Genomic DNA, 112804 nt, shown 5'->3' with positions numbered 1-112804 from the left:
GCAGAAGAGATTGAACAGGCGCGCGCCGACAATGACGCGTCGAACCTGATCGATGCTTTTGCCCGCAACGAAAACCGCGACCCGGCCCTGTCGGCGGACGACCAGAACCGCGCGATGGACGAAGCTGGCGAATGGCTGGTGATGATGGGTGTGTGTACCCACCTGGGCTGTGTGCCGTTGGGTGATGGCGCTGGTGAATTTGGCGGCTGGTATTGCCCCTGCCACGGCTCGCACTACGACACGTCCGGCCGTATCCGCAAAGGTCCGGCCCCTGAAAACCTTCCGGTTCCGCCCGCGGAATTCGTTGAAGAAACCGTTATCAAACTTGGCTAAGGAGGCGTAAATGTCCGGAATTCCTCACGACCATTACGAACCCAAGTCGGGTTTCGAGCAATGGATGCACAAGCGCCTGCCGATCATCGGCCTGGCCTATGACACCCTGATGATCCCCACCCCGAAGAACCTGAACTGGTGGTGGATCTGGGGCATCGTTCTGACCTTCTGCCTTGTTTTGCAGATCGTCACCGGCATCATCCTGGTGATGCATTACACCCCGCATGTTGACCTGGCCTTTGCCAGCGTGGAACACATCATGCGAAACGTGAACGGCGGGCATATGCTCCGCTATATCCACATGAACGGCGCGTCGCTGTTCTTTGTGGCCGTTTACATCCACATCTTCCGTGGCCTGTTCTACGGGTCCTACAAGGCACCCCGCGAAATCACGTGGATCATCGGTATGCTGATCTACCTTATGATGATGGGCACCGCCTTTATGGGCTATGTTCTGCCCTGGGGTCAGATGTCGTTCTGGGGCGCGACCGTTATCACCGGTCTCTTTGGTGCGATCCCGTGGATTGGTGAACCGATCCAGACCCTGCTGTTGGGCGGCCCGGCCGTGGACAACGCCACGCTGAACCGCTTCTTCTCGCTGCACTATCTGCTGCCCTTCGTGATTGCCGCGCTTGTTGGTCTGCACATCTGGGCCTTCCACAACACCGGCAACAACAACCCGACCGGCGTTGACGTGCGCACCGGGTCGAAGGAAGAAGCCGAGAAAGACACCCTGCCGTTCTGGCCCTATTTCGTGATCAAGGATCTCGTGGGTCTGGGTATGGTTCTGATCGTGTTCTTCGCCATTGTCGGCTTCATGCCGAACTATCTTGGCCACCCGGACAACTATATCGAAGCGAACCCGCTGGTCACGCCCGCACATATCGTGCCGGAATGGTACTTCCTGCCGTTCTACGCGATCCTGCGTGCCTTCACCTCTGAGGTTTGGGCCGTGCAATTCGTCAGCTTCATCACCGGCGGCATTGTGGACGCAAAGTTCTTCGGCGTGCTGGCCATGTTCGGCGCCATCGCCGTGATGGCCCTGGCCCCGTGGCTCGACACCTCGTCGGTCCGTTCGGGTCAATATCGCCCGGCGTTCAAATGGTGGTATCGCCTGCTTCTGGTCGACTTCTTCGTCCTAATGTGGGTTGGCGCCCGTGACACGAACTTCCCGCATGACTGGATTTCGCTGATCGGCTCCACCTATTGGTTCGCATACTTCCTGGTCATCCTGCCGCTTCTGGGCCTGTTCGAAAAACCGAGCACCCCGCCGGCGACCATCGAGGAAGATTTTAACGCCCATTATCCCGGCGCAGCCGAGTGAGAGGATCGAGAACAATGATCAAGAAACTCACAGCAACCGCTATCCTGGCATTGGGCCTCACCACTGGTGTGGCTCAGGCCGCCGGGGGTGGCGAGCAGCATATCGAAGACGTGGCCTTCTCGTTTGAAGGGCCGTTTGGCACCTATGACAAGGAACAGCTGCGTCGCGGTCTGAAGGTCTACACCGAGATCTGTTCGGCCTGTCACGGCCTTCAGTACGTGCCGCTGCGCACCCTGTCGGAACCCGGCGGGCCGGAATACACCGAAGATGAAGTGCGCGCCTATGCGGCCGAAAACTTCACCATCTATGACCCGGAACTGGATGATGACCGCCCGCGCAAGCCGGCAGATCACTTCCCGACCGTGACGGGTGATGGCATGGGTCCGGACCTCAGCCTGATGGCAAAGGCCCGCGCTGGTTTCCACGGCCCGGCAGGCACTGGTATCAACCAGCTTGTCCGCGGCATGGGTGGCGCTGAATACATCTATAGCTTCCTGACCGGCTTTAACGGCAAGGAAGAAGAAGTGGCTGGCAACATCCTGAACGGCAACGACGCCTTTGCCGGTGGATGGACCTCGATGCCGCCGCAGCTGGAAGATGGCTCGGTCGACTATGACGACGGTCACAACAACTCGGCCCATCATCTGGCCGAAGATGTGTCGGCCTTCCTGATGTGGACCGCGGAACCGAAGATGATGGCCCGCAAGCAATCCGGCTTTGTCGCCGTGCTGCTGCTGGTCGTGCTGACCTCGCTTCTCTATCTGACCAACAAGAAACTCTGGGCCCCGCATAAGGGCAAGAAACTGGACCTGTAAACGCAGGATCAGACGAGTTTAAGAAGGGCGCCTTCCGGGGCGCCCTTTTCATTTGTGGGTATCCCCCGGCATCACGCATTTGGCTTCGGGGAATGCTTCCCCACACACAATGTCACAGGCGACCCATATTGCAGGGGCGCTGCCCCTCGCTTTGGAAAAGCTCACCCCGGGATACTTGCGGACCAAAGATGCCCCACCCCCGCACCCTCTATCTTTGGTCCTCAAATATCCTGGGGTGAGGACACGCTCAACGAGCGAGGCCGAGGGGCAAAGCCCCTGATCCGCCGCTTAACCTGGCCAGTTGGCGATCACGTCATACCCTTTGGGCGTGGGCGTGGCCTCCAGGTAATCGGCAAATTGATCCCAGGCGGCCTGCACCGCTTCGGCATTTGCATCCGACGTTTCCTTGTTGTCCACCAGTGCCACCACATAGCCGGATCCATCCTCGTTCATCACATTGATGAACTGCACCATGCCGGGCATCGCCATAATCTGCGATTTCATGGCGTTCAGCTTTTCGGTCGCAGCCTCCCGCGTGCCGGCTTTCATTTTATACTCCGTGACACGTGAAAACATCACGTTCTCCCTTATGTGTATTGGCCGGGTCCACGCCCGCGAATTCAGATATTGAAAACAGAATGACCACGGGCAAGTCGCCGGTGTTCAGCGCTTTTCCCCAGCCGGGTTGCATCAACAGTTTTGAAATCTTTAAAGCAGCAGTGGCCCGCCGGGCGCAGGTCGCTTAGGGGGCCTGAAAGGGCGGATGATAGCACAATTGTGGGATTCTCTCAAAAACGCAGGCGCGCGCCCCGCGGGTCATGCCCCCAGATAATCGCGCAACTCCTCGGGTGGATTGGAAAAAATCTCATCCGTTGCGACCGGGGGACGGGCACGCCCATCGGCCACCAGCACCACCTGATCGCAAAGGACACGCGCGTCCTGCGGGTCGTGGCTGACCATCAAAAGCGTCGTGCCGGTTTCCTCCAGCAGCCCGCGCAACAGCACGAGCATATCGGATTTCAGCGCCGGTCCCAGCGCGCTGAACGGTTCGTCGAGCAACAGCAGCGGGCGGTCGCGCAACAGCACCCGGGCCAGCGCCACGCGGGCGATCTGACCGCCGGACAACTGCGCGGGTTTGCGCGCGCCCAGGCCCTCCAGCCCAACCCTGCTGAGCGCCTGATCCACGCGGGATTTTTCATCCGCCGAGAGTTTCAGATCGGGCCGCACTCCCAACCCGACATTTTGCGCGACCGTCAGGTGGGGAAACAGGTTGTTGTCCTGGAACACCATGCTGATCGGGCGCGCGGCGGGGGTCACGGCCATGCGCTGGCCTCGCCAAGACACCTGCCCTTGGGCCAGCGTTTGAAACCCGGCAATTGCGGCGAGCAGCGTGGACTTCCCCGCCCCGGAGGGGCCAAGCACCGCCGCCCGAGCGCCTTTTGGCACGGTCAGGTCGGCAGACAACTGGAAATCCCCCAAATCAATGAGCGCGTTCTCAAGTATCAGCATCCGCGCGGCCTCCGCGATCAAAAATCCAGAAAAGAAAAAGCGACAGGCCCAGCAGCAGCACCGCCGCAGCGGCGGCATCGGCCATGCGATAGGCACCCATCAGACGATAAAGTTGCAGGGGCAGTGTGGCAATCTCGGGGTCGGCAAACATCGCGATCACGCCAAGGTCGCCCATCGACAGCGCCGCCGCCAGCCCCAGTGCAAAGCCGATCGGGCGCTTGAGGCGCGGCAACCACAGAAGGCGCAGCCGTGCGAACCCGGTCAGGCCCAACCCATCGGCAAGCGAGCCAAAGTCGCGTTCAATCCCGGCCAGCGCGGGGGTAAGGATGCGCAGCGCAAAGGGCAGCGCCATCGCGGCATTGACCAAAGCTGTGACCGGCAGGGCCAGATCAGAGGGGCGCAGGAAGGGGAAGATCACAATGAACAGCCCCGTGCCAATCACCAGGGGCGAGGCGGCGATGGTCAGATAGCCGATGCCTTCGACAAGCCCCGATCCACGCCGCACAGCCAGTGCGGCGATGGGCAAGGTGAGCAGGAGTGTCAGGGCCGCGGATGAAAGCGCCACGGCAAGCGAGCGCGCGGCGGCGGCCCAGACGCTGTGGGGCAGCGACAGAATGCCCGGCACCCCGTTCATCACGATCATCGACAAGGGCAGGATCAGGAACAGGGCGGCGAGCGTGATCGCCACCGTGTCGAACGCGCGTTGCCAGACCCGATGCCGCCCGACCCCGTCCCAACGCGTCACGGCACGGTCCAGCCCCACGCCCATGTCTTGCGGAATGGCGACGCGAAAGGCGAGGACGGCGGCAATTGCCCCCAGCGCAAACTGCACCAGCGCCAGTTTAGATGCGCGGCCAAGGTCAAAATCGTAACGGAAGGCTTCATAAATCGCGAGCTCTACCGTGGTCGCCTTTGGCCCGCCGCCCAGCGCCAGCGCCACGGCGAAAGAAGTGAGGCAAATGAGGAAGATCACAAGGAACGCGCCGGGGATCACCTCGCGCAGCATCGGGCGTTCCAGCGTGCGGAAAATGTCGCGCGGGGACAAGCCAAGGGAGGCTGCGAGGCGGAAGCGTTCTGACGGAATGGCAAGCCAACCTTGCAGGATCAGCCGGGTCGCGAGCGGCAGGTTGAAGAACACATGGGCGAGGATCACGCCGTGGTAGCCATAGATAGAAACAGGCTCTAACCCGGCCCAAATCAGGGTCTGTGACAAGATGCCTTTGCGGCCAAAGACCGAGATCAGACCGATCACGGCGACCATCACCGGCAGGATGAAAGGTGCTCCCAGCAGGGTGATCAGCGCCGCACGACCGGGGAACTGACGGCGGGCCAGTGCGCGGGCGACGGGGATGGCAAGGAGGATCGAGAGGGCCGCCGAAAGGGCCGCCTGCCAGAGGGTGAAGCGGATCGCGGCCCAGTCGCGCGACAAAAGCAACGGGCCGCCCGTGCCACCTTCTGCCCGAAGCGCCACCACGCCCAGCGTGCCAAGCGTCAGGCAGACCACCACCCCCAAGGCGATCAGCCCGAGGGTGGTGGTGCGATTTATGCGGCTTACTGCGCGGATACCGCCAGCCATTCTTCAAGGGCAGCGTCGCGCACCATCTCGGCTTTGTCAGCCGGGATCAGCAGCGATTTACCCGGTTTGGCGAGGGTTTCAAACCCGTCGGGCAGACCGCCTGCCGGGGTCACCGCCGGGTACATCCAGTTGGTGGTCGGGATGATCGACTGGAACGCGTCAGAGGCGACAAATGCCAGGAATTTGTCGGCCAGTTCCGGCTGGTCGGTGCCAGCGATCTTGCCTGCCACTTCGACCTGCAGATAATTGCCTTCGTCGAACGCAATGGCGGCTTTGCTGTCATCTTCTTCGGCGATCAGGTGATAGGCAGGCGAGGTGGTGTAAGACAGCACCATGTCGGCCTCGCCTTCCAGGAACATGCCGTAGGCTTCGGACCAGCCTTTGGTCACGGTCACGATCTGGTCGTTCAGCCCGGCCCATACGTCCGGGGCCTTGTCGCCATAGACGTCTTTCACCCACATCAGCAGGCCCAGACCGGGGGTCGAGCTGCGCGGATCCTGAATGACGATTTTCAGGTCGGAGTTTGCCAGTTCATCAAAGGATTTCGGCGGGTTGGTGACTTTGGTCTTGTCATAGACAAAGGCGAAATAGCCCCAGTCATAGGGGATGAAGGTGGTGTCGGTCCATTCCACCGGCAGCGCCCAATTGGCACTGACGTTATGATCGGCGAAAAGCCCGGTGGCTTTTGCGGCGGCGGTCAGGTTGGTGTCCAGACCCAGCACAACGTCGGCCTCGGTCCGCGCGCCTTCGAGCTTGAGGCGCGACAAGAGTTCGGCCCCATCACCCACGGCCACAAATTGCAGGTCACAGCCGCACTCTGCCTCAAACGCTTTTTCCACCGCCGGGCCGGGGCCCCAGTCGGATGTGAAGCTGTCATAGGTATAGACGGTGAGGGTTTCAGCATGTGCAGCGCCGGCAATCAGCAATGCACCTGCAACAAGGGAAGTTCTTTTCATATCATCCTCCAATGGCGGCGGCCAAGTATCGTACGGTGTCTGGGTGGGTTCGGATGGATGACCGACCTTCCCTCCGCCGGTCTTAACCGGTTCAGGTTCTACGGGTCCGCGCACGCGCATCTCAGCCATGGATCATCCAGGGCACCCCGAGGTGCCCCCTGAATGCCCGCAAATGGGGGGGATTGGCAAGGGGGCAGTGCATCCGGCAGGACAAGACCATCCGGCAGGCAGGGCAGGGCCTTGAAAAACAGCGGAAAATTTCGTATGTCCTATTTCAATCAAGGAGTAGGTCCAGTGATCAGCTGACACGGCATTGCCGAAATTATCCCAAATCCACCCGGTCAGCGCCGGGGGGAATTGTTGCTGATATACTGAACACTCCGAGGAATTTCATGACACGTTTGAACCAGAAGACATGCGTCGTAACCGGCGCGGGTCGCGGCATTGGGGCCGCGATTGCAACCGCTTTTGCCCGCGAAGGCGCGCGGGTGATTGTCACCGATATCGACCTGACCGCCGCGCAGGACGTGGCTGCAGAGATCGAGGCCACCGCCCGCCAATTGGATGTGCGGAACGAGGATCACTGGGCGCGGTTTGCGGGGGAGTTTCCCGAGATCGACGTGCTGGTGAACAACGCGGGCATCACCGGGTTTGAGGATGGCCCCTGCGCCCACGACCCCGAACATGCCGCGCTGGCCGATTGGCGCGCGGTGCATCGCACCAATCTGGACGGCACCTTTCTGGGCTGTCGTTATGCCATTGGGGCCATGCGCAAGACAGGTGCCGGGGCGATCATCAATATCTCGTCCCGGTCCGGGATGGTTGGGATCCCGGCGGCAGCGGCCTATGCGTCCTCGAAGGCGGCGGTGCGCAATCACAGCAAAACCGTGGCGCTTTATTGTGCCGAACAGGGGTTGGCGATCCGCTGCAATTCGATCCACCCGGCGGCGATCCTGACCCCGATGTGGGACCCGATGCTGGGCGATGGCCCGGACCGCGAGGCGCGCATGGCGGCCTTTATCGCGGACACGCCCTTGCGTCGGTTTGGCACGCCGGAGGAGGTGGCGGCGATCTGCGTGATGCTCGCATCCGACGAGGCGGCGTATATGACGGGCAGCGAGATCAACCTGGACGGGGGGCTGCTCGCGGGCAGCATCGCGCCCCCGGCGCAGGCCGAAACCTGATACACATGTCGTGACGCCCCACAGCCCCCCTTGACCTGTTCCTGAATTTGCGCAATGTGAGCGGTAACACCCAACATCCCACACTGGACGGAGCCGCCATGCCCGACACCACTCGCACGCCGCTGGGCGGCCTTGGCTATGCCTTTGGCGGCTTTGCAATCTTTGCCACCCATGACGCGGTGATCAAATCGCTGGGGATGAGTTATTCCGTCTTTCAGATCATCTTTTTCGCCATGCTGTTTGCCTTTGTGCCCATGGCGGTTGTGATGTTGGCGGATCGGCAGGTGGATAATTTCCGCCCGCGCCACCCGTGGCTGATCCTGCTGCGCGCGGCCACGTCGGTGATCGCCATGGCCTCGGCCTTCTACGCCTTCACCGTGCTGCCGCTGGCCGAGGTTTACGCGCTTTTGTTCGCCACACCGCTGGTGATCACGGCCCTGTCCGCCCTGCTGTTGGGGGAACCGGTGCGCGCGCAACGCTGGGCTGCCGTGCTGGTGGGGTTGATCGGGGTGATTGTGGTGCTGCGCCCCGGCGTGACGGTGATCACAACCGGGCATGTGGCGGCGCTGACCGCGGCCTTCATGTCAGCGACAGGGTCGATCATCATGCGAAAGATCGGCGGAGAGGAACGCACGGCGGTGATGATCCTCTACCCCATGCTCTCGTCAATCCTGTTCATGGGCGCGGCCCTGCCAATGGTTTATGTGCCAATGCAGCTGGTGGATCTGGGATTGGCGGCCTCGGTCGGCCTGATGTCGGTGCTGGCGCAGTTTTGCCTGATCGCCGCCTATCGCGCCGCGCCGGCCGCCGTGGTGGCACCAACACAATACAGCCAGATCCTCTGGGCGACGGTTTTTGGCGCCCTGTTCTTTGCGGAGTTCCCCGACATCTGGGTGGGGATTGGCGCGAGCATCGTGATTGCCTCTGGCGTCTTCATCGTCTGGCGCGAAAGCCGCCCGCAAGTGTCCGAGCGCAACCCGATCCTGCGCAACCCGAATATGCGCTATGACGCCGGGGTCAGCCCGAAACCCAAACACCGCCGCCCGGTTGAGGGGGCAAAATAGGGGCTTCGCCCCTCGGCGTTCCGCCTCACCCCAGGATATTTGAAACAAGAAAAAACAGCGCGCGCCCTGCCATCTTTGGTCTGAAAACATCCCGGGGTGAGCCTCGGAGAGGCGAGGGGCAGCGCCCCTTTCCTGGGTCCACATATGCCCTGATGTGCCCCATGGATAAGAAGTGCTCCACTGCATTCTTCCCTTTCGCGTCCCGCCCCGCTATCAGGGAGCAAGCAAAGGAGCGCGCCCATGTCGATGAACAGCTTTGGTCATGTTTTCCGTGTCACCACCTGGGGTGAAAGCCATGGGCCCGCGCTGGGGGCCACGGTGGATGGCTGCCCGCCGGGTGTGCCGCTGGAGGCCGAGATGCTGCAGGTCTGGCTGGACAAGCGCCGCCCGGGTCAAAACAAGCACACGACCCAAAGGAATGAACCCGATCAGGTGAAGATCCTGTCGGGTGTCTATGAGGGCAAAACCACCGGCACGCCGATCCAGCTGATGATCGAGAACACCGATCAGCGGTCAAAGGATTACGGCGAGATCGAAAAGACCTTTCGCCCCGGTCATGCCGATATCACCTACCACCAGAAATACGGCATCCGCGATCCGCGCGGCGGCGGGCGCTCGTCGGCGCGCGAAACCGCGGCCCGGGTGGCTGCCGGGGGTGTGGCGCGCGAAGTGCTGAAGGCGCTGGTGCCGGGGCTGGAGATCAAGGGCTATATGACCCAGATGGGCGAGCTGCATCTGGACCGCGACAAGTTTGACTGGGAGGCCATTGACCAGAATGCCTTCTGGCTGCCCGACGCAACTGCCGTGGCCGAGTGGGAAGCCTATCTGACCCGTCTGCGCACCAAGGACAATGACAGTGTGGGCGCCGCCGTTGAGGTGGTTGTACGCGGGGCGCCCGCCGGTCTTGGCGCGCCGGTTTATGCCAAGTTAGACACGGATCTGGCGGCCGCGATGATGTCGATCAACGCGGTGAAAGGCGTGGAAATCGGCGAGGGCATGGCCGCCGCCGGTCTGCGCGGCACCACCAATGCCGACGAGATTTACATGGGCGAAAACGGACCTGAATATAGCTCGAACCACGCGGGCGGGATCTTGGGTGGGATATCCACCGGGCAGGACATCGTGGTGCGGTTTGCGGTCAAACCCACCAGCTCGATCCTCACCCCGCGCAAGTCGATCACCAAGACGGGCGATCCCATCGACGTGATCACCAAGGGCCGCCATGATCCCTGCGTGGGCATCCGCGCCGTGCCCGTGGGCGAGGCGATGGCGGCCTGTGTCGTGCTCGATCACCTGCTCTTGGATCGCGCGCAAACCGGGGGCCTGCGTGGCCCGATCGGCTGAGGCGCTGCAGGCCGCGCTGCGCAAGGCCCTGTCGGATGTCGATCCGTGTGACGCGGCGCATGACGTGGCCCATGCCGACCGGGTTTGGCGGAACGCACGGATCATTGCGCGCGGCGAGGGGATGGAACGCTGCGATCTTTTGATGGCCGCCTGTTACCTGCACGATCTGGTGACCCTGCCGAAAAATGACCCCGCACGCCACCGCGCGTCGCGCCTGTCGGCTGCGGCGGCGCGGCCCCTTCTGACCCGGCTGGGCTTTGATACAACCGAGGTGGACGAGGTGTGCCACGCCATCGAAGCGCATTCCTTTTCCGCCGGCATCCCCTGCGACACGCTTTTGGCCAAGGTGGTGCAGGATGCGGACCGGATTGAAAGCCTGGGCGCGATCGGGCTGGCGCGCTGTTTCGCGGTGTCCGGCGCGTTGGGGCGGCCCTTGTTTCATGGCCGCGATCCGTTTGGTACAGAGCGCGATCTGGACGACACTGCCTTTGCAGTGGACCACTTTCGCCTGAAACTCTTGTCCCTGCCAGATCAGATGCAGACAGACACCGGCCGGCGCCTGGCGCGCGACCGCGCCGATGTGCTGCGGCGGTTTTTGCACGATCTGGCGGAGGAGCTGGAGCAGCCCGCGCCGGACTGGTAAGGTGCATGTGACCCGCAGATCAGGTGGGGTTTCCGGTCTTGGGTAGGGGTGTCGTGGCGCGCGGCGTGGGTCGCTGTTTTGACAATTGCACCGCCAGGATCCCCACGGTGATCACCGCGACGCCAAGGATATCAAGCCAGCCCAACGCCTCACCCAACAACACCGCCGCCACGGCCACGCCGAAAAACGGGTTGAGAAAATGGAACGTCGCGGCCTTCACCGCGCCGATCCGGCCCACAAGCGCGAACCAGACAAAGGTGGCCAAAAGGCCGGGCACCAGCAAAGTGTAGCTGAAGGCCGCCAAAAGGCGTAGGCTTGGCGTGAAGGTCGGGGTTTCAAGGACGGCGGCGAAGACCACCAGAACCGCCGCACCCACGAACATCTGCAGACCGACGATCATCATCAGGTTGCCGCCCGCGCTGGCCTGTCGCACGGACAGGGTGGCAACAGTCAGCCCGGCGGCGGCGATGAAGCAGAACGCCACGCCAACCATGTCCACGCCCCCCGTCAGGCGCGCGCCCATGATCAGGGCCACGCCGATCACCCCCGCCACTAGGCCAAAGGCCGCCATGGGGCGCAGGCGGTCACCAAACAGCGTCCAGCCCGCGAAGGCCACCATCAACGGCATAGTTGAGGCGATGATCGCCGCCAGCGACGCTTCGACCCACTGCATCGCCACAAAGTTCAGGCCGAGATACAACGCGTTCTGGCAGACCCCGAAAATCAGCACCGCTTTCCACTGGGCGCGGGTCAGGCGCCAGCTTTGCCCAAGCGCCTTGGCAATCGCGACCCCGATCAGGCCCGAGATGAAGAACCGCAGCGAAAGCGAATAAAGCGGCGGCGCATCGGCCACGATGATCCGGGCGGAGGTGAAGGCCGAGGACCACATCAGGGCGAAGGCCAACCCCATGAAAATTGCGCGAATGTCCATCTGCCGCTCCTGAATGCAACGTTGGGTAATGGCACACCCTAGGCGGCGAAGGGGGGTGGTGGCAATGCGGGGAAAGGTTGAATGATCTGCCCTGTCAGGTCAGCTATGCTTAACCGAGGTACGGCGAAAAAGTCGCCCATCCGTGACCGCCAGCCCCAACGCAATCACCGCAAGCCCCACCCAGGCCGTTGCAGAAAGGCGTTCACCCAGAAACGCCGCGCCAAGCCCGATCGCAAAGGGCGGGATCAGAAGCGTGACCAGCATCAGATTGGCGGCGCCTGCGCGCACCAGAATGGCGAAGTAGAGCACATAGGCCAGCGCGGTCGACAGGGCGGCCACGCCGATCAGCGCGCCCCATGTGGTGGGGTGCAATGACAGGTTTGGCACGCCATCCACAATCAACACCAGCGGCACCATCAACACGACAGATCCAGTCAACATCCCCGCCGCGTTCATCAGGGGCGGTTGCCCGGCAAGCACGGCCTTGCCCCAGACACTGGCAAAGGCATAGGACAGTGCCGCCGCGATAATGGCGAGCTGGGCAAGATTGCTGGGGTCCAGCCCGGTCAAAACCCCCGGCCCCATGATCACCGCCACCCCCGCCAGACCAAGCGCGGCCCCGATCAATTTGTTGGGGGTCAGCGGCTCGTCCTTCAGCAAGACCCCGGCCACCACCGCGCCAAACACCGCCGTGGTGCCATTGAGGATCGAAGCAAGGCCGCTTTCAATCTGCTGCTGCCCCCAGAAAATCAGCGAAAAGGGGATGGCGTTGTTCAAGGCCCCCATCACCAGATAGGCGCCCCAGACCTTTGGCGCGCGCGGCAGAGAGATGTGGCGAAGGCGTAAGATCAACAGCAGGATCGGCACCGCCCAAACCACCCGATGCAGGGTGATGGTCAGGGGCGGCAATTCACGCAGCGCGATCTCGGCAAAGAAGAACGATCCGCCCCAAACAGCGGCGAGGGTGATCAGCATCACGGCGGCGGGCAAGTCAAAACGGTTCGGCATTGGGGTCCTCTTGGTGCATCATGATGCATCCTGACCTTCGCGGATGCGCCGCAGTCAGACGATCCGTTTCCTGCCCATTCGCTACCGTATGGTGCGTCCCGGCAGACACGCGCGACAGTGGCGCGCGCAAAAGAAAAGGGCCGCCAAGTTGGCGACCCTTTCCGAATATCTGGTCCAGAAGACCCGCGAAGGCTTAGCCGTTCACGCTGTCTTTCAGAGCCTTGGCGATGGTCATTTTCACCACCTTGTCAGCTTCTTTCTGGATCTGCTCGCCGGTGGCAGGGTTGCGCACGGTGCGGGCCGGACGTTCGCGGCAATAAATCTTGCCAACACCCGGCAGGGTCACAGCGCCGCCACCCGACACTTCTTTGGTGATGATCCCCACCATGGCTTCCAGAGCGGAGCCGGCGGTTTTCTTGTCAGCGCCCATTTCTTCAGCAAGGGCAGCAACCAGTTGGGTTTTGGTCATCGGTTTCGACATGTATTTACACTCCTCAAATCGCCCATTGCTTGGGCTTCATTGGCGGCATTTAACTGTATGTAGAGGGGCGACACAACGATTTGTGTAAGAAAAAAAGGCGAAATATGCGGTTTTTTGCCCTTTTCCGTTTGGTCAAACCCTCTCTCCTTATACTTGAGAGGGAGAAATGCACCTCGCGGCGGTTTGCGCCAACATTTCAGTTGTTTTTCGAAATTCCCGTGACTCGACCCGTCAAGGCATCTGCTGCAGCGCGGCAATCTTCACAGGAAGGCGGTTTCCTCAAAGCTGCGCAACTTGCGGCTATGGATGCGTTCCAACGGCATGTCGCGCAGGATTTCCATCGCCCGGATACCGATCAACAGATGTCGCCCGACCTGGTCCTTGTAGAAATCCGACGCCATGCCGGGCAGTTTCAGTTCGCCATGCAGCGGTTTGTCAGACACGCAAAGAAGCGTCCCGTAAGGCACCCGGAACCGGAACCCGTTGGCCGCAATCGTCGCGCTTTCCATATCCAGCGCAATGGCGCGCGATTGGCTGAGGCGCTGCACCGGACCTCTTGTATCGCGCAGCTCCCAATTGCGGTTATCAAAAGAGGCCACGGTGCCGGTTCGCATGATGCGTTTCAGATCGTACCCTTCCAGTTTGGTCACCCCGGCCACCGCCTGTTCCAGTGCAATCTGGATTTCGGCCAAGGGCGGGATGGGCACCCAGATCGGCAGGTCCGCATCCAGCACCTTGTCTTCGCGCAGATAGGCATGGGCCAGCACAAAATCCCCCAGACGCTGCGAATTGCGCAGCCCCGCGCAATGGCCGACCATCAGCCAGGCATGGGGGCGCAGAACCGCAATATGGTCGGTCGCGGTTTTTGCATTGGACGGTCCCACCCCGATATTGACCAGCGTAATCCCCTGCCCATCCGGCCGGGTCAGGTGATAGCTGGGCATCTGCGGCAATTTCGGGGGGCTGGGCAGATTTTCATCCGGCTTTGTGATCCGGTGATACCCCGGCCCGACAAACCCGTCATAGCCACTGTCCGGATCGGCCAGCATCTTGCGCGCATAGGCTTCGAACTCTTCCACGTAAAACTGGTAGTTGGTGAAGAGCACATGGTTCTGGAAGTCCTCGGGCATGGTCGCGGTGTAATGCGACAGGCGTGCCAGTGAATAATCCACCCGTTGCGCGGTAAAGGGCGCAAGCGGCGCGGGCCCGCTGTTTTCCCGTTCGGCCACACCATTTACAATGTCATCATTGGTGGTGGCCAAATCCGGCACATCAAAAACATCGCGCAGCGGATATTCCATTGCACCCTCTTGCGGGACCGAGATGTTTGGGTCGCGCGCCACCGCAAAATGCACCGGGATCGGCGTGGTCGACGGGCCAATTTCCACGGGCTGTGCATGGTTTTCCATGATCAGGGCAATCTGCTGCTTCAGATAATTGGCAAACAGATCCGGCCGGGTGATGGTGGTGGCATAGGTGCCGGGGGCCGAGACGTGCCCAAAAGACAGCCGCGTATCGCGCTGCGCATGGCTGGTCGTGGTCAGGCGGATTTCCGGGTAAAACGCGCGAAACCGGCTGGTAGGTTTGGAACCTGACGCGTTTTCCTCAAACGTCTTGCACAGAAAGGCGCAGGCCGCGTCATATAGCTCGATCAATCGCGCGACGGCCTGCGTGGCATCGGTGAACACCTCGTGTGCGCCTGTGTCGGGGGTGATCACCGGAATGGTCATGTCACTCATTGGCATGATTTAATCCTCAAAAAGCTCGGTCAGTTCAAATTTGTTTACGTCGACCAGGCCAAGGTCGGAAATCCGCAGTTCCGGGATCACCACCAACGCCAGGAAACTGTGCTGGATCGACGCGTTGTTGAGCGTGCAGCCACACGCCTCCATCGCCTTCACAATCCCCTGCGCCTTCACCGCCACCTCGGCCGCCGGCGCGTCGGACATCAGGCCCGCGACGGGCAGTTCGACCAGCGCCAATTCCCTGCCGTCCTGATAGACACACATGCCCCCGCCGACCTCGGCCAGGCGGTTGGCGGCCAGCGCCATATCCGCGCGCGAGGTGCCGACGACAATCATGTGGTGGCTGTCATGGGCCACGGTCGAGGCCATCGCCATCGGGCCCTTATAGCCAAACCCATTTACAAAGCCGTTTTGCACCACACCGGTGCCCTTGTGCCGTTCAACCAGCGCCACCTGCGCCACATCCTGCGCCTCATCCGGTTCGACAATCCCGTCGATCACCCCGAGGTCACGGGTCAGCGCCTTGGTCGGCGCCTGATTTTCGACAATCCCAATCACCTTGGCGGTGACGGAGTTCTTGCCCTCCGGCGCTTTGACCACAAAATCCGCTTCGGTGATGTCGCGGCCCAGATGCATGGTTGCCTTGGCATGCGCGGGCCAGTCCAGATGCGGGCAATCCACAGTGATCGTACCGTCCTCGGCCACCACCCGCCCCCGCGCGATCACGCGGTTGATCGGAAGGCGGGTCAGGTCATCGGTGAAAATCACGTCAGCGCGGCGTCCGGGTGTAATAGAGCCTAATTCACGCTCCAACCCGAAATGCGTCGCGGTGTTGATTGTCGCCATTTGCAGCGCCACCAGCGGGTCACAGCCATAGGAAATCGCATAGCGCAGTGCGCGGTTCATATGGCCTTCCTCAACCAGCGTGCCGGAATGGCAATCATCAGTGCAAAGGATAAAGTTGCGCGGATCAAGGCCTTGTTCCGTGACCGCAGTGATCTGTTTCTCCACGTCAAACCACGCGGACCCCAGCCGCATCATCACCCGCATCCCCTGGCGCGCACGGGCAATCGCATCGCCCTCAACGGTACCTTCGTGATCATCGGCGGGGCCACCGGCAGCGTAGGCGTGGAAGTTCGGTCCAAGATCGGGGCTCGCGTAATGCCCGCCAATCACCTTGCCCGCCGCCTGCGTCGCCGCCATTTCCGCCAGCATCTTGGGGTCGGCGTTGATCACACCGGGGAAATTCATCATCTCGCCCAGACCGATGATGCCGGGCCAGTTCATCGCCTCACCCACATCTTCGGGGGTGATTTCGAACCCGGTGGTTTCCAGACCGGGGGCCGAGGGCGCGCAGCTGGGCATTTGCGTGTAGATATTGACGGGCTGCAACAGCGCCTCGTCATGCATCAACCGCACGCCTTCCAGGCCCAGCACATTGGCGATCTCATGCGGGTCGACAAACATGGTGGTGGTGCCGTGGGGAATAACCGCGCGGGCAAATTCGGCGGGCGTCAACATGCCGCTTTCGATATGCATATGCCCGTCACAGAGGCCGGGGATCAGATACCGCCCGCCCGCGTCGATCACCTGCGTGCCGTCGCCAATGCAATGGCCCGCATCCGACCCAACATAGGCAAACCGCCCAGCCTTGACCGCCACCTGCCAGTCAAGCACTTCGCGCGTATGCACATTCACCACGCGGCCCCCGGTGATCACCAGATCTGCAGGCGCACGCCCCGCCGCCACCGCAATCAGGTCCGCCGCACTTTCGGCCCAGGTTTTGAATTCAGGATGGGTGGATTTTTTCGTTGTTCTTGTCTCCATGGAACAATTGTCGACAAATCGGATGTTAGCGCAACCCCCAAATTGGTGAAGGTTTCGTGACAGAAGGAGGCCGCCTATCGCCCCGCCCGCATCTGCCTTGGGGTCGCGCCAAACTCGGCCTTGAACGCCCGCGTCATGGCCGACGCGTTCTCATATCCGGCGCGCAAGGCGACCTCTGCAATCGGCAGATTGGTCTCTATCACGGCCTTTCGGGCCGAAATCAGGCGCATTCGGCGATAGATCGCAGACGGGGGTTCGCCCAGTTCGTCGCGCATGCGGTGTTCCAAATCGCGCAGACTACAGCCCGCACGCCTGGCAATTTCGGTGATCGGAAGAGGGTCTTCGATTGCCGCCCGCATCGCAGACAGCGCCCGCCCCACCACGCGGGATTTGGCGATGGGCGGGGCCGAGGATGGGGCCGCACCGGGGGCCATGAACAGCATCGCCACCTCCAACCGCAACGCCGCCCCATGGGCTGCCCCGATCCGGTCCAATGTCAGGTCAAACGCCGCCAAAGCCCCGGTGCAGGTGATCCGGTTTCGGTCCTTGACATGGCGTTCGCGGACCGCATCCACCTCGGGAAAGGTTTCTTCAAAAGCGGGCAGTTCTTCCCAATGGATCGTGGCGCGATGCCCATCCAAAAGCCCGGCCTGCGCCAACAGCCAAGCCCCCGTATCGAACCCTGCCATTATTGAATACCGCCGCGCGGCAGCCGCCAGCGCCCGCGCGTTTGCCGGGGAGGCATGGGTGCGAAACCCGTAGGAGGGAAGCACCACCAACATGTCCCCTCGCGCATCCGCTAGCCGCAATTCTGATGTGACCTGCATTCCGGATGACGACCGCACGGGGTCACCATCCAACGTCAGAAATCGCCATGCATAAAGCCTTTTGCCCGCCAGATCATTGGCGGCGCGCAGCGGCTCAACGCTGTTGGCCAGGCAGAGCGCCGAGAAGCGATCAAACAGAAGGAAGTCGATAATTTCTGTCATTCCTGCATATCTTTGATGATTGCTGCACGATTAATAGGTGAAATCTTCCTAACGTCAAACGGCAACGCGCAAGATCCGCGACCACCGCAAAGAAGGGGGAATGCCATGCAGTTTGGTCTGTCCGAAGAACAGGAGATGATCGTCTCGACCGTTCGCAGCTTTGTGGAGAATGAGATCTATCCGCATGAGGCCGAGGTTGAACGCACGGGGCATGTGCCGCATGAGCTGGGCCAAGAGATCAAGCAGAAATGCATTGATCTGGGCTTTTACGCCTGCAATTTCCCTGAAGAGGTCGGCGGTGCGGGTCTGTCCCACCTTGATTTCACCCTAGTGGAGCGCGAGTTGGGGCGTGGCTCGATGGCACTGACCCATTTCTTTGGCCGGCCGCAGAACATCCTGATGGCCTGCAATGACGAACAACGCGAACGTTACCTGCTGCCCGCCGTGCGGGGTGAGCGCATGGATGCCCTGGCAATGACCGAGCCGGACGCCGGGTCCGATGTGCGGGGGATGAAATGCCAGGCGAGGCGCGATGGCGGCGATTGGGTGATCAACGGGTCAAAGCACTTTATCTCGGGCGCCGAGCACGCGGACTTCTTCATCGTGTTCATCGCCACCGGTGTGGATGAGACCCCAAAGGGGCCGAAGAAACGCATCACCACCTTCCTCGTGGATCGCGGTACGCCGGGGTTTGAGGTGCGTGACGGTTACAATTCGGTCAGTCACAAGGGTTACAAGAATTACATCCTGACATTTGACGAATGCCGCCTGACGGACGCTCAGGTGCTGGGTGAGGTCGATGGCGGATTTGCAGTGATGAACGAGTGGCTTTACGCCACCCGCCTGACCGTAGCGGCCTTCTGCGTGGGGCGCGCGCGCCGCTGTTTTGATCACGCGCTGGAATATGCTGCCGAGCGTAAGCAGTTTGGCCAGCCGATTGGCAAGTTTCAGGGCGTGGGTTTTCAGATCGCCGATATGATCACCGAGATTGATGCGGCTGACTGGCTGACACTGTCTGCCGCCTGGCGGTTGGATCAGGACCTTCCGGCGAACCGCGAAATTGCCTCGGCCAAGCTTTATGCCTCCGAAATGCTGGCGCGGGTCACCGACACCACGCTGCAGATCTTTGGCGGTATGGGCCTGATGGATGACTTCCCGATCGAACGGTTTTGGCGCGACGCCCGTGTTGAACGCATCTGGGACGGGACAAGCGAGATCCAGCGGCATATCATTTCCCGAGATCTACTGCGCCCGCTTGGCGCCTGACACGGGAGAACAACCATGACCAAACCACTTGTCACCATCACCTATTGCACCGGCTGCAACTGGCTTTTGCGCGCCGGGTGGCTGGGGCAGGAGTTGCTGCAGACCTTTTCCACCGACCTTGGCGGTGTGACCCTGATCCCCGGCGACATGGGCGGCGTGTTTGAGGTGACGGTGGATGGCGCGTTGATCTGGGAGCGCAAACGCGATGGCGGTTTCCCGGAGGCGAAAGAGTTGAAGCAACGGGTGCGCGATCAGATCGATCCGGATCGGGACCTTGGGCATATCGACAGGAGCAGCAACGACACCTGACCCGCACGCCCATTTGCCCGGCGGCGCTGGTGAAGAGTTTTCTTGCCTTCGGCGAGGATATTTCGGGACCAAAGATGGCAGGGTCAACCCTGCCGCGGTTCCGGCCCCGCCAACGGTGCCAAATGGACCTGCGGAGCAGATGAATGACACGTGACCTTTCGCGTTTGATGCAACCAAAATCCATCGCCGTCATCGGTGGCGGGGCGTGGTGTGCGGCCATTGTGGATCAGTGCCACAAGATGGGGTTCACCGGCGAGATCTGGCGGGTGCATCCCAAGGGTGGCGCGGGGGTTTACCCTTGTGTCGAGGATCTGCCCCACGCACCCGACGCGGCCTTTATCGGCATCAACCGCTTTGCCACCATCGAAGCGGTGGCCGCATTGGCAAACATTGGCGCCGGGGGGGCGGTCTGTTTTGCCAGCGGGTTTTCAGAAGCGTCCGCCGAAGATGCCAGCGCGGCGGATTTGCAGGCGCAGCTTATGGAAGCGGCGGATGAGATGCCCATTCTCGGCCCCAACTGCTATGGGTTCATCAATGCGTTGGACGGTGCATTATTGTGGCCGGACCAGCATGGGGCGGAGCGGGTGGACCGGGGGGTGGCGATCCTGACGCAAAGCTCCAACATCTCGATCAACCTGACCATGCAGTCCCGCGCCCTGCCAATCGCCTATATGGTGACCTGCGGAAACATGGCGCAGACCAGCCAGGCGCAGATCGCGCGGGCGCTGCTGGACGACCCGCGAGTCACGGCCATTGGGGTGCATATCGAAGGGTTTGGCGATCTGTCCCATTGGGAGGCTCTGGCGCTGAAAGCGCGGGCAAAGGGTGTGCGCATCGTCGCATTGAAAGTCGGCCGTTCTGAACAGGCGCAGGCCGCAACAATCTCTCATACCGCATCTCTGGCCGGAGGGGACGTGGGCGCACAGGCTGTTCTTGACCGGCTGGGCATCGCACGGCTTGATGGTCTGTCGGCCTTTCTGGAGACACTCAAGATTTTGCATGTTTCTGGCGGGTTAGAGACGAATACAATCGCATCGATCAGCTGTTCTGGCGGCGAGGCGAGCCTTGCGGCGGACACAGCGCATGGACAGGATGTGGTGTTCCCCCCGCTGAACGCGCGGCAACGTCATGATCTGGCGCAGGCGCTGGGGCCGATGGTGGCCCTGGCCAATCCGCTTGATTACCACACCTATATCTGGCGCGATCTTGAGGCGATGACCCAGGCCTGGTCTGCGCTGGTTGACCCGCAGATTGCCCTGACCATGATCATCCTGGATCTACCACGCGCCGACCGATGTGACCCGTCAGATTGGGACATTGCGCTGGACGCGGCGATTGCCACGCGCGAACGGACGGGCGGGCAAGTTGCGGTGGTCGCCACATTGCCGGAGCTATTGCCGGAAACGGCAGCACGGAAATTGATGCGGGCTGGCGTGATCCCGTTGAACGGGTTGCAGGACGCCATATCGGCGGCAGGGGCAGCCGCGCTGAAACTGCCTGATCTTCAGGCGCCCTTGCTGTCGGCGGGAAAGGATCGTGAGGGGCAAGTGTTGAGCGAAGCCGAGGCAAAAGCGCGGCTGTCACACCATGGGGTGGTGATCCCGAAATTCGCACGCGGCGGCGACCCGACTCTGCTGGCCGAAAGGGTTGGGTTTCCGATGGTTCTGAAGGGCGAAGGCATTGCCCATAAGACAGAGGCAGGCGCGGTGGCTTTGGGGTTAAACTCGGTGAAATCAGTCTCTATTGCTGCGCAAAACATGCCTTGTGATACATTCCTTGCCGAAGAAATGATCGACGGCGCGGTGGCGGAGCTTTTGATTGGCGTGACCCGCGATCCCGCGCATGGGTTCGTGTTGACCCTGGCCGCAGGGGGCATCCTGACCGAATTGCTGGAAGACGCGTCCAGTGTGCTGATCCCGGCAACACGAAACGACGTCAAACAGGCTCTAATACGGCTGAAACTATCCAAATTGATCGCCGGATATCGCGGCAAACCCGGCGCAAATGAAGACGCCATTCTGGACGCCGTCATGGCGGTGCAGGACTATGTGATCGCCAATGCCGACCGGATCGAAGAGATTGAAATCAACCCGCTGCTCTGCACGCCTGACCGGGCGGTGGCGGCGGATGCGCTTATCAAGGAGGTGCCCGCAGATGGCTCAGTTTAAAGATCTAACCGAGGGACCAGTTAGAACCCGTTGCGACGGTGCGGTGTTGGAGGTCACACTGGATCGCCCCAAGGCCAATGCGATTGATCTGGCGACATCCCGCATTATGGGCGACGTGTTTGCCGCCTTTCGGGATGATGCGGATTTGCGGGTGGCCATCCTGCGCGCCGAGGGGGACAAGTTTTTCTGCCCCGGTTGGGATCTGAAGGCGGCCGCCGAGGGCGACGCGGTGGACGGCGATTACGGCGTTGGCGGTTTTGGCGGTTTGCAGGAATTGCGCGACATGAACAAGCCGGTGATTGTTGCCGTAAACGGCATTTGCTGCGGCGGGGGGCTGGAGCTGGCGATTTCCGGCGACATGATCCTGGCGGCGGACAGCGCCACATTTGCCCTGCCTGAAATCCGCTCGGGCACCGTGGCGGATGCGGCCAGTGTAAAGCTGCCCAAGCGCATCCCCTATCACATCGCGATGGAGCTTTTGCTAACCGGTCGCTGGTTTGATGCGGAAGAAGGGCATCGCTGGGGGCTGATCAATGAGGTGCTGCCGGCGGATCAATTGCTGGATCGCGCGTGGGAGCTTGCCCGGCTGCTCGCCTCAGGCCCGCCGCTGGTGTATGCCGCGATCAAAGAGGTGGTGCGCGATGCCGAGGACAGCAAGTTTCAGGATGCCATGAACCGCATCACTCAACGCCAGCTGCGCACGGTTGATGTGCTTTATGGCAGTGAGGATCAGTTGGAGGGCGCGCGCGCTTTTGCTGAAAAACGCGATCCGGTGTGGAAGGGCAAATAAGCGCAACCATCTTTTGATGGCCTAAAACCCCGTGATCCGGGCGGGTTTCTGGACACCCCCTTTTCCTACGCGTCCTGCGTCGCTACATGGGACGCATGGATAAGACGCTTTTCATTTTCGGATACGGGTATTCGGCGCAGGCGCTGGCCCGTGAGTTGGCACCTCAGGGCTGGACCGTCATCGGCACCTCGCGCGAGGGGCGTGACGGGACCATTCGTTGGCCGGGTGAGGATATTTCAGGTGCGCTCGCACAGGCCACCCATTTGCTGATTTCGGCCGGTCCAGATGCCGAGGGGGATCCGGTTCTGCGTGGCGCACGCAATCAGATCGTGGCAGCCGCTGACCGTCTGGAATGGGTCGGGTATCTGTCGACCACGGGGGTTTACGGCGACCACGACGGGGGCTGGGTGGATGAAGACACACCGCTGACCCCATCCACCAAACGCGGACAGATGCGGGTGGCGGCAGAGGCCAACTGGCAAGCCTTGGCGCAAGAGGTCGGCCTGCCCCTGCACATCTTCCGCCTCGCGGGGATTTACGGCCCGGGGCGCGGCCCGTTTGCGAAGGTGCGCAATGGCACCGCGCGGCGGATCATCAAGAAGAACCAGGTGTTTTCCCGCATTCATGTCGCGGATATCGCGCAGGTTCTGGCCGCCTCCATTGCGCGCCCGAACCCCGGGGCAATTTATAATCTTTGTGACGACAATGCCGCCCCGCCCGAGGATGTGCTGGCCCATGCAGCGGACCTTCTGGGCCTGCCCGTGCCGCCATCCGAGGATTTCGAAACCGCAGAGATGACCCCGATGGCGCGCAGTTTTTATGCGGAATCGAAACGGGTGCGCAATGATCGGATCAAGGACGAGCTGGGCGTGACCCTGCGCTATCCCACCTATCAGGATGGGTTGGCGGCGCTGTTGAAACTGGAGCAATCATGAGCATGACCCAAACCACCCCGCCCGGTTTGCGGGCCCGTGTGCAGGCGGTGATCGAACGCCCCGTCGTGCAGAATTTCATCGTGGGGGTAATCCTGTTCAATGCGGTCACGCTGGGTCTGGAAACCTCGCCCACGGTGATGGCACAGGCGGGCGGGCTGATCACGCTGCTCGATACGCTGTGTCTGAGCATTTTTGTGATTGAGCTGCTGGCCAAACTTTACGCCTATCGGCTGCGGTTTTTCCTGAACGGGTGGAACCTGTTTGATTTCGGGATTGTCGGGATTTCGCTGATCCCCGGCGCCCAAGGGTTCAGCGTGTTGCGCGCGCTGCGGATCCTCAGGGTGTTGCGCGTGATCTCGGTGGCACCGCGTCTGCGCCGGGTGGTCGAGGGGTTCGTCACGGCCCTGCCCGGCATGGGCAGTGTGTTTCTGTTGATGGCGGTGATCTTCTATATCGGCTCGGTGATGTCGACCAAACTGTTTGGCGCAAGCTTCCCCGAGTGGTTCGGATCACTGGGCGCATCGGCCTATTCGCTGTTCCAGATCATGACGTTGGAAAGCTGGTCAATGGGCATCGTGCGCCCGGTGATGGAGGTGTACCCCTACGCCTGGATGTTCTTTGTGCCCTTCATCCTGCTGACCACTTTTGCGGTGGTGAACCTTCTGGTGGGTCTTATTGTGAACTCGATGCAGGACGCCCATCACGAGGAAGACGTGGCCAAGACGGACAGTTATCGCGACGACGTGTTGACGCGGCTCGATGAGATCGAACGGCTGATCCGCGAAAAGCAATGACGCAAAAAACCGGGCAGAGTTTCCCCTGCCCGGAGGGCTGCATGACGGCGATGTCGTGAGTGGTGCAGCCCTTTTCAGCCTTTGTTCAGCTCTTTGGCGTGCAGCCAATCGGCGTGTTTCGGGGCCTTCTTGGTCACCGACCATTCATTCAGCATGTCCCATTTCACCGCGTCCATGCGCTTCAGCATCGCCTCTTCTTCCGGGTCCGGGCAGGCCAGTTCAACGCGGTGGCCGTTGGGGTCGAAGAAGTAGATCGAGTGGAAGATCGAGTGGTCGGTCACGCCCAACACATCGACGCCGTTGGCTTCGAGGTGCTCTTTGAACTCGATCAACGTTTCGCGATCTTTGACCTTGAAGGCGATGTGTTGCACCCAGATCGGGGTGTTCGGATCGCGGCCCATTTCCGGCTTGGTGGGCAGTTCGAAAAACGCCAGCACATTGCCGTTCCCGGCATCCAGAAACAGGTGCATATAGGGATCGGGTTCATGGGTCGACGGCACGTGGTCTTCGGCAATGGCCAGGATGAAATCCATATTCAGCATCTTGCCGTACCATTCCACGGTCTCCTTCGCGTCTTTACAGCGATAAGCAACGTGGTGGATCTGTTCGATTTTCATGGGGCGCGGTCTCCTCTCCCGACGGAATTTCTTAACAGGTGCACATTCGGTGCAAATGCAACGTTTGTCAAGTTCGTTTCATATGCAACGATTATACGGTGAAAAACCCGCCTATGATACACCATAGGCGAGTTCACTTGGCGTTACTTGCTGAAATGCTCAAAGGCGGCGCGGGCCTTGGCGGAATAGGCCAGCGACGGGCCACCGCCCATATAAGTCGCCATGGCCAGCGCTTCGTTCAGCTCGTCGAGGGTGGCCCCAAGCCGCACAAGATGTTGCACGTGAAAACCGATACAGCTGTCGCAGCGGGTGGCGATGGCAATGCCCAGTGCGATGAATTCCTTGGTCTTTTCCGACAGCGCACCGTCTTTCTTGGCGGCCACGCCCATCTGGGTGAAGCCCTTCATCGTGTCTGGCACATCCTTGCCAAACTTGCCGATATTGCCGGTCGTTTCCGCCATGAATGCGTCCCAGTCCATCACGCCTTCTCCTTCTGTCTGCGTCATGCCCATATTGGGCAGGCACGGGATCAGGGAAAGCCCCCCTGACGCGGTCGTGATCAGCGGGTGATGCAGTGGACGACCTAGCGTTCATCCGCGCCCATGCGCCGTTCCAGCCACCGAACGGCGGCGGAAATGATCAACACCAGCACCAGATATTCGAGGATCAACAGCGTGTAGATTTCCAGCGGGCGATATTCCGTGACCACCAGTTCGTTGGCCCGGCGGGTCAGTTCCTGCATCCCGATGACGGAGGCAAAGGCTGACATTTTCACGATATAGATGAACTGGTTTGCAAGCGGCGGCAGGATGCGGCGCACCGCCTGGGGCAGGATCACGTAACGCATCGCCTGCGCGCGGGTCAGGCCGATCACCTGCGCGGCCTCACTTTGCCCACGCGGCACGGATTGGATACCCGACCGAAAGATCTCGGCCGTGAACGCGCTGTCGGAAATGGCCAGCGTGATCACGGCACCCCAGAACGGGTCGATATTCAGGTTCACCCCCATGGATTTCAGCACCACCGGCAGGCCGTAAAAGACCCAAAAGAGCATCGGCAAAAGCGGGATGGCGCGGATGAACTCCACATAAATGCGGTTGGGCAGGCGCACCCAGCGGCTGGGCGAGAGGCTGGGCAGTGCCACCAAAAGCCCGATGATGATCGAGGCCACAGCCGCCAGCAAAGACACCTGAATGGTTGATGTGAACCCGCGCATCAGAAACTGGATGTTGGTCCAGCCCGCCTTGGTCGTCGGGTCGATCACATACCAGCCCCAGATACCGGGTTGGGATGCACAGCTGGCCAGCAAAAGCAGGGCGGCAAACGGAAATAATCGTTTCATCAAAGCGCCCTCAATGGCTCAGGATCTTGGCAAGGAAATCGGCAAACCGGGCGGAGTTTGGCGCGGAAAAGACCTGTTCGGGCGTGCCCACCTCGACCAGTTCACCGGCATCCATAAAGGCAATCCGGTCGGCCACGCGCCGCGCAAATCCCATTTCATGGGTCACGCAGATCATCGTCATCCCGTCCGCGGCCAGTTCCTCCATTTCCTCCAACACTTCGGCAATCATTTCAGGATCCAGCGCCGAGGTGGGTTCATCAAACAGCATCACCTTGGGTTCCATGCACAAGGCCCGCGCAATCGCCACCCGCTGCTGTTGCCCACCAGAGAGTTGCCCCGGTTTCTTCATCGCCTGATCCGGAATCTTGACCCGTTCCAGCAGGGCATGCGCCCGCTCTTCGGCGTCGCGCCGGGAAAGCCCCAGCGCGCGCATCGGCCCAAGGGTGAGATTGTCGAGAACGCTCAGATGGGGAAACAGGTTGAACTGTTGAAACACCATGCCCACATCGCCGCGCCCGGTGTCAGCGGGCGCACTCCCCAACACCTCCAACAGGCCACTCTCAAAGGGTTCAAGATTGGCAATGCAGCGCACCACCGTGGATTTTCCCGACCCGGACGGCCCGCAAATCACCAGTTTCTCGCCCGGTGCCACATCCAGCGACACGTCTTTCAACACCTGAAAATCACCGAACCATTTGCTGAGCCCGGCCAGGCTGACTGCTGCACTCATCGCGTTTCCTTACAAGTGTTCACCACTTCGTGAAGAGGGGACCACAATTCACATTTTGTTCTAGTATAAGAAATCGAGACATATCTGATAGCCTAGAAAAGGATCTTCCCAATGACATTTCTGCGAACTCTGGGCGCCGCCCTGGTGGCGGGGCTGGCCCTTATTGCGCCGGCCAGTGCACAATCCGCCTTGAACGACATTCTGTCGGGCGGCGTGTTGAAAGTTGGCACCACCGGAGATTGGAACCCGATGTCGGTGCGTGATCCGGCCACCGAAGGGTACAAGGGGTACGACATCGACGTGATGACCGAACTGGCCAAGGATCTGGAGGTCGAGCTGGAATTTGTGCCGACCGATTGGAAGACCCTGGTGAACGGCATCGTTGCGGGCAAATACCATATGACCGGGTCTGCCTCGATCTCGCCCTCGCGGATGAAAGTGGCGGGCTTTTCCAACCCATATATTTCGGTGCAGATCGGACCGTACACAACCGAAGACAAGCTGGGGAATTTCCCCGATTTCGCGTCGATCAACCAGCCGAATGTGAAAGTGGCCACCACCCTGGGCACCTCGTTTGAAAAGATGGTGCGCGATTGGTTCCCGAATGCCGACATCAAAGTGGTTGAGGCCCCGGCGCGGGGGTATCAGGAAGTGATCGCAGGGCGCGCTGACGTCTTTATCACCTCAAACATCGAAGGGGCGACGCTGACGGAAAAGTTTCCGCAGGTGCGCCGGATGGACGTGGACGCCCCCGCCCGCCCCACGCCGATTGCGATGATCCTGCCGCAGGCCGATCAGGTCTGGATCAACTATGTGAACAACTGGATCAAGCTGAAACAAGAGAAGGGCTTCTTTGAAGCCACCGCCGCAAAATGGGGCCTTCAGTAACCGCACCGAAAACGCGCGACGGGGAACGGGGGCTTCGGCCTCCGTTTTCTTTTGGAAGTCGGCTCACATCCGCATTGGATCCAAAATCCGATTGACCTTACCTCGCCCCCGTGCGCCTATGAGGCAGGCAAGGAAAGAGGCCCCCATGACCATCGATTACACTTCTCGACTGACCCGCCTGCGCGATAAAATGCGCGACAACGGCACCGATCTGGTCGCCGTGGGCCCCACCAGCCATCTGGCCTGGCTGACTGGGCTGGATCCACATGGGGATGAGCGCCCGGTGCTGTTGCTGATCACGCAAGATCATGCCGAATTTCTGATGCCCGCCCTGAACGCGGACAGCGTGCGCCAGCACACCGACCTGCCCTTCACCACCTGGAAAGATGCCGACGGGCCGCATGATGCGCTGGATCAGATCCTCACCCGCCTCGCCCTGCCCGCCGCACCGAAGGTCGCGCTGGACGAAATGATGCGCTCGGATTTTTCCTTCCTGCTGTTGGGCAAACTGCCTGGTGCTGCGCATGGCTTCATGCAAGACACGATCGGCGCGCTGCGAAAGGTGAAGGAACCCGGCGAATACGCCGCGCTGAAGGAAAGCCACCGGGTGAATGACATCGCCCTGTCCCACGCGTTTGACAGCTTGCAAGAGGGGATGAGCGAGGAAGACATGGCCGATATGATCGCCGATATTTACGCCCAGCACGATGCCAAGGTCGAATTCATCAACGTGGCCTTTGGCCCCAACGGCGCCTTCCCGCACCACCACACCGGCCAGACCAAGCTGGCCCGCGACATGGCCGTGCAAATCGATTGCGGTTGTCGTTACCTGGGCTATCCCGCCGACAACACTAGATGCGGCTGGTTCGGCACCCCGACCGATCACTACAGAGAGATCTTCGAGATTGTCGAACAGGCCGTCGCCGCCGGGTTGGCAGCCGCCAGACCGGGCGCGACCTCCGGCGCGGTTGATGCGGCCGCCCGTGACGTGATCATCGCCGCAGGCTACGGCGAAACCCTCGCGGCCCGCGTCGGGCATGGGCTTGGCCTCGACCTGCACGAAAAACCCGACATCGTGTCAAACTCTGACGTGGTGCTGGAAGAGGGCAATGTGTTTTCGATCGAACCCGGCATCTACCTGTTGGGGGAGTTCGGCATCCGGCTCGAAGAGATTGTAATCCTGCGCGACACCGGCCCCGAGATCTTCTCGGACCTCGCGCGCGACATGATCATCCGCAGCTGATTCTGAAATTCGCCCCCTTTTTTTCTTGCCTGAAATACCTTGGGGTGAGGACGCAGTCCGAGGGGCAAAGCCCCTGAACAGGCTCACATCGTGAGCCACCAACAGCGCGCTTGAGCATAAGCGAAAGCGCTCTTGGACCAGGTGGATCTCCCGCGCCTTTTCTCCCTTCGGTCGACAGGCTTGGGCGGGGCTCACTTCGTGAGCCTGAGCCTCCGGCGGAGGTATTTATCGCAAGAAAAAAGGGGCGCCGCATGGGCACCCCTTGGAGTTAGTTTGCGCCGTTTTCCGGGTGGAAGCAGGCGAAGCGGTGACTGTCGCCACTCATATCCGGCCGCTTGGCCCGGCACTCTTCCGTGGCCTTCCAGCAGCGCGGGTTAAAGGCGCAACCGACCGGCACGTTCAGCGGTGACGGCAATTCCCCTTCCAGCTTGATCCGTTCCTGACGCCGCGCGGGATCGGCCATCGGCGTCGCGGACAACAGCGCCTTGGTGTAGGGGTGGCGCGGGTTTTCAAAGACCTCGTCCTTGGCGCCCTGCTCCACCGGTTTGCCCAGATACATGACGATCACGTCATCGGCAAAATGGCGCACCACCGACAGGTCGTGGCTGATGAACAGATAGGCCAGGTTGAACTTGTCCTGCAGATCCGTGAGCAGGTTCAGCACCTGTGACTGGATCGACAGGTCCAGCGCCGACACGGGTTCATCCAGGACGAGGATCTCCGGGTCCAGCATCAGCGCGCGGGCCACCGCGATCCGCTGGCGTTGCCCGCCCGAGAACATATGCGGGTAGCGGTTGAAATGTTCGGGCCGCAGACCCACCAGTTCAACCATTTCCCGAGCGCGGCGCTCGCGTTCTTCTGCCGAGACGTCCGGGCGATTCAAAAGCAGCGGCTCCATCAGGATCTTGCCGATGGTTTGGCGCGGATTGAGCGACCCGTAGGGGTTTTGAAACACGATCTGCACTTTGGCGCGCAACTCGCGGTCGCGCAGTTCATCGCCCGGCCGGATCTGCTGCCCGTCGATCGAGAAGCTGCCCGCGGTGGGCGTGTCGATCATCGTCACCAGATTGGCGAGGGTGGATTTGCCACAGCCACTTTCGCCCACCACGGCAAGGGTGCGACCGGGCACCAGTTCAAAGCTGGCTCCATCCAGCGCGCGCACGGTGCTCGTGCCGCCAAACAGGCCCGATTTCACTTCGAAATGGCGGCGCAGGTCGGTTGCGGTCAGGATTGGGGCGCTCATGCCGGGACCTCCTTTTGCTCTTGCGGTTGGCCGTGATCCAATGGGCGGTGGCACAGCGCCTTGCCCAGGTCTGCGCTGGCCGGAACCGGTGGGGTCGTGCGGCACAGGTCATCGGCGAAGGCGCAGCGCGGCGAGAAGAGACAGCCCTGCGGGCGGTCAAACTGCCCCGGCACCACACCGGGAATGGTCGGCAAATGCCGCCCGATGGCGCGCTCGGGAAGGGCCGCCAGAAGCGCGGACGTATAGGGGTGATGCGGGTTTGAGAAGAGGGCGTTCACCTCCTGCTCTTCCACACGTTGACCGGCATATTGCACGCTGACGCGTTCCACGGTTTCGGCCACCACGCCCATGTCATGGGTGATGAGAATCAGCGCCATGCCTTCGGTTTTCTGCAGGTCGATCAGCAGGTCGAGGATCTGCGCCTGAATGGTCACGTCGAGCGCGGTGGTGGGCTCATCCGCAATCAGCAGCTTGGGCTTACAGGCCAGCGCCATCGCAATCATCACCCGCTGGCTCATCCCGCCCGAAAGCTGGTGCGGGAAGACGTTCAGGCGTTTCTTCGGGTCCGGGATGCCCACCTGTTCCATCAGCTCGACCGCGCGGGACTGACGTTCTGTCCGGCTGAGATCGGTGTGCTGGCGCAACACCTCCCTGATCTGAAAGCCGACGGTGTAGCAGGGGTTCAGGGACGACATCGGTTCCTGAAAAATCATCGACACGTCTTTGCCGATGATCGACCGCCGCGCTTTGGGCGACATGCGCAACAGGTCCTTACCGTCGAACTCCATCTTGTCGGCGGTGATGTTGGCGGTCCAGGGCAAAAGCCCCATCATGGCGAGCATCGACACGGATTTGCCCGATCCACTTTCGCCCACGATAGCGACCAATTCGCCCGCGTTTACGGTCATGTCGACACTGTCCACCGCGCGGAAGGGCCCGTTGGCGGTGCGAAACTCGACGGTGAGGTTCTTTATTTCGAGAAGGCTCATGCGTCAGCTCCGTTTCAGCTTGGGATCAAGCGCGTCGCGCAGCCCGTCGCCCATCAGGTTGATGGCCAGAACGGACACGAGGATGCAGATGCCGGGCAGGGTCACGACCCACCAGGCGCGCAGGATAAATTCGCGCGCTTCGGCGAGCATAGTACCCCATTCCGGCGTGGGCGGCTGTGCGCCCATGCCAAGAAAGCCAAGGGCGGCGGCATCGAGAATGGCAGTGGAAAAGGACAGCGCGGCCTGCACGATGATCGGCGCCAGACAGTTGGGCAGCACGGTGACGAACATGGTGCGCAGACGGCCCGCGCCCGCCACTTTCGCGGCGGTCACGTAATCCTTGGTGCGTTCCGAAATCACCGCGGCCCGGGTCAGGCGCACGAAATGCGGCTGAAGCACCAGCGCGATGGCAATCATCGCGTTGATCAGGGACGGCCCGAGAATGGCCACCAGCACCAGCGCCAGAAGCAGCGACGGGAAGGACAGGATGATGTCCATCAGGCGCATGATCAGCGTGTCCATCCATTTCGGGGCAAAACCGGAAATCACGCCGATGATCACCCCGAAGAACGATGCGATCGACACCACGATCACACCGATGAAGAAGGAAAACCGCGCGCCATGCAGCAGGCGCGAGAGCATATCGCGACCCAATGGGTCGGTGCCCAGAAGGAACTCGGTTGATCCGCCATCCTGCCAGAACGGTGGTTGCAGCAGGTGGTCGCGGAATTGTTCATGTGGGGTGTAAGGCGCAAGCAAGGGCGCGATCAGGGCGATGATGAAGAACGCCATGAAAATATACATGCCGACCACGGCGCCACGGTTTTCGCGGAAATAGCTCCAGAACTCGCGCAGCGGGCTGGGCGGTTGCATGGCTGTTTGGGTCGGGGTGGCTTCACTCGCAGAAGTATCAGTCATCGCGCTCAGCCCTTTCTGATTTTCGGGTTGATCCAGCCGTAGAGCACATCCACGGTCAGGTTCACGATCATGATGATCGAGGCAATGAGCAACAGCCCGCCCTGCACCACCTGATAGTCGCGTCGGAAGATGCTATCGACCATCCATTTGCCGATGCCCGGCCAGGAAAAGATCGTCTCGGTCAGGATCGCACCGGCCAGAAGCGTGCCGACCAAGAGGCCAATTACGGTCACAACTGGGATCAGGGCGTTGCGCAGCGCGTGCTGGCCGTTGACGCGCAGGGGTGACAACCCCTTGGCTTTCGCGGTGCGCACGTAATCTTCGCCAAGCACCTCAAGCATCGCCGACCGGGTCTGGCGGGCGATCACGGCCAGCGGGATCGTGGCGAGCACAATTGTCGGCAGGATCAGGTGGCTGACGGCGGAGGCAAAGGCACCTTTCTGACCGGACAGCAAACTGTCGATCAGCATGAAGCCGGTCACCTCGTCGAAGAAGAACATGAACGAAATGCGGCCAGAGACTGGCGTCCAGCCCAGACCGGAGGAAAACACGATGATCAACAGCAGCGCCCACCAGAAGATTGGCATGGAATACCCGATCAGCGCACCAGTCATCAGCGCCTGATCAAAGAACTTGCCCCGGTTCACCGCCGCGATCACACCTGCCGGGATGCCCACGACAATCGCCAGGATAATCGCGCAAAGTGACAGTTCCAGCGTTGCAGGGAACAGCGCGAAAAACTCGGATACCACCGGTTTCTTGGTCACGAAGGAGTTGCCCAGATCGCCCTGCATCACCCCCCAAAGATAGTCGAGATATTGTTTCCAGACCGGCTGGTCAAACCCGAATTGTTTGATGAGTTCCGCATAGCGCTCTTCGCCGACGCCACGTTCCCCTGCCAGAAGCAGGATCGGGTCACCGGGAAGAAGGCGGATGAAGAGGAAGGAGACGACCGTCACGCCGAAAAACGTCGGCACGAAGGTCAGCAGTCTGCGCAGCAGAAAGGACAGCATGTTTGTGGCTCGCTTGAACTGGCTGGGCCGGGCACATGATGCGCCCGGCCCTTATTTCATTGAAAACGCATTAGTTTTCGAGGCTAACACCGTAGAAGATGTGACCGCCCAGCGGGTCGATCTTATAGCCCTTCACTTCGTTGCGCAGCGGCATGTGCACGATCGAGTGGGCGATGGTGGCCCAGGGTGCTTCGCGTTTGAACACAACCTGCGCTTCTTCATACAGCGCGGTCCGCTTGGCGGTATCCGATTCCTGCTTGGCTTCTTCGATCAGAGCCTGGAATTCGTCGTTACACCATTGCGCACGGTTCGAACCACCCACACCGTCACAGCCCAGGAGAACGGCCAGGAAGTTGTCGGGGTCACCGTTGTCACCGGTCCAACCCAGCAGAACCGCACCGTCACGGTCTTTGTCTTTCGAACGCGACAGGTATTCACCCCATTCGTAAGACACCACCTCGGCATTCACGCCAACCTTGCCGAAATCCTCCTGGATCAGCTCGGCCATACGGCGGGCATTCGGGTTATAGGGACGCTGCACCGGCATCGCCCAGATCTTCATCGACAGATCGGTGACGCCTGCGGCCTCCAGCATCTCTTTCGATTTCACCGGATCATACGGGTCGTCCTGAACCGCGTCATTGTAGGACCAGATTGTCGGCGGGATCGGGTTTTTCGCGATCTTACCCGCACCCTGGAACACCACGTCGATGATCGCCTGCTTGTTGATCGCCATGTTCAGCGCCTTGCGCACTTCGGGCTTGTCGAACGGCGCAACCATCGAGTTGTAAGCCAGATAGCCCACGTTCAGACCTTCCTGTTCGGTCAGGTTGATGTCGGCATCCGCGCGCATCGCTTCCACGTCAGCCGGGTTCGGGTAAGGCATCACGTGACACTCGCCCGCTTTCAGCTTTTGATAACGCACCGCCGCATCCGGGGTGATCGCAAAGATCAGGTTGTCGACGTCAGCTTGGCCGCGGAAGAAGTCCGGGTTGGCCGCGTAACGCACAACGGCGTCTTTTTGGTAACCCACAAACTGGAACGGACCCGTGCCGATCGGTTGCTGGTTCAGGTTCTCGGGGGTGCCAGCTTCCAGCATCGCGTCGGCATATTCTTTCGACACGATCGAGGCGAAATCCATCGCCAGGTTCGACACCATCGGCGCTTCCGGACGGTTCAGCACAAATTTCACGGTCATGTCGTCGACTTTCACGATCTCTTTGATCAGCGACGGCATCGACATGCCATTGTAATATTCCCAGGTGCCGCCGGACACTTGGTTATACGGGTTGGCTTCGTCGCCCTGACGTTCAAACGTGAAGATCACGTCGTCCGCGTTCATGTCGCGGGTCGGGGTAAAGTAATCGGTCGAGTGGAATTTCACGCCCGAACGCAGTTTGAACGTGTACTCCAGCCCGTCTTCCGACACTTCCCAGCTTTCGGCCAGGCCGGGGATGATGTTGGTGGTGCCGGTTTCAAATTCGGTCAGACGGTTGTAGATCGCTTTCGACGACGCATCGAACGTGGTGCCCGAGGTGTAAAGTGCTGCGTCAAACCCTTCCGGCGAGCCTTCCGAGCAATAGACCAGCGTGCCACCGGCCAGAGCCGTCGACGCAGTCATGATTGCGGCCGCGGCAAAGCCGGCCAGCGTGAATTGTTTTTTCATGAGTTCCTCCCAATCAGGTCTTCGCGCCGGACGGCGCGGAATGAGGGCAGCTTATGGGGAAGATTAACGCAAATCAACACTGATATATCAGCAAAATATTTGTCGTGTTAACATGTGTTTACGCAATATTGTTACCGCCATCATGGGGGATTTTGATCTTTTGGTAAAGCATCTGCCCCCTGGTGATTCACTTGACCAAACGGAAATCGCTTCAAAATTGCCGAACCACTGATATATTAGTAATGCGCCAAAACCAGGCCGTCTTTCGGAACCGCTCCCATGTCCAAGCCACAAAACCTTGCCACGCAAGCCTATCTTGCGATCGAAGAACGGATCGTCACCCTGGTCCTGGAACCCGGGTCGCTGATTTCCGAACGCAGCCTGATCGACATGATCGGGCTGGGCCGCACCCCGGTGCGCGAAGCGATGCAGCGTTTGCAATGGGAAGGGTTGATCGAGGTGCGGCCGCGCGCCGGGATCAAAATCGCCGACATCCGCGCCGAGGATTGCGCCAAGGTGACCGAATTGCGGCAGGTGCTGGAACCGCGCCTGGCCCGGTCCGCCGCCCGCTTCGCGACGCCAAACCTGCTTGAGAACATAAAGACGTATCGGCAGATGATGTTGGACAGCCTGCCGGATCAGAACGCTCAGCTTTATCTCAAGGCCGATAAGGGGTTTGACGAGGCCCTGATGGGGGCGGCTGAAAATCAGTATCTGACCAACATCCTTGCCCCGCTGCAAACCCATTCACGCCGGTTCTGGTTTCGCTATTTTTCGCGCGACAGCATGGAGCGGCTGGGACACGGTCATATCGCCGTTATGGATGCGGTTCTGGCCCGCGATGATCTGCGCGCCTATCAATCCATGGAAACACTGATGGGGGTGGTCGCCATCCATGCGCAGGCGCTAAAGGATTGATAATACGTCATTTTGACCAGGTGGTAAATTAATCCGTTAACTTTGACCTGCGTCAATCTGCTGACACACTTCACCCGTTAAGGTGTTCTTCCAATACAGAGGAACACCCATGCGCGAAACACACCCTGACACCCTGGGGTCACTGCCGTTCTTTTCCCAGTTATCACCGCATGTTCGCGCCTGTCTGATCCAGAAATCCACCTCCCGCACATATCGGCGGGGCGAAAACATCGCCCTGCAGGGGGACCAGAACCCGACCCTGAAAATCATGGTGTCCGGTTGGGTCAAACTCTTTCGCGTCACCTCTGGCGGCGAAGAGGCCGCGTTGGCGATGCTGGAGCGCGGGCAAAGCTTTGACGAGGTTCCGGCGCTTTCATCCAGTGCCGCGATCTATTCGTCCGAGGCATCACCGACTGTACCGTGCTGCATCTTGACCTCAGCGCGATCTGCACCTGCAAAAACGCCTTTGCCGAATTGCATCTGGCCGTCCTGACCGCCGCCCATGATCACGCCCATGACCTGATCACCCATATCGAACACCTGAAAGGGCGCAGCGCCGCCCAGCGCCTGTCGGAGTTTCTGCTTGGACTTTACGATGCCAAGGGGGCTTCGGCCCAAGTGACATTGCCCTATGGGAAAAAGGTGCTGGCCGGAAAACTGGGGATCAAACCCGAAAGCCTGTCGCGCGCCTTTCGCCAACTGATACCCGTTGGGGTACAGAACCGTGACCGCTTGGTTCAGATCAGCAACGTCGCGGGGCTGCGTGATTTTGCCGGGGATCGCCTTTGATCTGTGCCTGATAAACGGTCTAGCGCGCACCCCATGTGTCCGACAGACGATACCCGCCCGGCCACGGGTCGGACGGGTCCAGCATGTGTTGATGTGTGCCGGTGATCCAGGCACGGCCAGAGATTTCAGGCGTGATTGCGGGGCGCCCATTCAGGTCAAACTGCGCAACAATGCGGCAGCGAAACTCACTGTCGATCACCGATCGCGCGTGATAGCGGTCGGCGGGGCGCATCTGCCCCTTCGCCAGCAACACAGCCATCCGCGCCGACGCCCCGGTCCCGCAAGGCGAACGATCCAGCTTGCCCGGCTTGATCGCCACCGTGTTTTTACCCGTCAAAAGATCGCCTTCGCGCGCAAGCGGCCCGGCAATCTGGCAAAAGGAAATATGGTTCCAATCGGTCACCGGATGGTTGAACCCCAGCTGTTCATTTGCCGCATCGGTGATCCTTGCCCCCGTGCGCGCCAGATCCGCCGCCTCATCCGGGGTCAGGGCAAACCCCAGGTCCTCGGCATCGACCATCACGAAACTGTCGCCACCAAAGGCGGTGTCCACGCGCAAACTGCCGATCCCCTCGACCTCAATCCTTGCATCCAGCTTGTCCGCGAAACTCACCACATTCTGCACGTAAATCCGCTCGGCCTTGCCATCACGACATTCCGCCCGCACCCGCACCAATCCACCGGGGGCCTCCAGCGTCAGATGCGTTTCAGGTTCTTCCATTGGCAGGATGCCACTGTCCAGAAGCACAGTGGACACGCAGATCGAATTTGACCCTGACATCGGCGGCGTGTCTTCGGGTTCCATGATGATCCAGGCGGCATCGGCATCGGGGTGTTTGGGCGGCACCAGCAGGTTCACATGGCGAAACACACCGCCGCGCGGCTCGTTCAGCACAAAGCGCCGCAATGTTTCGTCCTCGGCAATCCAGTTGCGCTGTTCCCACACCGTATCCCCGGGCGGCGGGGCAACGCCGCCCACAATCACATCGCCCACCTCGCCTTCGGCATGGCAGGACACGACATGAATGGTTTTCGAAGACCGCATGATGTTCTCCTGAAATTGCGCCTAGAACCGTGACGGCCGATAGGGGGTAAGATCGATGACGGGTGCGCTGCCCTCAACCAGGCTTGCAACAAGCTCGGCCGTGCCGGCCGATTGGGTCAGGCCAAGATGCCCATGCCCAAAGGCATAGGTCACCCGCGGCGCACGGGTGGAGGTGCCGATGACGGGCAGGCTGTCGGGCATCGAGGGGCGAAATCCCATCCATTGCGTGCCACCATCTGTGTCCAAATCCGGGAAAAAGGACTTGGCCTTCTTAAGCAGGATGTCAGCCCGTTTGTAATTCGGCGGCAGGTCCAGCCCGCCCAGTTCAACCGCGCCGCCAACCCGTAGACCTTCTCCGATTTTGCTCATGACAAACCCATGCGCGCCAAAGGTGACATGCGTGCGCAAATCGATGGATCGGGTCGGAAAGGTGGTATTATATCCGCGTTCCGTTTCCAGCGGAAATCGATCACCAAGCATGGCCGCAAGGTGATGGGACCACGCCCCCGCACAGACCACAATATGGGTTGCGCGATAAAGAGCACCCTCTGCCGTGACCTCAACATATGTGTCTCTGTTCCGCAGATTAGAGACTGTTCTACGCTCGAACACGCCACCCTTTTCCAAGAACCGATCCGCCAGCATCTGTGCCCAGATCTTCGGATCTTCGGTGTTGAACCACCCCGGCGTATAGGCACCATGTGTAAAGCTGCGATCCAGACCGGGTTGGATATCGGCCAACGCGTTTGCGCTCTCGATCAGATCGGTCTCGACCCCCAAATCGCGACGATGCATTAAGCCGGGCAAAGCCGCCTGATACTGCTTTTCGCCCTGATAGACACTTAATTGCCCTTCGCGGCGGATCAGGGACGCATCCCCATCTGCCTGCAATTGACGTTCAAATGCGGCCTCGCAGTGACGCATCAGGGTCACCTGCGCCTGCATCGACGCCGTATAGCGATCCCGCCAGGAGGCCCGCCAAAAGCGCAGCATCCACGGCGCGATCTTGAAGGCATAAGATGGCGGCACAGACAGGGGACCCAACGGATCCAGCAACCATTTCGGCGCTTTTTTCATCACGCCCGGGGTCGCCAGCGGTTCGACCTCGGCGAAGGCAAAGGCCCCGGCATTTCCGGTTGAGGCTTCTTCTGCGATGCCCTTGCGATCCCAAAGCGTGACTTTGCGCCCCTGGGCCTGCAGCGCAAGGGCCGCTGAAATGCCGATGATCCCGGCACCGATGACGATGATATCGTGGGTGGTGGTCTGTGCCATCGGGTCCTCATCTGGTGGCTTGTTTCGGTCACTTTAGCCACGTCTTGCCGCACGTTACAATCGCCATTGTTACGCTTGATTAGGGTCGAATACCGGCGCGGTAGGGATCCTTTTCAGTAAAGATCAGTTGAGTTTCACCCGTGACATAGGCTTCGCCAATAATGGTCGGGATCACGCCGACCTCGCCGGGTTGAAAGCTGCAGTCATAATGGCTGCCGATAGTGCTTTCCTGCACCCAAATTTCGCCCGGTGCCAGCTTTCCGTCCTCGGCCAGACAGGCCAGTTTGGCCGAACACCCCGTACCGCAGGGCGAGCGGTCATAGGCGCCGCCCGGACACAGCACGAAATTGCGGGCATTGGCAGCGCCGTGGGCCGGACCGATGAGTTCAACATGATCAATATAGGCGCCACCTGCCCCCGTAACCCCATCGCGTTCCAGCGCATCGCGGATGGCGGTGGTGGCAGCGGTCAGTTCGGTCAAGCGGGTGAATTCCAGTGGAAGAGTGTCTAACTCGGCCAAAAAGAACCAATTTCCCCCATAGGCCACATCGCCAGTCACCCGCCCAAGGTCGGGCACATCGACGGATACGCCGGCCCGGTGCCGATAGCTTTCGACATTCACCACGCGCACACGGTTAGGTGACAGAAGCTCGGCTTCGACCACGCCAACCGGGGTTTCGAACCGATGTACGCCCAGCCCGATCCGGCCCATGTGGTAAAGTGTGACGGCCAGCCCGATGGTGGCATGACCGCACATGCCAAGATTGGCCACCGTGTTGAAGTAGATCACCCCGGTCACACAGCTGGCATCATCCGGTTCCACCAACAGTGCGCCGACCATCGCATCATGCCCGCGCGGCTCACAAATCACCGAGGGGCAGAAATCGGGGTGGTCGCGCCACAAGCGAGCGGCGCGGGTGGCGATCGACCCTGCTCCAAGGTCCGGTCCGCCTTCGATTACAACCCGCGTGGGTTCGCCGCCCGTGTGACTGTCGATTACGCGCATTCGGCCACCACGCCGCCCTGCTGCGACCAGTCGGCGTACCAGGTTCTGAACAGCGTATATTGCGCCTCGACATAGTTGCGCTGCGCATCAGACAGGGCGTCGGTTTCATTGAAATGCAACCGATATTCCTCGTCCCCGTTCAGCACCATTAGATGCTTGTAGTAAAGCACCAGATCGGGGCCTTCATCGAACGAAGAGAGCACTCCCAGCGCCTCTTCCAATTCCTTCGCCTTCACGCGCGCTTCGGCATGGCCCGTCGCCGCCTTTTGGCTGAGCGCCACCAAGTGCAGCACTTCGCGCGGGAGCGCGTTACCGATGCCGGTGATCGCTCCGCTGGCGCCACAATTCACAAACCCGTGGTAAACCGTGGTGTCGACGCCGATCATCAGGGTCACATCGTCATCTTTCGAGGTGATGTTTTCCGCCGCGTAGCGTAGATCATCCGCGCCGCCGAACTCTTTGAAGCCCACGAGGTTGGGGTGTTCCGCGCGCAGGGCAAAAAACAGGTCGGCGCGGGTCGCAAAGCCATAATAGGGCGAGTTGTAAATCACGGCGGGCAGTTCGGGGGCGGCGGACAGGATCGCCTTGAAGTGGTCCTTTTGTGCGGCAATCGACGATCCGCGCGACAGGACGCGGGGGATCACCATCAACCCCTTCGCGCCCGCCTTTTGCGCGTGGGCGGCATGGGCGGCGGCAAGTTTCGTGTTCACCGCCCCGGTGCCGACAATCACCGGCACGCCCGCATCGCACAGCGCCTGCACCCCCTGCATCCGCTCCTCATCGGTCAACAACGGCCAATCGCCCATGGACCCGCAATAGACCACCGCCGACATGCCAGCGGCGATCAGCTCTTTTCCCTTTTTGACCAACGCGTCGACATCCGGGGTCCGGTCCGCGGTGCAAGGGGTCATGAGGGCGGGGATGGTCCCGGTGAAAATATTGGACATGGCGTTCTCCTGAACTGGGCCTGCGGTGCAGGGGCTTGGGCGCGGTGTCGGCGCGTTTGAGGGCGTTATACCTAAATTGGATCCAATATTCAATATCAGTCTTGCAAAATCCTTCATTCCATTCGCGGAACCTGATAGTTTTCTGAAAAGAGAGGGATCATGCAGTTAAAATCAGTCGATATTTCCAAAACCGCCTCGGCCGCCTCGATCATTTTTGACGCGTTGAAAAAGGCGATCATCGAGGGGGATCTGGAAGAAGGCGCGCCGCTGCGCCAGGACGAGATTGCCCGCATGTTCAACACCTCGCGCATTCCGGTGCGCGAGGCGATTTCGCGGCTGGAGGAACACGGGCTGGTGAAATCGCAACGCTACAAGGGCGCGGTGGTGTCGGGCCTGTCGGCCAGTGAGGCGGGCGAGATTTTCGACTATCGCGCCCTGCTGGAACCCCATGTGATCCGCACCGCCGTGCCGCGCATGACGAAAGACAACCTGACCGAGGCGCGCGGGTATCTGGAGGCGTTTGCCAAGTCGGATGATCCGATGGAATGGGGCAATCTGAACCGCCAGTTTCACGCAACACTTTACAACGCGTCCGGGTTGGCCTTTCACCTCGAAGCGATTGAAAGCGCGCTGGACCGGGTTGACCGGTATTTGCGCGCGCAGTTGGTTCTGTCAGACGGCATGGCGCGCGCCAATGACGAACATGCCCGCATTCAGGACGCCTGCGAGCGAGGCGACGCCGACGCGGCCGCCGAGCTGACCCGCGCGCATATTCTGGGGGCGAAGGACAGCTTGCTGAACCACCTGAGCAAAACATAAGGGCCGCCCCAGATGGCGCGGCCCGGTCTTTTTAAAGCGTTTCGGTTTACCCCTGTGTCAGGTTAAGACCGAAACGTATTCGTCTCTATTCGCTACGATAGGGACTTATTTCAGCGCCATATCGGTGATGTCGAGCGTATAGGCGCCCTCTGGTGTTTTCGTGATCACCGGGTCCGATCCGCCGCCCATCAGGGTGGCCACGGTGCGTTCGTAATCGGCCGGGTCCAAGGCGCCGTTTGACCCTGCGGTCAGCTTGGCAATCTCACCCATCATCCGCACCTGGTGCTTTTCGGTCTGCGCGCCGGTTTCGTCATATTCCAGTACGATCATCGCGGCGTCTTCGGGGTTTTCCTCGGCCCATTTCCAGCCCTTCATCGACGCGCGGACAAAGCGGGCCATCTGGTCTTTGAACGCCTCATCCGACAGCTTGTCTTCCAGCACATAAAGCCCGTCTTCCAGCGTCGCGACGCCCTGATCTTCATATTTGAACGTGACCAGATCGTCGGCGGTCAGACCCGCATCAATGATCTGCCAATATTCATTATAGGTCATGGTCGACACACAATCGGCCTGCCCTTGCAAGATCGGATCGACGTTGAACCCCTGTTTCAGAACGGTCACCCCGTCGCCCCCTTCGGTGCTGATGCCCAGCGAGGACATCCAGCTGAGGAACGGGTATTCATTGCCAAAGAACCACACGCCAAGCGTCTTGCCCGGGAAATCGTCAGGGCTGGTGATGCCGGTGTCTTTGCGACAGGTCAGCATCATGCCCGAGGATTTGAACGGCTGGGCGATGTTCACCACCGGCGCGCCCTGTTCACGTGCGGCCAGCGCCGAGGGCATCCAATCGACCATCACGTCAGCCCCGCCGCCCATCAGCACCTGCACGGGCGCCACGTCCGGCCCACCCGGCTTGATGGTCACGTTCAGGTCTTCGTCCGAATAATACCCGTTTTCCAGCGCCACGTAATAGCCAGCAAACTGCGCCTGGGTGACCCATTTCAGTTGCAATGTCAGATCATCGGCGGCCATCGCCCCCGACGACCCCAAGGCAAACGCGGCAATCGCGCCTTTCATGTATTTCATCATATCCAACTCCCTGTTGTGTAATGGCTGTTTGTCAGCCTCTTTGTGAGGGGTGCCAGAAGGTGACCCCCTTTTCGATAAGTGCAACGATACCGTAGAAGGCCGATCCGGCAATGGCCGCGATGGTGATTTCCGCCCAGACCATGTCCAGCCCCAGCCGGCCCACCTCGGTCGAGATGCGAAACCCCATGCCCTTGATGGGCGACCCGAAGAATTCGGCCACAATCGCCCCGATCAGCGCCAGCGTCGTCGCCACCTTGAGCCCGTTGAAGATCGCGGGCATGGCGGCGGGCAGGCGCAGCGACAGGAGCGTTTGCCAGTAATTGGCCGAATAGGTCTTCATCAGATCGCGCTGCATACTGTCGGTTGCCGCCAACCCCTGTACCGTATTGACCAGCATCGGGAAGAACACCATGACCACGACGACGGCGGCCTTGGACTGCCAGTCGAACCCGAACCACATCACCAGGATCGGCGCGGTGCCGATGATCGGCAGGGCGGCGATGAAGTTGCCCACCGGCAGAAGGCCGCGTTGCAAAAACGGCGATCGGTCAATCAGCACCGCGATCACGAAGGCCGCGCCACAGCCCATTAGATACCCGGTCAACGCGCCTTTCACGAAGGTCTGCACAAAATCGACCCATAACACGTCAAGCGAGGTTGCCACTTTGGCGGCAATGGCCGAGGGCGGCGGCAGGATCACCGGCGGCACATTTAACCCACGCACCAAGGCCTCCCACACCACCAGGACCGTTACACCGAAAATGATCGGCACCGCGAGCCGCGCCCAGCGCGTGCCGGCTTGGGGCGATTTGGCGATCCAGCCATTTAGCCACCAGGTGAAGATCCAAAAAACGACCGCAAAAAGAACCCAGATCATTTCACCGCCCCCATCCGTTTCAGCATCCGCCGTTCAATCAGGCTGATGATCCCCACAAGGCTGGCCGCAAGGATCGCTGCGGCCAGAAGTGCTGACCAGATCTGGATCGTCTGGCCATAATAGCTGCCGGTCAGCATCCGCGCGCCAAGGCCCCGGATGGCGCCGGTGGGCAGTTCCCCAACGATGGCACCCACAAGGCTCGCCGCCATGCCGATTTTCAACGCGGTGAAAAGGTAGGGCATCGAGGACGGTAGGCGCAGTTTCCAAAACGTATCCGACCCGCTGGCGGAATAGGTTTTCAGAAGGTCCAGCTGCATCGCATCCGGGCTGCGCAGCCCTTTCACCATGCCCACCACAACCGGAAAAAATGACAGATAGGCCGAAATGATCGCCTTAGGCACCAGCCCCTGAATGCCGACTGAGTTCAGCACCACAATGATCATCGGCGCAATCGCCAGGATCGGGATGGTTTGGGACGCAATCGCCCAGGGCATCACGCTCATGTCCATCGCTTTGTTGTGCACAATCCCAACCGCCAGAAGGATCCCCGCTCCGGTCCCGAAAACAAAGCCCAACAACGTGGCGGACAGGGTGATCCAACCGTGGAAAATCAAGGATCGTTTGGAAAAGGCGCGGCCTTTCAGGGCCATCTCGCCGGTGGTCTTCCAAAGTTCACCCAGCACCTGATGGGGCACAGGCAAAACGGGGCGCTCCTGGCTCCAGGTGTCCGCAATCAGCTCGGAGGTGGTCAGAGTGACCTCAGCCCGCGCCGCCTGATCGCGCGCCCATTTGCCATTCATGCCGATCGCCGCCGCATACCAAAGCACAACAATGGCCGCGACCACAGTCAACACGGGAAGCACAGATGCAAATCGGCCCGGCTTAGTCATAAGCATGCCCCGCCCGCAGCCCCTCGCGCACACGATGCGCAATATCCAGAAACTCCGGCGTGTCGCGGATATCCAGCGGGCGGTCTTTCGGCAGCGTGCTTTCGATCACATCGGTGATGCGACCCGGGCGAGGCGACATCACCACGATCTTGGTCGACAGATAGACCGCCTCGGGGATCGAGTGGGTCACGAAACCGATGGTCTTTTCGGTGCGCGCCCACAGCTTTAACAACTGTTCATTCAGGTGATCGCGGACAATCTCATCCAGCGCCCCAAAAGGTTCGTCCATCAACAGAAGATCGGCGTCAAAGGCCAGCGCGCGGGCAATCGAGGCGCGTTGTTGCATCCCACCCGACAGCTGCCAGGGAAACTTCTTTTCAAACCCGGCCAGATCCACAAGCTCCAAAACCTTGGCGACCTTCGCCGCCATTTCGGATTTGGAATAGCCCATGATCTCCAGCGGCAGCTTGATATTGCCGCCGATGGTGCGCCACGGATAAAGCCCCGCCGCCTGGAACACATAGCCATAGGCCCGGTTGCGGCGCGCCTCATCCGGGGTCATCCCGTTCACGGTGATCGACCCGCCGGTGGGATGTTCCAGCGCTGCGATCACCCGCAAAAACGTGGTCTTGCCACAGCCCGACGGGCCAATGAAACTGACGAAATCCCCTTTGTTGATGGTCAGATCCACACCCTTCAGCGCATGGATCGGCCCGTCATTGGTTTGAAAAGTCAGGTCCAGCCCGCTGGCCTCGATGACGGCTTCGCTCACCATATTGTCCTTCACATCACACCCCAGTCGCCGGAATGCCGCTGCGCTCGATCGGGCGCGGCTGGGTCAGGTCTTTCCATTGGGTCAACGCGCGGTTCACTGTGGCGTTGGGGTCGCGGGCGACGAACTTGCCATGCCCTTCCTCGCAGCGGATTTCGCCATCATGCACCGCCACCTGACCACGGGTCAGGGTGAACCGCGGCAGGCCCTTCACATGCTTGCCCTCAAAGACGTTATAGTCGATCGACGATTGCTGACTGTCGGCCGAAATGGTCTTTTCCTTCTCGGGATCCCAGACCACAAGATCCGCATCCGCACCCACCAGAACCGCGCCCTTCTGCGGATAGCAGTTCATGATTTTCGCCACATTGGTTGAGGTCACGGCGACAAATTCATTCATGGTGATCCGCCCCGTGGCGACGCCGTGCGTCCAGAGCATCGGCATCCGGTCCTCAAGCCCCCCGGTGCCATTGGGGATCTTGGTGAAATCCCCCACGCCATAGCGTTTCTGTTCGGTCGTGAAGGCGCAGTGGTCGGTGGCAACGACAGAGAGCGACCCGGATTGCAGACCCGCCCACAGGCTGTCCTGATGCTGCTTATTGCGGAACGGGGGCGACATGACACGGCGTGCGGCATGATCCCAATCCTTGTTGAAATACTCGCTTTCATCCAGCGTCAGGTGTTGGATCAGCGGTTCACCCCACACGCGTTTGCCTTGCATCCGCGCCCGGCGAATGGCCTCGTGGCTGTCTTCGCAAGACGTATGCACGACGTAAAGCGGCGCCCCGGCCATGTCGGCAATCATGATCGCGCGGTTGGTCGCCTCGCCTTCCACCTGCGGGGGGCGGGAATAGGCATGTGCCTCGGGGCCATTGTTGCCGTCCGCCAGCAGACGGGCCGAAAGTTCCGCCACCACGTCACCGTTTTCGGCATGCACCATCGGGGTCGCGCCCAGATCGGCGCAGCGGGTGAAACTGTGAAAGAGCTCATCATCATTCACCATCAACGCGCCTTTATAGGCGAGGAAATGTTTGAACGTGTTGATGCCGCGCTTGTTCACCACCTCGTCCATGTCGTTCCAGACCTGTTCGCCCCACCAGGTGACGGCCATGTGGAAGGAATAGTCACAGTTCGCGCGGGTCGATTTATTGTCCCACCGTTTGATCGCATCCAGCAGGCTTTCGCCCTGATTGGGCAGGCAGAAATCCACCACCATCGTGGTGCCCCCCGCCAGCCCCGCCCGCGTGCCGCTTTCGAAATCATCCGAAGAATAGGTGCCCATGAAGGGCATTTCCAAATGCACATGCGGATCGATGCCGCCGGGCATGACGTAACAGCCGGTCGCGTCCAGCTCCTTATCGCCTTTCAACCCCTCGCCGATCTCAACGATCTTGCCGCCGTCGATCAGAACATCGGACTTATAGGTCAGGTCGGCGGTCACGATGGTGCCGTTTTTGATGACTGTTGTCATGGTTCATATCCCTGTCGTTAAAGGTCGGATCTTGCGCCCGTACCTATGAGTGTTTCCCCGGCGGGGTTCTTCCACCGGGTGGATCTAGTTCATCACCACCCCAGCAAAAGGTGGCGTTTTCAGAAGGTCGGTAAAGCTGGTCGCGCCGTTGATTTTGGTCACGGTATAGGTTGGGCCAAACAACGCAAATCCCGCCATGTCTTTACAGTCGAAGAAGCCGAAACGCGCAGCTGCTGACCGGATTCGTTCCGGCGATGCGCGATCGGTTGCCACAATCTGCAAAGAGACTTCCGCATCACTTTCACGGGTGGCCTGGATGCGGGTCGCGGCGGTCGGGCGCTCTCGCTGTTCAGTTCTTTGCTCAATGAGCAACCGCCCCTCACGAATACAGCCGCGCAGAATGCTGACCTCTGTGGTTTCGCCGACCGCGATGTCTGACAAGTACTTTCGCCCATCCAGTCGCCGGATGTCCTCGGTTTCCATATCCACCACAAACCCATCTCCGGCAAAGGCCGCGGTCAGCCCCGCCCAAAGCGCCATTGCAAAGGCGATCATTCGCATCACCAAATCCTCCAAATGAACCAATGCCCGCAGCTTGCGCACGGGATGGTTAATTTGGGGTGTGGATTGGCGGATCATTGCTTCGGGTCACTCCACAATCTCGGCCGTTTCCAACACGGCATGCATCAGAACATCAGTGCCGGCGGTGGCCCATTCCTTGCTGATCTCTTCCGCCTCGTTGTGCGACAACCCGTCGACGCAGGGGCACATGATCATCGCGGTGGGGTAGATCTCGTTGATCCAGCAGGCGTCGTGACCCGCACCCGACACGATATCCATGTGGGAGTATCCCAACCGCTCTGCCGCATTGCGCGCGGCGGCAACACAGCCCTCGTCAAAGGCGGGCGGGTCGAAGGTGCCGACCATCTCCCAGCTCATTTCAACGCCAATATCCGCACAAAGTTTCGGCGCGCGTTCGTCAAATTCCGCGATCATCGCGTCGATTACCTCTTGCAGGTGCGAGCGGAAATCGACAGTGCAAACGACCTTGCCGGGGATGATGTTGCGCGAGTTCGGGTAGACGTCGATATGGCCAATCGCGCCAACCGCATTGGGCTGGTGCTTCATCGCGATCTCATGGACCAGCTCGGTGATCAGGGCCAACCCGCGACCAGCATTGACGCGCATGTGCATTGGGGTCGACCCGGTGTGGCTTTCCTTGCCCACAATCGTCACTTCGAGCCAGTTCAGACCCTGCCCGTGGGTGACCACGCCGATGTCTTTGCCTTCAGCTTCCAGAATGGGCCCCTGTTCGATATGCAGCTCAAACATCGCGTGCATCTTGCGCGCGCCGACCTCCTCGTCACCGACCCAACCGATGCGTTTCAGCTCATCGCCAAACCGCTTGCCCTCAGCATCTTCGCGGTCGTAGGCCCAATCCTGCGTGTGCTTGCCCGCAAACACGCCAGAGGCCAGCATGGCGGGCGCGAACCGGGTGCCTTCTTCGTTGGTCCAGTTGGTCACGACGATGGGATGTTTGGTCTTGATGCCCAGATCATTCATCGTGCGGATCAGTTCCAGCCCGCCCAGCACCCCCAGCACCCCGTCATATTTGCCGCCGGTGGGTTGGGTATCAAGGTGGCTGCCCACGTAAACCGGCAGCGCATCAGGGTCTTCGCCCGCCCGCGTGGCAAACATATTGCCCATTGTGTCGACGCCCATCGTCATCCCCGCCGCTTCGCACCAGGTCTGGAACAGGGCGCGCCCCTCGGCGTCTTCATCGGTCAGGGTCTGGCGGTTGTTGCCGCCCGCAATGCCGGGGCCGATCTTGGCCATCTCCATCAAGCTGTCCCACAGCCTGTCGCCGTTGATTTTGATGTTCTCGCCGGGTGCGGCCATCTCTGTCTCTCCTGTCGAAGCCACGCGGAGGAACCGCGTGTGTGTTGGTGCAACAGGAAGATGCGCAATGTCAGGCCCTGCGCCACGGGGTCCGGGCGGCAGGCGGCGCGAGGGCATGGCCCCTCTGGCTCCCTGTGTCGGCGCTCTTGCCCCGGTTCACCGGGATCTGGCGCGTCTCGTGTCACGGTTTCTTTTTTACCGTTTGGTCAACCTCGACGCTAACACAGCGCCGAGGTCAGTCAAGCTTTGTAACCGTCAGTTTAGGCTGATTCCCTTATTGCCCACGAATGATGCAGGTATTGGGGTCAGCTGACGGATTATTGGGATGTTCCAGCCAGGTGCGCTTGTCCGCCGGAATGGTCATCCCAGTGCGTTCATCTTTGTCACCCACCGACAGTTCGCGCATGGTGATGCAGCCTTCCACCGGGCAGACATTGACGCAGAGGTTACAGGCCACGCATTCGTCGTCTTTCACGGTGAACACCCGGTCCTCGGACATCTCGATCGCCTGATGACTGGTGTCTTCGCAGGCGGCGAAGCAGCGGCCACATTTGATGCAATCCTCCTGATTGATCTCGGCCTTGGTGACGTAATCAAGGTTCAGATGCTGCCAATCAGTCACTTTGGGCGTCGCCATGCCGACGAAATCCGCGGTGCTGGTATAGCCCTTCTCGGCCATCCACTGGCTCAGGCCCGAGGCCATTTCCTGCACCACTTTGAACCCATAGGTCATCGCCGCTGTACAGACCTGCACATTCGATGCCCCCAGCGCCATAAACTCTGCCGCGTCGCGCCAGGTGGTCACGCCGCCAATCGCGGAAATCGGCAGGCCTGCGGTGTCTTGGTTGCGGGCAATCTCGGCCACCATATTCATGGCAATCGGCTTCACCGCCGGGCCGCAATAGCCGCCATGGGTGCCCATGCCGTCAATCATCGGTTCGGGTGACATTTCATCCAGGTTCACCGAGGTGATCGAATTGATCGTATTGATCAGGCTGACCGCATCGGCGCCACCCGCCTTGGCGGCCCCGGCCGGCCCAAGGATATTGGTGATGTTCGGCGTCAGCTTCACGATACAGGGCAATTTAGAGTGTTTCTTCACCCAGCCCGTGACCATTTCGATATATTCGGGCACCTGCCCCACGGCGGATCCCATGCCGCGTTCGGCCATGCCATGCGGGCAGCCAAAGTTCAGCTCAACCCCGTCCGCGCCGGTCAGTTCCACCTCTTTCAGGATTTTGCGCCACGGCTCTTCCTCACACGGCACCATCAGCGAGACAATCACCGCGCGGTCCGGGTAGTCGCGCTTCACGCGGGTGATTTCCTCAAGGTTCACTTCCAGCGGACGGTCGGTGATCAGCTCGATATTATTCAGGCCCAACAGGCGACGGTCGGCCCCGAAAATGGCCCCATACCGCGGGCCAGAGACGTTCACCACGGGCGGGCCCGCCTCGCCCAGCGTCTTCCAGACCACGCCGCCCCATCCGGCCTCAAACGCGCGGCGCACGTTGACCTCTTTGTCGGTGGGCGGGGCCGAGGCCAGCCAGAACGGATTGGGGCTTTCGATGCCCAGGAAAGTGGAATGCAGGTTTGCGCCATACATGTCTTTCATGTCTCAGCCCCCCATCAGAGTGTTGTGAATGTCTTCGGCCGCGTCACGACCCTCGGCCACGGCGGTCACGGTCAGGTCATCGCCACCGGATGCGCAATCGCCCCCGGCCCAGACCCCATCGCGCGAGGTGCGGCCGGTGTCAGACACTTTGATCTTGCGCCCTTCGAGCGCGAGCCCCTGCCCGTCGCCCAGCGTCTGACCAATGGCCTTGAGCACTTGATCAGCCTTGAGACGGAAGGTTTCTCCGGTTTCCTTAAGGCCATCCGGCGTGTCTTCGGTATAGGCAAACTCGATCTCGCGCACCGCGCCATTGCCATGCACCGCGATCGGGCTGGCATGGGTGATCAGGCGCACGCCTTTTGACGTAGCCAGATCCTGTTCAAAGCGCGAGGCGTTCATCCGATCCTGCCCGCGGCGATAGACCAGTGCCACATCGTCAGCCCCCAGCAGCTTGGCCTGCACCGCGGCGTCAACTGCCGTCATGCCGCCGCCAATGACGACCACATGACGGCCCACAGGGAGCGTGGACAGATCACTGGCCTGACGCAGGTCGGAAATGAAATCCACCGCGTCCAGCACGTTGTCCTTGTCTTCACCGTCACAGCCCAGCGCGTTGACACCCGCCAGACCCAGCCCAAGAAAGACCGCATCGAAATCCGCCGTGAGCGCATCAAGATTGAGCCCATTGCCCAGAGCCTTGCCCAATTGCAGGTCGATCCCGCCGATGGACAAAAGCCAATCGACCTCGCGTTGGGCGAAATCATTGGTGCTTTTATAGCTGGCGATGCCAAACTCGTTCAGGCCACCCGCTTTGGGGCGCGCATCGTACAGCACCACGTCATGACCTTTCATCGCCAGACGATGGGCGCAGGCAAGCCCCGCAGGTCCGGCACCGACCACGGCCACGCGTTTGCCGGTTGCGGCCGCGCGGCTGAAGGGATGCGCATCCATGCGCTTGTCGGTGGCATAGCGTTGCAGCTCGCCAATCACCACCGGCTTTCCTTCGGCGGTTTCACGCACGCAAACCTCTTCACAGAGCGTTTCCGTGGGGCAGACCCGGGCGCACATGCCGCCCAGAATATTCTGGTCAAAAATGGTCATCGCCGCCGCTTCGGGGGTGCCCGTCGCGATCTGGCGGATGAACAGGGGGATGTCGATGGATGTGGGGCAGGCCTCCATGCAAGGCGCATCATGGCAGAAGTAACACCGGTCTGCGGCCACCTGTGCTTCGTGGTCATCCAGAGGCGGATGAAGGTCTGAGAAATTATCCCGATATGCGTCGCTATTCAGTCGACCCGAGACAATTCCTGGCGTCTGCTGGGAATTGGACAAGGGTGCCTCCCTTTGGCTGTTGGGTTGTTCTATTTTTTTCCAGCTTTGCACAGGTTCATTTTTTACCAAATAGTAAAAAACCGCCGCGACGCAGCAAAACAGGCTGACCTGTTGAAAAACAGGCAGAAAAAGATGTGTTCGCTGAAAGGGTGGGCGGTCAGGAAACCGCGATATGGGTCGTCAGCCGGCCAAGCGACTCGATCTCGACCACACATGTGTCGCCCGGATGAAGCGCCCCAACCCCGTCGGGCGTGCCGGTCATGATCAGGTCACCGGGGCAGAGTTCGACCAGATTGGACAAATGCGAGATCACCTCGGGCACCGACCAGATCATGTCGGAAAGATCGGCCTCTTGTCGGATCTCGCCATTCACCGACAGCGCAATGCGACCAGAGGTCAGGTGCCCCATATCGGTCACCGGATGCACCGGGCCGATAGGGGCGGACAGATCAAACCCCTTCGCCATGTCCCAGGGACGGCCTGCCTTCTTGGCCGCCGCTTGCAGATCACGGCGGGTCAGGTCGTTTCCGATGGCATAGCCAAAGACATGATCTGGCGCTTTCTCTGCGGGAATGCCTGCCCCACCTTTGCCGAGGGTCACCACCAGCTCTGCCTCGAAGTGCAGGTTCTCGGTGGCGGGGGGATAGGAGATCGTGGCCCCATCTGCCACCAAGGCATCCGACGGCTTTGAAAAGAAAAACGGCGGTTCGCGGTCCGGGTCGTGGCCCATTTCGCGTGCGTGGGCCGCATAGTTGCGCCCGACACAAAAGATACGCCGCACAGGGAAGTGATCCCCAGCCCCGAGGATGGGCAGGGCGGGACGCATAGGGGGATCAAAAGCCCAGTTCATTTCAAGAACACCTTGCCTTTCATTGTGTCGGCAATCGGCGCGCCCAACAGGGACAGCACGGTCGGGGCCAGTTGGGTCTGGCACAGGATTTCGCTGTCATCCGCCACGTCCGCATCGCCGAAATAATAAAGCGCCACATCCTGCTGCAGATCCTCATGCCCGCCATGATGACCGCGATCCGTCTGGCCGTGATCGGCGGTGACAATCAGATCATATCCCATCTCGCGCCAACGGCGGATGAACGGGGCCATCTGTTCGTCGAGGGCAAAACAGCCATGGTCCATCTCGTGACTTTCATGACCAAACCGATGCCCCAGACTGTCGAGCGTACACGTGTGCAGGATGCCGTAATTCAGCCCAAACCGCTGGCACAGCAGGGTCAGCGTGGCGAAAAGATCGGTGTCCGCCGGGGTGGTCTGGTTGATCAGGTTGTAGCCCGTCATGGTGTGAAAGCGGCCATGGTTGATCGTCTCGCTGTCCGGTTCGTCATATTCAATGTCACGCACCACGTCGAAGGGGGCACGGTTGAAGAACTCTGACCAGAAGGAATGGGTCACCGCACCGGTCACGCCGCCCGCTTTGCGCACCTGGCAAAAGATGTCGTCATGAGACAGGCGAAAGACGTTGTTGTTGCCGGTGCAGCCATGGTCCTGCGGGGTCACGCCGGTATGGATCGAGGCATAACAGCTGGCCGAGGTCGAGGGCAGCACCGCCCGCATGGTGAACCGCTTGGCCTCGCCCGATTGCGCCCAACCTTCCATATTTCCAAACAGCCGGTGCCAGTTGCGCTTTGGCACCCCGTCAATGATGAGCAGCAGAAGTTTTCTATCCATAGTGTCACAAATCCTGAGTGAGATGCGTTTCAGCCAGACTGGGATGTCTTACCCTGAAACTGTATCAGTTCTGCGCCAAAGCTGTGTCTGAAAACGACATATCCAATGAATACCCAAGCGCCGCAAGAAACGTCGTGAAATCTTTCTCGGGCCGGTCAATCAGGGCCAGGGCAGAGACCTCATCTTCCACCGTTTGCACCCGGATCGGCGACACGCTGTCCAACACCTGTTGCAACATATGCGCCATGCCATATGCCATATCATTTTCAACCAGGATCACGCTAAGGGCCTTGTCCTTGAAATGGCGAAGCGGTTTGATCAACCCCATCACGTTCAGCAGAATGTCCCGATAAGAGGCCTCAATCTCGTCCACGCCACGCGCATCGGTCAGCATCACATGGGTGGGATCAAAATCAGGGTGGGCCACGTACTCCAAAAAGCATTGCTTGGCCTCTTTCACGGTCACCAGACCCCACATGTGAAACAGCGCTATGCTATGTTCTGGAAATACGTCAATACGATAGCTCATCCGGCGCTCCTGCCCCTATACGGGTACAGTAGGCCGTTTCACACAATCTTCAAGAGAGTTTCCCTAAGGGAAGCAAAACACCTCTCACGTATAAGGCGCTCCCCCGCCAGTTGCCCGGCGAGGGGTATGATCAGTTCCCGGCGCTTTCCATCTTGCGATGGGCAATCACCTCTTCCAGCCAGCCCAGACGCATCTCGGGCACCGAGCTGAGCAACAGATCGGTGTAATCGTCAAACGGCGGGGACAGCACTTCGGCCTTGGTGCCATAGCGCACGACCTTGCCCTGATACATCACCGCAATGCTATCAGCGATCGCCTTCACGGTCGCCAGATCGTGGGTGATGAACAGATAGGCCACATCCTCGATTTTCTGAAGGTTTTCCAGAAGCTTGAGGATGCCGTCCGCCACCAGCGGATCCAGTGCCGAGGTCACCTCGTCACAGATGATCACCTTAGGCTTAGCGGCCAGTGCGCGGGCAATACAGACACGCTGTTTTTGCCCGCCCGACAGTTCCGCCGGATAGCGGTCGATAAAGGCTTCGCCCAGTTCGATCTCGTCCAGAAGCTCAATGATCCGCTTGCGCTTTTCCTTGCCCTTCATGCCGAAATAAAATTCCAGCGGGCGGCCGATGATGGTGCCGACGGTCTGGCGCGGGTTCATCGCCACGTCCGCCATCTGATAGATCATCTGCAGCTCGCGCAGATCCTCGCGGGTGCGCCCCTCCAGATCCGGTGACAATTCGCGCCCATCAAAGATGATCTTGCCGTCACGCGGCGGCAATAGCCCGGTGATCACGCGGGCCGTGGTGGATTTGCCCGACCCGCTTTCGCCCACAACCGCAAGCGTCTGGCCGGGGTGCAGATCCATCACCACATTGTGCAACACGTCGAAATTGGTGCCCTTGTATCGCGCGGTCACATGTTCCACGCGCAAGACCGGATTGTCGGTGGGCGGTTTGCCTTCGTGCTGGGTCGAGCGCACCGAGACAAGATCACGGGTATACTCTTCCTGCGGGTTGTTGATGATCTGATCGGTGGTGCCATGTTCCACCATGTCACCCATCTTGAGCACCATGATTTCATCCGACACCTGCGCCACAACCGCCAGATCATGGGTGATATAAAGCGCGGCAACGCCGGTGTCCCGGATCGCGTCCTTGATCGCCATCAGCACGTCGATCTGTGTGGTCACATCCAGCGCCGTGGTGGGTTCGTCGAACACCACAAGATCCGGCTCCGGACACAGCGCCAGCGCGGTCATGCAACGTTGCAGCTGACCACCCGACACCTGGTGCGGATAACGGTCGCCGATGTTTTCGGGATCCGGCAGACCAAGCTTGGTGAAAAGCTCCACCGCGCGCGCTTCGGCCTCTTTCTTCGAGAACTTGCCCGCGTGAAGGGACGCTTCAATCACCTGTTCCATGATCTTCTTGGCGGGATTGAAGCTCGCTGCCGCCGATTGCGACACATAGGTCACTTCAAGCCCACGCAGCTTGCGCAGGTCCTTCAGATTGGTCGACAGGATTTCCCGCCCATTGACCCAGACCTCGCCGCCAGTGATCTCGACGCCCCCCCGGCCATAGGCCATTGAGGCGAGGCCGATGGTGGATTTGCCGGCGCCACTTTCGCCGATCAGGCCAAGCACCTTGCCCTTCTCCAGCTCAAACGACACGCCATGCACGATCTCGATATCCCTGGGCTTTTCACCCGGCGGATAAATCCGTGCGCCGATCTTGAGGTCTTTGACTTTCAACATCTTCTCGGTCATCCGCGGCCCCCTTTCAGGCTGGTGGTGCGGTTGAGCACCCAGTCGGCCACAAGGTTCACGGAAATCGCAAGCGTGGCGATGGCGATGGCGGGCACCAGGGCCGCCGGGATGCCATAGACGATGCCGTCTTTGTTTTCCTTCACGATGCCGCCCCAATCCGCGTTTGGCGGTTGCACGCCAAGGCCAAGGAACGAGAGGGTCGAAACGAACAGCACGGCAAAGATGAAGCGCAGGCCCATTTCCGCCACCAGTGGCGACAGCGCGTTGGGCAGGATTTCGCGGAAGATGATCCAGCGATTGCCCTCGCCCCGCAGCTTGGCCGCTTCGACAAAGTCCATCACATTGATGTCCACCGCCACGGCGCGGGCCAGACGATAGACCCGTGTGCTGTCCAACAGCCCCATGACAAGGATCAGGATCGGCAGGGTCACCGGCATCACCGACAAAACCACCAGCGCGAAGATCAGCGTCGGGATCGACATGATCAGGTCGACGAAACGCGACAGGACCTGGTCAATCCAGCCCCCGATCACGGCGGCTGTGAACCCCAGAACGGACCCGGTCACAAAGCTAAGGATCGTGGCCGCCGTGGCGATCAGGATCGTCGTTTGACCCCCATAGATCATACGGGTCAGCAGGTCGCGGCCGATATTGTCGGTGCCCAGCCAATGCTCGGATGATGCGGGTTCCCAGACATCGCCGACAATCTCGGTCATCGAATAGGGCGCAACCCATTGGGCGAAGATGGCCACAAAGAAGTAGAGCCCGGTGAAGAAAAGGCCAACCAAGGCCGCAGGAGGTATTCTCATCATTTCGGGTGCCTCAACCTTGGGTTCGCGAGGATCGACACGATATCAGCAATCATGTTGAGACCGATATAGACGGCGGCGAAGATCAGACCACAGGCCTGCACAACCGGCACGTCCCGTTTGGCCACGTGGTCCACAAGGTATTGGCCCATGCCCGGATAGACAAACACCACCTCGACCACGACAACGCCAACCACCAGATAGGCCAGGTTCAGCATGACCACATTCACAACCGGCGCAATCGCGTTGGGAAACGCGTGGCGGGCGATGACCTGGAAACTGGTCAGCCCTTTCAGCTCTGCGGTTTCGATATAGGCCGACTGCATCACGTTAAGGATCGCGGCCCGGGTCATGCGCATCATATGCGCCAGAACCACCATGGTCAGAACCGTCACCGGCAGCGCGATGGCGTTCAGCTTTTCGCCAAGCGACATGCTGTCATAGATCGTGGAGACGGTTGGGGCCCAGCCCAGCTGCACACCGACATAGAACATCAGCACGTAACCGATCAGGAACTCCGGCACCGAAATCGACGCAAGCGTCACGGCCGAAATCAACTTGTCCGGCCAACGTTCGCGGTAGCGCACGGCCAAAAGGCCAAGGAAAATTGCAAGAGGCACCGCCACGACAGCGGCCCAGAACGCCAGGAACAGCGTGTTTTTCAGGCGCCCGCCAAGACTGTCGGCAATATCGCGACCATTCGTCAGCGCCGTGCCAAGGTCACCTTGCAGGACACCACCCAGCCAGTTGAAATAGCGTTGGGTCGCGGGCACATCCATGCCCAACTCTTTGCGCAGGTTGGCAAGGCTTTCGGGGGTGGCGGCCTGACCCAGAATACTCTGGGCCACGTCACCTGGCAGGATGGTGGTGCCAACAAAGATCAGCACCGACGCTGCAAGAAGAAGGAGGGCACTCAGCGCAAGGCGCTGAGCAACCAGTTTCAGGATGGGATGCATGTGCTGTCCTTAGGCATTCAGCCAGCACTTGATCGGTGCCCACGAGTACATCAGGAACCCGTTCGGGTCGTCCTCATAGCCAACCACATCTTTTGACACACCATCAACAAAGTCGTTGAACATCGGCGCAATCAGGCCGCTTTCGTCGCGCACCAGCTGACCCATACGCGAATACATCGCCTTGCGCTTGGCCGGGTCCAGCTCGCCACGGGCCTTGATCAGCAGATCATCGAACTCGGCATTGTTGAAACGGGTGTCATTCCAGTCCGCCTGCGAATGATAGGCGGTGGTGTACATCTGGTCCTGCACCGGGCGGCCCGACCAGTAAGAGGCACAGAAGGGTTGCTTGTTCCACACTTCCGACCAGTAGCCATCCGACGGCTCACGCTTGATTTCCAGCGGGATACCGGCAGCAGCGGCAGATTGCTGGAACAGCTGTGCGGCATCAACGGCGCCCGCAAAGGCGGCGTCCGACACACGCAAGATGATCGGCGATCCGTCATGGCCCGACTTCTTGTAAAGCTCGGCCGCCATTTCCGGGTCGTATTTGCGTTGTTCCATCGAGTCGTCAAACAGAGGATAGGCTGCGTTGACCGGCATGTCGTTCCCAACAGACCCAAAGCCGCGCAGAACCTTGTCGACCATTTCTTCGCGGTTGATGGCGTATTTCAGGGCCAGACGAAGATCTTTGTTGTCGAACGGCGCGGTGTTGGAATGCATGATGAACACATAGTGGGCACGGCCCGCCACGTTGCGCACTTCCAGGTTCGGCGCGCGGTTCAGAAGGCTGGCCACTTTCGGGTCGACACCGTTCACCATGTGAACCTGACCCGATTGCAGGGCCGACATACGGGCGGTGTTGTCATTGATGACCAGCACCTCAACCTCGTCCACATGTCCGCGGGTGTCATCCCAGTAATTCGCGTTTTTCTTGAACGCGTGACGCACGCCCGGTTCGTCAACTTCGACCGTATAGGGGCCTGAGCCAATACCAGCCGTCGGATTGTCAAATCCGCCATCCGGTTGCACCACCAGGTGCCAGTCTGCCATCAGATAGGGAAGGTCGGCAGTCGGGTTTTCCATCTCGACAACAAAGTTGTCGCCATCGGCCTTCATGCTCTTGATGCCTTGCAGCACACCCAGCGCACCGGATTTCGAATCCTCGTTGGCGTGACGCTCTACCGTCCGCAGGAAATCTTCCGAGGTGACGGTCTTGCCATTGTGGAACTCTACACCTTTGCGAACCTTAAAGCTCCAGGTCTTCGCGTCAGGTGTGCTTTCAACACTTTCGGCCAGACGAAACTCAACGCTTCCGTCCGGGGCAACATCCACCATCTGATCCCCATAGAGGCGCAGGTTCATGCCGGGAACCTGAGTGGCAGCGGCGGCCGGGTCCAGCGTGTTGGTGCTTTCGCCACCCATCATACCGATCTTCATGGTGCCGCCTTTTTTCGGCCCTTCGGCCAGGGCGGCAGAGGACAGCATCGAACCGGCTGCAGCCGCCGAAACACCAAGCGCAGAGGCACGGCCCATGAAGTCGCGCCGCGACATCTTGCTCTGTGCAACACGTTTGGAAAGATATTCGAGTTCGTTGGACATTTATAGCTCCCGTTGTTCGGCCCGTTCGGGCCTTATTTCTTCTTGCTGTTAAGTCAAAACTTTGCTCAGAAGTTAGCGAATGACAAGGGTCGTAACCGACCAGCCATATCATTTATACGACACAGGGCAGATTGTTTGCGACATTCGCCCGTCACGCAATAAAAAAGACCGGAGCGAGCCCCGGTCTTTTCATTAATTTCGCGCGAGAATTCAGAAGTTCAGCGAAATGTCGCGGTGATAGGCCGCGCAAGAGGCCATGGACAGCGCCTGTTCGCGGTTGAACCTGGGCTGAACGCGCACGCCCAACGTGCCGCGAATCCCCGCGAGATAGGCCTCGATGCCCGGGCGCAGCTTGGCATCTGCTTCGGTCCGCCAGGCAAGTTGCGCCTCATATGCCTCTACCGCCTTGTCATATTCGGCCAGCGCTTTTTCGCGATCCGGGGTCTTGGCCTTTAGCGCCTTACGCGCCTTGCCAAGCGCCTTTTTCACGTCGCCCGCACCTTCAATCTTGCCAACACGCTTGGCGAACTCGTTCACAATCCCTTCCGCCTCTTTTTCCGGCGTGGTTTCGATGGTCTGACGCAGGGACAGCAGGTCGGTCTGCAGGTTGGCATAGGCGTCATTGGCATCCAGAACCGCCAAAACCTCCAGCGGGCCTTCATAGGCCGCATCCGCCGCTCGACGATATTGCGAGCGCGCCTTGTTTTCGGCCTGGGTCAGTTTCAGGAACGTGGCCTGCTGATCGGCCCATTCCGCTGGAATGGTGGCGCGCAACGCCTCCACTTCAGCTGTGATCTCGTCCAGATGCGCCTGCAAACCGGCGCGTTTCGCGGCCTGGCTTTCATCGCGCATCCGGCTGATCCGGGTGCTCAGCTTCTTGGCCTCGGCTTCCAGGTTGCGGATCTGCTTTTCGATCCCGCGCACCTGATCATGCATCGGGCGATACCCCGGCGCAGCAGCCTGAACCGTTGCTTCTGCCTCGAACGCTTCGGTCAGTTTGGCAATCGCCTCATCCGCCTGATCAAACCCAGCTGTCAGATCCTTCGCCAGATCCTTGGGCAGGGGCGACAGATCCAGACCGCGGGCAAGTTTCACCGCATCCGCCGTGGCACTGCTTTCGCGCAGTTGCTGGCCGACATAATCCTCAAGACACAGCTGCAACTTCGGGTTGCGCGGCGGCGGGCTGGCTTCGGACAGGAAGCTGACCCGATTGGGCAGGTAATTCACCAGCGGCGGGTAGGCCCCGACGATGGCGAGCGCTGAGATTTGCAGGAGGATAAAAGCAATCACGCCTTTGTACATCTGCACGGTCTTGACCACGGCGGGCGCGACCCCGCGCAGGTAAAAGAGCGCAAAGCCAAAGGGCGGCGTGAGGAAGGAGGTCTGAATGTTCAGACCAATCATCACACCCAGCCACACGGCGGTGATATTGGCCGACGGATCCGCCAACAGGATTGGCGCCACGATCGGCACCACCACCACGGCAATCTCGATGAAATCGAGGAAGAAGCCGAGGATGAAGATCACCAGCATCACGATCACAAACTGAGTCCAGAAGCCGCCGGGCAAGCCCAGAAGGAATTCTTTCACCAGCTCTTCCCCGCCAAAGGCGCGGAAGGCAGCGGTCAGCATCGCGGCGCCCAGAAGGATGATGAAGACCAGCGACGTGGTTTTCGCCGTTTCCAGCATCACACCCTGCAGCGTGTTCTCGATCTTGAAGATCCGCGCGCCCGACCAGATCAGCGACACCAGCAACATCACCGTGCCGATCACCCCCAGCGTAATGCCCAGCTTGTCGGCGCCCGTGTTGATCGCCTTCACGTTCATCTCGAAATTCGCCAGCGTAAAGGTGAGCAGGATCAAGGCTGCAATGGCGATCAGCGCGGGCGTGTAGAGCCCCCTACCGCCCGTCGGCAGACGATACCCCGCCATGATCATGGCCCCGGCAGCGCCAATGGCCCCCGCCTGGTTCACCGTGGCAACACCCCCGATGATCGAGCCAAGCACCAGGAAGATCAGCGCCAGCGGCGGCACCAGCGTCAGCGCCACATTCTTTACGAACCCAAGATCATATTTGCCTTTATAGGGCACAGCCGGAGCCAGTTTCGGACGCAAGATCGCGAAAACAAGGATATAGAGCATGTAAAGCCCGACCAGCAACATGCCCGGCACAAAGGCCCCAAGGAACATTTCGCCCGCCGAGGTGGAGGCCACGTCGAAAACGGACGGCATGGACAGCTCGCCGGTGGCTTCCTTGTGCAGCGCCTTGCGCGCGGTCGACGCCTGATCGGTGGCCGAGGCCAATTGGTCGGCCAGAATAATCAGCACAATCGACGGCGGAATGATCTGCCCCAACGTGCCAGACGCGGCAATTGTCCCGGTTGCCAGCGGCGAGGAATAATTGTTGCGCAGCATCGCGGGCAGCGAAATCAGACCCATCGCCACAACGGTTGCCCCAACGATCCCGGTGGTGGCGGCCAACAGCGCGCCCACGAAGACCACGGAAATGCCCAAGCCCCCCGGCACCGGGCCAAAGAGCTGCGCCATGGTGACCAGCAGATCCTCAGCGATCTTTGAACGCTGCAGCATGATCCCCATGAAGATAAAGAGCGGAATGGCAATGAGCGTATCCCGCTCGACCTCCCAATAGACCCCCCTGAGGTTGGTCACCCCGGCCGAGAGCCATTGGCTTGGCCCGCCGGAATGGAAATAGGCATCCGTCGAGCCCGCAAAGATATAGCCGGCCCCCGCCGCCAGGCCAATGGTGATGATCGCGGCCCCGGGCAACGCGAAGGCCACCGGATAGCCAGAGCCAAGGGCGGCCGCCATGATCAGGATGAGAAGGGCGAGGAAATAAAGTTCCATGGTCCGGGATCCCCTTAATGTGCCGCAGGTGCGATTTCACGATGGCCCGGTTCGTCGCGCCTGTCGGCCACGGCCTCAAGGAAATAACTGACGAACTGGATCAACATGGTGATCGCGAAGATGCCGAGGAACACGGCCATCTGGTATTTGATAAACATGCCCACGCCGCCGGATTGCGAGATTTCGAAATTCACGACCGGGCTGTTGATGATCGAGGTTTTGCCGTTGAAGCCCACCATCAGGATCACCCAGGTGGTCGACATGCCCAGCACAATCGACCCGAAGGCGTTCACGAACCCTCGGGTGGTGCGGCCGAACCCGGCATACAGCACATCCACCCGCACGTGACCTTCTTCGAACAGCGTGTAGGCCGAGGCAAACAGGAACAGCGCCGCGTACCAATAGCGCACAAGGTCGCCCATCAGCGCTTGTTCGTAGGAAAACACAAAGCGCGAGATCACGATGGCCAGTTCAGCCACCACAATCATCAGCGCAAGCCAGGTAAAGCCCAGCGTCCGGGTGAAGAAGGCAATGACAAAGCCCGCGACCACAAGGGGGATATGGACATAGGGGGCCACCCAGCGTGATTTGGCAAACAGCTTGGTCGTGTCGTCAGAGAAGAAGGCCGCCAACAGGTTTTCCACCCGCATGAAGGCGATGATACTGTCGGCCACGCCAACCAGAAGTACCGACCAGAAAAAGGCGCGGATCAGGTAGACATTGAACCGGTGGATCGACATGGCATCCCATCTGAGCGAGGTGCTGCGCGTGCGCATGACGTAAAGCAGCGCCACCGCGACCGAGATCACGTAAAGACCCAGGTTGATCCAGGCCCCGCCGCTGGCATTGCCAGACAGGATCGGTTTGACACCCGGCATGCCGTATCCAACCACCAAAGCGTTGTTCACCAGGAAGGCAAACAGCACCGCCAACATGCCCCAGGCAAAGGACCTGGGCAAAATGGCGGGGTCACCCTCGCGTGAAATGTCAGAAAAATCGCTCGCCATGTGCTCCCCCACAGCGCGCCGTCATCCTTTGATGCGGGACGGCGCTTGCAAAAGAGCGGGACCGAAGCCCCGCCCTGATTTCATGATGCCTGTCGGCGCTTAGACCAGACCCAGCACGCGGTTGCGCTGGTTCACGTAGCCGATTTCGAAATTGGCGTTCATGGTGCCCATTTCGCGCAGCTTGGTCTGGAACGAGTCGTTCACACGTGCGGCCAGATCCGAGTGATCGCGGGTTTCTTCGAACACTTCTTCTGCGGCTTCGCCAAACGCATCCCAGACATCGTCGTTGAAGTTGCGCACCTGCACACCCTGCTCGTCGACAAGCTTGGCCAGGTATTCGCCGTTCTTCGCGATGTTTTCTTCGTAGGCGGCGGCGTTTTCTTCCATACAGGCCGCTTCGATCACGGCTTTTTCCCAATCGGACAACCCGTCAAACCAGGTTCTGTTCATCGAGAAGCCAAGCCCGCCACCCGGCTCGTGCATGCCGGCGGTGTAATAGAATTTGGCCGCTTCGTAGAACTTCATGAAGTAATCGTTGAACGGACCAACCCATTCGGTTGCGTCAATGGCGCCCGATACCAGGTTTTCATAAATCTGCGAGCCCGGAACCGACACGGTCGAACCACCCAGTTTCGAGATCACCTGACCGCCGAGGCCGGGGATACGCATCTTCAGACCTTTGAAGTCATCCGGGCTTTCGATTTCCTTGTTGAACCAGCCACCAGCCTGGGTGCCGGTTGCGCCTGCGGTAAAGGCTTTCAGGCCAAATTCACCGGACAGCTCGTCCCAAAGTTCCTGGCCGCCGCCGAACTTGATCCAGGCGTTCCATTCCGGGTTGGTCATGCCAAACGGCACCGAGGTGAAATAGGCAAAAGCCGGATGTTTGCCGGTGAAGTAATATTCCGCACCGATATAGGCCTGGGCGTTGCCCGAGGCCACTTCGTCAAACACATCGAACGCACCAACACGTTCACCCGAAGCGAAATATTCCACATTCAGGGCACCATCCGACAGCTGGGCAATGCGGGCGGCCAGACGTTGGGCCGACATACCGATGCCCGGGAAGTCGCGCGGCCAGGTCGACACCACGGTCATCGTCTTGCCACTTTGGGCAAGGGCGGGCGTCGCCAATGCGGTCGCGCCTGCACCCAGTGCTGCGCCTGTCAGAAACTTACGGCGTTCCATATGAAAATTCCTCCTCCGAGTCATATTACGTTTTCAGTTCTCTTATTCTGTCGAACCGGTCTGATCCATGTCACTCCCCAAGGGTCAGTCCAGTTTGCCCCGTCATTACTACGGAACTGGGCACAGATTTCAAATGATAATTTCCAGATGTGGTAAGCTAAGATTACCAATTGCGAGCGGTATCACCCTTGCCAATCTCATGAATTGTATCCGCGCCCTTGTTTTCCTGTAGATTCCGCAACTTAGCGCACGAAGGCCCCGTCTGGTTGACGTTACGGCGGGTTGGGCGTTCGACCGTGAAAAAAGTTCAGATTTTCCATTGAAGGACAAATTTTATTTTTCCTATTGGATATTTCATTTAATGAACTATATAGCGCAGATCGAAATATCTAAGGCGTTAACATGGCATCCTGCACGGAAGAGCAACTTCACCTTCAACACGCAGACCCGAACCTGGAACCCGAATTTCGGGCCTTCATGGGAATGTTCGCCCTGCACTCTTTTCTGGAAAACCAGCTGAGCGATTGCGGGCCGGGAAAAGACCTGACCAAACAGCAAAGCGGTATCCTTGTCCGCTTGGGCCAACCAAAGCGGCTGGGTGAATTGGCGCGCGACACAAATTCACTGCCCTCCACCATGACCGCCGCCGCGGATCAGATGGAACGGATGGGGCTTGTTGTGCGTCAGCGGGATCCAAATGACCGGCGCGCCTGGCTGTTGGTCTTGACCGATGAGGGGCAAGCCATGCGCAAAGAATTTATCCGCATGTCCCGTGTGATGTTTCAGGACCTACTGAAACTCAGCGATGACGAGCTTGCGATGCTGGCGCAGATCGGCACCAAGCTTCACACAAATATTCAACTCGCCATTCAAAATCCAGACCTGATCACCGACCTAATTCAGGCCCAACAAGAGGGACAACCCGCATGAAAATCCTGACACCCGCTGTAAGTGCGGCCGTCTTCGTCGTGGGGTTGGCGTTCACGCCCGCCCACGCCCAGGATCCGATCAAACCTGTCAAGCTGATGGATGTGGCCGAAGGGGCGTCCAGCCTTGATCGCCTGTTCTTTGGCAGGGTTGTGGCCCGCCAGTCCGTCGATCTGGCCTTTCAGGTCGGCGGTCAGATTGTCAAGTTTCCCGTCATCGAAGGCGATGTGATCAGGAAAGGGTCTTTGATTGCCCAACTGGACCAGGAACAATACGCCCTGGCGCTGGAACAGGCCGAGCTGCAAAAAGAACAGGCGGATCGCACCGTTGGCCGCCTGACCAAACTGCAGGGTCAGACGGTCAGTCAGGTTGCGATTGACGACGCCACCACCCAGGCAAACCTGGCAGATGTGGCGCTGCGCAAGGCACAAAACGATTTTGAACACACTACGCTGGTGGCCCCGTTTGATGCACTGGTCGCAACCCGCAATGTCGGCAACTTCGTCACAACTGCACCCGGCACCCCGGTTGTGCGCCTGCATGACATGAGCGAGATCCGCATTGATATCGACGTGCCCGAAATCCTGTTCCAAAAGGCCAGCAGCGACAATCAGGTCAAACTGACCGCCCGCTTTCCGGTGAGCGATCAGGAATACCCGCTCAGCATCCGCGAATTCAACGCCGAGGCCTCTGTCGCCGGACAATCCTATCGTCTGACCCTTGGCATGGAGACCCCTCCGGGTGAGCTGATCCTGCCCGGCTCTTCTGTGGATGTCCGCGCGACGGCACTGACGGGTGATACGGAAATCGTGATCCCATCAACCGCCATCGTGGCCGCTGCGGACAAAAGCCTGTCGGTCATGGTGTATCAGGAAACCGATGCCGGATCAGGCGTGGTAAAGCGCACCGCGATCGAGGCAACCCCATCGGAAAACGGTGACTTCATCGTGACCTCTGGTCTGGAGGTGGGGCAAATCATCGTGGCCGCCGGGGCCAATCGTGTGGCGGATGGTGAAGTGGTCCGCCCCTTCACTGGCCTGTCGAACTAGGAACATCCCATGGTGAACATTGCACGCGCTTCGATCGAAAAGCCGCTTTATACGTGGCTTCTGATCCTGACCATGCTGCTTGGTGGGGTCTACGGGTTCTTTAACCTTGGCCGGCTGGAAGACCCGGCCTTTACCATCAAACAGGCCGTGGTCTTTACGCAATACCCCGGTGCCACCGCCGAACAGGTGGCGACGGAAGTCTCTGAACCGCTGGAAAGCGCCATTCAGAAAATGGAAGAGGTCTACAAGATCACCTCTGACAACCAACCCGGTGTTTCGCGCATTGATGTCGAGATCAAGGACACTTACGGCCCGGACGAGCTCCCGGGGATCTGGACGCGTCTGCGCGCCAAGGTGGAAGACGCCGCCCGCAACCTGCCGCAAGGGGTGCAACCGCCACAGGTCAACGACGGGTTCGGCGATGTGTTTGGCCTGTACTACGCGGTGACCGCGCCCGGATTTTCCGATGCGGAACTGCATGACATCGGCACCTTCCTGCGGCGCGAGCTTCTGGTGGTGGATGGTGTTGCAGACGTGGATGTCTCTGGCCTGCCAGAGGAAGTGATCTATGTCGAACCCGATATGACACTGACCGTCAATCAGGGCATTCCGCCCACCGCGATCAATGCCGCCCTTGTGGATGCGAACTCGGTCGCCTCAGCGGGTGCTATCAGCGGCGCGGATACCCGCACGCGGATCGAAACGCCTGAAGGGTCCGACACCGTGTCGGCCATTGCCGAGTTGAGTGTCGGGGTAAATGGCCAGCTTCTGAACCTGGTCGACTTTGCCACCGTCACCCGGGCGCGCAAGGACAACCCGCGCCAGATCATCCGCTTCAACGGGCAAGACGCCTTCACCATCGCGGTGGCGGGGCTTGAAACCGAAGACATCGTGAAAGTGGGGCACCGGGTGGATCAACGCCTGGCGGAGCTGTCCATGGACATTCCTTACGGCGTCGAACTGCACCCGATCTATCAACAGCATCAGGTGGTGGAACAGGCGTCCAACGACTTCCTGGTCAATCTTGCCATGTCGGTGGGCATCGTGATTGTAGTGCTTGGCCTGTTCATGGGCTGGCGCGCCGCCATCGTGATTGGCACCACGCTGCTTTTGACGGTGGTGGGCACAGTCCTGTTCATGTGGCTTTTCTCGATTGAAATGGAGCGGATTTCCCTGGGCGCGTTGATCATCGCCATGGGGATGTTGGTGGACAACGCGATTGTGGTGGCCGAAGGGATGCAAATCTCCATGCTGCGGGGGCGCAATTCGCGTCAGGCCGCAGATGATGCCGCCAAGAAAACGCAGATCCCGCTGCTGGGGGCAACCGTGATTGGCATCATGGCATTTTCCGGCATTGGCCTGTCCCCGGACAGCACCGGTGAATTCATGTTCTCGCTTTTCGCGGTGATCGGCATTTCGCTGATGCTCAGCTGGATCCTGGCCCTGACCGTCACCCCCTATCTGGGTCATATGCTGTTCAAACATGGCAATGTGGATGCGGCTGACGCCTATTCCGGGGCATTCTTCCGGCTGTACAAATGGTCGCTGGACAAGGCCCTGTCGATGCGTTGGCTGGTGGTCGCGGGTCTGATCGCGGTGACGGTGGTTTGCTATGCGGGCTTTGGCATGGTGAAGCAACAGTTCTTCCCGAACTCAAACACGCCGCTCTTTTTCGTCTATTACCAACTGCCGCAGGGCACATCGATCACCAAAACGTCAGAAGACCTGAAGGTGATGGAACGCTGGCTGTTGGAGCAGGAAGAGGTGATCTCGGTGGCGTCTTATGCCGGCGATGGGGCCACCCGTTTCATGTTGACCTATGACGGCGGCAAGGGCAATCCGGGCTACGGTCACATGATCATCCGCACGGACACGATCGACGAGATCCCGGATCTGCGCAAACGGCTGGAGGCCTTTGGCACCCAAAACTTCCCCGAGGGGGAATTTAGGGTTGTGCGTCTGGTGTTTGGTCCGGGGGGCGGAGCACCGATCCAGGTACGCCTGTCGGGCAGCGACCCAGAGGTGCTGCGCATATTGGCAGACCAAACCGCGAAGGTGATGACCGATGCCTCGGACAACCTTTTGAACCTGCGCACCGACTGGCGCGAACAGGAACTGAGCATCGCGCCAATCTACGCCACCAACCGGGCCCAATCGGCAGGTGTAACCCGCGACGCCATTGCGCAGACCCTATTGTTTTCCACCGACGGCACCCGGGCCGGCACCTATCGTGAAAACGAACGCCTGATCCCGATCATCTCGCGCCGTCCGGTCGATGGGGAATATCGTCTGAGCGATCAGTTGGTCTATTCCCCGGTCAGCGGAAGTTATCTGGGACTGGAACAGGTCACGGACGGGTTTGAATACCGGGTGGAAAACACCCAGTTCAACCGCTGGAACCGGGTGCCGACCATTACCGTGGGGGCCGATATTCCGGCCGAACTGACCGCCGCATCCGTGCACAGCGAAATCCGTGCCGCGGTTGAGGCAATGGATCTGCCGCTGGGCTATTCGATGGAATGGGGGGGCGAGTTTGAAAACTCCTCCAAGGCCAATGAAAGCCTGGGCAAACAGCTGCCGCTCAGCCTGTTGATCATGGTGATGATCTCGATCCTCTTGTTTAACGCGGTCCGTCAGCCGATCATCATCTGGCTTCTGGTGCCGATGTCGGTGAACGGGGTTGTCATTGGTTTGCTTGGCACCGGCCTGCCCTTCACCTTCACCGCGCTTCTGGGTCTGCTCAGCCTGTCGGGCATGCTGATCAAGAACGGGATCGTGCTGGTCGAGGAAATCGATCTGGTGCGCGAAGAAGGGGTGCCGCTGCGCAAGGCGATCATCGATGCCTCGGCCTCAAGGGTGCGCCCCGTGGCCCTGGCGGCGGTCACCACAATCCTTGGGATGGCGCCGCTTTTGTCCGATGCGTTCTTCGTGTCGATGTCGATCACCATCATGGGCGGTCTGGCTTTTGCCTCGATCCTCACCTTGGTGGCGGCACCCGTGTTCTATTACATCTTCTTCAAAGGGGATGAGAAACGGGAAAGGGCGGCGGCAGTGGCCCAACCGGCCTGATCCCACCCGCAGGCAGAAAAACCAAACCGGCCCACGAAACTGCGGGCCGGTTTTTTATGTCACCCAAGGCGTTTCCGGCTGTTGCCGTGATCCGCCCATAGCCGAAATCACTCACTCATGCGGTGGATTGCGGCTGGCCTGCATCTCTTGAATGCGCGCGGGCCAGGTGGAGCGGATAAAGCCCAGCACATCGAGGATCTCATCATCACTCAGCACGTCGCCAAACCCCGGCATACCGCTTTTCACACCCGTCACCCCCATCTGTTCCAACATCAGGGCGCCGCCCAGCTTGGTATAATTGAACAGCAAACGGTTGTCGTGGTGCCAGGTATGTCCGTTCTCATCATGGGGCGGGGCCTGCATCACCCCATCCTCATCCAGATCGCGCCAATTGGGCTGGCCCTCCAGATTATCCCCGTGGCACGAGGCGCAATTGTCCTGATACAGCCCCTGCCCGCGCACAAGATCACGCCCGTCCAGCTCATGTCCGGCCCAAAGGGGGGCGCTGATCAGCATGGCACAGATAAAACTTGATGTTTTCAACATGGCGGTCACCCTTATTTGATCCCATTTGCGCGTTGGAGTTCGCGGATATAACGGGTGATCATGGCCACCTCACCCCGGCTGATCCCCTCAACCGGGGGCATGCTCCCAAACGGCCAGTGATGCGCCCGGACCCCAACCGCTGCGGCGCGCTGAAACGCCTCATCCGCGTGATGGCTTGGCTCATAGATCTTATGGACAAGCGGCGGGGCCACCCCGTCCTGACCGGCGGCATTTGCACCATGGCAGGAGGCACAGGCCGTATCGAAGATCTTTTTGCCAATCTGGGCCGTATCGGTCAGCTCGGGCAGGACCAGATCAGGCACAATGGATTTTTGGGCCTGTCCCGCGATCTGGTCGGAAGGGGCAGAGGTTTCCCCCTGCACACCAACCCAGAACGCAAATGCCGCAAGGCCAGCCAACCCTGTGCCCGCCAGAAGGATATATGATGGTTTCATCTGTTCAGTCTCATATTGTGAAAAGGGATTGCCCCGCAGGGCAGACGTTCCGTTTCACAACACAGAGGGTGGTCGCTCTGGCAGGTCGGGGTTGGACCCCAGCAAAAGCCGCGCTCCGCGACGATCAAACTGGCCCATAAGAAGTGGGTTCATCACCACAAAATCAGGCTTTGTCATCACCACTTGCAGACATACCGGCCCACAATCCGTCCCGCAGCCCTCATCCGCAACATCCTCATGCACGGTCTCATGACCAGAGGCATCCTGCATCAGTTCGGCGCAATGCGACCCGTCACAGTCAAATGCCATCCCGGCCACGGACGACCCAACTGACAGGGTCAGCATCAACAGGCAGGCAAGCGCCAACAGGGTGGATCGAATGGCAGTCATGCCGGGAAATGTAAGGGGGGACCCGACCAACAGCAAGCCCTGGCGTATCGACCTGATCCTGCTGCGGGGGTGAGGCTGGAGCGGGTAGCGGGAATCGAACCCGCACCTTAAGCTTGGAAGGCTCTTATGATACCATTTCACCATACCCGCTCAGTGAATTCGGTGCATAATTCAGGTGATATCGAGCGTCAAGACCTACATTGGGGACAGCTTGGTCAAAGGCATTGTTTTTGACATCATTCTTCGCATCACCAGTTTTCTTCGCATAGACACAGTAGACGTCCACAGGCGCCCCGGGCACGGCGTCATCGGTAGGCAGGCCCTGATCCACGGGCCTGCACGTCCACACAGCCACATCATGCGAGATCCGTATGCGCACTTAGGCCCTGCATCGCGGAATACGGATGCGGGGACAGACCCCCACCATGTTCATCAGGCGTACTCCCCCCCGCCGGCCAACGTCAATTTACCTTTGGTTTGAGACGCCTGGTTTGAGACGCCGATTAAGAGAACGGCATAAAAATGTGATCCGTATTTCCCAGGCTCACGTAATAAGGCTATGTTGACACAGACCTTAGATAAGCCGAGCAGCGCCAAAAGCGTATACGTGATGTCTCGCCACGAAAGAGAGCCTGTGTCGCAAAGCAAAACTGACTATTCCCAACAGACCAAATGGATGCTGTCCGTGCGCGACAATCGTGATCGCATCGCCTTTGCCGCTCTGTTCGACCATTTCGCGCCACGTCTGAAAGGGTTCATCATCCGATCTGGTGCCTCGGCCCATCAAGCTGAAGAAATTGTTCAGGATGTGATGCTGACCATTTGGCGCAAAGCCGCGATGTTTGATCCACACCGTGCGCAGGTGTCTGCCTGGATCTACCAAATCGCGCGCAATCGCCAGATCGACATTACGCGCAAAGAAAACCGGCCCGTGCCGGAACAGTTGAAAGAAGAACCGGGCATGGAACCCGATGCCAGCCAGATATTTGGTCTTGAGCAAGAAACGGGACAGTTGAAACACGCCCTCGCCAATCTCAAACCAGAGCAGCGCGAGATCATCGAGAAGGCCTATTTGGGTGAACTGACGCATCAAGAAATCAGTGACCAGACCGGCCTTCCACTGGGAACCATAAAATCGCGTATCCGGCTGGGGCTGGAACGCCTGAGACACGAGTTAAAGGACCTCAAACAATGAGTGTCATAAACCATCATGTCCCCGACGCCATGTTGGCAGCCTATGCAGCAGGCACCCTGCCTTATGCCTTTGCTGTGGCCGTGGCCAGCCATGTGTCGCTCTGTGTGACATGCCGCGCCGCGCTTGAAGCGCATCAGGCGGTCGGTGGGGCCGTATTGGAGGACATCAAAGCGGTGGCCGTGTCGCCGTCGCTGAAAGAGACCATTCTTGCCCAATTGGATGACCCCTTTACGCCGGATCCTGTCTATGACCGGAACGGGATCTATCCGGGTCCGGTGATGGAGATCATGAAAGGCCGTGCGCCCAAATGGAAGAAACTGGGTATGGGGGTGCGGCAAGACATCCTGTCCGCAGATGCCCATGGGTCGGTTCGGCTGCTTTATATCCCGCCCGGACAGGCCGTGCCGGACCACAGCCACAACGGCCTGGAAATGACGCTTGTCCTGCAAGGCAGCTTCAGTGATGAAACCGGCCGCTTTGGCGTGGGCGATATCGAAATCGCCGATGAAACACTGGAGCATACGCCCATTGCGGATCCAGGAGAAGCCTGTATATGCCTTGCCGCAACCGACGCGCGATTGCGGTTCAACGCGCTGATGCCAAGGCTTTTACAGCCTCTGTTCCGGATCTGATATCCCTTACATTTCACCCTTGAATAAACCATCGGATTTCCGGTGGTTTATTTTTTGTTTTCATACACTTAGTTCACGAATTCGTGAACATGTCATCCAAAGAAAGCGCCGGTCCGTAACCTTTATACCAACATGAAATCAAACTGTGCGACAGCCGCTCGCCGACAAGGAGTACTGATAATGAAATCGAAGTTCAAAACCGCCATCGCCGCCGCCGCACTGAGCGTGACCGCCGTCGCTGCTCATGCTGACACCATTGTGGATATTGCTGCTGGCGATGATCGCTTTTCTACCCTCGTGGCAGCGGTGACCGCAGCCGGTCTTGCCGATACGTTGTCGGGCCCGGGCCCCTTCACCGTTTATGCGCCCGTGAACGATGCCTTTGCTGCTTTGCCGGAGGGAACGGTCGAAACCCTTCTGAAACCCGAGAACAAAGAGCAGCTGACCAATGTTCTGCTTTACCATGTGGATGACCGGATGCTGACCGCAGATATGATCCCCGCTGGTTCGAACTATTTCAAGCCGATCCTGGCGAGTGAACGCCTGTGCATCACCGCAGGGTCTGACGGGGTGATGATCGCAGATGGCACCGGCGAGATGGCCAATGTGATTATCGCGGATATCAAGGCCGACAATGGTGTGATCCACGTGGTCGACAAGGTGCTGTTGCCTGGCACACGCCCGGCCTGCCACTAAAGCGTTTCGGGTTCCCCCGCGCTCCGGCCCCCGGGTCGGAGCGCAAAAAAACCGGTGCCTTCTTTGAAGTGCGCCGGTTTTTTGTTCGCGATGGTGATGTGCGGTGTTGAGCCGCGGTGGAGAGGCAGTGGTGGGTAGAGGGTGCGCTGGGCGGCAGCTTTACAAAGTCACTTGCCGCGATAGACGAGAATATCGGGCAGGTATTCCAAACAGCGCATAGCCCAGGAAAACGGCGCCGGGAAATCCGTGCGAAAGCGGCGTTTTGACATGGCCGACAGCACACGTTCGGCCGCGTCTTCGGGCGACATCAGCATCGGCATGCGAAAGCTGTTTTTCTCGGTCAGGCGGGTTTTGATAAAGCCAGGATTGACCACACGCACGATCACCCCTGTTCCTTTCAGATCAAAGCGCATGGACTCGGCCAGGCTGACCAGCGCAGCTTTGCTGGCACTGTATCCGATGGCCGCAGGCAGGCCGCGATAGCCCGCCAAAGATCCAACCAACGTGATGTCGCCCTGACCTTTTTTCACAAAGCCCGGCACCACTTCTCCCAACACGCGCAGCGCCCCGGTGAAATTGACGTCGCTCATTCTGAGCGCGGCCTCACTGTTCCAGTCCGTGGCGCGCATGGGGTCGTATGCGCCTGCATTGTAGACCACGCCATCCAGTGGGCCGACAGATGCCGCGGCGTTCCGAACGGCCTGCATGTCTGTGACATCCAGCGGTACAACCCGCGCATCTTGCAACTCGCTGCGCAGCTCTTCCAAACGATCTGCACTGCGCGCAGACAAGATCACGCGCGCACCTTCCTCATCAAGTCGTTTCGCCAGGGCGCGCCCCAGGCCTTCGCTGGCCCCGATCAGCCAATAGGTTTTTCCGGAAAACTGGGTCATTCTTTTGCACCACGCAGATCATAGCCGTCACTGACGAGTTCTTCGGGGGGGCGTTGTTTTTTCAAGAATGGCGCGCGTTTGAAGTATAGGATCGCGGCCTGCCAATGGATCAATGCCACCACCCGTGCAGCCCCTAAAGGTCGACGGATCGCAGCCCAGGCCAAAGACCCGCTGGTTGCAGGTCGGCGTTTGCCGGCCAGGGTTGCCAACACTCCGTGGTCTGCGTTCTTGAACGAAATGCGGATATCGATCCTGTCCTCGGTCATACCGAAATTGAATTCGTAGTGACCGGCGATCTTCTGGAACGGCGAAACATGCATAAGCTTCTCGGCAACCAACGTGTCCCGCTTGCGGATCGGCGCGAACCCTTGGCGCGCGCAGAAATAGCAGTGGCGCTGCCCAAAGGTGCTGTTGACCTCGGCCACGAAGGCGCGCGGCGTCCCGTCCACAAGGGCGATCCAGAAGCTGACCGGGTTGAAATGAAACCAAAGAAAGCTGGGCTGGGTGAGCAACAGAAGCTGAGCATTGTCTGCCGCGAATCCTCGCTCTTCAAGGATCGACCGGAACCACGCCACGCCACGCCCCTCATCGCGCTTTCCCCCATGACGGTGATCCCACAGCGACCACAGGTTAAATCGATTGCGAGAGATCAGGCGCGGGGACGCCGGGCCAAGATCGGTCAGCACGTAATCCACCCCATAGGTGAACGCGTTTTTCAGCGCGCCACGGCGCGCATGGTGGGTTTGGGCCTGAATATGTTCCAACATCATATGTTTTCTACGCACGCGATGGATGTTTGGATCACTGTAGGTGAAAGTTTTTCAAAACAAAAATGATCCGGGTGCCAAGGCCTTACGTATAATTGACATACTACCCCTGAGGCGAGGACAGCATGTACGATCAATCTCACGGCCCCCGCAAACGGATCGCCATTGTTGGTGGCGGCATTTCGGGCCTTTCTGCCGCATATTATTTATCCCCATTCCACGACATCACATTGTTCGAAGCTGCCCCGCGATTGGGTGGGCACGCGCGCACCGTCACGGCCGGGAAAAATGGGGACCAGCCGGTCGATACCGGGTTTATCGTTTTCAACTACGTCACCTACCCCTACCTGACGCGGCTCTTTCGTGATCTCAACGTGCCGGTGATCAAAAGCGAAATGAGCTTTGGGGCAAGTATCGATGACGGTCGGTTGGAATATGGTCTGAACACGCTGCGCGCAATCACGGCGCAGAAGGAAAACCTGTTGCGCCCGCAATTCCTGAAGATGATCGCCGACATCGTGCGGTTTGGAAAACGCGCTGAGGCCGCCGCCCAAGATGACGAAAAAACCATTGGAGAGCTGGTGGACGACCTTCGGTTGGGGGGCTGGTTTCGCAACAATTATCTGATGCCAATGTGTGGCGCGATCTGGTCGACACCGGTTTCCGAGGTCGATCAGTTTCCGGCGAAATCCCTGGTGCAATTTTTTCGCAACCACGCGCTGCTGGCTGGTCACGGCGAACATCAGTGGTGGACCGTCAAAGGTGGCAGCATCGAATATGTGCGCAGGTTGGAGGCCGCTTTGGTGGCGCGAGGCTGTGACCTTCGCAAGGGGGTGCCGGTTCAGCAGGTGCAGCGCGACGCGTTGGGTGTTCACCTTCATACCGATGAAGAGGAGCCTGCCACCTTTGATGAGTTGATCCTGGCCTGTCACACGGATCAGGCTCTGAAGATCCTGGGGGACACCGCCACCGAGGCCGAAGCCAAGGCGCTTGGAAGCATCCGCTATCAGCCAAACACAGCCGTTCTGCATTGCGACACCGGACAGATGCCAAAGCGCAAAGCGTGCTGGTCAAGCTGGTCTTATCGGTCGCAAGACGGTGATATCGGCGTCACCTATTGGATGAACAAGCTGCAGGGCATTCCCGAAAATGACCCGCTATTCGTCACGTTGAACCCATCCAAACCCATTCCGAAACACGCGATTTACGACGAGGTGCAGTTTCATCACCCGGTATTCGACCAGGCGGCCCTGACCGCCCAGCAGGATATCCGCAAGATGCAAGGGCAAAACAACACCTGGTTTGCCGGCGCCTGGAACCGCCACGGATTTCATGAAGACGGCATCGCCAGCGCCATGCGCCTCGTGCGCGCACTGACCAACTCTCACCACATCAAAGGCCAAACCGAAGGACCAGACCATGCGTTTCACGAACAAAGCCCTGAAGTCGAACTTCCTGTCGACCTGCGAGCGTCTGCGTGAGGGTCAGCTGACGCTGCGCACACCCGAGGGCGAACGGTATCAGTTTGGCACCTCAGGCCCTGAGGCAGAAATGGTTATTCGCGATTGGGCGGCTGTTTCGGCCATGGCTGCACATGGGCAGGTTGGGCTGGGGGAAACCTATGTTCAGGGCATGTGGGACACGCCTTCGGTCGAAGGATTGATGGCCCTGGCGATGACCAATCGCGACCATCTTGGCGCTTATGATCAGGCAAGCCCGTTTCACAAGGCCAAGTTCCGCTTGGTCGATACGGTAATGCGCGCCAATTCGCGCCGCGGATCGCGCAAAAACATTCGCTCTCACTATGATGTTGGCAACGAGTTCTATGCGCTTTGGCTGGATGACGGCATGACCTATTCCTCGGGACTGTTTGACCCGGGCGACACCGATCTGGCACGCGCGCAGGCCCGCAAGAATGATCGGGCGTTATCGCGTCTGGGTCAGGGCGAGCGGGTTCTGGAAATCGGCTGCGGTTGGGGTGGTTTTGCTGAACATGCCAGCGAAGAAGGCCGCCATGTGACCGGCGTGACCATCTCGCGCAATCAACACAGCTATGCGGAGTGCCGCCTTGACGGGCGTGCTGACATCCAGCTGCGCGATTACCGGGACATCGACGGGAAATACGACAACATCGTCTCGATCGAGATGATCGAGGCGGTGGGCGCGCGCTATTGGCCCAGCTATTTCGCCACCCTCAAGCGCAATCTGGCCGATGGCGGGCGGGTTTTGTTGCAGGCAATTACCGTCAAGGACAGTTTCTTTGAAACCTACAGAACATCATCCGACTATATCCGCCAATACGTCTTTCCCGGCGGCATGTTGCTGTCAGATAGCGTGATTAAAGATCAGGCCAACGCGGCGGGGTTTGCGGTGCGTGACAGCTTTGCCTTTGGCCAGGATTACGCCCAAACCTGCCGCATCTGGGCCGAGCGTCTGAGTGCCCAGAAACGCCGGATTACCGAGATGGGGTATAGCGAAGGGTTCTTTCGCAACTGGCAATATTACCTTGAAATCTGCGCGGCGTCTTTTGCGGTGGGTCACACCAATGTCGTTCAGGTGGAGCTGGCCCATGCGTAGGTTCATAACCTGTCTCTGGTTGATTCTGATCCCGGTCAGTGCGCAGGCGAACTCCCTTCAAACCCTGCTCCCTAATGCGGAAGTGCGTGGTGCAGCGACCTTTCGGTTCATCGGCTTTCCGCTCTACAAAGCGCGTCTGTTTACCAAGTCTGGCGCGCCATTGGATTGGAACGCGGATTTTGCGCTGGAACTGCAGTACCAGCGAAACCTCACCCAATATGATCTGGTCGAAGGCACAATGCGCGAGCTTGCGCGGCTTGGGCCTGCATTGCCGGTTCGCGATCAGTTGAATACCTGCTTTAAAAACGTGCGAAAAGGGGATCGGTATCTTGCAGTGTCCAGGGGGCAAAACAGGGTCGCATTCTGGCTGAATGGCACGCCCACCTGCACCCTGTCGCATCCAAAGATCAAAGCCCGTTTCATGGGGATTTTCCTGGGTAACAACACCCGGTCGAAATCCTTTACCCGCAAACTGAAGGGCGAGTGATGTTGTACCCGCGCGTCAGCCTATACGCCTTGATGCTGGCGGCAGCGGGCATCCCGCTTTACATCCACCTGCCGCGCTTTGCGTCGCTGAATTTGGGGATCGGACTGGGCACGGTCGGCACAATCCTTTTGGTGATCCGGTTGGTTGACCTTGTGCAAGATCCGCTGATCGGCTGGGCGATTGACCGTTGGCCGCAGGCGCAAAGCGCGTTTGCCGCCACTTCGGCGATTGGCCTGGCCATTGGATTTCCCATGCTGTTTGCACTGCAGGCCGGACCCAATGCCGTCCCCAAGATCATCGCGATCCTCGTGTTGTTGTTTTCATCCTACAGCCTGGGCATGATCCTTCTTTATGCCCGCAGCGCGACACTTGCCGCATCACCCGCGCCCCGCGATCTGATGACCATGGCAGCCTTTCGCGAAGGGGGGATGCTGAGCGGGGTGGTGCTTGCTTCGATCGTCCCGACCCTGTTCGTCGCAATGGGGGCAAGCGCACAGGGGTATCCGGCTTTTGGGCTGTTTCTTGGCGCACTCGCCGTGATCTGTGCCCTGCTTTCTTTCCCGATCTGGCGGCGACACCCCGTTCCGGGACAACCCATTTCCCTCACCGGCCTCAGCCAATCAGGAGCATTACGCCTTCTTGTTCTGGCCCTGGTCAACAGCCTGCCCGTCGCCATCACGTCCACCCTGTTTCTGTTCTTTGTCGAAGATCGCTTGCAATTGCCGGGCAAAGCCGGTCCTTTGTTGATCCTGTTTTTCCTGAGCGCGGGCCTCAGCCTGCCGATATGGACCTGGACCAGCCGTCGGGTGGGGTCGAAACTTACACTGCTGATTGCAATGCCGCTGGCCATTCTTGGCTTTGTCGGGGCCGCGTTTCTGGCCCCCGGCAATCTGGTTGGTTTCGCGGTTGTTTGCATTGCCTCCGGGGCCGCGCTGGGGGCAGATATGGTGATCTTGCCCGCCATGTTTTCGCTCGCCCTGAACCGGGCGGGGTTAGAGCCGTCACTTGCTTTTGGCATCTGGTCATTTGCTGGCAAGCTTGGCCTTGCATTGGCCGCGTTTCTTGTTCTGCCGGTCCTGGAACATAGCGGCTTTACGCCCGGCGTGACCAACGACGCCACTGCGCTGACCACGCTAAACATCTCTTACGCCGTCATTCCCTGCATCCTGAAACTCGGCGCTTTGGCTCTTGTCCTCGCGCTTCCGTCCGAAGGTCAAACCACATGAAACTGCTCACCCTTCTTCCCATCCTGCTTCTGTTGGTCGTGATGGCCAAATCCCTGTTTCTGAGCTTTCGCGCCCAAAGCCCGGAAGATTATGCAAGCACAGACCCCGCCTTTGTGATGAAAACACATCTGTCCGGTCCAATCCTGTCCGAGGGGCTGATCTATGGGCCCACCGGCAAGATGACCAACAGCTTCGTCGCCAGGATGGTTGGCGAATGGGACGGCGACACCGGAACGCTGAGCGAGGAATTCACCTATTCCAACGGCAAACAGCAAAGCCGCAAGTGGTTCCTGACACTGGGGGAGGGAAACACCTTTACCGCCACGGCCGATGATATTGTCGGAACGGCGCAGGGTATTGTCTCCGGCGCAACCATCAAGATGGACTACAAGATCGTTCTGCCGGAAGAGGCGGGGGGTCACACCCTCTCGGTGACCGACTGGCTGTATCTGACAGAAAATGGCGTGATCATGAACAAATCCGAAATGCGCAAATTCGGCATCAAGGTGGCAGAGTTGGTGGCCACGATGCGTCCCGATACAGGCGGCCAGCCATAGGTACGCAACACGACGCGCCCGGATTTCAAAACCCGACAAAGAGGACACAGACACATGAAACACCTATTTGCTCTGCTCACCATACTCGCGCTGTCTGCCTGCGCCGGAACCCCTGATCTGGACGACCAGCCTTTGTCCTCGCGGAACTTCAACCTGGAAGAGTTCTTTGACGGAAAATCTGTCGCACATGGTCAGTTTCAAGACCTCTTTGGCAATGTTCAACGCCGCTTTGATGTGCAGATCACCGGCACATGGGATGGCCGCATCCTGCGACTGGTCGAAGATTTCACCTATGATGACGGTGAAACCGAACAACGGATCTGGACACTTCGAAAGACTGGTGAAGACAGTTGGGAAGGCACCGCCCCCGGCGTTCTGGGCGTCGCAACCGGCCGCGAGGTGGGTGATACTTTCAACTGGACCTATCGCATTGATCTGCCGGTGCGAAAAGGAACGATGCGCGTCGACTTCAACGACTGGATGTGGATGCTGACAGACGATCGTGTGTTAAACCGCGCCTATGTCTCGCGGTATGGGGTCCGTATCGGCGAAGCGATTATTGTGTTTGAGAAGAAATAGTTCCCGACGCGCGACACGAGCCATCCTGGCACGGCATTCGCCCGGCAATCAAAGTGATCGGGATATGGGCAGAGCTGACATCGGTGAGGATGTCAGCCCTGACCACCTCACACTAGCGCGCGCAATTGGTTCAGAAGCTCGGTGCTGGGCCTGACGCCTTCTTCCGTTGCCTTGGCCCGTTTCGCAAGCCGCCCGTCCCCCGGCACACGGGCCTCGCCATTGCCTTGGATTTCCTGGCAAATGCGCGTGATATGGGCGTTGAACCCCGCATGACCAAAACGGGCCGGATCGATGGCAATCAGTGTCGCCCCACCTTTGATGTTCAATGCGTCATGGGCCAGGCGGTCGTCATTGTCCACGGATAGGGTGCCGCCTGCCAGCGCCGCGCCCAGCACCTCGACCATAAACGCAATCGCCGCCCCTTTGTGATCGCCAAAGGGCAACATGGAGCGGGTTTCAAGAATCTCATTTGGATCCGTGGTCGGCTGGCCTTTGGTGTCGAGACCCGCAGGGCGCGGCAGGTCATGCCCTTCGGCGGCGGCCATCTTGATATCCATCAGCGCCACCTGTGATGAGGCCTGATCCCAGACAATCGGGTCGCCCCCGTCGCGTGGGCAGGCGAAGGACATCGGGTTGGTGCCAAAGACCGGGCGCTGCCCGCCATGCGGCACCACCAGCGACAGGGAATTGACCACGCCCAGCGCGATCAAACCCGCCTGCGCCAGCGGTTCGGTGTCAAAGCGCAGCGCGGCCAGATGGTGACAATTGGAGCAACTGAACGCCGCAATCCCATTGTCCCGCGCCGCCGCGATCAGATCCTCCCGCGCAATCTCTGCCGCGATCTGGAAATAGCCATTGTCCCCATCGCCGCGCAACACACCCGCAGCCTGACGGGTGATCGTGGGATTGGCGGTCGGATTGGCATAACCTGACGAGAAGCTTTGCAGATACACTGGCAACATGCGCAAGCCGTGGCTGCGCGGCCCGTCCCGCTCTGACAAGGTCACGAGATTGGCCAGCACGTCGCTGCCGCGTTCATCCATGCCACCGGACAGAAGGACCGATTTCGCAAGGCTGCGCACCTCATCCAGTGTGATCCGAGTGGTTTCCATATCGCTCATGTCGCGCCGCTCCTGTCTGCTGTTCAGATCATGTTGTAAGGGAAGTGCGTTGAAACGCCACCCCTTCAGACGGGGTATTCCAGACGTTTCTTTGCCACGAACTCATCCAATGCGCCACGTTGATCATCGGGCATGGGGGGCGCCACGTAATGCTCCAACATCCGCTTGGCCTCTTCCAACCCGACATCCGCAGCGGTTTTTGCGCCTTCCGCTTCCCATTGTTCAAAACTGTCATTGTTTTGCAGCGGATTCATATGCATCGGATTTTCGCGGGTATGATCCGTGCCGAGGAAATGCCCGCCCGGTCCAATCTCTGCGATATCCCCCAAAATGGCCCCAAGGTTTTCCTCTTGCAGGCCCGAGAAGAAGCGGTGGAAGTTTTCCAGCTGCCGCGCATCCTGCACCCATTTTGCATAGCTGACCCCCAACGCCCCTTCCAGAAAACCCGCCGAATGCACGATGTAATTGGCACCGCCCAGAAGAACGGGCCACATCGAGTTGGCGGTGTCAAAGGCGGCCTGCATGTCCGGGGTTTTGGACCCGGTCCACATGGTGCAGGTGCGCCACGGCACCTTGTAAAACCGCGCCATCTGACCGACCAGAAGGTTCATCAACCCGGGTTCAGGCGACCCCATCATCGGCGCGCCGGTCTTCATCGACACACCCATGATCGCAACCCCCAGCACCATCGGTGCGCCACGGCGAATGATCTGGCTATAGGCCATGCCGGCCAGGCTTTCGGCAATCAACAGTGCCACACCACCCTGCGGGCTGGCAGGTGTTGAAGCCCCGGCCAGAACGAAGGGGGACAGAAGGCAGGGCTGGTTTGCCGCCGCGTAGACCCGCAAGCTTTCCAACATGGTTTCATCCCACACCAGCGGCGTATTGCAATTGAGAAGCGCGGCCATGACCACATTGTTGTCGAAAAATTCCTCGCCAAACACGATGCGTGCCATATCAACACTGTCACGCGCCGCCTGTTCCGACAGGACAGAGCCCTTGATCGGCTTGTCGGTCAGCGTCAGCGCCGCATGGACCAGTTCCAGATGCCGGTGCGGCACGGGCACATCCTGCGGTTCCACCGGCAGGATACCCGGCACCATCATCGATTGGCTCATCTGGCTGAGCTTGAAGAAATTCTGCGCGTCTTCCAGCATCGATGGACGACGTTTGCCCTCTAGGTCATAGACAAAAGGCGCGCCATAGGCGTTGGCAAAAACGGAATGCCGGTTGCCCACCCGCAAGGACCGATCCGGGTTCCGCGCCGCATAGGCCCATTCCTCGGGCACCGACGAAATCAGATCCATCAACATGTCACGGCCAATGCGCACCCGTTCACCCTGAACATCCGCGCCGTATTTTTTCCAATCAGCCAACGCCACCGGATCGCGAAACTCGATCCCCGTGGTTTCCAGGATTGTCATGGCGGCATTGTGGATTTTCTCGACCCCGTCCGGACCAAGCAGATCAATCGGCCCAATCGCGCGGTTCAGCGTGGGCAGATAGACGGGGGGCGGGTTGGTGCGGGCACTGATCCGGGCAGCGCGACCACCGCCGCGTCCGCTGCGGGCTTTTCTTTCAGCCATGTCACTCTCTCCAATCAAGCACGCGCGCGGGCGCTGGTGGGGTCAACGGCGCAGGTGTCGATCACCTCGGCCTCGCGCATTTCATTGTGCACCAGCACCTGCATCTTTGTGCCTGGCGCGGTCTTGTCCTGTGGCACCAGGGCCATCGCGATATCGTGGTTGCAGTAGTAGGAGAAGCCACCCGATGTGACGCGGCCGATCAGTTTTCCGCCGGAATAGACACCTTCATCAAACATCACCGACGTATCGCAGAACGGCAGTTTCAGGGTGACAAGCACCTGATGATCGCCCGCTTCCCGTTGCGCCAGAAGCGCCGCTTTACCGATGAAATCACGCCCCTCAAGGGCAACAAATCGACCCAGATCCGCCTCGTAAGGTGTCATGTCCTTGCAGATCTCACGGTTGATCGCACGATAGGATTTCTCCAACCGCATGCTTTCCAGCGCCTCAAGCCCAAAAGGTTTCACGCCCGCTTTCAGCAGCAGATTAACGAGGTGACGGTTGTAACCGACCGGGTGGTGGATTTCCCATCCCAGCTCGCCGGTATAGCTGACCCGCAACAGATGTACGCCCTTGGCATAGCCCACCTCACCCATCTGCGCCGACAGCCAGGGGAAGGCTTTGTTAGACAGGTCATTGTCGGTGAGCGGCTGCAGGATCTCGCGCGCTTTCGGTCCGGCCAGCGCAATCACACCCAACTGTTCCGAAATATCCTCCATCACCACCGAACCATCACCCGGCAACAGGCGGCAAAGCTGATCCCAGTTGTAAGCCCGCCAATTGGGGGTCGAGATCAGATAGAAGTCATCTTCCGCGTGTCGCACGATGGTGTATTCCGCATCCATGCCGCCCTTGTCATTCAGCATCAGCGACAGGGTCATGCGGCCCACGTTGGGCAGCTTGTTGGCCATCAGACCATCCAGCCATTTCGCGGCCCCCGGCCCGCGCACGGTGAACTTGGTCATCGGCGACATTTCGATGAAACCGGCCTCTTCACGGGTGCGGCGCACCTCTTCCTGCACCAGTTCCATGTGATCCGTGCGACGGAAGCTATGTTCCGGGATCGCCTCTTCGGGTGAACGGGCAAACCAGCGCGGGAATTCATAGCCGTTGAAACTGGTCCAGACCGCGCCATGGGCCGTCAATAAATCATAGCTGCCCACGGTTTTCATTGGGCGCGCAGCGGGGAAATCTTCACCCGGCACATGGGCGTCCATATGGGTGCCCCAGGTTTCGCGCACCTTGTCCATGGTCCAACGTTTCGACGCGTAATCCGAGAAGCGGCGCGGGTCGAGTTCCGACATATCCATGCCCGGATCGCCGTTCACAATCCACTGCGCCAGACGGTTGCCCACGGTGCCCCCCCACAAGATCCCGCCGGGCATACCCTCGGCCAGCCACAGGTTGTCATGCCCCGGCGCGGGACCGGCCAGCGGCAGCTCATCGGGGGTCATCTGAAAGGGACCACGGGTGTTGGCCTTGATGCCAACCTCACCCAGGGTCGGCACGCGTTCCAGCGCGCGTTCCCATTGGGTTTCCACCGCTTCGAAATCTTCCGGCAGAAGGTCAGCGCCAAAATCAGGCGGCACACGATCTTCGGCGAAGAGTTTGAGATCTTTGGTGAATTCGTAAGGGCCAAACTGAATACCGCCCACATCTTCGCGCAGATACGCCCCGTAATCCTCGTCCCGCAGGATCGGAAACTCCGGCAACCCCTTTGCCTTGCGTTCTTTCAACAAGGGCACGGTTTCGGTGGTCCAATATTGGTGCACAATTGGAATACAAGGCAGATCCAGCCCCACCCGGCGGGCGTTTTCGCGGGCATAGTTGCCGGTGGCAAAGATCAGGTGTTCACAGGTGATTTCGCCCTGATTTGTGACCACCTTCCAATGGCCGTTATCCAGTTTCTCATACGCTTGCGCTTCGGTGTTCTGATAGACCTTGGCCCCAGCATCGCGCGCCAGTTTCGCCATCGCCATGGTGATATCCGCCGGGTTCACATAGCCATCTTCCGTGTGCAGGATCCCGCCGCGAATATCCGGGCTTTGATTGAGCAGCGGATGCACCTCGGCAATCTCTTCCGGCGTCAGCAGCTTGCACGGCACCCCGGCGGCCTCGGCGATCGAGATATAGGACTGAAACTCGTCCCAGCGCTTTTCCGTGTTCGCCACCCGCAATTGGCCCACTTTGCGCAGCCCGACCGACGCCCCCATCTTTTTCTCAACCTCAGTGTAGATGCGGATCGTTTCCATCGTCATCTTCGACACATTATGCGAGCGCACAAACGTCACCAAAAGCCCCGCCGCGTGCCAGGTGGACCCGGATGTCAATGTGGTGCGTTCCAGCATGACCGCATCGGAACACCCATGTTCCGTCAGCCCATAGAGGATCGAGGCCCCGACACAGCCGCCCCCGACAACGACAACTTTGGCATGTGACTTCATGTGGATGTTCCTTTTGCGATGGTGGCGATGGGATGGTGCATCGAACAGAGCCACAGTCTTTGCCCTTCCTCCCCATCCGGCAATTGCAAAAAAATTCACCTTGGATTAGCTGTAGTAATCCATTCCACCTCTTTGCCGCAGGTATTAAGAGACCGTCAAAACCAAGGATCACAAGAATTTGCCCAAACGCCCCTACGGCCTGCCGCCGCTCAATACCCTGGTCAGTTTCGAGGCCGCAGCGCGGAATGTCAGCTTCAAGGCCGCCGCAAAAGAGTTGAACGTCACCCCCGCCGCGATCAGCCATCAGGTGAAGGCGCTGGAACAAGAGCTGCGCTGCCCCCTGTTCAACCGCTTTCATCGCGGGGTCGAGCTGACCGAAAGCGGGGCCTATCTTCTGGTGGCCCTGCAACGCGGCTTTGAAGGGATTGAGGAAGCGGTGGATCAGCTGCGCGCGCAGCGTGGCCGCGCGATGGTCACGATCCGATCTACTACGGCGGTCAGTTCACTTTGGCTGACCCCGCGGCTGGCGCAGTTCTGGAAATCACACGGGCATATCTCGGTGGCGCAGTTAGTCAGCGACCTGGAAATCAGCGGGTCAGATTGTGACATCAGCATTCACTACGGGGACATGACCAAGGAAACCGGCACCTGCCGCGCCCTGTTCCACGATAAGATCATGGCGTTGGGCAGCCCGCAATTTGCTGCCAAACACAAACTGAAAACCGTGAAAGACCTGGTGAAGGTGCCCTTGATACAGCTGGATGCCCCGGAGAACAGTTGGACCGAATGGGAAGATTGGTGCCACGCCCTTGGCTACACGGGCGAGGTCAAACTCGCCCACCGGGTGAACAATTACATCATCGCATTGCAAGCCGCTCGCGACGACATGGGGGCGGTGCTGGGCTGGGAAGGGCTGACGCAAGAGCTTGTGTCTTCCGGCAAACTGGTCAAGCTGATCCCTGACACCGTTTCAACACCACTGGATTTTTATGTAAAACTGCACAACCAATCCTCGGCCCGTGCGGGTTTGGTGTTTCGCTGGCTGACGGAAAAAGAACACCGAGCATCTTAACCATCTGCACAGTGGCTTTGGCCTAATTGTCCGGAAAAGTGGTGCCTCAAGAGGGACTCGAACCCCCGACCTTGTCCTTACGAAGGACCTGCTCTACCAGCTGAGCTATTGAGGCACTTTGGTGCGCGGGTCTTTAACACCGTCCCGCGCCCATGTGTAGTCCAAAAAGCAACGCAAGTTGAAATTTACGCTGTTTCTTTGGGGGGGTGATCCGATGGTGTGGCCACCACTTCGCCGTCCAGCGGCGCATCAGGTGTCACATCTTTCGGCTCATCCTCTGCCTTCGCGACCGCATCCCCCTCAACCGGAGCATCTTCGCCGACGATCAGCGGCATCATGTCAGCCCCGCCGGTCATCTGCCCCTCGGTCTCGGGTGCTTGTGTCCAGGACAGCGTGTCGAACCCATCGCAATTGTCACAGACCGGCGCCCATTGGGCGTGGATGTGTTTGCATTTGTCACAAACCCATTGCGACCCACGCGGGGCGGTCACAGCACGGGCCAGCAGGGCACGCACGGTTTTATCCTCGGCCCCTTCACCGCGTTCAATTGCCGCCAACAGGGTCAACGCCCGTTGCGACGGATCGCTCTCTGGCAGATTGCCCAGCGCCTTACGTGCTGCCACGTAATCTTCGGCGGCAATGTTCAGTTCGGTCACCAGCATCCGGGTTTCCGCATCCCCTTCGCGATGTTTGGTCAGGGTACGGAACCGGTTCAGACGGGCCTGCGGACTTTCCTCCGGCTCGATGGCGGCAAAGGCGGCGGCAAGATCCGGGTGCGGTTGCGCGGTCCAGGCCTTGGTCAGCACACGGGCGGCATAGCGCGGTTTGTCCTGTTCGATATAGGCATGGGCCGCCATGACAGCAGCAGGCACCAGATCGGGTGACAGCTTGTTGGCTTCAATCGCCGCCTCACGTGCTTCGATGCTTTTGCCCTCTTCCAGCACGGCTTTCGCCTCGGACAAGGCCAGCACCGCATCGCGCCGTTTGTGTACATCGCGCGGCAGCCCGCCATATTTCAGCTTGGTGGTCAGGGTCTTGCGCGCGCCCGACCAATCGCCTTCGCTGGCCTGCATCCCCAGCAGGGCGTCTTGCGTGTCCACATGACGCGGCTTCAACGCCAGTGCCTTTTCGGCCAGACGCATCGCGGTGGCCGTGTCCCCTTCGTCGAGCTTTTGCTTCATCAACCCACGCACACCCACAAATTTGGTGCGTTCGTCCGTCAGCAATTTCTTGTAAACCTGCGTGGCCTTAAGCTTGTCCCCCGACATCTCGGCCGCCTGCGCGGTGATCAGATTGGTCAGTTCCGGGCGGCGCAGGTATTTTTCGGCCCGGTTCGCCTTGGCCATGGCGGTCGACCCTTCGCCAGACGCCAGCGCCATCAGACCGTCAGCCAGCGCCTCATACCCTTTCTTTTCACGGGAGCGATCAAAGTAGCGCGATATCGCAGTTTCGTCCCCGTTCAGGAAGCGCACAACCGCGCGCAGGAGCCCCAGAAGCACCACCAGCAACCAGACCGCAACAATCATCATCCCCAGTAGGATCACACCTTGCAGCGGCCCAAGGTTCAGCTCGATGGACCCGACGGCCACACGGATGCCGCCATCCAGCTCCATCAGGGCCCCGGCCCCGAAGGTCAGGCCGGCGATGACTGCGACGAATAGGATAATCTTGAAAAGAGACCAGAGCATCGACCTGTCCTTATTTGCTGTTCACGAGCTGGGCGAGCGCATCACCGGCAGCGAGCGCATCTTTACGGGCGGTGGCGTCGGCGATCCAATCGGCCAGGGCCGGCTGGCCTGCTTCCGGCATCGCAGCAAGCTCTTGCAGGGCGGCCTCCAGGTCACCGGTTTGCAACGCAGCCTCAGACCGCGACAGAACCGCATCGGGGTCTGCGCCTTCTTTGGGCGACAGGGATCGCGTGCCAAGTTGCAGGCGAAGGAAGGCCGAAACCCGATCCATTTCCCCGGCTTCGACCGCCGCACGGATAGAAGCATCAAGTGCAGCGCGGGCTGCATCGGGGAAACTTGCCTGCAATTCGGCCAGCGTGGGCACACCTGTTTCGGCCTGTGACGCCAGCGCGACGGGGGCGTCCACGTCGGCCTGCTGGGTCAGATCAAACAGCGCGTCGCCAAAGGGTTTTCCCGTGTCCAGCGCAGCCAGAACGCGGGCCAAAGCGGCGCGGGCACCGGCGGCCTTGGCGGCCTCGGCGGCGTTCACCTCGAGCGTTTCGGCGTCTTCCTTGGCGGATGAGATTTTGGCCAGTTCGGCATCCAGCATCTCGCGCATCTGCGCCAATTCGCGTTCATAGGCGGCAGCGGCGGCAGCGGCGGCTTCCATGCCGGACCCTTGCGGCAGCTTCTCAACCGTATGAATGCGGTTCTCAAGCTCGCTCAGCTTGCCACTCATCGCTTCAAGCTGGGTGCGCAGCTGGGCAAATTCACCAGAAATTTCACCACGCGCCACGTTCAAACTGTCGTCAGATTGCAGGGCGGCGATGGCTTCGGCCTGCGCCTTGCCCTGTTCCTCGATCGCGGCCAACTGATCCCCTTGGGCGGCCAATTCGGTTGCCAGTGGATCTTCCACCGGGCCGGTCACAAAGGGCCATTGATCAGGGTAGCGTGCAGCGCCAAAGCCGATGGCGGCTGCGATCGCACCGCCCAAAAGCATCGGCACAAATACCCCCCCTCTGGCGGGTTTCACAGCCGGGCTTTGAGCGGGCTTTTGCGCAGCAGCAGCGGGTTTCGGCTCTTGCTTGGGCGCACTCTTGGGCGCGCTGGGCTTTTGGCCCGCCGCGTTGCTTTTCGCATCTTGATCGGGTTTTTCGTCAGGTTTGGTGGCAGACGCTGATTTTGCAGCGGCCGTCTTGCCAGCCGCCGCCGGTTTGGCATCGCCCGGTTTGGCGTCGGATTTCGGCGCAGGTTTGGCATCAGCAGGCTTGCTGGTTTTCGCGTCCTTGGCGCCCTTGGCCTCGGTCGCTTTCACCGCTTTTGCCTTGGCTGTCGACTTGGCTTTCGTACCCGCTGCGGGCTTCGCCCCTCCGGATTTTGCGGGTGTTCCGTCCGCTGGTTTGGCCGGGTCGGCGGATTTGCCGGGCTTGGCCGACGTCTCTTCGACCACCACAGCATCCTCTACAGGCTTGTCAGCCGGTTTTGATGTCGCCTGTTCGGAAGAGCCCTTTGCGGGTTTTCGGGAATTGGCCAATGTCGGAACCTCTCGAATCTCACCTGTAAATTAGGGCAGCAGTTGTGCCGCACCAGCTTAGCTTGGGCCTTGCAGGGTCTCAAGCAAACTTACCCTTTATCTTTATCGACTTGTTGCGGGCCTAGGGATGCGACAATCCTGCCCACCATTTCCACCTGTGTCGGGGTGGCACAAATTTCAACCGGAACTGGACAAGCCCCCGCTGGCAATGCCGCTTCCCAGGCGTGGGCCACGGCAGGGCTCAGCGCCAGGACATGTATGTTTTGCCCCAACATCGTCACCCCTTCTGCAACCAAGCGCGCAGAGCGGGGCGAGAAAAGGGGAAGGATCACAGGGCGTTCCCCGGCAAGCGCGGTCTTAGCGGCATCCGTCAGAGGGCGGGCTTGCTGATCATAGACAATCTTTTCATCACAGCCGTACTGCGCGGCCAGATCTGCACTGATCTCTTTGCCACGCAGATAGATGGCCCGATGATGCATTGCGGGAACTTCATCCATCAAGCGGGCGGCATCCGGGCTGACATGGACTATCTCTGCCCCTTTTTCACGGGCAGCGGCGGCGGTCCGTTCCCCCACACAATAGGCCTCGCACCCAGTCAAGGTCCCGAGGCAGGCATGGGCAGACGTCAGAATAACCGATTTATATGGGGTCAAATCCGGCCAATCACCCACCGGGGTGATCTCAAGCACTGGTGAAACCAGCGCATCGGGCACACATCCGATAACCTCCTCACAAGCCTGCAACACGCGCTGCGCCCCGGCTTCGGGCCGGGTCAGGAGCAGGATTGGCTTGGCGCTGCTATGCTCTGTAAGGGTGGGCTGTTGTTTCATCTGTCTCAGGGTGTTACCTCGGCAGAACATCAATCGCAACTGCCCGCAGGTGTGGGCAACCTGCGTGGAAGGCCAGTATGACAGAGACCGTGACTATTCTGGGGCTGGAAAGCTCGTGTGATGACACCGCTGCGGCGGTGGTGCGCCACGTACCGGGGAAAACACCTGAACTTCTGTCCACTGTGGTTGCCGGGCAAACCGATCTGCACGCGGATTTCGGCGGCGTGGTGCCGGAAATTGCCGCCCGTGCGCATACCGAGAAACTGGATCTCTGTGTGGAAGAGGCTCTGCAAGAGGCAGGTCTGGGGTTGAAGGATCTGGATGCCATTGCCGTCACCGCCGGCCCGGGCCTGATTGGCGGGGTGCTGGCTGGTGTCATGTGTGCCAAGGGGCTGTCTGCCGGATCGGGTCTGCCATTGCTGGGTGTGAACCATCTTGCGGGCCACGCGCTGACCCCGCGCCTGACAGATCAGACGCCATTTCCCTATCTGATGCTGTTGGTGTCAGGCGGGCATTGCCAGTTTCTGATCGCCAAAGGGCCGGAAGAATTCACGCGTCTGGGCGGCACAATCGATGACGCCCCCGGCGAAGCCTTTGACAAGACCGCCAAGTTGTTGGGTCTGCCGCAACCCGGCGGACCGTCGGTCGAGGCCGAGGCAATGAAGGGCGACGAGAACCGCTTTCGTTTCCCCCGCCCCCTGCTGGATCGACCGGGATGCGACATGAGCTTTTCTGGCCTGAAAACCGCCCTTCTGCGCGAACGGGACCGGTTGGTGGCAGAACATGGTGGGCTTTTGAGAAAAGATCGTGCGGATCTTTGCGCCGGGTTCCAGGCCGCGGTGCGCGATGTTCTGGCCGAAAAATCCCGCCGTGCACTGGCCGAGTATTTGACCCTGTCACCTGACGCCCCCACCCTTGCCGTGGCCGGTGGAGTGGCCGCAAACAAGACCCTACGTGGTGCATTAGAGACTATATGCGCACAACACGACACCACCTTCCTTGCCCCCCCTCTACACCTTTGCACCGATAATGCCGCGATGATTGCCTGGGCCGGAATTGAACGGTTTCGCGCAGGTCAGGTTGATGGGATGGAGCTGTCCGCCCGCCCGCGCTGGCCGCTTGACCGCACGGCGCCCGCCATGTTGGGATCAGGTAAGAAAGGAGCCAAAGCATGAGCATCTCTGTTCTGGGCGCTGGCGCCTTCGGCACGGCCTTGGCCATTTCGCTTGCCCGCGACGGGCGGCCCGTGACGCTTTGGGCACGTGACCCCGGCGATATGCAGGAAAAACGCCAAAACACGCGTCGCCTGCCCGGATGTGAGTTTCCCGACAGTGTGATTGCGACCGGGGATCTTGCAAAAGCAGCCAAGGCAGATGTGCTGTTGCTGGCGGTTCCGATGCAGCAATTGGCCGGGTTTCTGGACACACACCACGTCTTGTTGGCGGGAAAAACCCTGGTGGCATGTTGTAAGGGCGTGGATCTGGCGTCCGGGCACGGTCCGGCGGAAATCATCCGCAGCAAAATATCCAATGCCACCCCGGCCATTCTGTCCGGTCCCAGTTTTGCCGTGGACATTGCAGGCGGCCTGCCCACTGCGCTGACGCTGGCCTGTGAAAACGGTGAAGACCTGCAGCAGATGCTGTCGACCGACAATCTGCGTATCTATCGGTCTTCTGATTTGGTGGGGGTTGAGATTGGCGGGGCGCTGAAAAACGTGGTGGCCATCGCCTGCGGCATCGCCATGGGGGCAGGCTTGGGGGAAAGCGCCCGTGCCGCCCTGATGACGCGCGGCTATGCCGAGATGAAACGCTTTGCGGTGGCGCAAGGGGCCGAACCAGAGACCTTGGCGGGTCTGTCCGGGTTTGGCGATCTGGCCCTGACCTGCGCCTCTGAAAAATCCCGCAACTTTGCCTTTGGCTTTGCGCTGGGCCGGTCCGAGTTCCTGCCTGAGGAGACCACGGTTGAAGGGAAAGCCACAGCCAAGGCCGTGTCTGCATTGGCCCGCGCGCAGGGTCTGGATATGCCAATTGCCGATATGGTCGTCGCCGTTCTGGACAAACATCTGACCATCAAAGAAGCCGCCGAGGCCCTTTTGACCCGGCCCCTGAAAGAAGAATAACGCAGGAGAACTGACATGCTGGTAGCCGTAATTTGCACCGACAAGGAAGGCGCGATTGAAACGCGCAAGGCCAATCGCGAGGCGCATGTGGCCTATCTGAAGGAAACCGGCGCGGTGCAGGCGGGTCCGTTTCTGAATGCCGACGGCATGATGTATGGGTCCCTGGTGGTGCTGGACGTGGACGACATGGCCGCCGCAGAGGCCTGGGCCGCAAATGACCCCTACGCCAAGGCGGGCCTGTTCGCTGACGTGCGGCTGGAGCAATGGAACAAGGTGATCTGATGCAATATTGGTTGTTCAAATCCGAGGTCTCGACCTGGAGCTGGGACCAGCAGGTGGCCAAAGGCGAGGCGGGTGAAGAATGGGATGGCGTGCGCAATTACCAGGCGCGCAACCATATGCGCGACATGAAGGTCGGGGATCTTGGGTTCTTCTACCACTCGCAAAAGGAAAAAGAGATCGTCGGCATTGTCGAGGTCTGCGCCGAGGCCCATCCCGACAGCACCACCGATGATGAGCGTTGGGAATGTGTGGACATCAAGGCGGTGCGCGCCCTGCCCCGCCCCGTGACCCTGGCGATGTGCAAGGACGACCCGCGCCTGTCAGATATGGTGCTGGTCAACAATACCCGCCTGTCGGTCCAGCCGGTGACCCCGGACGAATGGGCGATTGTGCTGGAGCTTGCCGGGGACCAGACCTGAGGTCATACTCCTTCCCAAATCGTTGGACAGGGAAGGAAACACCAATGGGAATTTTGTCCGTTCTGGTCGCAGCAATTGCGGCCTATGCCTTTGGGTCGGTCTGGTACATGGCACTGGCGAAACCATGGATGGCGGCATCGGGTGTCACGGTGGGCGAAGACGGTCGCCCGGTAAATGCAAGCGATCCGAAACCCTTCATCGTGGCCTTCATCATGGCCTTGCTGGTGGCCGGCATGATGCGCCATATCTTTATCATGGCGGGGATCGACAGTGCCGGGAAAGGCCTGATCACCGGGTTGGGTCTTGGCCTGTTTGTCGCCGCCCCCTGGATCGTGAACAATGTGATGTTTTCTGATCGATCAAAGTCGCTGATCTGGATGGATGGCGGATATGCGGCGGGGGGATGCGCGGTCGCGGGCCTGGTTCTGGGCCTGTTCTGACCCAACCTGCCCGTCACCACACACTCAGCTGCAGACACAAAAAAACCGGCATCCGCCGGCACAAAAAAAGGAGAGGGACCGCGACCCGTCGGACCCTCTCCTTCCACCCCACGTGCTCCCTCAGCACCACACGTGTTCCTAAATGTAAGAGGTCCGACCGTCCTGGTCTTCGTGTATTATCTAGCGGGAAATCAGACCGGAAATCAATCTCGTTTCACCTTCAAAACTATTCAAAACCAATACGTTATAGGAAGGGTCTGTTAACCCGCCCTCGAGGGGTGGCGTAAAACGAAAAGCGCGGCGCCGAAATTCGGCACCGCGCTTTCCTGAACAATCAATCCGGTTCAGCCGTAAACGGCTTCTTTGCCGAAATGCTTGACCAGCATGTAATAAACCACAGCGCGGTATTTATTGCGCTCGGACTGACCATAGGTGTTGATCACGGCATTGATTGCATCCATCAATTGCGGGCCATCCGACAGACCCAGCTTCTTGATCAGAAAGTTGTTCTTCACGGTTTCCAGTTCACTGTCCTGGGTTGCAGCCACGGTGGAAGCATCGTCGTTGTAGATCGCAGGGCCACAGCCGATGGTGACTTTGGTCAGAAGGTCCATATCCGGCGTCATGCCGCATTTGTTCTTCAGATCATCTGCATATTTTGCGATCAGGTCGTCTCTCTTACCCATGATGTGCTCCCAATAGTTGCATGAAGGCGTTGTAATTCTGAACCGAACTCTATGCGCAATTCGCACCAACACAAAGGAAAACATTGCCGCGCCATTCCCCCTAGGAATTTTCGTGGAATTGGGTCAGGCTGATGCCAACCGTAATGAATATATGGAGGACGTAATGGGTCTTTGGAATTTCGTAAAAGGGGCTGGCAAGGCTCTGTTCGGGGGTGACGATGCGTCAACCGAAGAAACCCTGACCAAGGAAGTGGCCGATCTGGGCATCGACACATCCGGTCTGGACATCAAGCTGGACGGTGAAAAGGTCACTGTTTCCGGTGGTGAAGGGCTGAGCGCAGAAGACCGCGAGAAGGTCATCCTGGCGGTGGGCAACGTGGAAGGCGTGGCCGAAGTGGAGGCCGAGCTGGAAAACGAACCGGTGTTCCACACCGTCGAAAAAGGTGACACGCTTTGGGCGATTGCCGAGAAAACCCTGGGCAATGGCGCACATTACGAAAAGATCTTCGAGGCCAACCGTCCGATGCTGTCGCATCCTGACAAGATCTATCCGGGCCAAAACCTGCGCATTCCGCAGTAACCAGCACCCAATATCTACAACTGAAACGCGGTCGGATCCCGGCCGCGTTTTCCTTTTCCCGCAATAAAATTACTTCACGCATTCATATGTCGCAATTTTTGACTTGAGCCTCACGCCGATTCCCTGTCTGATCCCACGCGAAAGAACGAGACATGACAGGAGACGCTGCCGCATGGGCTACCTCAAATCCACCCCAACCCGCGATGGTTACTTTGGCGACTACGGGGGGGCCATGCTGCCGCCGCCGCTGGAGCCGCATTTCAAGGAAATCCGCGAGGCCTATGACCGGATCGCCAAATCGGCTGATTTCATCGCTGAACTGCGCCACATCCGCAAACATTTCCAGGGCCGCCCGACCCCGGTGTCCTATCTGAAAAACCTGTCTGACATGTGTGGCGGCGCGCGCATCTATGCCAAGCGCGAAGATCTGAACCACACCGGTGCGCATAAGCTCAACCACTGTATGGGTGAGGGGCTGCTGGCGAAATTCATGGGCAAAACCAAGCTGATGGCCGAAACCGGGGCCGGTCAGCACGGCGTGGCGCTGGCCACCGCTGCGGCCTATTTCGGGTTAGAATGTGAAATCCACATGGGCGAGATCGACATTGAGAAAGAAGCCCCCAATGTGACCCGGATGAAGCTGTTGGGCGCGAATGTGGTGCCGGTGGGTTTTGGCGGGCGCTCGTTGAAAGAGGCCGTCGACAGCTGTTTCAACGCCTATGTGCCGCAAGCCGACACCGCGCTTTTCGCGATCGGTTCCGTGGTAGGACCGCACCCCTTCCCGATGATTGTGCGCGATTTCCAGCATGTAATCGGCATCGAGGCGCGCGAACAGTTCCTCGAAATGACCGGCGAACTGCCCGATATGGTTGGCGCTTGCGTTGGAGGTGGATCAAACGCGATGGGCCTCTTCTCGGGCTTTATCGACGATGAAGATGTGGCGCTTTATGGCGTGGAGCCGATGGGCACCTCGTCGAAGCTGGGTGAACATGCGGCCACCATCACCTTTGGTGAAGACGGCGACATTCACGGCTTCCGCACCATGGTGTTGAAGGATGAAAACGGCGAACCAGCCCCGGTTCACACCGTCGCCTCCGGCCTTGATTACCCCGGCGTTGGCCCGGAACACGCACACCTGTATCGCACCGGCAAGGCCAACTACACCGCTGCGGATGACAAGGAAGCGCTGGCCGCTTTCTATGCCCTGTCACGTCACGAAGGCATCATCCCCGCGCTTGAAAGCGCCCATGCGGTTGCCTTCGCCATGCGCGAAGCGCCGAAAAATCCGGGCAAGTCGATCCTGATCAACCTGTCGGGCCGCGGCGACAAGGACATTGATTATGTCACCGAAACCTTCGGCTTCGGAGACGAGGCGTAACAACCGATCTGAGGGGCGCGTGTCGCCCCTCTTTTCTTTCGGCCTTCCCCTCTATCGGCAAAACCCCCACCCGCTGGCCTGCAGATGCAGGTGATCAGCGTGAAGGGCGTTGTATTCCGGGCTCAGGACAAGGTTGAACCAATCACATGAGCTCTGCCACAGCGCGCGCAGAAACGGGGCATGTGGACCATCCCAGTGTTTCAAAAGGGCGATTTGCCGACCATCTGACAGACCAAAGGCGCGAATGTCGATGGCCCCGGCCACCGCGTGTTCGCTCCACCGTTCGGATTGCCCGCGCCGGGTCCGCATCTTGCGGCAATTGTAGCTGCCCTGATGATAAAGGCGGGTCACTTCCACCCCGTATTCCTCGGCCACCGGGCGAATGCCATGCTGTTCCCACATCGCCAGGCGCAAAGCCAGATCGCAGCGGGTTTCCAGCGGGCTGACGCGCGCCCCACCGACGCTTTGCAACAGGATGCGGTCGCGAATGTGGCAGGTGTCAGAGGTTTCAAGATCGGCCTTTTGCTGAAACTGCACCCCATGTTCCGCCAGAACCGCGCGGCAGGTGGCCCCATCGTTCAATGCGCGGCGCAATTGCAGTTTTGAAACCGGCGTCAGTGGCGCGGAGACGTCCAACGGACGGGTCGGGTTCCATTCCACAGGCAGCGGGCTTTCGGGATGCAGCACCGCGACCGGCACCGCAATCACGACCAAAATCCCCCCAACCAAAAGCAACCGCCACAAGACAGATAACAACAAGCGCATGGTGAGGGACCATGTGCAACGCGACGAGTCGGTGCAAGACACAGCCGCGTCATCGGTGGATATCCGCGCGCCGAAACGAAAATCGCCGCCCGAGGACAGGCGGCGATTTCATTTTACGGTCTCAGACCCCGGATCAATAGCGGTAATGTTCCGGCTTGAACGGGCCATCCACCGTGACCCCGATATAGTCGGCCTGTTCTTTCGACAGTTTCGACAGTTTCACGCCGATCCGGTCAAGGTGCAGCTTGGCCACTTTCTCGTCCAGATGTTTGGGAAGGATGTAGACGTCATTGTTGTATTCATCCCCCTTGGTCCACAGTTCGATCTGCGCCAGAACCTGGTTGGTAAAGCTTGCCGACATCACGAAAGACGGGTGTCCGGTGGCGTTGCCAAGGTTCAGAAGACGCCCTTCCGACAGCAGGATGATCCGGTTGCCCGAGGGCATTTCGATCATGTCCACCTGGTCCTTGATATTGGTCCATTTGTGGTTTTTCAGCGCCGCCACCTGAATTTCATTGTCGAAGTGGCCGATGTTGCCGACAATCGCCATATCCTTCATCGCGCGCATATGCTCGATGCGGATGATGTCCTTGTTGCCGGTGGTGGTGATGAACACGTCGGCCGATGACACGGCGTCTTCCAGGCCGACCACTTCAAACCCGTCCATTGCGGCCTGAAGCGCGCAAATCGGGTCGATCTCGGTCACTTTCACACGGGCACCTGCACCGCGCAGCGAGGCGGCCGAGCCTTTGCCCACGTCACCATAGCCACAAACCACGGCCACTTTGCCCGCCATCATCGTGTCGGTTGCGCGGCGGATGCCGTCGACCAGCGATTCCTTACAGCCGTATTTGTTGTCGAACTTCGATTTGGTGACCGAGTCGTTCACGTTGATCGCCGGGAAGGGCAGCTGGCCCTGCTTCACCAACTCGTAAAGGCGGTGAACCCCGGTGGTGGTTTCTTCCGACACGCCTTTGATCTGATCGCGCATCTTGGTGAACCAGCCGGGGCTGGCTTTCATGCGTTTCTTGATCTGCGCAAACACCGCAACTTCTTCTTCCGAGGTGGGTGTTTCGATCAGGTCAACCTCGCCCGCTTCGACACGCGCGCCCAAGAGGATGTAAAGCGTCGCATCGCCGCCATCATCGAGGATCAGGTTGGGGCCTTCCGGGAACAGGAAGGAACGATCAAGGTAATCCCAGTGCTCTTCAAGCGATTGACCTTTCACGGCAAAAACCGGGGTGCCGCCTGCGGCAATCGCCGCCGCTGCATGGTCTTGGGTCGAGAAGATGTTGCACGACGCCCAGCGCACATCCGCGCCCAACGCCACCAGGGTTTCGATCAGAACCGCGGTCTGAATGGTCATGTGAAGCGAACCGACAATGCGCGCGCCAGCGAGCGGTTTCGTGTCACCATATTCCTCGCGCAGGGCCATCAGGCCGGGCATTTCGGTTTCAGCAATGTCCAGCTCCTTGCGGCCGAACTCTGCCAGGGTGATGTCCTTGACGACGTAATCCTGGGTCACGGGGACCTCCATAACAAATCTGTTTCAGAGGCCTCGTATCATTACAGGCGTTAACACGCAATGTAGGGACGTTTACCCTGCCACATCGGGCACGGATGGCGGGTCAGGCCATTTGCCGTGCCAGTTCTTGCCCGCCGCAACGATGCAGCTGACCCCATTGGCATTGGTGACGAGGATTGTGAAACTGCCGGTTTCCGGGGACGACCAGACCTCCAGCAGTTCTTTCTGGTTTTGCAGCCCCCCTCCGACAAGCCCTTCGCTATAGTGTACCGAGAGCTTTTCGACCAGATCCGTGCGCGGGGCACAGCTTGGCATCGCGTGGGCCATCGGGATGGGCGGGGCCAAAGAGGCCGCGCCAAAGATAAGCGCTGATGTCACGAGACGTTTGAACATGACGAATTCCTTTCCGTATGAAACGGGGACGCTGCCATGTTGCTGATGTGTCTGTTACGCCTCTTGGGGCAGCCCACCCGGTTATGAATACTGTCTTCAATAAATATGGTGGCTGTGCCAAACAGATGCACATCAAAGGCGGACACTGTTCCGTGACCCCTCCGCCACCATCTGGAGTATAGCAAAAAATGGCTTCAAAACCAAGAGCTTGGCAAAGAATGCTATCCGGGCGCCGATTGGACCTTCTGGATCCGACCCCAATGGATATCGAGATCGAGGACATTGCCCATGGCCTTGCCTTTGTTGCGCGTTGGAACGGGCAGACGCTGGGGGATTACCCCTATTCGGTCGCGGAACATTCTCTTTTGGTTGAAGAAATCCATGCCCGGCTTTACCCGAAAGCGCCGGTGAAATGGCAGCTGGCGGCGTTGTTGCATGACGCGCCGGAATACGTGATTGGCGATATGATTTCACCGGTGAAGGCGGCGGTGGGCGAAGGGTACGGCGATCTGGATGAACGGCTGACCACGGCCATTCACGTGCGCTTTGGCCTGCCTGCAAAAACACCTGCCACGGTGAAAAAGGGCATCAAACGGGCAGATAAAATCTCGGCCTGGCTTGAGGCCACGCAAATCGCCGGGTTTTCCGTCGAAGAGGCCAACAAGCTGTTTGGTCGCCCCAACCCTGACGTCATTCGCGGGCTCGACATTCATTTGCGCCCGCCCGTTGAGGTGCGCGAAGCCTTCACCGCCCGCCACGCAGAACTCCTGAGGCAGCTATGATCACCACGCGCGAGGCCCGCCCGGAAGACGCCCAGGGCATGAGCGACCTGATCACCCCGATTCTGAAGGGGTGGAACAGCGCGCGGCGTGGGGACCCGGACCATATGCTGGCGTATTACATCCAGCATCCCGACAATATCCGCTGCACCGTGGCGGTGGATGAAACAGGGCGGATCATTGGCTTTCAATCGCTGATCCTGCCGGGCGCGGACAACCCTTATGGCACACCCGCCGGATGGGGAGAGATAGGCACCTATGTCGCGCTGGATGCGGGGCGCGGCGGGATCGGGCGGGCGCTGTTTGACGCCACGCGAAAAGCTGCCGGTTCGGCCGGAATAGAGACTATTGAGGCGTCAATCGGCGAAGATAACGACAAGGGGCTTGGCTATTACGGCGCCATGGGGTTTGTCACCTACGCCACCGAACCCGGCCTGATCCGCAAGCGGTTCGACCTGAAGGACGGCGCATGAGCGCAGATCTGATCATTCGCCGCGCGGGTCTTTGGGATACCGGGGCGATGGCCGATCTGCTGAACCAGATCATCGCGACGGGTGGCACCACGGCGTTGACCGACCCCGTCACCGCGGATGACCTGGCAGGGTGGATGCGCACAGGTGGTGCGCGGGCGATCTGGCATGTGGCGGAAACCAATCAGGGACAGGTGGTTGGGTTTCAATGGATCGAACCCCACCCCGAACTGCCGGGGGACACCTGCTCTATCGCCACCTTTGTCCAGATGGGCCAAACCGGATTGGGCATTGGATCGCGGCTGTTTGATGCCACGCGGGGCGCGGCAAAGGATCTGGGTTATCGCTGGATCAGCGCGCTTATCCGGGCCGACAACGCGGGCGGGTTGACCTATTACCAAAGCCGTGGGTTTGAGACCTATGGTCGTTTGCCCAACGCGGTGCTGCCCGATGGGCAGGTGGTCGACAAGATCCTTAAGCGGTTTGACCTGGACTAGCCGACGCCGCGCCGCAGATCTGACCCTGGGTCTGCCCGTCTTGCCGCCATCCCACAAAACGTTCTGCGGTAAAACTCAGTTCAAGATTTCCCCAGCGATGTCGCGCGATGATCCCGGCGGGGCAGCCGGTCAGGGGCAGATCGGTATGCGCGCCCAACTCGCGGTCCAGGGCAGGAATGACCCCTTTGGGGGACCGGCCGAAATCGATGCGTTTGCCCAGCGGCAACACCATCAGCCCTTCAGCGTCGGGGACGAGCGTGATGCTGGAAGGGGCGACGGTGGGCGCCATCGCCGATTGGCACCCTGCAAGAAATAAGATCAGCAACGCGCCCCGTTTCATTTGGCCGCTGCTTCCGCTGCCTCGCGTTCCGCACGGCGGGCGCGGCGGCGTTTACGGATATATTTGAAGTATTCCTTATACCCCTTGCCATGTTCCAACCCGCTTTCCGCCCAGAGCGCCTTGCGTTCCTTCTTGTCCAGCGGTTTCCACGGGTCCAGGTCCTTGATCAGACCCGCGTCAAACAACATCTGCCCCAGCTTCTCAAAATCCGGCTCACCATAGGAGAGACGGTTGGATTTCGGTTTGTTTTCCGGCACCCATTCGGTCAGCAAAGCGTCGATCTTATGCGACGTGACACCGGTGAAACTGTCCAGATGCATCTGCAGATATTTCACCGCCCCATCTTCGCGGCGCAAGATCATCGCCACGTTCTGGTCCTTGTGACCCACCATGGCCGCGATGTGAAAGGCCGACCCATCAAGGCCGACAATGGTCTTGGCCGCCTTGTAGCGCGCCACCTGATCGCGCAGGCTGTGCTTTTCGGGATAGAACACCTCGTACCCTTCGGCGCGCATCATATTCTCGATGCGCTTTTCACCAAGCACCCCGCCCAGATGCGCGCGCAGTTCCGCACGCGAGACATAAAGCTTTTCGGGGCCGTCTGCCTTCACATCCTTGGCGAAATACTCGTGGATCATGGCGCGCATTGGCGCGGTGCCATCTGCAATCTGACCAAGGCCAAACCCTTGCCCGGGAACAACCAGTTCTTCCACGTCGGTGGGATCAAAGACCACTTTGACTTGCTTCTTCACCCCCAGCAGATCAAAGAAATCGGTCTGGTATCCAACAATCTGGTCCTTGTTGCGCGGACGTTTCGGGATGAACAGGATGCCTTCGATTTCATCTTCCAGATCGTGATAGGGCCAAAGCCGCCCGGTGCTTTCCACCAGGAAGTGGCCAAAATGCATCCACAGCACGCCACCCCAAAGCCATTTGCCTTTCAGCTTCTCACCCGTCGGAGTGACGTTTTCGGGCTGTTCCATGATCGGACGATGACGCCGCCAAAGCGCGGCTTCGGGGACATAGTTGCCGTCCCCGTCAAACACCCCGGCCTTTTGCACCAGATTGCTTTCCGTTGGCGGAATGATCCGCGCATCCGTCACATGTGTGATCTCAACCGACCACCCCCCGTGGGGCGAGGGCCGCTCCAGTTCATGTTCGCTGCCCATCGGACCTCACTTTGCTTACTTGGGACTACGCTTTGCCAAGATCCTTTGTAGCGTCCTGCGGTGCATATTCAAGCGGCGCGCCGTTTCCGAGACATTCCGGTCGCAAAGCTCATAGACACGCTGGATGTGTTCCCAACGCACCCGGTCGGCTGACATGGGGTTTTCGGGCGGCGGAGGCAGCTCGTCCGATTTGGCCAAAAGCGCATTGGTGATGTCATTGGCATCGGCGGGTTTTGACAGGTAATCGGTGGCCCCCAGTTTCACGGCGGCCACAGCCGTGGCAATCGCACCATATCCCGTCAACACCACAACCCGCGCATCAGGGCGCTTTTCGCGGATCACTTCGACCACATCAAGCCCATTGCCGTCTTCAAGCCGCAAATCCACAACCGCATAGGCAGGCGGGCGGGCGGTGGCAATCGCCTTGCCCGCGGTCACCGATCCGGCCATTTCCGGTTCGAACCCACGTTTTTCCATCGCCCGCGCCAAGCGGCGCAGAAACGGTTCGTCGTCATCCACAAGCAAAAGCGACTTGTCTTCGCCGATTTCGTGGCCGATTTCGTGTAGGTCCTGATCTGACATGGCACCCCCCTTCGGGTCGCTTGCAATCTTCTGAATTTATGTAGGGCTTTGCTTCCCCGGGGTCAAATTCTACGCGACGTTACCGGCCATGCGCAAAATGCAACTTTCGCGCTCATCCCTCGGCATCGATAAAGCAGCTGATCCGGTTGGCCATGTCCTGGGGGGTGTCGTCCCGTTTGAAAAACTCCAGAAATCCGCTTTTCGGTGTCACGAAATAGGTGAAGGTCGAATGGTCCACCAGATAGTATTCCGGGTCGCCGTCCTGTTTGCGATAATACGTCTTGTAGGCTTGGCTGGCGGCCTTGATCTGCTCGGGCGTGCCGGTCAGACCAATCATGTCGGGATGCAGGTAATCGGTGAAATCGCGCACCTGTTCGACGCCGTCACGTTCCGGGTCGATGGTGATAAAGGCCATCTGCGCGTCATACCCCTGCTCTTGCAGCAGATCGAGCGCCTCGGCGTTGCGTGCATTGTCAAGCGGGCAGACATCCGGGCAGAACGTATAGCCGAAATACAAAAGCGTCGGTTTGGTGATCACATCCTTGTCGGTCACCGCCTTGCCATTTTCATCGGTCAGCTCAAACGGGCCGCCAATGGATGCAGCCCCCGTGCCAACCGCAGAACCGCGACATTGGGCAAACTTGTCTTCGCCCCCGGTGGTCATATACCAGGTGGCCCCCAACAGGGCGGCAACCGCCACTGCAGCACTGGCAGCATAGACTCGCATCATCGACATTCTCCAATCCGTCCTACAGGCATTGATTGCGCTTTTGCACAGGACTAACAAGAGTTCACGATGCCGCAACCCCATCTTCGGCTTTTCGCGACAGGAGCGATCACATATGCTTGACCCCTCAACACGCCCTGACACCCCAAATGTCAGCGGACAATGGGTGCGCCTTCGCACCCTGATTGTGCTGCGCTGGGCAGCAATCCTGGGTCAGATCACCGCGATCATCGTCGCGATCCTGTTCTTCTCGCTCGACATCAATCTGTTTCTGGTGGGGATGGCGATCAGCCTGGGGGTCTCCGCCAACCTGATCACCCTGGCCTTTTACCCGCGCAATGCCCGCCTGAACGAACAACAAGCCACGCTGTGGCTGCTGTTTGATACGTTTCAGCTGGCCTTCATGGTGTTTCTGACCGGCGGGTTGCACAACCCGTTCATGGTGCTGATTGTCGCCCCGGTCACGGTGGCCGCCACGGCGCTGTCGACCCGCGCCACCATGGTTGTCGGCGGCGCGGCCATCGCCGCCACCACCATTGTCGCCGATTTCAACCTGCCGCTTCAGACACAAATGGGGTTTGCCCTGCGGATGCCCGAGATCTTTGTCTTTGGCCTTTGGGTTGCGGTTGTGGTCTCGATCGGTTTCATCGGGCTTTACACCCGCCGTATCTCGTCCGAGATGAAATCCATGTCCGAGGCCCTGCTGGCCGCCCAGATGGCGCTGGCGCGTGAACAGAAACTGACCGACCTGGGCGGCGTTGTGGCTGCGGCCGCACATGAGTTGGGCACGCCGCTGGCGACCATCAAGCTGGTCTCTTCCGAACTGGTGGAAGAGCTGAACGGCCAGCCAGACCTGATCGAGGATGTGCGCCTGATCGGCGAACAGACCGACCGCTGCCGTGACATCCTGCGCTCCATGGGCCGCGCGGGCAAAGACGACATGCATATCCGTTTCGTGCCGCTCTCAGCCTTGGTCGAAGACGCCGCCGATCCCCATATGGACCGCGGCAAGGAGATCACCATCGAAATTGACGGGGATGAGGCCCACCAGCCGGAAATGGCGCGGCGGCCCGAGATCATTCACGGCTTGCGCAACCTGATCCAGAATGCGGTGGATTTTGCCTCTACCGCCGTCTGGATCGAGTTGAGCTGGTCCGAGCGGAACATCACCATCCGTGTGATTGATGACGGGCGCGGCTATGCCCCCCATGTGATCGACCGGATTGGTGATCCGTTCATCCGTCGTCGCGCCCCGGATGCCCAGCGCAAACAGCGCAAGGCCTACGAAGGGATGGGGCTGGGCCTGTTCATCGCCAAGACCCTACTGGAACGCACTGGGGCGGTGCTGAGCTTTGCCAATGGCGCGGAACCCTACACGGGCCGCCCCCACCCACGCGAGAAATCGGGGGCCATTGTGCAGGTCTCCTGGCAACGGAGTGATTCGGGTCTGGAACGGAAAGAGAACATGCGCGGTCTGGGCGATAATATTCACTTCGAATAGCTTGAAATCCTTGGAAACAAGGGCATTTCGGGTCTGGATTAAACCTTCGTTAACCTTCCTGTCCCAGTCTTTAGATCAGGGTTAACAAACCCATCTTGGGACAGGAAACATGCTAAACACATTGATGGCCGCAGCCATGGTGGTAACCGCGTTCAGCGTCGCACTTGCTGCACTCTTTACATTGTCGATCTCCGCAAAACGGCGGGGCCATGGTCTGGATCATGACGCCAGCACAGAACGCACCACGGCGATCTTTCTGTTTGATGATCAGCGTCTGGTGGATGCAACTGAACGCGGCTGGCAGATGCTTCAGGCAACGGAAAAGCCAACCAATGCATCAGAATGGCAGCAATTGTCCCACCTTTTACTGCCCTATTTTCCCGATCTTGATGCCAGAATGGCGGAGCTTGCGGACACCGGCGAGGTGGATCTGCGCGGCAAAGACAGCCCGGTGCGTCTGCGGGCACAATGGCGCAAAGGTTTGGCACGCGTCGAGTTTCTGGAAGAAGAGGGCACCGCAAGCATTGATCGTCACCGCCTACATGCCTTGCAAAACGAAGTGGCCTCTCTGCGCTCCACCACAGAAGAACTGCCCTTCCTGATCTGGCGTGAAGATCAAAACCACACGATTACTTGGGCCAATCACCATTATCTGGATCTGGCCGACGCCATGAACACCACCGACGACACCGCCCCGTGGCCGCCGCGCAAACTGTTTGACCAGCCCAAACTGGCCGAAGCGACACAAACGGATCAACCCCGCCGCGTTGCCCTGCCCCACGGGCCAAAAGGCCGTCGGAAATGGTTTGAACTGCACGAAAGCGTGCTGGGCGATGAAACCGTCATCACCGCGCTGCCCGCGGACCGATTGGTGAAAGCCGAAAACAGCCTGTCAGAATTTGTGGCGACGCTGACCAAGACCTTTGCCCACCTGCCCATTGGCCTGGCCATCTTTGATCGCAAACGCCAACTGACCCTGTTCAACCCGGCCCTGACCGATCTTGTGTCTCTGCCGATCGAGTTCCTTGTCGGCAAACCGACCCTGTTCAGTTTCCTCGACCATCTGCGCGAAAAACGGATGATGCCGGAACCCAAGGATTACAAATCCTGGCGACAGCAAATGTCGGAACTGGAAGCAGCCGCGGTGAACGGCACCTATGAAGAAACCTGGTCGCTCCCGTCCGGCCAGACCTATCGCGTGACAGGTCGGCCCCATCCGGAGGGTGCCGTGGCCTTCCTGTTCGAAGACATCTCGGCTGAAATCTCGCTCACCCGTCGCTTCCGGACCGAGCTGGAAATGGGGCAATCCGCCCTGGATTGCATCGAAGATGCCATCGCCGTCTTCGCGCCAGGCGGGTCACTGGCAATGTCGAACGCGGCCTATGCGAAACTGTGGGGCAGCGACCCGGAAACCTCGCTGTTGGACGTCAGTATTTCCGATGCCTGCATGTCCTGGCGCCACAAGTCCCGCCCAACCGACATCTGGGACAAGGTGCAGATCGCCGTGGCCAATCACGAAAAGCGCGACGCGTGGAGCGAAGAGTTCAACCTGCTCAATGGGCGCAAAGTGACCTGCAAAATCAAACCAATGGTGCGTGGCGCCACAATGGTCAGCTTTGCCGCATCGGAAAATCTGCCCAGTTCGCCAACCCGGCAACGGATAAAGCAACCGGATCTTTCAAATCCGAAATTCGTAAAGGCGCCGCTTATTCCCCCGGTGTGATCCAAAGCCAGCATCCCCAGGAATACAGACCCGGGTCCGGCCGCACATCCGGGTCAACCGCCCCCGTTTCGCAATCGGGCTTGCGCCCGCGTGGGCCGCCGCTCATATTCGCGGCATGACCCACGCGCCCTTCCTGACCCACATCTTTCAAAGCGCCGATGAAACGACCCGGTTTGCCGCACGTCTTGCGCCAGATTTGCACCCCGGCGACGTGATCTTGCTGCAAGGGGGGATCGGCGCAGGCAAAACCCATTTCGCCCGCAGTCTGATACAGGCGCGGCTGGCCCATGCCGGGCGGGTCGAAGATGTGCCCTCACCGACGTTCACTTTGGTGCAGACCTACGAAGATGATCGGGCAGAGCTGTGGCACGCCGACCTTTATCGCCTGACCCACCCCGATGAAGTGGATGAGCTTGGGCTGATTGACGCCTTTGACAACGCCATCTGCCTTGTGGAATGGCCTGACCGGCTGGGCGCGTTGCGGCCGCAAAACGCACTTTTGATCGACTTGGCCACCACCGAAACGCTGGGAATACGCAAGGCATCTTTCACCTCCAACACCCCCAATTGGATCCCGCGCATCACAGGGGCCCTGTCATGAGCCGCGCCGAAAACCTGACCGCCTTTCTGGCGCGAAGCGGTTTTGCAGATGCCAAACGCGTTTCATTGACTGGGGATGCCTCTTCGCGCCGCTATGAGCGGTTGTACCAAGGTGCGGAAAGCTGGATTGTCATGGATGATCCGTCTGAGGATCGCAGCGGGTTTTTCTCATTTATCCGGGTGGCTGACGTGCTGACCCGGAAAGATCTCTCTCCGCCGGCCATTATTGCCGAAGATCACACGCACGGGTTTCTGGTGCTCGAAGATCTGGGCGACGCCGTCTTCGCCCGAGACGTCGAACGCGATGCGTCCCTGGAAAACAGTCTCTATTTCGCCGCAACTGATCTTCTGATGCCTCTTCATGACGGACCTGAGCCCGCGGATGTTCCCGCCTATGGCCCGGTGGAAATGGCGCTGGCAACCTATTTGGCTTTCCTCTGGTATCAACTCGAGGTGAAAACAGAGCTTTCCGATCGGGCCAAAACCGCCATCAACATGCTGCAGTCGCTTCTGGCCGACGAACATGTGACCCCCGTGCTGACACTGCGCGACTATCACGCTGAAAACCTGATCTGGCTGCCCGACAGGCAGGGCCACAGGCGCGTCGGGTTGCTCGATTTTCAGGATGCCGTTGCATCACACCCGCTGTATGATCTGATTTCGCTGACACGTGACGTCCGGCGCGATGTGTCGCCAGAGCTTGTGATTGCCTGCCTTGGCCGCTACGCCGCGAACACCGGCCAGGACATCAAGATGCTGGAACCCAGCGCTGCGCTGATCGCGGTGCAACGCAACCTGCGCATCCTGGGCGTCTTTGCCCGCCTGTCGCGCCTTTATCAGAAACCACAGTATGTAGACCTGATTCCACGGGTCTGGCGGATGCTGATGGAAGACCTGTCCAACCCGGCGCTGCACCCGCTGCGCGATGTTCTGGTGCCCCTATTGCCGGATCCCACCCCTGAGTTCCTGAACAAATTGAAAGTGCCATGCCCAACGCCGTCATGATTTTCGCCGCCGGGCTTGGTACCCGAATGGGGGCGCTGACCGCCGATCGCCCGAAACCCCTGATCGAGGTGTCCGGAAAACCGCTGATCGATCACGCCCTTGATCTTGTCCGGGGAACGCCCCTGAGCAGGGTGGTGGTGAATGTGCATTACTTGCCCGATCTGCTGATCCAACACCTTGCCCCTTTGGATATCCAGATCTCGGACGAGCGCGATGAGATCCTGGAAACCGGTGGCGGATTGCGAAAAGCACTGCCGCTGCTCGGGTCGGACCCGGTGGTTACCTTGAACTCCGACGCGGTCTGGACCGGCCCCAACCCGATAAAGGCGCTTTTGTCATCCTGGGATCCCGAACGCATGGACGCCCTGATGGCTCTTGTCCCGAAAGAGCGTGCAGTGGGGTACACGCGTCCTGGCAATTTCCTGATCGACCCTGACGGTCGCCTGACACCAGGGGATGGGCATGTCTATACCGGCTGTCAAATCATCAAAACCAATCTGTTTGACACCCATGACAGATCCGCTTTTTCCATGTGGGATATCTGGAACCAGATGTTAAACACATCGCGTATTTACGGGATCATCCATCAAGGCGGATGGTGTGATGTTGGCCACCCCGCCGGCATAGAGCTATCAGAAAACCTATTGAAAACAAATGTTTGAGAAAAGCGATACCCCCCGCCTCTTCGCGCTCCCGCCTGGGGTTGATTTCCCAAAAGCTGTGGTTGACGGGCTATTGCATCGGATGTCCCACCTGCCCCCAGAGCAGGTGGCGCGGGTCGAGATCTTTGTGAACACCCAAAGGATGCAACGCCGGATGCGCCAGCTATTCGCGGATGGCGGTGCGCGACTTTTGCCCCGCATTCGGGTGTTGGGCGATCTGGGAAGCAACCTGTCTGTCGCAGATATTCCGCCCGCGATCTCGCCATTGCGCCGCCGTTTGGAACTGGCTCAACTGGTGTCCCGGTTGGTCAAACAGCAACCCGACCTCGCCCCCCGCAGCTCAATCTACAATCTCGCTGACAGCCTTGCAGGCCTGATGGATGAAATGCAGGGAGAGGGGGTGTCGCCCAAGACACTGCACACTCTGGATGTCGAGGATCAATCAGGCCATTGGCAGCGTGCCTTGCAATTCGTCTCGCTGGTTGAACATTTCTTAGGGGAAACAGCGCAGACCCATCCTGATCGCGAGGGTCGTCAGAGGCAAGTGATCGAACGTCAGGTCACCCGGTGGGCAGAAGAACCGCCGTCGCACCCGATTATCATCGCTGGGTCAACCGGATCACGCGGGGCGACATCCTTGTTGATGCGGGCCGTGGCAAAGCTGCCCCAGGGGGCCGTGATTCTGCCCGGTTTCGATTTCGACATGCCCGATGCGGCCTGGGCGCAACTGGATGATGCATTGCTATCTGAGGACCATCCGCAATATCGATTTGCCGATTTGGCACACAAACTTGAAATGTCTCCCAAAGACATTACCCGCTGGAGCAATCGCGAACCCGCAAGCCCCGCCCGCAATCGCCTTTTGTCCCTGGCCCTGCGTCCGGCCCCCGTCACCGACCAATGGCAGATCGAAGGCCCAATGTTTCGTGACGTTGGTTTGGCCTGCGAAAATGTCAGCCTGATCGAAGCCAAATCTTCGCGTCAAGAGGCCCTGGCCATTGCCGTGATCCTGCGCGAAGCCGTTTCGCGCAAAGAGCCAATTGCCTTGATCACGCCTGATCGCAACCTGACCCGTCAGGTGACCGCCGCACTGGTCCGCTGGGGCATCGAACCCGATGACAGCGCCGGACGCCCGCTGGCTCTGTCCGCGCCGGGCCGCCTGTTTCGCCATATCGGTGATTTGTTTCTCGGCCCCCTCACCAGCAACACGCTGCTTGCCATATTGAAACACCCGCTCACCCACAGCCAATCCGATCGCGGCAATCACCTGCGCTGGACCCGTGATCTGGAGCTGGAACACCTGCGCGGCGGGCTGCCTTACCCAACGCAGGATGCGCTGCGAGATTGGGCAAAGAAACGCGAAGGCGATACAGAACTGCAGGACTGGATTGACTGGATCAATCAGTCTCTATTCCTGCCGGAAATGCCACATCTGCAAGACCTGGAGCGCTGGGTTGAGCAACATATCTCGTTAACAGAAGCTATCGCACGGGGCACCGATCCTGAAGGGTCTGGCGGGTTGTGGGACCTGCCGGCCGGGCGCGAATGTACACGCCGGCTGACCGAGCTGCAAAACGAGGCGCATCATGGCGGCTCGGTGACGGCCCAAGACTATGTCAGCTTGTTCTCCGCCATCCTTAACGCTTGGGAAGTGCGCGACCCGAATGCGCCCCACCCACATGTCATGTTCTGGGGTACGCTTGAGGCGCGGGTGCAAGGCACAGACACGGTTATCCTGGCCGGGCTGAACGAAGGCAGCTGGCCAGAGGCGCCCAGCCCGGATCCCTGGATGAACCGCAAGATGCGTCAGCAAGCCGGGCTTTTGCTTCCCGAACGGCGGATCGGCCTGTCCGCCCATGATTTCCAACAGGCGGCAGCCGCCAAGCATGTTTTCCTCACCCGCGCGGCGCGGGATGACGAAAGTGAAACCGTGCCCTCCCGCTGGATCAACCGCTTGACCAACCTGATGTCGGGCATGTCTGAGGATGGCGCCAATGCCTTGAACGCGATGCGTGAGCGCGGGCAGCTCTGGTTGGATATCGCCGAGCGACTGGAGCGTCCACAAGAGACTATTCCGGCTGAAAACCGGCCATCACCGCGCCCCCCTTTGACCGCTCGGCCAAACCGCTTGTCAGTCACGCGCATCTCGAAACTGATCCGTGACCCCTATGCGATCTATGCTGAGCAGGTTTTGAAACTGCGCAAACTGCGACCGCTTCACCAAACCCCGGATGCCCCCTTGCGCGGCACGGTGCTTCATCAGGTTCTCGAGGAGTTCATCAAAACACACCCGGAATCCGAGACAGAAGATGCTGCAAAACTCCGATTGATTTCCATCGCTCAGGACGTGCTTGAACAAGAAGCCCCCTGGCCAGCCACCCGTGCGTTGTGGTTGGCCAAATTGGGCCGCGTTGCGGATTGGTTTGTCGCTGAGGAAGCCAAGCGAAGAGCCTGTTCCACCAATATTGCGAACGAAATACGTGGCCGTGTGACGTTTGAGGATCTCGGCTTCACCCTGACCGGGACGGCGGACAGAATTGACCGGGATGAAAGCGGGCAATTACTGATCTACGACTACAAGACAGGAAAGCCCCCCACAGCCAAAGAACAACAGCACTTCGACAAACAACTGCTTCTGGAGGCGGTGATTGCAGAAAGCGGTGGGTTTGAGAACCTGCCGGAAACGCCGGTCAGCCAAGTGAGCTATATTGGGCTCGGGGCAAGCCCCGAACAGGTCGATATCCCGCTAGCCCGCGCAGAAGTTGACGAGCTCAAGGAAGAGCTCGCCGCTCTGATCAGAGCCTATTACAGCCCGAAACAGGGGTATCTGTCGCGTCGGGCTGTTCAGACCCAGCGATTTGAAGGGGACTATGACCACCTCGCACGTTTCGGGGAATGGGATGAAAGCCAGCCCGGCAGCGACGAGGAGGTCGGACAATGATCTTCAACGAAGCCACGCAACGCCAAATTGATGCCGCCGATCCTGCCAGCTCCACTTGGTTGTCCGCAAATGCAGGATCCGGCAAGACGCGTGTTCTGACCGACCGGGTTGCGCGCCTATTGCTGGACGGGGTCAGCCCGCAAAACATTCTTTGCCTGACCTACACCAAAGCCGCGGCAAGCGAGATGCAAAACCGCTTGTTCAAACGGCTTGGCGAATGGGCAATGAAAGATGACGACACGCTAAAACACGCGTTGTTGGAGCTGGGCATCCCCACCCATGCGCTTGACCTGCGACAGGCGCGTCGGCTGTTTGCCCGCGCGATCGAAACACCGGGTGGGCTCAAGATTCAGACCATTCATGCCTATTGTGCTGGCCTTTTGCGACGCTTTCCGATGGAGGCCAGGATCACACCCCAGTTCACCGAAATGGATGATCGGGCCGCGCGCGTCCTGCGAGCAGAGACCGTGGATCTCATCGCGATGGACCACCCTGATGTTGTGGCCGACCTGGCGCAGCACTACACCGCAGAAGACTTTGACGGTCTGACGCAGGATATTGTCAAATATCGCGACATGTTTCAGGCGGACGTCCCAGATGCCGAAATCCACAGCTGGTTTGGCATTCCAGCAGTTTTGACAGAAGACCAGATCCTCGCCCGCGCCCTTGGACCGGGCGATGGATTGGTGTTGAGCCAGCTTCTGCCGCTCTTGAATTTGGAAAATCGGAACGATGCGGCCGCGGCTCGAAAACTCTCGGCTCTCCTTCCGTTGAAACCGAATTTCTCGTCTCTGACCCGGCTTGAAGAACTGTTTCTATCAGAAAAAGGGGCTGGTGCAGGGCGCCCCAAAAAGACATTCCCCAGCGCAGATGTAAAGAAAAACTCCGGCAAAGACCTGATGCCGCATCTGGAACAAATGATGGAGCGCGTCGCCGACACAAAACCTCTGCGCGCCGGCTATGTCTCTGCCCGCAAAACCATCGCTCTACATAAGTTCGCGAGGGTGTTTATTCAGAAATACGAAGCCGCCAAACAGCTGCGGGGATGGCTTGATTTTGACGATCTGATCACCAAAGCCGGGGATCTATTGACCGATCCGGCCGTGGCCGCGTGGGTGCTCTATCGCCTTGATGGGGGGATTG

110 protein-coding genes, 2 tRNA genes and 1 riboswitch (2 of these 113 running past the window's edge) are annotated in these 112804 nt (G+C 59.6%); of the genes, 49 read left to right on the top strand and 63 right to left on the bottom strand.

The window, feature by feature from the left end; all coding sequences use genetic code 11:
- The 3 genes in view from petA to ACP15V_RS10920 are tightly spaced (at most 14 nt apart) and all read left to right on the top strand, a layout consistent with a single transcriptional unit that may run on beyond the window.
- A protein-coding gene (gene petA / locus ACP15V_RS10930; protein WP_424943712.1) for a ubiquinol-cytochrome c reductase iron-sulfur subunit crosses the window boundary here: on the top strand, positions 1 to 333 show its 3' portion. 234 nt of this gene lie to the left of the window's left edge; only the last 333 of its 567 coding nucleotides appear in the window; its start codon lies beyond the left edge, outside the window; its stop codon occupies positions 331 to 333.
- A 10-nt stretch (positions 334 to 343) separates the two neighbouring features.
- Complete coding sequence (petB, locus tag ACP15V_RS10925; RefSeq protein ID WP_424943711.1) at positions 344 to 1657, top strand: cytochrome b; 1314 nt, start codon at positions 344 to 346, stop codon at positions 1655 to 1657.
- Between the two features lie 14 nt (positions 1658 to 1671).
- Positions 1672 to 2472, top strand: coding sequence for a cytochrome c1 (locus ACP15V_RS10920; RefSeq protein WP_424943710.1), 801 nt, complete (start codon positions 1672 to 1674; stop codon positions 2470 to 2472).
- A 288-nt stretch (positions 2473 to 2760) separates the two neighbouring features.
- Here the strand turns inward: ACP15V_RS10920 and ACP15V_RS10915 are convergent, their stop codons facing one another.
- From ACP15V_RS10915 to thiB, 4 genes are all read right to left on the bottom strand, one after another.
- A complete protein-coding gene (locus ACP15V_RS10915) occupies positions 2761 to 3048 on the bottom strand; it encodes a hypothetical protein (protein WP_424943709.1) in 288 nt (95 codons plus the stop codon).
- A gap of 240 nt (positions 3049 to 3288) precedes the next feature.
- Positions 3289 to 3981, bottom strand: coding sequence for an ATP-binding cassette domain-containing protein (locus tag ACP15V_RS10910; protein WP_424943708.1), 693 nt, complete (start codon positions 3979 to 3981; stop codon positions 3289 to 3291).
- Positions 3968 to 5557, bottom strand: coding sequence for a thiamine/thiamine pyrophosphate ABC transporter permease ThiP (locus ACP15V_RS10905; RefSeq protein WP_424943707.1), 1590 nt, complete (start codon positions 5555 to 5557; stop codon positions 3968 to 3970). The genes ACP15V_RS10910 and ACP15V_RS10905 overlap by 14 nt, the downstream gene beginning before the upstream one ends.
- Entirely contained in the window at positions 5533 to 6513 is a 981-nt protein-coding gene (gene thiB, locus ACP15V_RS10900; protein ID WP_424943706.1) for a thiamine ABC transporter substrate binding subunit, read from the bottom strand. Before thiB ends, ACP15V_RS10905 begins: the two co-directional genes overlap by 25 nt.
- A 51-nt stretch (positions 6514 to 6564) precedes the next feature.
- Positions 6565 to 6672, bottom strand: a riboswitch (TPP riboswitch).
- A gap of 233 nt (positions 6673 to 6905) precedes the next feature.
- On the opposite strand from thiB, the gene ACP15V_RS10895 reads away from it, so the two are divergent.
- The 4 genes from ACP15V_RS10895 (at position 6906) to ACP15V_RS10880 (ending at position 10748) form a co-directional block, all read left to right on the top strand.
- Positions 6906 to 7697 (top strand): SDR family NAD(P)-dependent oxidoreductase, encoded by a 792-nt coding sequence (locus tag ACP15V_RS10895; RefSeq protein WP_424943705.1) that lies wholly within the window; start codon positions 6906 to 6908, stop codon positions 7695 to 7697.
- A 98-nt stretch (positions 7698 to 7795) separates the two neighbouring features.
- Positions 7796 to 8761, top strand: a complete 966-nt coding sequence (locus ACP15V_RS10890; RefSeq protein ID WP_424943704.1) for a DMT family transporter — start codon at positions 7796 to 7798, stop codon at positions 8759 to 8761.
- Between the two features lie 240 nt (positions 8762 to 9001).
- Positions 9002 to 10105 carry a chorismate synthase gene (gene aroC / locus ACP15V_RS10885; protein WP_424943703.1) on the top strand — a complete coding sequence of 368 codons (1104 nt, stop codon included), beginning with the start codon at positions 9002 to 9004 and terminating at the stop codon, positions 10103 to 10105.
- Positions 10089 to 10748, top strand: coding sequence for an HD domain-containing protein (locus ACP15V_RS10880; protein WP_424943702.1), 660 nt, complete (start codon positions 10089 to 10091; stop codon positions 10746 to 10748). Before aroC ends, ACP15V_RS10880 begins: the two co-directional genes overlap by 17 nt.
- A 19-nt stretch (positions 10749 to 10767) precedes the next feature.
- Here ACP15V_RS10880 and ACP15V_RS10875 read toward each other — a convergent pair whose 3' ends face one another.
- The 6 genes from ACP15V_RS10875 to ACP15V_RS10850 form a co-directional block, all read right to left on the bottom strand.
- The gene (locus ACP15V_RS10875; RefSeq protein ID WP_424943701.1) at positions 10768 to 11679 is read right to left on the bottom strand and encodes a DMT family transporter; all 912 of its coding nucleotides are present in this window, start codon (positions 11677 to 11679) and stop codon (positions 10768 to 10770) included.
- A 99-nt stretch (positions 11680 to 11778) separates the two neighbouring features.
- Positions 11779 to 12687 (bottom strand): DMT family transporter, encoded by a 909-nt coding sequence (locus ACP15V_RS10870; RefSeq protein WP_424943700.1) that lies wholly within the window; start codon positions 12685 to 12687, stop codon positions 11779 to 11781.
- A 193-nt stretch (positions 12688 to 12880) separates the two neighbouring features.
- Entirely contained in the window at positions 12881 to 13168 is a 288-nt protein-coding gene (locus ACP15V_RS10865; protein WP_271054755.1) for an HU family DNA-binding protein, read from the bottom strand.
- Between the two features lie 260 nt (positions 13169 to 13428).
- Positions 13429 to 14907, bottom strand: a complete 1479-nt coding sequence (locus tag ACP15V_RS10860) for an AMP nucleosidase (RefSeq protein ID WP_424943699.1) — start codon at positions 14905 to 14907, stop codon at positions 13429 to 13431.
- A gap of 9 nt (positions 14908 to 14916) precedes the next feature.
- On the bottom strand, positions 14917 to 16740 hold the full coding sequence (gene ade, locus ACP15V_RS10855) for an adenine deaminase (protein ID WP_424943698.1): 1824 nt from the start codon (positions 16738 to 16740) through the stop codon (positions 14917 to 14919).
- 74 nt (positions 16741 to 16814) lie between these two features.
- On the bottom strand, positions 16815 to 17729 hold the full coding sequence (locus ACP15V_RS10850; protein WP_424943697.1) for a GlxA family transcriptional regulator: 915 nt from the start codon (positions 17727 to 17729) through the stop codon (positions 16815 to 16817).
- 105 nt (positions 17730 to 17834) lie between these two features.
- On the opposite strand from ACP15V_RS10850, the gene ACP15V_RS10845 reads away from it, so the two are divergent.
- The 6 genes from ACP15V_RS10845 (at position 17835) to ACP15V_RS10820 (ending at position 23991) form a co-directional block, all read left to right on the top strand.
- A complete protein-coding gene (locus tag ACP15V_RS10845) occupies positions 17835 to 18995 on the top strand; it encodes an acyl-CoA dehydrogenase family protein (protein ID WP_424943696.1) in 1161 nt (386 codons plus the stop codon).
- A gap of 15 nt (positions 18996 to 19010) precedes the next feature.
- Positions 19011 to 19304, top strand: a complete 294-nt coding sequence (locus tag ACP15V_RS10840; RefSeq protein WP_424943695.1) for a SelT/SelW/SelH family protein — start codon at positions 19011 to 19013, stop codon at positions 19302 to 19304.
- 143 nt (positions 19305 to 19447) lie between these two features.
- Positions 19448 to 21472: an acetate--CoA ligase family protein gene (locus tag ACP15V_RS10835; RefSeq protein WP_424943694.1), complete on the top strand. Its 2025-nt coding sequence runs from the start codon at positions 19448 to 19450 to the stop codon at positions 21470 to 21472.
- On the top strand, positions 21459 to 22262 hold the full coding sequence (locus ACP15V_RS10830) for a carnitinyl-CoA dehydratase (RefSeq protein ID WP_424943693.1): 804 nt from the start codon (positions 21459 to 21461) through the stop codon (positions 22260 to 22262). The genes ACP15V_RS10835 and ACP15V_RS10830 overlap by 14 nt, the downstream gene beginning before the upstream one ends.
- 95 nt (positions 22263 to 22357) lie before the next feature.
- Positions 22358 to 23197 carry an SDR family oxidoreductase gene (locus ACP15V_RS10825; protein WP_424943692.1) on the top strand — a complete coding sequence of 280 codons (840 nt, stop codon included), beginning with the start codon at positions 22358 to 22360 and terminating at the stop codon, positions 23195 to 23197.
- Complete coding sequence (locus ACP15V_RS10820; RefSeq protein ID WP_424943691.1) at positions 23194 to 23991, top strand: ion transporter; 798 nt, start codon at positions 23194 to 23196, stop codon at positions 23989 to 23991. Before ACP15V_RS10825 ends, ACP15V_RS10820 begins: the two co-directional genes overlap by 4 nt.
- A gap of 74 nt (positions 23992 to 24065) precedes the next feature.
- Here the strand turns inward: ACP15V_RS10820 and ACP15V_RS10815 are convergent, their stop codons facing one another.
- From ACP15V_RS10815 to ACP15V_RS10800, 4 genes are all read right to left on the bottom strand, one after another.
- A complete protein-coding gene (locus tag ACP15V_RS10815) occupies positions 24066 to 24608 on the bottom strand; it encodes a VOC family protein (protein ID WP_424943690.1) in 543 nt (180 codons plus the stop codon).
- A gap of 143 nt (positions 24609 to 24751) precedes the next feature.
- Positions 24752 to 25087: a carboxymuconolactone decarboxylase family protein gene (locus ACP15V_RS10810; RefSeq protein ID WP_424943689.1), complete on the bottom strand. Its 336-nt coding sequence runs from the start codon at positions 25085 to 25087 to the stop codon at positions 24752 to 24754.
- Positions 25088 to 25191: 104 nt separating this feature from the next.
- The gene (locus ACP15V_RS10805; protein WP_424943688.1) at positions 25192 to 25950 is read right to left on the bottom strand and encodes an amino acid ABC transporter permease; all 759 of its coding nucleotides are present in this window, start codon (positions 25948 to 25950) and stop codon (positions 25192 to 25194) included.
- Between the two features lie 10 nt (positions 25951 to 25960).
- Positions 25961 to 26680 (bottom strand): amino acid ABC transporter ATP-binding protein, encoded by a 720-nt coding sequence (locus tag ACP15V_RS10800; protein WP_424943687.1) that lies wholly within the window; start codon positions 26678 to 26680, stop codon positions 25961 to 25963.
- 111 nt (positions 26681 to 26791) lie between these two features.
- Between ACP15V_RS10800 and ACP15V_RS10795 the strand changes: the two genes are divergently transcribed.
- Together ACP15V_RS10795 and ACP15V_RS10790 are read left to right on the top strand one after the other, a co-directional pair.
- Positions 26792 to 27568, top strand: a complete 777-nt coding sequence (locus ACP15V_RS10795; protein ID WP_424943686.1) for a transporter substrate-binding domain-containing protein — start codon at positions 26792 to 26794, stop codon at positions 27566 to 27568.
- Positions 27569 to 27713: 145 nt separating this feature from the next.
- On the top strand, positions 27714 to 28811 hold the full coding sequence (locus tag ACP15V_RS10790; RefSeq protein ID WP_424943685.1) for a M24 family metallopeptidase: 1098 nt from the start codon (positions 27714 to 27716) through the stop codon (positions 28809 to 28811).
- A 268-nt stretch (positions 28812 to 29079) separates the two neighbouring features.
- Here ACP15V_RS10790 and ACP15V_RS10785 read toward each other — a convergent pair whose 3' ends face one another.
- From ACP15V_RS10785 to ACP15V_RS10765, 5 genes are all read right to left on the bottom strand, one after another.
- Complete coding sequence (locus ACP15V_RS10785; RefSeq protein ID WP_424943684.1) at positions 29080 to 30054, bottom strand: ABC transporter ATP-binding protein; 975 nt, start codon at positions 30052 to 30054, stop codon at positions 29080 to 29082.
- Entirely contained in the window at positions 30051 to 31043 is a 993-nt protein-coding gene (locus ACP15V_RS10780; protein ID WP_424943683.1) for an ABC transporter ATP-binding protein, read from the bottom strand. The genes ACP15V_RS10785 and ACP15V_RS10780 overlap by 4 nt, the downstream gene beginning before the upstream one ends.
- A gap of 3 nt (positions 31044 to 31046) precedes the next feature.
- On the bottom strand, positions 31047 to 31961 hold the full coding sequence (locus ACP15V_RS10775) for an ABC transporter permease subunit (protein WP_424943682.1): 915 nt from the start codon (positions 31959 to 31961) through the stop codon (positions 31047 to 31049).
- 5 nt (positions 31962 to 31966) lie between these two features.
- A complete protein-coding gene (locus ACP15V_RS10770; RefSeq protein ID WP_424943681.1) occupies positions 31967 to 32974 on the bottom strand; it encodes an ABC transporter permease subunit in 1008 nt (335 codons plus the stop codon).
- A gap of 70 nt (positions 32975 to 33044) precedes the next feature.
- Positions 33045 to 34640, bottom strand: coding sequence for an ABC transporter substrate-binding protein (locus ACP15V_RS10765; protein WP_424943680.1), 1596 nt, complete (start codon positions 34638 to 34640; stop codon positions 33045 to 33047).
- Between the two features lie 279 nt (positions 34641 to 34919).
- Between ACP15V_RS10765 and ACP15V_RS10760 the strand changes: the two genes are divergently transcribed.
- The 3 genes from ACP15V_RS10760 to ACP15V_RS10750 all read left to right on the top strand — a co-directional run bounded on the left by ACP15V_RS10760 (position 34920) and on the right by ACP15V_RS10750 (position 36347).
- On the top strand, positions 34920 to 35558 hold the full coding sequence (locus ACP15V_RS10760; RefSeq protein ID WP_424943679.1) for a GntR family transcriptional regulator: 639 nt from the start codon (positions 34920 to 34922) through the stop codon (positions 35556 to 35558).
- A 109-nt stretch (positions 35559 to 35667) separates the two neighbouring features.
- The gene (locus ACP15V_RS10755) at positions 35668 to 36051 is read left to right on the top strand and encodes a cyclic nucleotide-binding domain-containing protein (RefSeq protein ID WP_424943678.1); all 384 of its coding nucleotides are present in this window, start codon (positions 35668 to 35670) and stop codon (positions 36049 to 36051) included.
- Entirely contained in the window at positions 36033 to 36347 is a 315-nt protein-coding gene (locus ACP15V_RS10750) for a helix-turn-helix domain-containing protein (protein ID WP_424943677.1), read from the top strand. Before ACP15V_RS10755 ends, ACP15V_RS10750 begins: the two co-directional genes overlap by 19 nt.
- A gap of 19 nt (positions 36348 to 36366) precedes the next feature.
- Here the strand turns inward: ACP15V_RS10750 and ACP15V_RS10745 are convergent, their stop codons facing one another.
- The 4 genes from ACP15V_RS10745 to ACP15V_RS10730 all read right to left on the bottom strand — a co-directional run bounded on the left by ACP15V_RS10745 (position 36367) and on the right by ACP15V_RS10730 (position 40617).
- On the bottom strand, positions 36367 to 37392 hold the full coding sequence (locus ACP15V_RS10745; protein WP_424943676.1) for a trans-3-hydroxy-L-proline dehydratase: 1026 nt from the start codon (positions 37390 to 37392) through the stop codon (positions 36367 to 36369).
- Between the two features lie 21 nt (positions 37393 to 37413).
- Positions 37414 to 38664, bottom strand: coding sequence for an NAD(P)/FAD-dependent oxidoreductase (locus tag ACP15V_RS10740; RefSeq protein ID WP_424943675.1), 1251 nt, complete (start codon positions 38662 to 38664; stop codon positions 37414 to 37416).
- Between the two features lie 79 nt (positions 38665 to 38743).
- A complete protein-coding gene (locus ACP15V_RS10735) occupies positions 38744 to 39670 on the bottom strand; it encodes a proline racemase family protein (RefSeq protein ID WP_424943674.1) in 927 nt (308 codons plus the stop codon).
- Positions 39661 to 40617: a dihydrodipicolinate synthase family protein gene (locus ACP15V_RS10730; RefSeq protein WP_424943673.1), complete on the bottom strand. Its 957-nt coding sequence runs from the start codon at positions 40615 to 40617 to the stop codon at positions 39661 to 39663. Before ACP15V_RS10730 ends, ACP15V_RS10735 begins: the two co-directional genes overlap by 10 nt.
- A gap of 159 nt (positions 40618 to 40776) precedes the next feature.
- Here ACP15V_RS10730 and ACP15V_RS10725 point away from each other — a divergent pair, with 159 nt between their 5' ends.
- Entirely contained in the window at positions 40777 to 41436 is a 660-nt protein-coding gene (locus ACP15V_RS10725; RefSeq protein WP_424943672.1) for a GntR family transcriptional regulator, read from the top strand.
- A gap of 105 nt (positions 41437 to 41541) precedes the next feature.
- On the opposite strand, the gene ACP15V_RS10720 is transcribed toward ACP15V_RS10725, so the two are convergent.
- The 19 genes from ACP15V_RS10720 to ACP15V_RS10630 all read right to left on the bottom strand — a co-directional run bounded on the left by ACP15V_RS10720 (position 41542) and on the right by ACP15V_RS10630 (position 63779).
- Entirely contained in the window at positions 41542 to 42513 is a 972-nt protein-coding gene (locus tag ACP15V_RS10720; protein ID WP_424943861.1) for an ABC transporter substrate-binding protein, read from the bottom strand.
- Positions 42514 to 42556: 43 nt separating this feature from the next.
- Positions 42557 to 43402: an ABC transporter permease gene (locus ACP15V_RS10715; protein ID WP_424943671.1), complete on the bottom strand. Its 846-nt coding sequence runs from the start codon at positions 43400 to 43402 to the stop codon at positions 42557 to 42559.
- Entirely contained in the window at positions 43399 to 44292 is an 894-nt protein-coding gene (locus ACP15V_RS10710) for an ABC transporter permease (protein ID WP_424943670.1), read from the bottom strand. The genes ACP15V_RS10715 and ACP15V_RS10710 overlap by 4 nt, the downstream gene beginning before the upstream one ends.
- Positions 44285 to 45067, bottom strand: a complete 783-nt coding sequence (locus ACP15V_RS10705) for an ABC transporter ATP-binding protein (protein ID WP_424943860.1) — start codon at positions 45065 to 45067, stop codon at positions 44285 to 44287. Before ACP15V_RS10705 ends, ACP15V_RS10710 begins: the two co-directional genes overlap by 8 nt.
- A 13-nt stretch (positions 45068 to 45080) precedes the next feature.
- Positions 45081 to 46535, bottom strand: a complete 1455-nt coding sequence (hydA, locus tag ACP15V_RS10700; protein ID WP_424943669.1) for a dihydropyrimidinase — start codon at positions 46533 to 46535, stop codon at positions 45081 to 45083.
- An 84-nt stretch (positions 46536 to 46619) separates the two neighbouring features.
- Complete coding sequence (locus ACP15V_RS10695; protein WP_424943668.1) at positions 46620 to 47096, bottom strand: hypothetical protein; 477 nt, start codon at positions 47094 to 47096, stop codon at positions 46620 to 46622.
- A gap of 87 nt (positions 47097 to 47183) precedes the next feature.
- On the bottom strand, positions 47184 to 48434 hold the full coding sequence (locus ACP15V_RS10690; RefSeq protein ID WP_424943859.1) for a Zn-dependent hydrolase: 1251 nt from the start codon (positions 48432 to 48434) through the stop codon (positions 47184 to 47186).
- Positions 48435 to 48708: 274 nt separating this feature from the next.
- Positions 48709 to 50037: an NAD-dependent dihydropyrimidine dehydrogenase subunit PreA gene (gene preA, locus ACP15V_RS10685; protein ID WP_424943858.1), complete on the bottom strand. Its 1329-nt coding sequence runs from the start codon at positions 50035 to 50037 to the stop codon at positions 48709 to 48711.
- Positions 50038 to 50049: 12 nt separating this feature from the next.
- On the bottom strand, positions 50050 to 51378 hold the full coding sequence (locus ACP15V_RS10680) for an NAD(P)-dependent oxidoreductase (protein WP_424943667.1): 1329 nt from the start codon (positions 51376 to 51378) through the stop codon (positions 50050 to 50052).
- Positions 51379 to 51535: 157 nt separating this feature from the next.
- Positions 51536 to 52228, bottom strand: coding sequence for a fumarylacetoacetate hydrolase family protein (locus tag ACP15V_RS10675; protein ID WP_424943666.1), 693 nt, complete (start codon positions 52226 to 52228; stop codon positions 51536 to 51538).
- On the bottom strand, positions 52225 to 53061 hold the full coding sequence (locus ACP15V_RS10670; RefSeq protein WP_424943665.1) for an alkaline phosphatase family protein: 837 nt from the start codon (positions 53059 to 53061) through the stop codon (positions 52225 to 52227). The genes ACP15V_RS10675 and ACP15V_RS10670 overlap by 4 nt, the downstream gene beginning before the upstream one ends.
- A gap of 64 nt (positions 53062 to 53125) precedes the next feature.
- Positions 53126 to 53590, bottom strand: a complete 465-nt coding sequence (locus ACP15V_RS10665; protein WP_424943664.1) for a hypothetical protein — start codon at positions 53588 to 53590, stop codon at positions 53126 to 53128.
- 130 nt (positions 53591 to 53720) lie between these two features.
- On the bottom strand, positions 53721 to 55358 hold the full coding sequence (locus ACP15V_RS10660) for an ABC transporter ATP-binding protein (protein ID WP_424943663.1): 1638 nt from the start codon (positions 55356 to 55358) through the stop codon (positions 53721 to 53723).
- Positions 55355 to 56170 carry an ABC transporter permease gene (locus ACP15V_RS10655; RefSeq protein ID WP_424943662.1) on the bottom strand — a complete coding sequence of 272 codons (816 nt, stop codon included), beginning with the start codon at positions 56168 to 56170 and terminating at the stop codon, positions 55355 to 55357. Before ACP15V_RS10655 ends, ACP15V_RS10660 begins: the two co-directional genes overlap by 4 nt.
- Entirely contained in the window at positions 56167 to 57123 is a 957-nt protein-coding gene (locus tag ACP15V_RS10650; RefSeq protein WP_424943661.1) for an ABC transporter permease, read from the bottom strand. Before ACP15V_RS10650 ends, ACP15V_RS10655 begins: the two co-directional genes overlap by 4 nt.
- Before the next feature lie 9 nt (positions 57124 to 57132).
- Positions 57133 to 58722, bottom strand: coding sequence for an ABC transporter substrate-binding protein (locus ACP15V_RS10645; RefSeq protein ID WP_424943660.1), 1590 nt, complete (start codon positions 58720 to 58722; stop codon positions 57133 to 57135).
- A 210-nt stretch (positions 58723 to 58932) separates the two neighbouring features.
- Positions 58933 to 61587 (bottom strand): TRAP transporter large permease subunit, encoded by a 2655-nt coding sequence (locus ACP15V_RS10640; protein WP_424943659.1) that lies wholly within the window; start codon positions 61585 to 61587, stop codon positions 58933 to 58935.
- A 14-nt stretch (positions 61588 to 61601) separates the two neighbouring features.
- A complete protein-coding gene (locus tag ACP15V_RS10635) occupies positions 61602 to 62594 on the bottom strand; it encodes a TRAP transporter small permease subunit (RefSeq protein WP_424943658.1) in 993 nt (330 codons plus the stop codon).
- Positions 62595 to 62693: 99 nt separating this feature from the next.
- Complete coding sequence (locus tag ACP15V_RS10630; RefSeq protein ID WP_424943657.1) at positions 62694 to 63779, bottom strand: TRAP transporter substrate-binding protein; 1086 nt, start codon at positions 63777 to 63779, stop codon at positions 62694 to 62696.
- A gap of 402 nt (positions 63780 to 64181) precedes the next feature.
- On the opposite strand from ACP15V_RS10630, the gene ACP15V_RS10625 reads away from it, so the two are divergent.
- Genes ACP15V_RS10625 through ACP15V_RS10615 form a run of 3 tightly spaced genes read left to right on the top strand, consistent with a single transcriptional unit; the run spans position 64182 to position 68824 of the window.
- The gene (locus ACP15V_RS10625; RefSeq protein ID WP_424943656.1) at positions 64182 to 64709 is read left to right on the top strand and encodes a MarR family winged helix-turn-helix transcriptional regulator; all 528 of its coding nucleotides are present in this window, start codon (positions 64182 to 64184) and stop codon (positions 64707 to 64709) included.
- On the top strand, positions 64706 to 65755 hold the full coding sequence (locus tag ACP15V_RS10620; protein WP_424943655.1) for an efflux RND transporter periplasmic adaptor subunit: 1050 nt from the start codon (positions 64706 to 64708) through the stop codon (positions 65753 to 65755). Before ACP15V_RS10625 ends, ACP15V_RS10620 begins: the two co-directional genes overlap by 4 nt.
- A gap of 12 nt (positions 65756 to 65767) precedes the next feature.
- On the top strand, positions 65768 to 68824 hold the full coding sequence (locus tag ACP15V_RS10615; RefSeq protein WP_424943857.1) for an efflux RND transporter permease subunit: 3057 nt from the start codon (positions 65768 to 65770) through the stop codon (positions 68822 to 68824).
- 111 nt (positions 68825 to 68935) lie between these two features.
- Here ACP15V_RS10615 and ACP15V_RS10610 read toward each other — a convergent pair whose 3' ends face one another.
- The 4 genes from ACP15V_RS10610 to ACP15V_RS10595 all read right to left on the bottom strand — a co-directional run bounded on the left by ACP15V_RS10610 (position 68936) and on the right by ACP15V_RS10595 (position 70365).
- Complete coding sequence (locus ACP15V_RS10610; protein ID WP_424943654.1) at positions 68936 to 69370, bottom strand: c-type cytochrome; 435 nt, start codon at positions 69368 to 69370, stop codon at positions 68936 to 68938.
- A gap of 11 nt (positions 69371 to 69381) precedes the next feature.
- Positions 69382 to 69825 (bottom strand): c-type cytochrome, encoded by a 444-nt coding sequence (locus tag ACP15V_RS10605; RefSeq protein ID WP_424943653.1) that lies wholly within the window; start codon positions 69823 to 69825, stop codon positions 69382 to 69384.
- Between the two features lie 54 nt (positions 69826 to 69879).
- Positions 69880 to 70215, bottom strand: coding sequence for a hypothetical protein (locus ACP15V_RS10600; RefSeq protein ID WP_424943652.1), 336 nt, complete (start codon positions 70213 to 70215; stop codon positions 69880 to 69882).
- A 76-nt stretch (positions 70216 to 70291) separates the two neighbouring features.
- A tRNA-Gly gene (locus tag ACP15V_RS10595) sits at positions 70292 to 70365 on the bottom strand.
- A 409-nt stretch (positions 70366 to 70774) separates the two neighbouring features.
- Here ACP15V_RS10595 and ACP15V_RS10590 point away from each other — a divergent pair.
- The 3 genes from ACP15V_RS10590 to ACP15V_RS10580 all read left to right on the top strand — a co-directional run bounded on the left by ACP15V_RS10590 (position 70775) and on the right by ACP15V_RS10580 (position 72738).
- Positions 70775 to 71410, top strand: coding sequence for a sigma-70 family RNA polymerase sigma factor (locus tag ACP15V_RS10590; protein WP_424943651.1), 636 nt, complete (start codon positions 70775 to 70777; stop codon positions 71408 to 71410).
- A complete protein-coding gene (locus ACP15V_RS10585) occupies positions 71407 to 72042 on the top strand; it encodes a ChrR family anti-sigma-E factor (protein ID WP_424943650.1) in 636 nt (211 codons plus the stop codon). Before ACP15V_RS10590 ends, ACP15V_RS10585 begins: the two co-directional genes overlap by 4 nt.
- A gap of 180 nt (positions 72043 to 72222) precedes the next feature.
- A complete protein-coding gene (locus tag ACP15V_RS10580) occupies positions 72223 to 72738 on the top strand; it encodes a fasciclin domain-containing protein (RefSeq protein ID WP_424943649.1) in 516 nt (171 codons plus the stop codon).
- A 167-nt stretch (positions 72739 to 72905) separates the two neighbouring features.
- Here ACP15V_RS10580 and ACP15V_RS10575 read toward each other — a convergent pair whose 3' ends face one another.
- Positions 72906 to 73631, bottom strand: coding sequence for an SDR family NAD(P)-dependent oxidoreductase (locus tag ACP15V_RS10575; RefSeq protein WP_424943648.1), 726 nt, complete (start codon positions 73629 to 73631; stop codon positions 72906 to 72908).
- A complete protein-coding gene (locus ACP15V_RS10570) occupies positions 73628 to 74416 on the bottom strand; it encodes a DUF1365 domain-containing protein (RefSeq protein ID WP_424943647.1) in 789 nt (262 codons plus the stop codon). The genes ACP15V_RS10575 and ACP15V_RS10570 overlap by 4 nt, the downstream gene beginning before the upstream one ends.
- A gap of 107 nt (positions 74417 to 74523) precedes the next feature.
- On the opposite strand from ACP15V_RS10570, the gene ACP15V_RS10565 reads away from it, so the two are divergent.
- Genes ACP15V_RS10565 through ACP15V_RS10540 form a run of 6 tightly spaced genes read left to right on the top strand, consistent with a single transcriptional unit; the run spans position 74524 to position 79824 of the window.
- Positions 74524 to 75879, top strand: a complete 1356-nt coding sequence (locus tag ACP15V_RS10565) for an NAD(P)/FAD-dependent oxidoreductase (protein WP_424943646.1) — start codon at positions 74524 to 74526, stop codon at positions 75877 to 75879.
- Positions 75818 to 76975, top strand: coding sequence for a class I SAM-dependent methyltransferase (locus ACP15V_RS10560; protein ID WP_424943645.1), 1158 nt, complete (start codon positions 75818 to 75820; stop codon positions 76973 to 76975). Before ACP15V_RS10565 ends, ACP15V_RS10560 begins: the two co-directional genes overlap by 62 nt.
- Positions 76968 to 77462: a hypothetical protein gene (locus tag ACP15V_RS10555; protein WP_424943644.1), complete on the top strand. Its 495-nt coding sequence runs from the start codon at positions 76968 to 76970 to the stop codon at positions 77460 to 77462. The genes ACP15V_RS10560 and ACP15V_RS10555 overlap by 8 nt, the downstream gene beginning before the upstream one ends.
- Positions 77462 to 78688 carry an MFS transporter gene (locus ACP15V_RS10550; RefSeq protein WP_424943643.1) on the top strand — a complete coding sequence of 409 codons (1227 nt, stop codon included), beginning with the start codon at positions 77462 to 77464 and terminating at the stop codon, positions 78686 to 78688. Before ACP15V_RS10555 ends, ACP15V_RS10550 begins: the two co-directional genes overlap by 1 nt.
- Entirely contained in the window at positions 78685 to 79245 is a 561-nt protein-coding gene (locus ACP15V_RS10545; RefSeq protein ID WP_424943642.1) for a DUF3833 domain-containing protein, read from the top strand. Before ACP15V_RS10550 ends, ACP15V_RS10545 begins: the two co-directional genes overlap by 4 nt.
- 54 nt (positions 79246 to 79299) lie before the next feature.
- Positions 79300 to 79824: a DUF3833 domain-containing protein gene (locus ACP15V_RS10540; RefSeq protein ID WP_424943641.1), complete on the top strand. Its 525-nt coding sequence runs from the start codon at positions 79300 to 79302 to the stop codon at positions 79822 to 79824.
- A gap of 107 nt (positions 79825 to 79931) precedes the next feature.
- Here ACP15V_RS10540 and ACP15V_RS10535 read toward each other — a convergent pair whose 3' ends face one another.
- From ACP15V_RS10535 to ACP15V_RS10525, 3 genes are all read right to left on the bottom strand, one after another.
- A complete protein-coding gene (locus ACP15V_RS10535; protein ID WP_424943640.1) occupies positions 79932 to 80945 on the bottom strand; it encodes an Ldh family oxidoreductase in 1014 nt (337 codons plus the stop codon).
- 65 nt (positions 80946 to 81010) lie between these two features.
- Positions 81011 to 82531 carry a trimethylamine methyltransferase family protein gene (locus ACP15V_RS10530; protein ID WP_424943639.1) on the bottom strand — a complete coding sequence of 507 codons (1521 nt, stop codon included), beginning with the start codon at positions 82529 to 82531 and terminating at the stop codon, positions 81011 to 81013.
- A 14-nt stretch (positions 82532 to 82545) separates the two neighbouring features.
- Positions 82546 to 84975 (bottom strand): GcvT family protein, encoded by a 2430-nt coding sequence (locus tag ACP15V_RS10525; RefSeq protein WP_424943638.1) that lies wholly within the window; start codon positions 84973 to 84975, stop codon positions 82546 to 82548.
- 178 nt (positions 84976 to 85153) lie between these two features.
- On the opposite strand from ACP15V_RS10525, the gene ACP15V_RS10520 reads away from it, so the two are divergent.
- A complete protein-coding gene (locus tag ACP15V_RS10520; RefSeq protein ID WP_424943637.1) occupies positions 85154 to 86047 on the top strand; it encodes a LysR family transcriptional regulator in 894 nt (297 codons plus the stop codon).
- Between the two features lie 39 nt (positions 86048 to 86086).
- Here the strand turns inward: ACP15V_RS10520 and ACP15V_RS10515 are convergent.
- The 4 genes from ACP15V_RS10515 to ACP15V_RS10500 all read right to left on the bottom strand — a co-directional run bounded on the left by ACP15V_RS10515 (position 86087) and on the right by ACP15V_RS10500 (position 90078).
- Positions 86087 to 86162, bottom strand: a tRNA-Thr gene (locus ACP15V_RS10515).
- 70 nt (positions 86163 to 86232) lie between these two features.
- A complete protein-coding gene (locus ACP15V_RS10510) occupies positions 86233 to 87735 on the bottom strand; it encodes a heme biosynthesis protein HemY (protein ID WP_424943636.1) in 1503 nt (500 codons plus the stop codon).
- 10 nt (positions 87736 to 87745) lie between these two features.
- Positions 87746 to 89164, bottom strand: a complete 1419-nt coding sequence (locus ACP15V_RS10505; RefSeq protein WP_424943635.1) for a COG4223 family protein — start codon at positions 89162 to 89164, stop codon at positions 87746 to 87748.
- Positions 89165 to 89337: 173 nt separating this feature from the next.
- Positions 89338 to 90078 (bottom strand): uroporphyrinogen-III synthase, encoded by a 741-nt coding sequence (locus ACP15V_RS10500; RefSeq protein WP_424943634.1) that lies wholly within the window; start codon positions 90076 to 90078, stop codon positions 89338 to 89340.
- 77 nt (positions 90079 to 90155) lie between these two features.
- Here ACP15V_RS10500 and tsaD point away from each other — a divergent pair, with 77 nt between their 5' ends.
- Genes tsaD through ACP15V_RS10475 form a run of 5 tightly spaced genes read left to right on the top strand, consistent with a single transcriptional unit; the run spans position 90156 to position 93338 of the window.
- Positions 90156 to 91253, top strand: a complete 1098-nt coding sequence (tsaD, locus tag ACP15V_RS10495) for a tRNA (adenosine(37)-N6)-threonylcarbamoyltransferase complex transferase subunit TsaD (protein WP_424943633.1) — start codon at positions 90156 to 90158, stop codon at positions 91251 to 91253.
- Complete coding sequence (locus tag ACP15V_RS10490; protein WP_424943632.1) at positions 91250 to 92197, top strand: NAD(P)H-dependent glycerol-3-phosphate dehydrogenase; 948 nt, start codon at positions 91250 to 91252, stop codon at positions 92195 to 92197. The genes tsaD and ACP15V_RS10490 overlap by 4 nt, the downstream gene beginning before the upstream one ends.
- Positions 92198 to 92212: 15 nt before the next feature.
- Positions 92213 to 92479: a YciI family protein gene (locus tag ACP15V_RS10485; protein WP_424943631.1), complete on the top strand. Its 267-nt coding sequence runs from the start codon at positions 92213 to 92215 to the stop codon at positions 92477 to 92479.
- Positions 92479 to 92898 (top strand): EVE domain-containing protein, encoded by a 420-nt coding sequence (locus ACP15V_RS10480; protein WP_424943630.1) that lies wholly within the window; start codon positions 92479 to 92481, stop codon positions 92896 to 92898. Before ACP15V_RS10485 ends, ACP15V_RS10480 begins: the two co-directional genes overlap by 1 nt.
- A gap of 44 nt (positions 92899 to 92942) precedes the next feature.
- Positions 92943 to 93338 carry a DUF1761 domain-containing protein gene (locus ACP15V_RS10475; RefSeq protein WP_424943629.1) on the top strand — a complete coding sequence of 132 codons (396 nt, stop codon included), beginning with the start codon at positions 92943 to 92945 and terminating at the stop codon, positions 93336 to 93338.
- A gap of 344 nt (positions 93339 to 93682) precedes the next feature.
- Here the strand turns inward: ACP15V_RS10475 and ACP15V_RS10470 are convergent, their stop codons facing one another.
- Entirely contained in the window at positions 93683 to 94024 is a 342-nt protein-coding gene (locus ACP15V_RS10470) for a DUF2853 family protein (RefSeq protein ID WP_424943628.1), read from the bottom strand.
- Positions 94025 to 94187: 163 nt separating this feature from the next.
- Between ACP15V_RS10470 and lysM the strand changes: the two genes are divergently transcribed.
- Positions 94188 to 94604 (top strand): peptidoglycan-binding protein LysM, encoded by a 417-nt coding sequence (gene lysM / locus ACP15V_RS10465; RefSeq protein ID WP_424943627.1) that lies wholly within the window; start codon positions 94188 to 94190, stop codon positions 94602 to 94604.
- A gap of 172 nt (positions 94605 to 94776) precedes the next feature.
- Positions 94777 to 95982, top strand: coding sequence for a tryptophan synthase subunit beta (trpB, locus tag ACP15V_RS10460; protein WP_424943626.1), 1206 nt, complete (start codon positions 94777 to 94779; stop codon positions 95980 to 95982).
- Between the two features lie 51 nt (positions 95983 to 96033).
- Here trpB and ACP15V_RS10455 read toward each other — a convergent pair whose 3' ends face one another.
- The 3 genes from ACP15V_RS10455 to ACP15V_RS10445 all read right to left on the bottom strand — a co-directional run bounded on the left by ACP15V_RS10455 (position 96034) and on the right by ACP15V_RS10445 (position 98665).
- The gene (locus tag ACP15V_RS10455; protein WP_424943625.1) at positions 96034 to 96747 is read right to left on the bottom strand and encodes an extensin family protein; all 714 of its coding nucleotides are present in this window, start codon (positions 96745 to 96747) and stop codon (positions 96034 to 96036) included.
- A 133-nt stretch (positions 96748 to 96880) separates the two neighbouring features.
- The gene (gene ahcY / locus ACP15V_RS10450) at positions 96881 to 98272 is read right to left on the bottom strand and encodes an adenosylhomocysteinase (RefSeq protein ID WP_424943624.1); all 1392 of its coding nucleotides are present in this window, start codon (positions 98270 to 98272) and stop codon (positions 96881 to 96883) included.
- Between the two features lie 72 nt (positions 98273 to 98344).
- A complete protein-coding gene (locus tag ACP15V_RS10445; RefSeq protein ID WP_424943623.1) occupies positions 98345 to 98665 on the bottom strand; it encodes a hypothetical protein in 321 nt (106 codons plus the stop codon).
- Between the two features lie 188 nt (positions 98666 to 98853).
- Between ACP15V_RS10445 and ACP15V_RS10440 the strand changes: the two genes are divergently transcribed.
- From ACP15V_RS10440 to ACP15V_RS10430, 3 genes are read left to right on the top strand one after another with little or no spacing between them, the layout of a single operon-like run.
- Positions 98854 to 99447, top strand: a complete 594-nt coding sequence (locus tag ACP15V_RS10440; RefSeq protein ID WP_424943622.1) for an HD domain-containing protein — start codon at positions 98854 to 98856, stop codon at positions 99445 to 99447.
- The gene (locus ACP15V_RS10435; RefSeq protein WP_424943621.1) at positions 99444 to 99917 is read left to right on the top strand and encodes an N-acetyltransferase family protein; all 474 of its coding nucleotides are present in this window, start codon (positions 99444 to 99446) and stop codon (positions 99915 to 99917) included. The genes ACP15V_RS10440 and ACP15V_RS10435 overlap by 4 nt, the downstream gene beginning before the upstream one ends.
- Positions 99914 to 100411, top strand: a complete 498-nt coding sequence (locus ACP15V_RS10430; RefSeq protein WP_424943620.1) for an N-acetyltransferase family protein — start codon at positions 99914 to 99916, stop codon at positions 100409 to 100411. The genes ACP15V_RS10435 and ACP15V_RS10430 overlap by 4 nt, the downstream gene beginning before the upstream one ends.
- Here the strand turns inward: ACP15V_RS10430 and ACP15V_RS10425 are convergent.
- The 4 genes from ACP15V_RS10425 to ACP15V_RS10410 form a co-directional block, all read right to left on the bottom strand.
- Positions 100389 to 100700 (bottom strand): hypothetical protein, encoded by a 312-nt coding sequence (locus ACP15V_RS10425; protein ID WP_424943619.1) that lies wholly within the window; start codon positions 100698 to 100700, stop codon positions 100389 to 100391. The genes ACP15V_RS10430 and ACP15V_RS10425 overlap by 23 nt on opposite strands.
- A 47-nt stretch (positions 100701 to 100747) precedes the next feature.
- Entirely contained in the window at positions 100748 to 101920 is a 1173-nt protein-coding gene (locus ACP15V_RS10420) for a glycosyltransferase family 61 protein (RefSeq protein WP_424943618.1), read from the bottom strand.
- A gap of 15 nt (positions 101921 to 101935) precedes the next feature.
- Complete coding sequence (locus ACP15V_RS10415; RefSeq protein ID WP_424943617.1) at positions 101936 to 102502, bottom strand: ActR/PrrA/RegA family redox response regulator transcription factor; 567 nt, start codon at positions 102500 to 102502, stop codon at positions 101936 to 101938.
- 112 nt (positions 102503 to 102614) lie between these two features.
- Positions 102615 to 103232, bottom strand: a complete 618-nt coding sequence (locus tag ACP15V_RS10410) for an SCO family protein (protein WP_424943856.1) — start codon at positions 103230 to 103232, stop codon at positions 102615 to 102617.
- A gap of 112 nt (positions 103233 to 103344) precedes the next feature.
- On the opposite strand from ACP15V_RS10410, the gene regB reads away from it, so the two are divergent.
- From regB to addA, 7 genes are all read left to right on the top strand, one after another.
- Entirely contained in the window at positions 103345 to 104730 is a 1386-nt protein-coding gene (regB, locus tag ACP15V_RS10405; RefSeq protein ID WP_424943616.1) for a sensor histidine kinase RegB, read from the top strand.
- A gap of 109 nt (positions 104731 to 104839) precedes the next feature.
- The gene (locus ACP15V_RS10400) at positions 104840 to 106453 is read left to right on the top strand and encodes a PAS-domain containing protein (RefSeq protein ID WP_424943615.1); all 1614 of its coding nucleotides are present in this window, start codon (positions 104840 to 104842) and stop codon (positions 106451 to 106453) included.
- A gap of 115 nt (positions 106454 to 106568) precedes the next feature.
- Positions 106569 to 107054 carry a tRNA (adenosine(37)-N6)-threonylcarbamoyltransferase complex ATPase subunit type 1 TsaE gene (gene tsaE / locus ACP15V_RS10395; protein ID WP_424943614.1) on the top strand — a complete coding sequence of 162 codons (486 nt, stop codon included), beginning with the start codon at positions 106569 to 106571 and terminating at the stop codon, positions 107052 to 107054.
- Positions 107051 to 108058, top strand: a complete 1008-nt coding sequence (locus ACP15V_RS10390; RefSeq protein WP_424943613.1) for an aminoglycoside phosphotransferase family protein — start codon at positions 107051 to 107053, stop codon at positions 108056 to 108058. Before tsaE ends, ACP15V_RS10390 begins: the two co-directional genes overlap by 4 nt.
- A complete protein-coding gene (locus ACP15V_RS10385; protein ID WP_424943612.1) occupies positions 108040 to 108720 on the top strand; it encodes a nucleotidyltransferase family protein in 681 nt (226 codons plus the stop codon). The genes ACP15V_RS10390 and ACP15V_RS10385 overlap by 19 nt, the downstream gene beginning before the upstream one ends.
- Positions 108713 to 111661: a double-strand break repair protein AddB gene (gene addB / locus ACP15V_RS10380; protein WP_424943611.1), complete on the top strand. Its 2949-nt coding sequence runs from the start codon at positions 108713 to 108715 to the stop codon at positions 111659 to 111661. Before ACP15V_RS10385 ends, addB begins: the two co-directional genes overlap by 8 nt.
- A protein-coding gene (gene addA / locus ACP15V_RS10375; RefSeq protein ID WP_424943610.1) for a double-strand break repair helicase AddA crosses the window boundary here: on the top strand, positions 111658 to 112804 show its beginning. The gene runs 2228 nt beyond the window's last position; the window shows 1147 of its 3375 coding nt (coding positions 1-1147); its start codon is at positions 111658 to 111660; its stop codon lies off the right edge, out of view. The genes addB and addA overlap by 4 nt, the downstream gene beginning before the upstream one ends.

Source organism: Aliiroseovarius crassostreae (assembly GCF_049803815.1).
GTDB classification, from domain to species: Bacteria; Pseudomonadota; Alphaproteobacteria; order Rhodobacterales; family Rhodobacteraceae; genus Aliiroseovarius; species Aliiroseovarius crassostreae_A.
This window is presented reverse-complemented; position numbering and strand designations above follow the sequence as displayed.

What these genes read in the sequence shown, in the direction of transcription:
- ACP15V_RS10655 (WP_424943662.1), bottom strand. Translation starts at nt 56,170, where the DNA reads ATGATGAGAATACCTCCTGCGGCCTTGGTTGGCCTTTTCTTCACCGGG.
- trpB (WP_424943626.1), top strand. Translation starts at nt 94,777, where the DNA reads ATGGGCTACCTCAAATCCACCCCAACCCGCGATGGTTACTTTGGCGAC.
- regB (WP_424943616.1), top strand. Translation starts at nt 103,345, where the DNA reads ATGCTTGACCCCTCAACACGCCCTGACACCCCAAATGTCAGCGGACAA.
- ACP15V_RS10695 (WP_424943668.1), bottom strand. Translation starts at nt 47,096, where the DNA reads ATGCGAATGATCGCCTTTGCAATGGCGCTTTGGGCGGGGCTGACCGCG.
- ACP15V_RS10390 (WP_424943613.1), top strand. Translation starts at nt 107,051, where the DNA reads ATGAGCCGCGCCGAAAACCTGACCGCCTTTCTGGCGCGAAGCGGTTTT.
- ACP15V_RS10875 (WP_424943701.1), bottom strand. Translation starts at nt 11,679, where the DNA reads ATGGACATTCGCGCAATTTTCATGGGGTTGGCCTTCGCCCTGATGTGG.
- ACP15V_RS10625 (WP_424943656.1), top strand. Translation starts at nt 64,182, where the DNA reads ATGGCATCCTGCACGGAAGAGCAACTTCACCTTCAACACGCAGACCCG.
- ACP15V_RS10575 (WP_424943648.1), bottom strand. Translation starts at nt 73,631, where the DNA reads ATGACCCAGTTTTCCGGAAAAACCTATTGGCTGATCGGGGCCAGCGAA.
- ACP15V_RS10550 (WP_424943643.1), top strand. Translation starts at nt 77,462, where the DNA reads ATGTTGTACCCGCGCGTCAGCCTATACGCCTTGATGCTGGCGGCAGCG.
- ACP15V_RS10420 (WP_424943618.1), bottom strand. Translation starts at nt 101,920, where the DNA reads ATGGGCAGCGAACATGAACTGGAGCGGCCCTCGCCCCACGGGGGGTGG.
- ACP15V_RS10715 (WP_424943671.1), bottom strand. Translation starts at nt 43,402, where the DNA reads ATGATCTGGGTTCTTTTTGCGGTCGTTTTTTGGATCTTCACCTGGTGG.
- ACP15V_RS10690 (WP_424943859.1), bottom strand. Translation starts at nt 48,434, where the DNA reads ATGGCCGCACCCGGCGAGAACATCAAAATCAACGGCGACAGGCTGTGG.
- ACP15V_RS10425 (WP_424943619.1), bottom strand. Translation starts at nt 100,700, where the DNA reads ATGGCGCCCACCGTCGCCCCTTCCAGCATCACGCTCGTCCCCGACGCT.
- ACP15V_RS10675 (WP_424943666.1), bottom strand. Translation starts at nt 52,228, where the DNA reads ATGAACTGGGCTTTTGATCCCCCTATGCGTCCCGCCCTGCCCATCCTC.
- ACP15V_RS10560 (WP_424943645.1), top strand. Translation starts at nt 75,818, where the DNA reads ATGCGTTTCACGAACAAAGCCCTGAAGTCGAACTTCCTGTCGACCTGC.
- ACP15V_RS10590 (WP_424943651.1), top strand. Translation starts at nt 70,775, where the DNA reads ATGTTGACACAGACCTTAGATAAGCCGAGCAGCGCCAAAAGCGTATAC.
- ACP15V_RS10890 (WP_424943704.1), top strand. Translation starts at nt 7,796, where the DNA reads ATGCCCGACACCACTCGCACGCCGCTGGGCGGCCTTGGCTATGCCTTT.
- ACP15V_RS10555 (WP_424943644.1), top strand. Translation starts at nt 76,968, where the DNA reads ATGCGTAGGTTCATAACCTGTCTCTGGTTGATTCTGATCCCGGTCAGT.
- ACP15V_RS10535 (WP_424943640.1), bottom strand. Translation starts at nt 80,945, where the DNA reads ATGAGCGATATGGAAACCACTCGGATCACACTGGATGAGGTGCGCAGC.
- ACP15V_RS10910 (WP_424943708.1), bottom strand. Translation starts at nt 3,981, where the DNA reads ATGCTGATACTTGAGAACGCGCTCATTGATTTGGGGGATTTCCAGTTG.
- ACP15V_RS10870 (WP_424943700.1), bottom strand. Translation starts at nt 12,687, where the DNA reads ATGCCGAACCGTTTTGACTTGCCCGCCGCCGTGATGCTGATCACCCTC.
- ACP15V_RS10770 (WP_424943681.1), bottom strand. Translation starts at nt 32,974, where the DNA reads ATGCTGTCCTTTCTGCTGCGCAGACTGCTGACCTTCGTGCCGACGTTT.
- ACP15V_RS10765 (WP_424943680.1), bottom strand. Translation starts at nt 34,640, where the DNA reads ATGAAAAAACAATTCACGCTGGCCGGCTTTGCCGCGGCCGCAATCATG.
- ACP15V_RS10720 (WP_424943861.1), bottom strand. Translation starts at nt 42,513, where the DNA reads ATGAAAGGCGCGATTGCCGCGTTTGCCTTGGGGTCGTCGGGGGCGATG.
- ACP15V_RS10760 (WP_424943679.1), top strand. Translation starts at nt 34,920, where the DNA reads ATGTCCAAGCCACAAAACCTTGCCACGCAAGCCTATCTTGCGATCGAA.
- thiB (WP_424943706.1), bottom strand. Translation starts at nt 6,513, where the DNA reads ATGAAAAGAACTTCCCTTGTTGCAGGTGCATTGCTGATTGCCGGCGCT.
- ACP15V_RS10845 (WP_424943696.1), top strand. Translation starts at nt 17,835, where the DNA reads ATGCAGTTTGGTCTGTCCGAAGAACAGGAGATGATCGTCTCGACCGTT.
- ACP15V_RS10745 (WP_424943676.1), bottom strand. Translation starts at nt 37,392, where the DNA reads ATGCGGTCTTCGAAAACCATTCATGTCGTGTCCTGCCATGCCGAAGGC.
- ACP15V_RS10840 (WP_424943695.1), top strand. Translation starts at nt 19,011, where the DNA reads ATGACCAAACCACTTGTCACCATCACCTATTGCACCGGCTGCAACTGG.
- ACP15V_RS10410 (WP_424943856.1), bottom strand. Translation starts at nt 103,232, where the DNA reads ATGATGCGAGTCTATGCTGCCAGTGCTGCAGTGGCGGTTGCCGCCCTG.
- ACP15V_RS10905 (WP_424943707.1), bottom strand. Translation starts at nt 5,557, where the DNA reads ATGGCTGGCGGTATCCGCGCAGTAAGCCGCATAAATCGCACCACCACC.
- ACP15V_RS10865 (WP_271054755.1), bottom strand. Translation starts at nt 13,168, where the DNA reads ATGTCGAAACCGATGACCAAAACCCAACTGGTTGCTGCCCTTGCTGAA.
- ACP15V_RS10445 (WP_424943623.1), bottom strand. Translation starts at nt 98,665, where the DNA reads ATGTTCAAACGTCTCGTGACATCAGCGCTTATCTTTGGCGCGGCCTCT.
- ACP15V_RS10735 (WP_424943674.1), bottom strand. Translation starts at nt 39,670, where the DNA reads ATGCGCGTAATCGACAGTCACACGGGCGGCGAACCCACGCGGGTTGTA.
- ACP15V_RS10645 (WP_424943660.1), bottom strand. Translation starts at nt 58,722, where the DNA reads ATGTCCAACGAACTCGAATATCTTTCCAAACGTGTTGCACAGAGCAAG.
- ACP15V_RS10775 (WP_424943682.1), bottom strand. Translation starts at nt 31,961, where the DNA reads ATGACTGATACTTCTGCGAGTGAAGCCACCCCGACCCAAACAGCCATG.
- ACP15V_RS10790 (WP_424943685.1), top strand. Translation starts at nt 27,714, where the DNA reads ATGACCATCGATTACACTTCTCGACTGACCCGCCTGCGCGATAAAATG.
- ACP15V_RS10640 (WP_424943659.1), bottom strand. Translation starts at nt 61,587, where the DNA reads ATGGAACTTTATTTCCTCGCCCTTCTCATCCTGATCATGGCGGCCGCC.
- ACP15V_RS10755 (WP_424943678.1), top strand. Translation starts at nt 35,668, where the DNA reads ATGCGCGAAACACACCCTGACACCCTGGGGTCACTGCCGTTCTTTTCC.
- ACP15V_RS10860 (WP_424943699.1), bottom strand. Translation starts at nt 14,907, where the DNA reads ATGAGTGACATGACCATTCCGGTGATCACCCCCGACACAGGCGCACAC.
- ACP15V_RS10400 (WP_424943615.1), top strand. Translation starts at nt 104,840, where the DNA reads ATGCTAAACACATTGATGGCCGCAGCCATGGTGGTAACCGCGTTCAGC.
- ACP15V_RS10915 (WP_424943709.1), bottom strand. Translation starts at nt 3,048, where the DNA reads ATGTTTTCACGTGTCACGGAGTATAAAATGAAAGCCGGCACGCGGGAG.
- ACP15V_RS10500 (WP_424943634.1), bottom strand. Translation starts at nt 90,078, where the DNA reads ATGAAACAACAGCCCACCCTTACAGAGCATAGCAGCGCCAAGCCAATC.
- ACP15V_RS10635 (WP_424943658.1), bottom strand. Translation starts at nt 62,594, where the DNA reads ATGGCGAGCGATTTTTCTGACATTTCACGCGAGGGTGACCCCGCCATT.
- ACP15V_RS10660 (WP_424943663.1), bottom strand. Translation starts at nt 55,358, where the DNA reads ATGACCGAGAAGATGTTGAAAGTCAAAGACCTCAAGATCGGCGCACGG.
- ACP15V_RS10835 (WP_424943694.1), top strand. Translation starts at nt 19,448, where the DNA reads ATGACACGTGACCTTTCGCGTTTGATGCAACCAAAATCCATCGCCGTC.
- ACP15V_RS10820 (WP_424943691.1), top strand. Translation starts at nt 23,194, where the DNA reads ATGAGCATGACCCAAACCACCCCGCCCGGTTTGCGGGCCCGTGTGCAG.
- ACP15V_RS10540 (WP_424943641.1), top strand. Translation starts at nt 79,300, where the DNA reads ATGAAACACCTATTTGCTCTGCTCACCATACTCGCGCTGTCTGCCTGC.
- ACP15V_RS10605 (WP_424943653.1), bottom strand. Translation starts at nt 69,825, where the DNA reads ATGAAACCATCATATATCCTTCTGGCGGGCACAGGGTTGGCTGGCCTT.
- addB (WP_424943611.1), top strand. Translation starts at nt 108,713, where the DNA reads ATGTTTGAGAAAAGCGATACCCCCCGCCTCTTCGCGCTCCCGCCTGGG.
- ACP15V_RS10585 (WP_424943650.1), top strand. Translation starts at nt 71,407, where the DNA reads ATGAGTGTCATAAACCATCATGTCCCCGACGCCATGTTGGCAGCCTAT.
- ACP15V_RS10610 (WP_424943654.1), bottom strand. Translation starts at nt 69,370, where the DNA reads ATGTTGAAAACATCAAGTTTTATCTGTGCCATGCTGATCAGCGCCCCC.
- ACP15V_RS10710 (WP_424943670.1), bottom strand. Translation starts at nt 44,292, where the DNA reads ATGACTAAGCCGGGCCGATTTGCATCTGTGCTTCCCGTGTTGACTGTG.
- ACP15V_RS10780 (WP_424943683.1), bottom strand. Translation starts at nt 31,043, where the DNA reads ATGAGCCTTCTCGAAATAAAGAACCTCACCGTCGAGTTTCGCACCGCC.
- tsaE (WP_424943614.1), top strand. Translation starts at nt 106,569, where the DNA reads ATGACCCACGCGCCCTTCCTGACCCACATCTTTCAAAGCGCCGATGAA.
- ACP15V_RS10830 (WP_424943693.1), top strand. Translation starts at nt 21,459, where the DNA reads ATGGCTCAGTTTAAAGATCTAACCGAGGGACCAGTTAGAACCCGTTGC.
- ACP15V_RS10475 (WP_424943629.1), top strand. Translation starts at nt 92,943, where the DNA reads ATGGGAATTTTGTCCGTTCTGGTCGCAGCAATTGCGGCCTATGCCTTT.
- ACP15V_RS10620 (WP_424943655.1), top strand. Translation starts at nt 64,706, where the DNA reads ATGAAAATCCTGACACCCGCTGTAAGTGCGGCCGTCTTCGTCGTGGGG.
- ACP15V_RS10730 (WP_424943673.1), bottom strand. Translation starts at nt 40,617, where the DNA reads ATGTCCAATATTTTCACCGGGACCATCCCCGCCCTCATGACCCCTTGC.
- ACP15V_RS10740 (WP_424943675.1), bottom strand. Translation starts at nt 38,664, where the DNA reads ATGGCACAGACCACCACCCACGATATCATCGTCATCGGTGCCGGGATC.
- petB (WP_424943711.1), top strand. Translation starts at nt 344, where the DNA reads ATGTCCGGAATTCCTCACGACCATTACGAACCCAAGTCGGGTTTCGAG.
- ACP15V_RS10670 (WP_424943665.1), bottom strand. Translation starts at nt 53,061, where the DNA reads ATGGATAGAAAACTTCTGCTGCTCATCATTGACGGGGTGCCAAAGCGC.
- ACP15V_RS10510 (WP_424943636.1), bottom strand. Translation starts at nt 87,735, where the DNA reads ATGCTCTGGTCTCTTTTCAAGATTATCCTATTCGTCGCAGTCATCGCC.
- ACP15V_RS10705 (WP_424943860.1), bottom strand. Translation starts at nt 45,067, where the DNA reads ATGGTGAGCGAAGCCGTCATCGAGGCCAGCGGGCTGGACCTGACTTTT.
- ACP15V_RS10455 (WP_424943625.1), bottom strand. Translation starts at nt 96,747, where the DNA reads ATGCGCTTGTTGTTATCTGTCTTGTGGCGGTTGCTTTTGGTTGGGGGG.
- ACP15V_RS10530 (WP_424943639.1), bottom strand. Translation starts at nt 82,531, where the DNA reads ATGGCTGAAAGAAAAGCCCGCAGCGGACGCGGCGGTGGTCGCGCTGCC.
- ACP15V_RS10545 (WP_424943642.1), top strand. Translation starts at nt 78,685, where the DNA reads ATGAAACTGCTCACCCTTCTTCCCATCCTGCTTCTGTTGGTCGTGATG.
- ACP15V_RS10385 (WP_424943612.1), top strand. Translation starts at nt 108,040, where the DNA reads ATGCCCAACGCCGTCATGATTTTCGCCGCCGGGCTTGGTACCCGAATG.
- ACP15V_RS10490 (WP_424943632.1), top strand. Translation starts at nt 91,250, where the DNA reads ATGAGCATCTCTGTTCTGGGCGCTGGCGCCTTCGGCACGGCCTTGGCC.
- ACP15V_RS10600 (WP_424943652.1), bottom strand. Translation starts at nt 70,215, where the DNA reads ATGACTGCCATTCGATCCACCCTGTTGGCGCTTGCCTGCCTGTTGATG.
- tsaD (WP_424943633.1), top strand. Translation starts at nt 90,156, where the DNA reads ATGACAGAGACCGTGACTATTCTGGGGCTGGAAAGCTCGTGTGATGAC.
- ACP15V_RS10415 (WP_424943617.1), bottom strand. Translation starts at nt 102,502, where the DNA reads ATGTCAGATCAGGACCTACACGAAATCGGCCACGAAATCGGCGAAGAC.
- aroC (WP_424943703.1), top strand. Translation starts at nt 9,002, where the DNA reads ATGTCGATGAACAGCTTTGGTCATGTTTTCCGTGTCACCACCTGGGGT.
- ACP15V_RS10580 (WP_424943649.1), top strand. Translation starts at nt 72,223, where the DNA reads ATGAAATCGAAGTTCAAAACCGCCATCGCCGCCGCCGCACTGAGCGTG.
- ACP15V_RS10650 (WP_424943661.1), bottom strand. Translation starts at nt 57,123, where the DNA reads ATGCATCCCATCCTGAAACTGGTTGCTCAGCGCCTTGCGCTGAGTGCC.
- ACP15V_RS10525 (WP_424943638.1), bottom strand. Translation starts at nt 84,975, where the DNA reads ATGAAGTCACATGCCAAAGTTGTCGTTGTCGGGGGCGGCTGTGTCGGG.
- preA (WP_424943858.1), bottom strand. Translation starts at nt 50,037, where the DNA reads ATGTATGGCGCAAACCTGCATTCCACTTTCCTGGGCATCGAAAGCCCC.
- ACP15V_RS10895 (WP_424943705.1), top strand. Translation starts at nt 6,906, where the DNA reads ATGACACGTTTGAACCAGAAGACATGCGTCGTAACCGGCGCGGGTCGC.
- lysM (WP_424943627.1), top strand. Translation starts at nt 94,188, where the DNA reads ATGGGTCTTTGGAATTTCGTAAAAGGGGCTGGCAAGGCTCTGTTCGGG.
- ACP15V_RS10430 (WP_424943620.1), top strand. Translation starts at nt 99,914, where the DNA reads ATGAGCGCAGATCTGATCATTCGCCGCGCGGGTCTTTGGGATACCGGG.
- ACP15V_RS10435 (WP_424943621.1), top strand. Translation starts at nt 99,444, where the DNA reads ATGATCACCACGCGCGAGGCCCGCCCGGAAGACGCCCAGGGCATGAGC.
- ACP15V_RS10805 (WP_424943688.1), bottom strand. Translation starts at nt 25,950, where the DNA reads ATGAAACGATTATTTCCGTTTGCCGCCCTGCTTTTGCTGGCCAGCTGT.
- ade (WP_424943698.1), bottom strand. Translation starts at nt 16,740, where the DNA reads ATGGAGACAAGAACAACGAAAAAATCCACCCATCCTGAATTCAAAACC.
- ACP15V_RS10785 (WP_424943684.1), bottom strand. Translation starts at nt 30,054, where the DNA reads ATGAGCGCCCCAATCCTGACCGCAACCGACCTGCGCCGCCATTTCGAA.
- ACP15V_RS10565 (WP_424943646.1), top strand. Translation starts at nt 74,524, where the DNA reads ATGTACGATCAATCTCACGGCCCCCGCAAACGGATCGCCATTGTTGGT.
- ACP15V_RS10480 (WP_424943630.1), top strand. Translation starts at nt 92,479, where the DNA reads ATGCAATATTGGTTGTTCAAATCCGAGGTCTCGACCTGGAGCTGGGAC.
- ACP15V_RS10470 (WP_424943628.1), bottom strand. Translation starts at nt 94,024, where the DNA reads ATGGGTAAGAGAGACGACCTGATCGCAAAATATGCAGATGATCTGAAG.
- ACP15V_RS10815 (WP_424943690.1), bottom strand. Translation starts at nt 24,608, where the DNA reads ATGAAAATCGAACAGATCCACCACGTTGCTTATCGCTGTAAAGACGCG.
- ACP15V_RS10725 (WP_424943672.1), top strand. Translation starts at nt 40,777, where the DNA reads ATGCAGTTAAAATCAGTCGATATTTCCAAAACCGCCTCGGCCGCCTCG.
- ACP15V_RS10850 (WP_424943697.1), bottom strand. Translation starts at nt 17,729, where the DNA reads ATGACAGAAATTATCGACTTCCTTCTGTTTGATCGCTTCTCGGCGCTC.
- ACP15V_RS10920 (WP_424943710.1), top strand. Translation starts at nt 1,672, where the DNA reads ATGATCAAGAAACTCACAGCAACCGCTATCCTGGCATTGGGCCTCACC.
- ACP15V_RS10440 (WP_424943622.1), top strand. Translation starts at nt 98,854, where the DNA reads ATGGCTTCAAAACCAAGAGCTTGGCAAAGAATGCTATCCGGGCGCCGA.
- ACP15V_RS10825 (WP_424943692.1), top strand. Translation starts at nt 22,358, where the DNA reads ATGGATAAGACGCTTTTCATTTTCGGATACGGGTATTCGGCGCAGGCG.
- ACP15V_RS10800 (WP_424943687.1), bottom strand. Translation starts at nt 26,680, where the DNA reads ATGAGTGCAGCAGTCAGCCTGGCCGGGCTCAGCAAATGGTTCGGTGAT.
- ACP15V_RS10485 (WP_424943631.1), top strand. Translation starts at nt 92,213, where the DNA reads ATGCTGGTAGCCGTAATTTGCACCGACAAGGAAGGCGCGATTGAAACG.
- ACP15V_RS10810 (WP_424943689.1), bottom strand. Translation starts at nt 25,087, where the DNA reads ATGGACTGGGACGCATTCATGGCGGAAACGACCGGCAATATCGGCAAG.
- hydA (WP_424943669.1), bottom strand. Translation starts at nt 46,535, where the DNA reads ATGACAACAGTCATCAAAAACGGCACCATCGTGACCGCCGACCTGACC.
- ACP15V_RS10665 (WP_424943664.1), bottom strand. Translation starts at nt 53,590, where the DNA reads ATGAGCTATCGTATTGACGTATTTCCAGAACATAGCATAGCGCTGTTT.
- ACP15V_RS10630 (WP_424943657.1), bottom strand. Translation starts at nt 63,779, where the DNA reads ATGGAACGCCGTAAGTTTCTGACAGGCGCAGCACTGGGTGCAGGCGCG.
- ACP15V_RS10795 (WP_424943686.1), top strand. Translation starts at nt 26,792, where the DNA reads ATGACATTTCTGCGAACTCTGGGCGCCGCCCTGGTGGCGGGGCTGGCC.